The following is a 113,969-nucleotide window of genomic DNA, read 5'->3' as shown; positions in this document are numbered from 1 at the left end:
GGGACGCCGCCTGTTCTTCTGTGCGTGCCGACAGGTCGGTGTTGCCGCTGGCGATTTCCCGCGACGCCACCGTGACCGATTCAGTGGTTGCCTTGATTCCGCGCACCGTATCGCTGAGTTGCTGATCCATTTTCTTCAGCGCGTCGAGAAGCTGGCCGAACTCGCCCCGCGAATCCACCGTGATCTGATTTTCCAGCCTGCCGGCTGCGATATGGTTCGCTACGTCAATCGCCTTGTTAAGCGGACCCGAAATCGCCCGCACCAGGTAGGCCGACGCACCGGCGGCTACCAGCACGCCGAATGCGATCAAGGCTATCGCGATCCAGAGGATAGTCCTGAACGTCGACTCGCTGTCGTCGGCGAACTGCTTCGCTTGAGCCAGATTGAGGGCTGCGTTCTGATTCAGCGCATCGATCAAAGGGTCAGCGAATGCAGCCATCTTCTCGACCAGCGGCGCAGCCGCATCGTAGTTGCCAGCGCTCAACGCGGTTGCCGCTTCGTCAGTTGCCGCCTTGAACCGAGGCAGGACATTTTTGATCTTTCCCGCAATTTCACGCGCCCTGTCACTTGAAATGCCGTCCGGATAGTAACGATTCCACGCCTTGTTGATACGGTCCTGGTCGGCACGGATTTGTTCGATTGAGGTCGCCGTTTTCACCTGATCGCGAAACACCTGAATTCGCCTTAGTTGAAGGCGAACATCCAGGCTGGCAGCTCGAATGTCGGATAGCGTGCCAATCGGAACAGTATTACCGGCATAAGCATCATTCACATTGGAATTCAATCTGGAAAGACCGAATATTCCAAAAACCCCGATTGCAGTCGTGATTATTATGCATACAGCGAATGCGAGAATGATCTTGAATCTGATTGTTTGTACAAAGCGGTTCACATTGCTTCCTGGTAAAAAATGGTGCGGGAAGGATCTATGGCCACAATCCCATAGTTGGTATACGGCATGGCCTCGCGCAACTGAAGGGAAGTTGTCGGCCGTCAGGCAAAAAGATCGCAAACGTAGCCTCTGATACAGAGTTGCCTCGCATAGCCAGGCTTTCCGTGAAAGATCAATGGCGACAATTACAGTACCATTTGCGCCATCAAAGCTCTTGCAATAGGGATTTACTGATTTATTCGCAAGGAAATCCCTATAAACGAATACGGTTTTAATTCAATCGATAAAGACAGAATAACCTGACGATAGGACATGTGTGCAGAAAGCTTTGCCTCGATAGCAAGCAATTCCGGAGGCGCTCGCTCCGGGACGGAGTCATCGGACTGCTCAGCGCTTCGCGATGGAACAACGGTTCGCAAGCGCAAGATACGATGCGCACTGCGAGTCGCAGTCGGTGCAATCGGTCAGGCGCACGAACGCGTCCAAGGTCATTCACGGGTAACGCCAGTTGTGAGTCGCCAACGCATTGGCCCGGTGTCATTCAAGTTCCGAAGCAATTCCACAACACGGCGGCATGGGAAATTCACCACCCGCGAGCGTAGTTCAGGCTTTCATCAGGATATCTACAGTCTTCTTGACACCGTCCAGCGAGTCCACCGCCACGTAAGCGACAAACTGTGTGCCGATTACGGCGGCCGAGAACCCGCGCAGGTTGATTTCTCCTTCAGCAAGCTTTTGCGTCAACACCGCAGCGATGCCCGGCCGATCCGGACCCATGACCCGAACGGCGTGAAGGCTGCGAGTAACGTTGAACCCCACTTGTGCGGCCGCACGGATTTCCCTGTCGCTCTGCAGCGGCGTGACGAACACTACTGCGTTGCCGGGATCTTCCGGCGCGCGCCGGGCAATGATGAATTGCAGATCGGCCCCCGCGTTCCGCAGGGTGGCCAGTGCCTCGGCCAGGCTGCCGGGTCTGTCCTGGATGGTCGCCGCCCAAACGTCCACCTGCTCCACGAGAAGATCCATGGCTGGTTCTCCTTCCTGCCTGCTATTTAGGCCTATTGAAAATCTAGTTCATGACTTGCCCGCAAGCAAATCTCAGTGCGGTTGTGTGCCAGTGAAGTCGTGCCAGAGATCCTGTTTCTCTTCCAGCAGCGAAAGTTTCGGATCGGCATACGGCCCGAACCACCTGGACTCGCTTTGGGCGCTGCCCTTTTTCTCCTCAGGCGGGTGCGGCTCCTGTTCGCCCAGGGTCAACCCTTTTGTGCGCTTTCCTGGCAAGTCACCAGCCCTGCACTTAATATTTACCTACGCAGCCCAGTCATGCTTTGCGCGCTCCCTGGCGACAGAACAGCGCGCCAGGCGTCGTTGCTGCGGGTGCAAATCAATGGGGGCCGTCATGTCAGAAGACAAATCGTCACGCCATGCCGCGGAGCAGCAGACTGCGGACGTCTCCGAAGCGCAGATCGCGGTGCACTGGCCGGAGGAGGACTATTTCTCGCCGTCGAACCAGTTCATTGCGCAGGCGAATCTGGCGGACCCCGGCGTGTTCGCGCGCTTTTCCCTCGACAACTTCCCCGAGTACTTCAAGGAGTTCGCGGACCTCCTCGATTGGTACAAATACTGGGAGACGACGTTCGACGCCAGCCATCCTCCCTTCTGGCGCTGGTTCGTCGGCGGCAGGATCAACGCGTGTTACAACTGCGTGGATCGCCATCTCCCCAGCTACAAAAACAAGACGGCGATCCATTTCGTGCCCGAGCCAGAGAGCGAGGCGGTACAGCATCTCACCTACCAGGAGCTTTTCACGCGCGTCAACGAGTTCGCGGCCCTGTTGCGCGATTTCGGCGGCCTGAAGGCAGGCGACCGGGTGACCCTGCACATGCCGATGGTGGCGGAGCTACCCATCACGATGCTCGCATGCGCGCGGCTCGGCGTGATTCACTCGCAGGTCTTCAGCGGGTTCAGTGGAAAGGCGTGCGGCGATCGCGTCTCGGATTCCGCGAGCCGCCTGTTGATCACGATGGACGCCTATTACCGCGCCGGCCAACTTCTTGATCACAAGGAAAAGGCAGACGCTGCGGTCATGGCGGCCGCAAGCACCGGTCATCAGGTCGACAAGGTACTGATCTGGCAACGCTACCCGGGCAAGTACTCGAGTCCCACGAAGCTCGTGGAAGGACGCGACGTCATCATCAACGACATCCTCGGGAAGTTCCGCGGCAAACGTGTCGAGCCCGTTCAAATGGCCGCCGAAGCGCCGCTTTTCCTCATGTACACGAGTGGCACCACAGGGCGGCCCAAAGGCTGCCAGCACTCCACCGGCGGCTACCTTGCCTACGTCACATGGACGTCGAAGTACATCCAGGACATTCATCCCGAAGACGTATATTGGTGCATGGCCGACATCGGCTGGATCACCGGCCATTCCTACATCGTGTACGGTCCGCTCGCGCTTGCCGCTTCCTCGGTCGTGTACGAAGGTGTGCCGACGTATCCAGACGCAGGACGGCCGTGGCGTATCGCTGAAAATCTCGACGTCAATATCTTTCACACGTCGCCCACGGCGATCCGGGCGCTACGACGCTACGGACCCGACGAACCCGCGAAATACAGCTTCCATTTCAAGCACATGACCACCGTAGGCGAGCCGATCGAGCCCGAAGTCTGGAAGTGGTACCACCAGGTGGTCGGCAAGGGCGAGGCGGTCATCGTGGACACCTGGTGGCAGACCGAAAACGGCGGATTCCTTTGCAGCACGGTGCCCGCGCTCCACAAGATGAAGCCCGGCAGCACGGGACCTGCGATTCCCGGCATTCATCCGGTGATCTACGACGACGAGGGAAAGGAGCTGCCAGGCGGTTCGGGCCGGGCCGGCAACATCTGCATCCGCAACCCGTGGCCCGGATCCTTCCAGACCATCTGGAAGGATCCGGATCGCTACGTCAGCCAGTACTATTCGCGCTATTGCCGCGACCGCGCGAGTAAGGACTGGCGCGACTGGCCGTATATGGCCGGTGACGGCGCGGTGCAGGCAGCGGACGGTTACTATCGGATCCTTGGCCGCATTGACGACGTGATCAACGTCGCCGGCCATCGCCTCGGCACCAAGGAAATCGAGTCGGCTGCTCTCCTCGTGTCCGAGATCGCCGAGGCCGCAGTGGTGCCGGTCGCCGACCCGATCAAGGGCAAGGTTCCTGATCTCTACGTCTCGTTGAAGCCGGGACTGGCGCCTTCCGTGAAGATCGCGAACAAGGTCATGGCATCGGTGGTTTCCCGGATCGGCTCCATAGCAAGGCCGCATCGTGTCGTCATCGTTCCCGATATGCCCAAGACCCGCTCGGGAAAGATCATGCGTCGCGTGCTCGCGGCGATTTCCAATCGTCAGGATCCCGGCGACGTGTCCACTCTCGCCAATCCGGAAATTGTCGAACAGATCAAGGAGCTCGCCAGGTAGCGCGACGGCGCGCGTCGAACGATTGCCCAAATCTATCAATCTGTCGCCGACAGCCGTGGGCGGGGAGCTGTTCATCCCGGCACCGGAAGTGCCGCCAGCAGGCCGAGGTGATGGGTTCGATCAACGCAAGGCTGGCGCCCCGGATTCGGGCAATCCCTGAGATCGGGCACGTGCGTGCGGCGCGTATCAGGAAAATGCGGAAAATGCGGAGAATGCGGCCCATTTGTCTGAGCGAAGCGTGCTGGACCGTACCTTGCAGCGGCCTTGGGGCGGGTGTAGCCTCTTTCATGTCGGCCCCAGTGTCGGCTCGATCGCCGGCCGTGATCCAGATGCCGCGCAACAGCCGGTCTCCACGTGGCGTGGCATAACGGGTGCCGACGCGCAACGCGTCTGCACGGAGGTGCCATGAACAAGCTCGCGTCCATTCTTCTGTGGGGTGCGCTTACCGCAGTCGGCGCTTTCTCATTCGCGACACTCGCGCTCGGGCGCGGAGAAAACGTGAACGCGGTGTGGCTCGTGACCGCAGCCCTGATCGTCTATTTCATCGCTTACCGTTTCTACAGCAAATTCATCGCCGGGCGCGTATTGGGACTCGACGATGCCCGGCAAACGCCCGCCGAGCGCCACAACGACGGCATGGACTACGTGCCGACCAACCGGTGGGTGCTGTTTGGCCATCACTTCGCGGCGATCGCCGGCGCGGGTCCGCTGGTCGGCCCCGTGCTCGCGGCGCAGATGGGCTACCTGCCCGGCACGCTGTGGATACTCGCGGGTGTCGTGGTCGCCGGTGCCGTGCAGGACTTCATTGTGCTGTTCGCGTCGGTGCGCCGCGACGGCAAGTCGCTCGGCGAGATGATCAAGGTCGAGCTGGGCCCGGTGCCCGGGTCGCTCGCGCTGGTCGGCGTGCTTGCGATCATGATCATCATTCTGGCCGTCCTGAGCCTCGTGGTCGTCAAGGCACTGACGGCAAGCCCGTGGGGTCTCTTCACGATCGCGGCAACGATTCCGATCGCGCTGCTGATGGGCGTCTACATGCGGATCGTTCGTCCGGGGCGCGTGGGCGAGGCGTCTGCGCTCGGCGTCGTGCTGCTGCTCGCTGCACTCATGATCGGCAAGACGGTCGCAAGCGATCCGGTGTGGGGGCCGGCGTTCACGTTGAGCGGCACGCAACTCGCATGGGCTCTCATTCTGTACGGCGCCGTTGCGTCCAGTCTGCCGGTTTGGCTGATGCTCGCGCCACGCGATTATCTGAGCACCTTCCTCAAGATCGGCACGGTCGTGGCACTGGCCATCGGCATCTATGTCGTCGCGCCGACACTCTCGATGCCACAAACCACGCGCTTCATCGACGGCACCGGACCCGTCTTCTCGGGCAAGCTCTTCCCGTTCCTGTTCATCACGATTGCATGCGGCTCCGTGTCGGGCTTCCATGCGCTGATTTCCTCGGGCACCACGCCGAAGATGATCGAGCGCGAGTCGCATATGCGTCTGATCGGCTTCGGTGGCATGCTCGCCGAATCGTTCGTTGCGGTCATGGCGATGACGGCCGCCTGCGTGCTGCAGCCGGGCATCTATTTCGCGATGAACGCACCGGCCGCGGTCATCGGCACCACCGCGGCGCATGCGGCGCAAGTCATTTCCAGCTGGGGATTCACCGTGACGCCGGAGATGATCAGCCAGGCGTCCGCCAATATCGGCGAAACCACCATCCTGTCGCGCGCCGGCGGCGCTCCGACGCTCGCGGTAGGCATGGCGCAGATCCTCGCCCAGGCGGTCGGCGGCACGGCCATGCAGGCCTTCTGGTATCACTTCGCGATCCTGTTCGAGGCGCTCTTTATTCTCACCGCGGTCGATGCCGGCACGCGCGTCGGCCGCTTCATGATCCAGGACATGCTGGGCCACGTGTACCGGCCGCTCGGCAACACCCAGTTGTTGCCCGCAAACCTGCTGGGCACCGGGCTGTGTGTCGCAGCGTGGGGCTACTTCCTCTATCAGGGCGTGGTCGACCCGCTAGGCGGCATCAACACGCTCTGGCAGCTCTTCGGCGTCGGCAACCAGATGCTCGCCGGCATCGCGCTGCTGCTGTGCACTAGTGTGCTGATGAAGATGAAGCGCGAGCGCTATGTCTGGGTGACGCTGGTGCCGACAGCCTGGCTCCTGGTTACCACACTGACGGCCGGCGTCCAGAAAATCTTCAGCAGCGATCCGCGCATCGGCTTCCTTGCGCTAGCGAACAGGTTCAGCGATGCGGCCGCGCACGGGACCGTGCTGGCCCCGGCCAAGTCGATTGCGGAAATGCAGCGGGTGGCCTTCAACAACTATCTGGATGCGGTCGTCTGCGGTCTCTTTGTCGTGCTGGTGCTCGCGATGTGCGTCTTCGCCGTGAGGATGAGCTGGCAGGCGCTGCGCCAGACGCAGCCCACCACCCACGAGACGCCGCCAGTTGCCGCGCGCGCTTAAGGAGGGTTCGCCATGAAAACGTTTCTCAGCGACAAACCTGTGCCGTCCCCGCTTCAGGCAACCGCGATCCAGACACATGCGGATGCGCGATCCACGCGCCTGTCCGACATGGCGAGGACGCTGCACCGTGCCTATCTGCAGGTGTTCGGAATCCCGGACTATGAACGCTACATGTCGCACATGGCGTCGCATCATCCGGGTGATCCGCTGCTGTCGCGACGCGAGTTCTGCGCCCAGGCGATCGATCGCAAATATGCCCGCAACGGGCCGAGGTGCTGCTAGCGTTCCGTGCCAGCCAAGCATTTCGCAGAACCTGTGTCGCGATCCTGACGTCCTCGTGCTTCCGGGTCCGTTGCGTTATCTGGATGCCGTTTCAACAGTGCGGGTATCTTTCTGGCCGTCCCCATCTGTAGGCCGGACCGTGCAAATCAGACCGGCCTCCGCCGCCACCACACCATCCACCTCCGCACGCGCCTTGAACTTCCAGATGCCGCGCATATGCCGCTCGAACCTGGCGTTCAGGATCAATTGGTCACCTGGTTCGACCACCCGCTTGAAGCGTGCATTGTCGATGCCGACGAACAGGTACAGCGTATTGGCCGGATCGTGCGGCTCTTCCGAGAACGTCAGCAACGCCGCGGTCTGGGCAAGCGCTTCCAGAATCAGCACGCCCGGCATCACCGGACGCGTCGGAAAGTGGCCCATGAAGTACGGCTCGTTGATCGACACGTTCTTCAGCGCCTTGATACTCTTGTGCGGCTCGAGTTCGAGCACCCGATCGACCAGCAGGATCGGATAGCGATGCGGCAGCAGTGTGAGAATCCTGTGAATGTCGAGATTTATTTTTTCAGTGCTCATGGTGTTTCTTCTCACGCATTTATCGTGCGATCACGACTTCGGACGCTGGGACAGGAATGGGTGATCCATGCCGCCGCCGATTTCGCGTCGATCTCCGTCAGCCGGCGGTGGTCGACGACGTCATCCGTGACGCCAGGCGCTACTACTGGGCGGCGGCCGCTTCAGGCACATTCAGGCAATCCCGCTGGTTGTCCGGATTACATATCAGCGCGACGCCCCAGTTCTCATCCGGTGTACAGGGTCCCCGTAGGGTAGTGTGTCGTCTCTGTTTTCTACTCGTCCCGCAGAAACGATTTCAAACGCTGAGACCGGGCCGGGTGCCGAAGCTTGCGCAGTGCCTTGGCTTCAATCTGGCGGATCCGCTCACGCGTCACCTCGAACTGTTGTCCGAGTTCCTCCAGTGTGTGATCCGTGCCGCTCTCCATGCCAAAACGCAGGCGCAGAATCTTCGCTTCACGCGGCGTCAGCGTCGTGAGCGCCTCGCTCACCGCATCGCGCATGCTCGCGTGGAGCGCGGCATCGTCAGGCAAAATGGCTGCCGGGTCTTCAATCAGGTCGCCAACGGACGTGTCGTCGTTTTCCCCAACGGACGCGTCCAGGGAAACCGGCTCCCTGACGATTTTCAACATTGCCCGAACCTTGTTTTCCTGCATCTCCATCCGCTCCGCCAGCACGGCAGCGTCGGGTTCCCGTCCTGTCTCCTGCAGGATCTGGCGCGAGACCCGCTTCAGTTTGTTCAGTGACTCGATCATGTGGACCGGGACCCGGATGGTGCGTGCCTGATCGGCAACCGCCCGGCTGACGGCCTGCCGGATCCACCAGGTCGCATAGGTGGAGAACTTGTATCCGCGCCGGTATTCAAACTTGTCGACGGCCCGCATCAGGCCGATATTGCCTTCCTGTATCAGATCGAGAAACAGCAGGCCGCGGTTCGTATACCGCTTCGCGATCGAGATCACCAGCCGCAGATTCGCCTCGATCATTTCGCCTTTCGCGCGTAGCGTTTTCGCTTCGCTTGCGGTCATTGTGCGACAGACGTCCCTGAAATCGCCAAGCGGCAGCACGACCCGCTCCTGCACGGCAAGCAGTTTTTCCTGCTCCAGCCGGATCGCCGGGAGATTTCGTTCCAGCATACAACTGAACGTTTGCCCTGCTGCGGCAAGTTGCTGCGGCCACATCGGGTTGGTCTCGTTGCCCCGGAAATGTGCGACGAACGTGTCGCGAGGCACCCCACACCGGTCAACCACGATCCGCTCGATTTCGCGCTCGATGGTTCGGACCTCGTCGGCGGATAGACGCAACGCGCCGCACAAACGTTCGATGGTGCGCGCTGTGAAGCGGATCGTCATCAGTTCGGCCTCGATCGCGGCCTGTGCGGCACGATAACCCACGGAACCGTAACCTTCCGTTTCGTATGCATCGCGCAATTGCTCGAACCAGTCAGCCACCGTCGAAAATTTCGCCAGCGCGTCGCGCTTCAGGGTCTCGATGTACAGATTGTCCGCGGCATCATCATCATCATCATCATCTTCGTCACCCTGATCCTCGCCGAAGATCGCATCGCCGTCGCTGCTTTCCTCCGCGACCACATTGATGTCATCCGTCTCCATCGCAACTGGATCAATCATGCCATCGACGAACTCTTCGATGGGAGTGGCGCCGCTGGCAACAGCGTCAGCGATTGTCAGTATGTCCGCAATCGTTGTCGGGCACGAAGAGATGGCCCGGATCATGTCGTTGCGGCCCTCTTCAATGCGCTTCGCAAGTGCGATCTCGCCGTGACGGGTGAGGAGTTCAGTGGCGCCCATCTCGCGCATGTACATGCGCACGGGATCGGTAGTGCGGCCGAATTCCGCATCCACGCTTGAGATCGCCGCCGCAGCCTCTTCCTCGACCTGCTCGTCGGACGAAACTGCGATCGCATGATCGTGCATCAGCACGGACTCGGCGTCCGGAGCCTGCTCGAATACGGCGATGCCCATGTCGCTGAAGGCTCTGATCACGTTCTCGATCGCGTCCGGTTGCGCGAGCCGCTCGGGCAGGCAGTCGCTAATTTCCCCACGAATGACGAACCCGCGCTCATGTCCCAGCTTGATCAGCGTGCGCAGGCCCGAGCGGCCATCGTCGTTTTCTCCGGCGGACTCATCCGGTCGTGCGGCGATGGCGCCGAGCGCACGTGCGTGTGCGCTCGTCCGGCGTGAACCGGTCTCCGGTAGAACTGTTCCGGCTGCGTCGGCCGTACGTGCGCGACCCGTAACGGCAATGTCGGCGTGTTCATTATTCACATTGACGTTGTCCGGCACCACGGACAGTGTCTGCTTCTTCACGGCCTTCTTCGTCACGCGGTCGCTCCTTTGAATATGACGTCAGGACTTCGCATGCTGTTGACGTGATAATATCATTATCATTTGCTACTACTTGCCTGATGTGTATGTCCCGGATGGCTGGTCGTCCTGCCGCAGGTCGATGGTCCCGGTGACCGGACGTTCCTGTCCGACCGGACTGAAGCCGGGGACATACCAAGGCCGCCGGTCAGGCGCGAAGGTGCCGCGATGAAGATCATTGCAGCGCGGCCCACGGGCCGAAGAACCGCACACAAACATCGTCCAGACTGCCGCATGGATCACTCTCACGCGTCCTTCGACGCTTACATGAAATTTCTTGCCGGACCATCCGCAGACGGTGCGCCCGTGGTGCTGGAAACCGAGCATGCGCTGTCGCTGCACTTCGATCTGCTGGCCACGCAGAGCTTCATGTCGCGGCGCGACCCCGACAGGCTGGTGCTCGGCTATACCCGGACGATGATGGGATTCCTTCTGCTGCAGCCGGCGCCCGCCAGGATTTCCATGATCGGCCTGGGCGGCGGGTCGCTGGCCAAGTACTGTTACCGGCATCTTCCGGAAACAAGGATAGTGGCCATCGAAATTGATCCCGAGGTAATCGCGTTGCGCAACACTTTTCACATTCCGCCCGATGACGAGCGACTCGAAGTGATCTGCGCGGACGGAGTCGAATACGTCAAGGACAACGATGCACGCCCGGACGTGATTCTGGTCGATGGTTTTCTGGCGCACGGCATGCCTGTGCAACTAGGCAACGCCGTCTTCTACTCGGCTTGCCATGCGCGGCTTGCAGACAATGGCGTGCTGGTCGCCAACTTCATCGAAGACGATCCCCATATTCCTTACTACCTGGAAGAGGTCCGTTCGGCGTTCGGTGAGTCGCTTTCCATTTTCATGGCCGAGGACAGTTGCAACTACACGCTGTTTGCCTGGAAGGGCTCGCCAAGGCTTCCCTCCCGGGACACGTTGCTCGCGCGTGCGCGCGCCCTGGCAACGGTACATCCCCTGAACTTGCTCGCGACGGCGCGTCGCCTGAAGAAAGGCACGGGGCTCGCTTTGGACTGGACATCCAGGCAGAAACTGACCGGCTGACGTACGCCTGATTTGTGCGGCCTGACTGCAAGCGCCGCGTCGCGCAGAGCAGATCTGCTTTCAGCGCCAGGCGGCGCATTTCACAACCCGCATTGCCGTTTCAACCTCGGCAACGATACATCGTCGCGCGCACCCGAAGATTGGTGATCTACCGGCAGCTGTAAGGGAGCTAGCGTGAAAGATTACCCGGGTGCAAGCCGGCGGCGACCTCCCCGGAGCAACACTTCGCTGACCTGAAGCAGGTCTGGTTCACGCAGTTTTCCGACGTGCCCGGGCACCAATGGCGCTCTTTGTCCTGTAGGTGACGCCATGCTGCTCAAGGTATTCGCGAATCAGTTGCCGCACTACCTGTGAGGGTGTCAAATCCTGTGCTGCGCACAGCTTTTCGAACGCCTCCTTCTTCACAGGATCAATCAGAATTGTGAGTCGAGCGCTTTTCGTTTCCATGACGTGGGCAAAAATCGGAGTATGTTAATTGAATTATAATACATCGCGTAGCCCAAGTCATCCTCGTGACGCCACGGGCGCACCACGCGCCGTCGATCCCTGAATCGCTCACCCCTATGCGGCCGATGAGCGGTTGAGAAGCACTTCGAGGGGCAGGCGGCGCCTCGGGGTTAACCTACCGCCCTCGCACGCAGGTAGTTCTGGCCGGCCTGGGTAATCGAAACGGCGCCCCGCCCGTTCGCTGGGACCGATACAAACCCCGCGTTACGCAGTTCCTGCGCGACCGACCAGTTCAGGGCGGGCGCGTCGCGGCCGTACCGCTGCCGGGCCAGACCTTCAAGCGCCCAGATGGCCGCATGGGTCAAGGTATCGCTTTCGTTGCCGCCTCGTACTGTCATCGTCCTTCCTTGAGAATGCGCCTGTTTGAAAAGGCAGGGAACGTGCGCGTGTCGCCGTCTGCACAAGGCGGACAAATTCGCTTAACACGCCTGCTCATATCGATTCCAGTTAAATTTCTTGCCGTACTCGATGCGCGTGGCCGTCGCATGAAGATTCACTGCGTGTCCGGGCGCGAGCGCGCGCGCCCGGTCGAGCATCGCCGTAAAGGATGGAGCCTCTGCGACTCCTTTCCACGCAAAGACGGTGACGTTGTGCTCACTACCTTCCGATGGCGCCAGAGTCACCGCGGTCGCGAAGACTTCCCTGAGCGAGCGCAGGTAGCGATGAAAGTCCGGTTCGTCCGTCACCAGATTGGCCACCAGTACACCGTCATCGCTCAACCGGCGACGACAGGCTTCATAGAACGTCCTGCTGCCCAGCTCGGCGGGCAGGCCATCGGCATTGAAGCCGTCTACCAGCAAGACGTCGGGCCGGTGATCCTGAGTAGTGACAAACTGCGCGCCATCCGCACAAACCACGCGGAAGCGCTCGTTGTCGCGCGGCACGTGAAACCGGTCACGCAGCGCGATCACCTCCGGATTGATTTCGACCGCGGTAATAGCGGTATTCGGCAAATGACGGTAGCAGTATTTCGCCAGCGACCCGCCACCCAGGCCGATCATCGAAATGCGGCGCGGGGACGGCCGGAACAGCAGGAAACCCATCATGGTCCGCGTGTAACCCAGTGCAAGGGCGTAGGGATCGTGCCGCAACATCGTGCTCTGGACCCCGCGTGCATCAAAGTACAGTGAAACCACCTGGTCATTCTGTATGACCAGCGGCTTGCTTGCCTTCCTCTTTCTTTTCATGTGCCTGGTCGAAAACGAGCCGATGCGTGGCCAATCGTGTCTTTGACATCGGGCGGCCGACAGGACTCCTGCGCACGCAGGATGGCCGAAAGCGCCTCAAGTGCCACGATTTCGTCAGGACCGGCCGCCAGAATGCGCACGGGCGTGCCTGGTCTCGCCCGAAGCGACATGACAGACATGACATCCTTGGCGTTGACGGACCGGCCGTTCGCCATGCAGATGATATCGCTGGCAAACCGGGCGGCACCGACCGCAAGCCTTGCAGACTCGTGCCCGTTCAAGCCCCATCGCCCGCCAACCTGAATCAATACCTCGACCAACACGCTCCCCTTTGGGCGTAATTCGTAACTCGGGACTACGCCCCCGTCCGGTTGCGCTCAGTGCATCGAACTTGCGATGGCCTTCGCAAAGAAAGCGCGCAGCAGTGGATCCCACGTTTCATCCCGCAACGCAATTTCGATCGTACCGAGCCGCCTCATTTCCCGATCCAGATACACCGCGCGAAGCGATTTTGGACGCGGTGGGCCAACAAAGAACTGACCGTCATCGTCCAGAAACAGACACGGCCTTTGCCTGTATCGCGCGCCAGATAACGAGACCGCGTCCTGAACGTGGCGCGCCGATTCCTTCTGGTAGACGAAGATGACGTTGACCCCGCTTTCTTCCAGGCGGTCGCAGATGTCGGAAAACCGGTACAGCATCTGGAATCCGCGTTCGCCCGCCTTGCCCACACCGACGACGATCAGTCCGTGACGGCCCATCACGTCCCGCAAAAACAGATGTGTGTAGTCATGGGACAGCAGCGGAACACTCGCGTCAATCACCTCGACCTCCCTGCCGAGCGCCGGCATACCCCCCGTCTTCGCGCAAACTCAACGCGACGTGACCAGCAGGCTTCTTGCCCAAGGATGCAATATTATTACCATTTCAACATAAGTCAATGATAATTTCATTATCATACTTGACAGCTTTCAGCCGGGAACAGTCCCTCCCCCTTCGTTTTCCGCGTTTGCAGCCTAACGATCGAGGCGATAGACCCGCGCACGCAGATCGTCGAGGAGGGGCACGATGGCCAGCACGATCAGCACGGCCGCGAGCGGCACCGTCGAGGCGTATCCAATGTGCTTGAATCCCATCGCTCCCGTGAAGCCGCCGACAAAGAACATGGCCAGCATTGTCCCGTGCACTTTCAGCTTTGCCCGATTGGCCTGCACAAACGGCGCGCTGGACTCGACCCTGGAGGAGTTCCAGTAAGTGAGCTTGCCAAGCTCGATGCCGATATCCGTGACAATTCCCGTCATGTGTGTGGTACGGATTTCCGCACCCGACAGTTTTGTGATCATCGCGTTCTGCAAACCCATAATGAAACACAGGAGCACGACGGTCGCCGGCACGAACAATGTCTCCCACAAGGCGAGATGACTGCCGAGCAGACCAAAACAGAGCAGCAGGACGGCCTCGATCAGCAACGGCGAAGCGTACTGACTATGCAGTCGGCGGCGTCGCCCCCAGTTGACGAGCACAGCGGAACTGGCGGCACCCAGCAGGAACGAAATCAGCGATCCGATACCTGCGAGGACCAGTGAGAGGTCGCCCAGCGCGGCCTGGTCGGCAATCGCGGAGACCACGCCGCTCATATGGGACGTGTACTGCCTGACGGCCAGAAAACCGCCGGCGTTGATCGCACCGGCCACGAACGCCAGCGAAAAACCAAGCTGCCTGTCGGCCCCGGTACTCCGGTTCTTTCCCGTCAGGCTCCGGAAATAGTCTGCTGGCATCAGGTATCGAGTCATGGGTTCGCGTATCCGAACCGCGCTTCGGCGTAAGCGGGGACCGGCGCAGCAAGCTGGCTTCTGAGATTCCGCACGCAGACGAAACCCCGTATTCCCGACGCCTTGAACGAACACGGCGCGCCCTGCGCGCCTGTCGACGGATCATCACGTATGGAACCGGATCAATAAAGCTGCTAGTATGATAACGTCATTATCATCAATTGGTAACCAGATGTTCCTCGCCAGATAACTCCGTTCCAGAAGAGGGCGATGCGCAGGAACGCCCCGGTCATGGAACCTGTTTCGGGATATCCTTCATCCGACGTACTAGCCGTTGAACAAGACATCTGACTGCGCCGGAGACAACACCGATGGAACATTTGCTGGTCATCCATTTCGTGCTGCTGGTGGTTGCGGGCTGGTTGGCCGTTGGGGTCCTGGGACTCGCGAACCTGCACCGCACGCGCGTGGTGGCGCATGGCCTGTTTCCACTCGGTGCCGCATTCGGTCTGCTTCTGTGCGGATTGGGCCTGGCCGGCGTTTTCTCAAATCCCCAGCAAACCGTCCTGCCGCTCGGGTTGCCGGACCTGCCGTTCCATCTGCGGCTCGACGGCCTGTCGGCGTATTTCCTCACCGTGCTCGGCGTGGTGAGCACGGGCGTAAGCGCGTTCTCCGCCGGCTATTTCCGCAAGGGCGAGGGCACGCCGCCCGGCCTGCTGTGCTTCGAGTATCACGTGTGCCTCGCGAGCATGGCGGTGCTGCTCGTCGCAGACGACGCGTACTGTTTCATGGTTGCGTGGGAGACGATGACGCTGTCGGCGACCTTCCTCGTGATGACCAATCACCGCATCGCCGAGATCCGCCGGGCAGCCTGGCTCTACTTCCTGATCTCCCACGTCGGCGCGCTGGCGCTCCTGCTGTGCTTCGGCCTGTTGCAGGCCAATACCGGCAACTACACGTTCGCCAACATGCGTCAGCAGCATCTGGACGTGTTCTGGGCATCCATCGCGTTTCTGCTGGTGCTGTTCGGTTTCGGCACCAAAGCCGGCATTTTTCCGCTGCACGTCTGGCTGCCTGAGGCTCATCCCGCCGCGCCGTCGCCGGTATCGGCCCTCATGAGCGGGTTCGTCCTGAAGGCGGGCCTCTACGGCGTGCTGCGCACGGTGTTCGATCTGCTGCACGTGCAGATTGCGTGGTGGGGCGTGCTCATGCTGATACTCGGACTCTTCACTGCCCTGTTCGGCGTTGTGTTCAGCGCCATCCAGACGGACATGAAGCGGCTGCTTGCGTACTCGTCGATCGACAACATCGGCCTGATGTTCGTGAGCATGGGACTGGCGATCCTGTTTCGCGCGTACGGGATGAGCGCGCTGGCCGCCTTGTCGTTGACGGCACTGCTCTACCAGATCGCCAGCCACGCGACATTCAAGAGCCTGCTGTTTCTCGGGACGGGTTCCGTGCTCCATGCGACGGGCGAGCGCAATCTCGGGCGCCTGGGCGGCCTGATCCGTTTCATGCCGTGGACAGCGTGGGCCACTCTCGTGGGCGCGTTTGCCAGTGCGGGCCTGCCGCCGTTGAGCGGCTTCGTCTCCGAATGGCTGCTGCTGCAGAGCTTTCTGTTCACACCCGGTTTGCCGGACCCGTTCCTGAACATGGTGGTTCCGGTCGTCGCCGCGCTGATCGCTCTCGTGGCCGCGCTCGCGGGCTACACCATGGTCAAGTTCTTCGGCATCATCTTTCTCGGCCAGCCTCGCGAGGCGAAGTTACGCGATGCACGGGATGCAAGTCCGTGGGAGCGCGTCGGCTTCGTGTGGCTGGCGGCGATCTGCGTGCTGCTCGGGTTGCTGCCGGTGCAGTTTGTGATCGTTTTGGACCGCGTCACGCAGATGCTGGTCGGTGCGGGCATCGGCCAGGCCGTCGCAAGGAATGGCTGGCTGCTGCTCGCGCCCACGAGCGTAGATCGGGCCAGCTACATGCCGGCGGTTTTCCTGCTGTTCTTCTTTGCCTGTTGTGGGCTCGCGTGGCTGCTGGTACGCCGTCTTTATCATGGGCGCCTGCGGCGTGCGGCCCCCTGGGCCTGTGGCTTTCCGTTCGTGAACGCGCGCATGCAGGACACGGCAGAAGGGTTCGGGCAGCCGATCCGCGAAATCTTCGCGCCTCTGTTCAGGATCGACCGGCGGCTGCCCTCTCCATTCGACCCACAACCTGCGTACAGCGTCACCGTGACGGATCGCGCGTGGACCCTGATTTATGAGCCGATCGAGCGGCTGGCCAAGCGCCTCGCGGCACTGGCCGGGTTGCTCCAGACAGGCCGCATCGCGGTCTATCTGATGCACAGCTTTCTCGTGCTGATCGTGCTGCTGATGCTGGTGAGACGATGATCACGCTCTCCGGATTGCTCTCCCAGGGGCTGGAAATCCTGCTCGCACTGGCGGCAGCGCCCTTGTTGACGGGCTGGGTCAACATGTGCCGCGCCAGGTTGCAGAACCGCCGGGCACCGAGCATCTGGCAGCCCTACCGGATGCTTCACAAGCTGTTCAACAAGGAGTCGGTCGTCGCCGACCACGCCAGTCCGATATTCCGCGGGGCGCCGTATGTTGTCTGGGCGTGCATGACGCTCGCGTGCGCGATCGTGCCGACGCTTTCGACCGACCTGCCGCTGTCGCCGGCGGCCGACGCAATCGCGCTGGTGGGTCTCTTCGCGCTGGCGCGCGTGGCCATCTCGCTGGCCGCGATGGATGTCGGCACCGCGTTCGGCACGCTCGGCGCGCGCCGCGAAATGCTGGTGGGCTTCCTCGCGGAGCCTGCCTTGCTGATGGTGCTGTTTTCGGCGTCGCTGATCACGCGGTCGACCTTGCTGACCACCATCGTCGCCACGCTCAGCCATCGCGAACTGGCAATCTATCCGAGCCTCGCGTTCGCGGGGATCGCATTCACGATGGTGTCGCTCGCAGAAAACGCGCGCCTGCCGGTCGACAACCCGACCACGCACCTCGAACTGACGATGATCCACGAGGCGCTGATCCTCGAGTATTCCGGCCGGCATCTCGCGCTGATGGAATGGGCCGCGAGCCTCAAACTGTTCGCGTACTCCTGCATCGGCCTCGCCTTGTTCATTCCGTGGGGCATCGCGGAGGCCGGCAATCCGATGGCGCTGCTGCTCGCCATACCCGCGCTCTTCGTCAAGTTGCTGGCGGGGGGCGCGGCGCTCGCGGTGGTCGAGACGACCAACGCGAAGATGCGCATTTTCCGCGTGCCGGAGTTTCTCGCGACAGCGTTCCTGCTGGCCGTCATCGGGATGCTCGTTCACTTTCTGCTGGGGGCGTGAATGCACGGCTTCGCGACGCAGATCATCAACTTCCTGGCCGCCATCCTGCTGTTGCTGTCGTTCGCGATGCTCAGCCAGCGGCGTATCCTGTCGCTGATTCATCTCTATACGCTGCAGGGACTGACGCTCGTGTCGGCCAATCTGATTCTGGGATTCGTCACCGCCGACACGCACCTCTACATCTCCGCACTGCTGACGCTCGTGCTCAAGGTCGGCCTGATTCCCTGGATCCTTCACCGGCTCGTGCTGCGGCTGAACGTCAAGACGGATGTGGAGTCCCTCCTCAATATTCCCGCCACCCTTCTGATCGGCATCGTGCTCGTGGTCGTCGCGTTCAATGTCGCGTCGCCGATCAGCCAGCTTGCCTCGTCGGTCGCGCGCGGCACGCTCGGCATCGCACTCGCCTGCGTGCTGCTGTCGTTCATGATGATGATCACACGCGCCAAGGCGATCCCTCAGGTGATCGGCTTTCTGTCGATGGAAAACGGCCTGTTTTTTGCCGCTGCCGCGGCGACGAACGGCATGCCGATGATCGTCGAACTCGGCATCGGACTCGATGTACTGGTAGGCATCCTGATCCTCGGCGTGTTCATGTTCCAGATCCGCGAGCAGTTCGACAGTCTGGACATTCATCACCTTGAAAAACTAAAAGATGACTGAAGCCTGGGTACTGCTGCTCGTTTTCGGAATTCCGCTTTTCGCGGGCGCCTGTCTGGCGCTCGTGGGCCAGCATCATGTCGCCGCGGAGCTCAACGTCGGCTTCAGTTTCCTGACCTTTGCCGCCGCCATGCTGCTCGCCGTGCAAACCGTGGCGCACGGGCCCGCGTTCGCGCTGGGCAAGCTGTTCTTCGTCGATCCGCTGAACGTGTTTCTGGTCGCACTGACGGCCTTCGTCGGCTGGACCACGTCGATCTTTTCAAGGCCGTACATGCGCATCGAGCGTAACCGCGGCAAGATGACCGCGCCTCGCATGCGCCTCTACCACAGCATGTACCAGTTGTTCATCTTCGCGATGCTGCTCGCGCTGCTCACCAACAACATGGGCATCCTCTGGGTGGCCATGGAAGCCGCCACGCTCGCGACGGTGCTGCTGGTCAGCGTCTATCGCACCGCAGCGAGTCTCGAAGCCGCGTGGAAGTATTTCATCCTGTGCGGCGTCGGCATCGCGCAGGCGCTGTTCGGCACGATCCTCCTCTATCTCGCCGCGAGCCGGCAGCTCGGCGGCGGCGATGCGCTGCTCTGGACCAGCCTGAACGCAGTCAAGGGGAGCCTCGACCCGACCATCATTTCGCTCGCGTTCGTGTTTCTGCTGATCGGCTACGGCACCAAGGTCGGCCTCGTGCCGATGCACAACTGGCTGCCCGATGCCCATGCCGAAGGCCCGACGCCGATTTCAGCGGTGCTGTCCGGGCTGCTGCTCAACGTCGCGCTGTATGCCGTGCTGCGCTGCAAGGTGCTGGCCGACGGCGCACTCCGGAACGGCCTGCCGGGCAACCTGCTGGTCGGCTTCGGGCTGCTCTCGGTGCTGGTCGCGACCTTTTCGCTGTTCCGGCAGAAAGACGTCAAGCGGCTCTTTTCGTATTCGTCGATCGAACACATGGGTCTGATGACGTTCGCCTTCGGGCTCGGCGGTCCCATTGCGACCTTTGCAGGTCTGCTGCACATGACGGTGCATTCGCTCGTGAAGTCGGCCATCTTCTTCACCGTCGGGCATGCGGCCCAAAAGGCCGGCACCCAGGCGATCGACGACATCCGCGGCCTGTTGCGCGTGAGCCCAACCGTTGGGTGGGGCATGATGCTCGGCGCGCTCGCGATCCTGGGCATGCCGCCATTCGGCGTCTTCGCGAGCGAGTTCCTGATCCTGACCACCGCGATGAGCAAACTCCCGTGGGCCACGCCCTTCCTGTTGCTCGCGCTTGCTGTGGCGTTCGCGGCCATCTTCGTGCGTGTGCAGGGCATGGTGTTCGGCGACACGACGGCCAAAGTTCTCGAACACCCGCCGGCGTTGCTGCCCGTGTTCGTCCATCTCGGCGTCGGGTTGATGCTGGGACTCTACATTCCGCCCTATCTTGCGACGTGGTATCGGCAGGCGGCGGCCATGATCGCGGGGTGACACATGCGCATCGAGGCACTCGGGCTTCCCAAACTGATTCGCCTGTCCGCGTTTGCGGGCAGGTCCTCGGCTTTTCTCGCACGGGTCGATCATGATACGTGGACCCGCACCGCCGGCACAGTGCGCGAGGCGGGTGGCCGTCTGATCTCCCTGTGGGGGGCCGACGAAACGGCAGGCACATTCGTCATCTCGGCGGCTTATGCGCTGGAAGACGGCATCCTGTGGCTTCAGTCGCCTGCAGGCGATGCGCATGAGAACGGATACCCGGATCTGTCGACCGTCTTTGCCTGTGCGACCCGTATGCAACGCGCCGTCTACGATCTGCTGGGACTGCGCGCGATCGGCGCCGAAGATACGAGACCATGGCTGAACCATGGTAACTGGCCGGCCGACTACCATCCGCTGCAGAAGCTGTCTTCCGGGGCCGAACGGTTCGAATCGCAGGAGGCGGACTATCCGTTCGTGCCGGTCGCCGGGGACGGCGTCCACGAGATCGCGGTGGGCCCGATCCACGCAGGCGTGATCGAACCGGGACACTTCCGCTTTTCGGTCGTCGGTGAAAAAGTGCTGCGGCTCGAGGAGCGGCTCGGTTACGCGCACCGGGGCATCGAAAAGCTGTTCGAGCAAACGCCTCTGTTGCTCGGGCATCGTCTGGCGGGAAGAATCGCCGGGGATTCTACTGTCGCGTTCTCGTGGGCGTACTGCATGGCGGCCGAACGGGCACTCGAGGTCCAGATTCCGCCACGCGCGCAGTGGCTACGTGCGCTGTTGCTCGAGCGTGAGCGCATTGCCAACCACCTCGGCGATCTGGGTGCGCTCGGCAACGATGCCGGGTTCACGTACGGGCTGGCCGCGTTTTCTCGCCTGAAGGAAGACTGGCTGCGCCTGAACGACCGGGTCTTCGGACACCGCTATCTGATGGATCAGATCGTTCCTGGTGGCGTCGCAACGGAGATCGATCCGCGTTTCATCACTGCAATAGAGACGCAGTGCGATCAGATCGATGCGCAGGTCCGCGTGATGCAACGCATCTACGACGATCAATCGGGACTGCAGGATCGCTTCGCGGGCTCAGGGATACTCTCTGCCAGCGTGGCAGAGCACTTCGATGTATGCGGACTGGCCGGGCGTGCCAGCGGGCGGAAAATCGACGTACGTGTCAATCATCCTTACGCACCCTATCATGAGGTTCAGGTGCAGATGGTCAGCGACGAGCGCGGCGACGTGGCGGCCCGCGTCGCGGTCCGTTTCGGCGAGATCTATGAGTCCATCCGGCTGATCCGCACCCTGCTTACGGATCTGCCGGGCGGAGCGATTGTCTCCGGGATTGAACACGGGAGCCCGTCATCCTGTGGCGTGGGCTGGATCGAGAGCTGGCGGGGCGATGTGCTGGTCGCCATCGAGACGGGAGCCGACGGGACCCTTGCGCGCTGCCACTGTCATGACCCGTCGTGGCAGAACTGGCCGGCCCTGGAACACGCGATCATCGGCAATATCGTTCCCGATTTCCCGCTGATCAATAAGTCGTTCAATCTGAACTACGCGGGACACGACCTGTAATGTGGCAACTTCTCAAACAGATCGCGACAACCGGCACGCCGGTTCAGCGCGTGCCCGAAGGCGATGACGCATGGCGGACCGAAAGCCACCGGATCCAGCAGGACATACTCGACGTGCTCGGCCGGGCGCTGTGCATTCGCGAGATCGATGCGGGCTCCTGCAATGGCTGCGAGCTGGAAATCCATGCGCTCAACAATCCGTACTACAACGTCGAGGGTCTGGGTATCCGGTTCGTCGCGAGCCCTCGCCATGCCGACATGCTGCTGGTCACGGGCTCGCTCACACTGAACATGAAGGAAGCCGTATGGCGGGCCTACGAGGCAACGCCGCATCCGAAGCTGGTGGTCGCGGTCGGCGAGTGCGCCTGCACGGGCGGTATCTTCAAGGAGAGTTACGCCGTGTGCGGGCCACTGTCGAGTCTGCTGCCTGTCGACGTCACGATCCCGGGTTGTCCGCCGCCCCCCATCGATATCCTGAGGGGTATTCTTGCCGCGCTTCGTGCGAAACACGCAACCTCTCCGCGATGATCACGACCCGGGATGAGCGCGCGCGACGATGTACGTCTGGGGCGGAGAAGGCTTTGATTCAGTTGATGGCGTGCTGGCTTCCGCAACACGGCCCGCACCGGTCTGCGTCGGCTCCCGGACGACGAGAACCGGGATCTGGCAGTGCGTCAGCACCTTCAGGGTCTCGCTGCCGAGCAACAAGGCGCGCATACCGCCTCGGCCGTGGGACGCCATGACGATGAGATCACAGTTTCGTTGCGCTGCAACGCTGATAATCGCCTCGTAAGGGTGAGCGTGGTTCCTGGTCTCCGTATCGCACTCGACACCGGCCTGGGTGGCCGCTTTTGTGACGACCATGAGGTAGTCATCCGCATGCTGTCGGGTAACCTCAATGAACCGTTCCTCGGTGTCCGCGATCATTTCGGTGCCATACGCCAGGACATGGAATTCCGGGATGACGTGGAGCCCCGTGAGTTTGGCTTCATTTTCTCTCGCGAGCGTCACCGCCATCTGGATCGCGGCTTCGGAGAGGGCCGACCCGTCAGTCGGCACCAGCAGATGCTTGAACATACGTTTCTCCCTGCGGCCAGACCTGTTCGTCTTAATGTCCTGACCAGCGCCCGCCGCTTGAGCCAATCACACCTGAATCAAGACAACTTCTTTCAGTATAGTCAGCTTTATGAAGCGTGGCGGGCCGACTATTTCTGTGACAAAGTGCCGCGCGCCGACCTCATCGAATCCTCCCGAAAACGTGCAATGACACCCATCAAGTTCATTCTCCGCTACACGGCAGTGCCGTTCATGGCAATTGTCGCCGTCGTATCCTGGGCCTCAATTCACTCGTCCGCCGAAATCGACGCCCGACAGTACGCGGCACTATCAGGCGCCTATGCCAGCTTCCCGGTGGATCTCCGGCGTGATATCGGGCAAGCGCTGCAATCGGGGAAGCTGAGCAAGTGGGATTACTCGTCGCTGGTACGGGAATCGCTCGACGACGGCGTTGTTCTCGACTGGCCGTCGGCCGATAAGGAAGACGTTGCTACCGAACGGGAAAAGCTGACCGCACTCGTCAGGGCAGACCGACTCTGAGCCGTGCGGCTCACCGAGGTTCCGGGATAAGCGCGCCGAGGTCAGCATTGCGGCCCGCCCCCCGAAGATCGAACGCCTCGATCACGAGACTCCCCGGCCCAGGAGTTTCGCGCTTGACCTTTTATATGCCCGGCAACACCGGGTAAGGTTCAGTATGGTCTTCCACCCGCTTCACTCCGGGAATGCTTTCTGCCGCCACGCGAACGGCCTGGACCGCCTCCATCGAATGAAAGACGCCCCATAGGTGGACAACACCATCGATCACGACGATGTTGCGCCCGGCAAATGCCCAATTGTGGCCAGTCATTTCACCCATCAGCGTCGCACGAATCTCCCGATCCGAGAGGGCCACGTCCGGCGCCCGCTCTTCGGGAATGCTGGCCAATGCCTGCACAAGATTCGCGCGGCTGACGATGCCCACAAGATGACCCGCCCTTGTCACAGGAACACGTTTGATACGCCGCCTCTCCAGGATGTTGGCTACTTCGCTCAGAGGCGTGTCTTCGTCTACAGAGATGACCGGGGTGGTCATCACGTCTTGAACTTTGAGTGCATGCGTCTTGATGTAATCCCTGGCGTCATTGCTTGACGAAAAAAGATCGAGCCACCAGGAGCGCCGGCGTTGATCGGTGCCGAGCTCTTCCCGGCGCAGCAGGTCGCCTTCGCTGATCATGCCTACGACATGTTCTGCCGCGTCGATTACCGGCGCGCCGCTGATTCCCTTGTCCACCAGCATCCTGGCAACCTCGCTCACGGTCATGTCAGGTTTGGCGGATACGACGTTACTGGTCATTACATCTGATGCACGCATGGCGAGACTCCTTCGCTGTTTCGGTTGGTGTCTTTGTTCACACTACGTCCATAACGGCCGGTATTTTTTGATGTGGATCAGCGCTGGCACCGATATAAGCTGGTTGCGTACAGCGAGATGAGGCCATCGGGCGAACCGCTTCCACCCTCGATGCCCCTACCCGCGGCAGTTGCCGCGCGCCCCGCACGCCCTTTCACGCGCCTAAAGCGAGAGCGTCTTCGCTATCTTGAGCTGCACCCATACCATGCCTTCGTGCAAACCGGCGAGCACCGCTTCGCGTTCAGTGGGGAAAATACCGCTGTGTGTGAACTCGTGATGGAAAACGCCTTCCGGCGCATTGTGGTTGAGCTGGATCGAGCAACAGAAGCCGTCAGCCGTCTGATGCGTCACCACCGACACCGACCAGTCGTTGTCGCGGACGCTACCCGAAAGTGCCATGAGTGACTCCTGATTTTTTCGGCCGCGCAAAGCCGATGCCGCCCCAAAGAAGCGCGCCCGGCCCCGCGCCGCAAGTTAGCCTATCGTCAGATAGTCGACGACCGTGTGCACGCCCGGCGCCGACCATGCCGCTCCGCGTACGGCCGATCGCTCGGCGGCGGAGTCGACCTTGCCGGTCAACGTGACGGTGCCTTCGTGCACCTTGATCTCGATGTGTTTCGCTTCACGCTCGGCGTGCCGTTGCAATGCCTGGCTAATCTGATCGCCGATATCCTGGGCGGCGGCGTCGCCGCCTATCCGGATCAGGTTCGACACACCCGTGACGCCCCGCATGTGCGCGACGGTGCGCATTGCAACATGGCTCCGATACGCCCAATCCACCTCGCCGCTCAACGTCACCCAGCCTTTCTCGACCTGCACCTTGACGGTCTCCTCGGACAGACCGACGGTCCATCGCAGGATCGTGCGAACGGCGTTGGCGATATCTTCATCGGTTCGTACGTCTGTATGCAGGAGGCGAACGTCCATTTCCACGACGACCGCCTTCACGCCGGCCACCCGCTGCGCGGCCTTTTCAGCCGCGAGTTTCTCGGCGTAGCTGGTCGGGTGTCCGGACAGCGTCACCACACGGTCGCGCACTTCGACACCGATGTCCGTGATGTCGACCGCCGGATCCCACGCCAGCTCGTCCTCGACCTGCCCTTTCAGTTCCATGTCCGATTTCATTGTCCGCTCCTTGATGGCCTGCAAAGATGCAGCCGCGCCGGGACGTGCAGCTACCAGCCCGGCGCGGCGTCAATCACGCGATCGGCAGACGCTTGCGCTCGGAAGCCGCCTTCTTGGGCAGCGTCAACGAGAGGACGCCGTCCTTGTACTGCGCAGCAGCCGTGGCTTCGTCGATCTCGCTCGCGAGCGAAAACGACCGGCTGACCGCGCCCGAATACCGCTCGCGCCGAATCACGCGCTCGCCCTCCTTCAGTTCCTGATTGCGTTCCACCTTGGCGCTGATCGAGACGAGGTTGCCGTCGATTTTCACGTCGATATCGTCCTTTTCGACACCCGGCAGTTCGGCCTTCACTGCGTATGCGGTATCGCTTTCCGTCACGTCGACCTTGATGTCGGCCAGCGGTGCATCGCCGCCCGCGCCACGCAGCGGGCGGAACAAGCCCTGAAAGAGTTCCGACATGGGTTCAAGCTGAAACGGGTCAAAACGGGTCAAGTTGCTCATCGTGTATCTCCTTGATTCATCCACGAACGTCATGGACATCTGACTACATTGAGTGTGGCTCGGCCGCATTGCTCGCCCGGCCTCGCCGCTCTCCTGAACAGCCCGTCGAATCTCTGCGCGCAAGCGGCGCCGTCTACGCGACCTCGATGATGACCTTCAGCGCATGCGTCTCGGCCGCGCGGCTGTCATCGCATATGCATGCCGCCGTTGATTGCGAAGTCCGCGCCAGTGACGAAACCCGCGTCGTCCGAACAGAGAAACGCGACGAGCGCCGCGACCTCGTCAGGTTGACCGAGCCGGCCGACCGGTATTTGCGGCAGGATTCTGGCGTCCATCACGTCCTTGGGAATCGCGGCGGTCATCGGTGTCGCCAGATAACCGGGCGACACCGTGTTGACCGTCACGCCATGTTTCGCGACCTCCAGCGCCAGCGACATCGTGAAGCCGTGAATGCCGGCCTTGGCCGCCGCATAGTTGGTCTGACCAAACGCGCCGCGAGCGCCGTTCACCGAGCCGATGTTGACGATGCGCCCGAACCGTTGCTCGACCATCCCTTTCAGCAACGGTTTGGTCATATTGAACAGTGAATCGAGATCGGTGCGCAGCACCGCATCCCAATCGTCTTTGTTCATCCTGGCCAAGGTCGAATCGCGCGTGATGCCCGCATTGTTGACGAGCACGTCGACTGAGCCAAACTCCTTGAGCACGCGTTCAGCGCAATGCGCGCACGATTCGAAGCTGGTCACGTCCGCCTCGTACGCATGAAAACGGCGGCCGGCATCGCGTTCGTGCATGAGCCAGGTGGCGACGTGGTCGTTGCGCTCGGAATGCGACATGGCGACGACCATGCCGGCGTCGTGCAGACGCCGGCTGATGGCGGCGCCGAGCCCGCCCATGCCGCCGGTGATGAAAGCAACTCGCTTAGCCGACATGGTGTTCTCCTTGCGCTGAACCGTTGAGTGCGAACTCCAGGTTCGCTCGATACGCATCAAGCGGCGTGGTGAATTCAGATTCCATGGTGCTCCTCCGGTCGTGGCCAGACGATTTGCCTAGGTACCGCGCTCGTACCGCGCTCATCTCGCGGTCGAGTTCGCGGCAGCAGTCCGTTCAATGTAGGCGACGCCGTCAGAGGCCGATTGATGTGTATCAAGCGTGCAGCGCGCCGCGGCAAAATGTGAACGGCCGCGCCGCTGAAGAACACTCAAGCCTCGGCCGGCGTTTCCCGAATCAACAACACGGGACATGGGGCGTGCCGCACGAAATGCTCCGCGACACTGCCGATCACCATGCGCCGCATGCCGCGCCGCCCATGCGTGCCCATCACGACAAGCTCCGCGCCGCGCCGCTCGGCGCAGCGAGCGAGGCAACCGGCAATGTCCTCGGCGATGCCTTGCGTTTCGACGATCTCCGAATCACCCGCCACGCCGAGCGCCTGCATCTTCGCGCAAGCCTCGTCGAGAAAGCCGCGCCCGACCTGGCGCTCCGTGTCGGTCAGCAGATGCGGATCGCAGGCACCCGCATACGTGAACGCCCCGGACTGGTCCAGCACATAGACCGCCGTCAGCTTGCCGCCCGACAGTTTGGCCATCCGGATGCCCTCGTCCACCGCGCGCTTCGACGCTTCACTGCCGTCCACTGCCACCAGAATATTTGCGTACATGACGCCCTCCTCAAGGAGCGTTGGAAAAATGGCCACGGCGCCGCAGCGGAGGCAAGCTTGTCCGGCATCGCGTTCAAACCGGGCGTCGGTCGAGTTTGCGCTCGGCGACATCGAATGCGGCCCGTACCGCTATGTTCGGATCGGCGTTCAGGCAATGCTCGATCGGCACGAACTCCCCGTTGCGCATGATCAGGTCGAGCCGCGCGTCGAAAACCGGACAGCGGATGTCGGTGGCAGGCGCGCCGGTTCCGGCACCTCCCGGCCGTTCACGAATAGCTTCGATTGCCAGGTGACAGCCCGCGATAGACTTGCTGAACCGTTCGAGGCGCATCAGTTGCGTAGCCGCCTCGCCTTCGATCTGCGAAGTCCCGGCAAAGCCTAGATAGACGATTTGCATGCCGACACCCATCACTGTTCTCCCAGACATGCCGCGATTTCTCTGGTGAGGCCGGCTTCTTTCGCGACTCCAGGAAGATCGGCGGTACATCGTTGCCGGCAGGGTCCGACGACGCTGCCGATTCCATCGCTTTTTTGCGGAACTTCAGATTCATTCGCCGGGTGTGCGTGAGCGGTCGGGCGTGCCTCCCTGCGCAGTCAGGTCGCCGCGGTAGCGACGTATGACTGGCGGCATGATTGAATAATCGGCGCGAACGGCGCGGGGCAATTGACTTGTGTCAACGCATTGGCTAGCTGCGCGCTGGCCTGATATACACGGAAAATCATGGGGTATTCCGCCGATGAAAGCGTCGGCTGCCATTTTTTAGATTTTCTATACGCATGAAGACGCGGCCGCAGACAAGCCGAGGCGCGAGTTGGCCATTGCGGAGGCACACGCTTTATCCGGTCGACGCGATTCCACCATCAGCGAATCCGCCTGGATCAATCGCGCACACCGGATGGCCGATCTTGCCCGATGGAATCTTCACCGACCTGCACTTTGGCGCCCAGACTGCCTACTTCTTTTCGCAGCAAGGCGATTTCCGCTTGCAAAGTCTTGATGTCGCGATGCATCTCACGGCGCAGCAGACGTTCTTCCTGTTCGACAAAGATGGCTGCAATGCTGGCGAACACCAGCGATAGCAGACCGTAGCCGAGCAATACGACGAAAGCGGCAAAGACGCGCGATGCGGGGGTCGTCGGCGCCATGTCTCCGTACCCGACTGTCGCGCTGCTTTCGAACGCGAGCCAGACGCCCTCGGCATAGGTGTGCACGCCTGGTTCGAGCCAGTAAAACCCAGCCCCCGCCGACGCAAGCAGCGCCGCTGCCGTTGCGAGCAACAGAAACAATCGGTTGGGCGAGAAGAATCCGCGCAGCGACACCACGATTCGCGCCGCCACCAGTCCCATGAACAGAATGCGCAAAACCCACTCGAGCGACGACCACGGAGAGACGCCCCATGCGACGCTGACTCCGGCTCCGGCCGCGATCAGAACGTCGTAGCGATTTCGCATGAGAAACCGCCTGGGCTTGCGGCTCAGATGCGTCATCCAGGCCAACGAAGCCGCGAAGCCGGCCACCATGCATGCGTATAGCGCCCGACCCATCTGATGAAACACAAGTGAGTCAACGGCCAGTTCGAAATAGAAGGCGGGAATGGCGAGCAGGCTGAAGCCGAACAGGACCCACTGTAACCAACGCCAGGTGCGCACCGCCCGTGCGTCGTCATGCGGATCGACACCGCCCAAGCCGGCTACGCGAAAACCATTGCTCATTTCGCCACCGCATCCGAGGTTACGACGCTGATTGACGGCGCCGATCCCGGCCAGCGCCCGTTCATGACGTCGCCGCTTCGGCAGGCGGGATAACGCCACGTGCTGAACCATCGTATGAGCGCGACCCCGGCCGGTTTTGACACGGATCATGAAGTTGCGAGATATGCCGAAGCCGCGCCGGCAATTGGCCGCAGCTGCGCACGAACCTGATCGCGCGATATCGGGGCAATCAAGCGCGGGGCAATCAAGCGCGCGTTCGTGATCGGTGCTTGATCCAACTCAATCGGACCGCCGGCGCCGCGGGTATGTTGGACTAACATCCGCCGCGCGCCTCCGGGCGCCCCGCCTGCATCCAGACGGCGACGAACATGAGAAGGAATTTCGACGTGCAAAACTCTGATCAGACTCCCGAACGCGCCCTTACCGCTGAAGTCGACAGTTACCGCGCAGAGGACGCCAGGTTCCACCTCGTCGGCGGCGGCATCGCTTCGCTGGCGGCAGCGGCCTTCCTGATCCGCGACGGGCACGTGCGCGGTTGCGACATCACCATTCTGGAAGCGCTCGGCAAGCCAGGCGGCAGCCTCGACGGCTCGGGTTCGGCGGAAAGCGGCTACGTCGTGCGCGGCGGCCGCATGCTCGAAAGCAAGTATCTGTGCACCTATGACCTGTTCTCGTCGATACCGGCGCTGGACGGCCGCAAAAGCGTGACACAGGAAATATTCGACTGGAACGAAACCATCAGAACCTCGTCGAGGTCGCGGCTCGTCAGGAATGGCAAACGCGAAGATTCACCCGCTTACGGACTGGATGAACAGCACCTGCTGACGCTGGGCCGCCTGTCGATCGAGCCCGAAATCATGCTCGGCAACAGCCGGATTTCCGATCACTTCGATTCGTCTTTCTTCGAGACCAATTTCTGGGTGATGTGGTGTACGACGTTCGCGTTCCAGCCCTGGCATAGCGTGGTCGAATTCCGCCGCTATCTGCTGCGCTTCGCGCATATGTCCTCCGGATTCAACCAGTTGCACGGCATCATGCGCACGGTCTATAACCAGTACGACTCGATGGTCCGGCCGCTGCGCCGCTGGCTGGACGACCACGGCGTTGCGTTCCAGCCGAACACCCGGGTGATCGACCTGTTGTTCGACGAAACCGGCCTGGAGAACCGGGTTCGCGGCATCGTCTGCGAAACCGCCCATCAGCGCCTGGAGATACCGGTTCGAGCGGCAGACAAGGTCATCGTCACGCTCGGATCGATGACAGCCGGTTCCAGCCTGGGCGGCATGGATCACCCTGCGCCTTTGAATACCGTCGACGGCACGGGCGCCTGGGCCCTTTGGAAGACGATCGCCGCGGGCCGGTCCGAATTTGGCCACCCTGCCGTTTTCGCGGATCATATCGACGAGTCGAAGTGGCTGTCGTTCACGGTGACGTTGCGCGACCCGACGCTGTTCCGGCTGATCCGCGACATGACGGGAAATACGCCAGGTGAAGGCGGGCTGATTACCTTTGCGGAGTCGAGCTGGCTTGCCTCCATCGTGGTGCCGCATCAGCCGCATTTCATCGGCCAACCCGCGGACGTGCAGGTGTTGTGGGGCTACGGCTTGCGGGTCGACCAGCCCGGCGATTTCGTCAGGAAGCCGATGTCGGCCTGCACCGGCCGCGAAATTCTGACTGAAATCCTCGGCCATCTGCGGATCGAATCAGAAGCATCCCGCATTCTCGAGCGCGCCAACTGCATTCCGTGCATGATGCCGTTCATCACGAGCCAGTTCCTGCGGCGCAGCAAAGGCGACCGGCCGGACGTGGTGCCGGACGGCTGGCAAAATCTGGCATTCACGGGACAGTTCTGCGAGTTGCCCAACGATGTCGTCTTCACCGTCGAATACTCGGTGCGCTCGGCGCAGAGTGCGGTGTACGCACTGCTTGGACTCGATCTTGCAGCACCCGAGGTCTACAAAGGCCAGCATGATCCGCGGATCGTGTACAAGGCGTTTTCGACGTTCGGAGATCGCTAGCGGTCACTGTGGCTCACTGTGGCTCACTGTGCCGCGTCGTGATGGAACCGCGCGGCACGCTTGTACCGTTCAGACGCCGGCCCCGGCCCCGGCCCCCGCCGCGAGTTCCACGATATCGGCCGTGATCTCTTCCTGACGGACCTGCCGGTAGGTTTGCGTGAGTTCGGCAAGCGTTTCCTTCACATTGGCGCGCGCGGCCAGCATCGCGCGCATTCGCGCTTCGTTCTCGGCGGCGAACGACAGCATCAACGCCTCGCACAACTCGACATACACATAGGCTTCGACCAATCCGGCAAGCAGATGGTCGGCGGGTAACGTGAGTAACGGCGGTTGGGCGCCCCGCGCAACGGAAAACCGAGAAAAATCGAACGGAATCAGGCTGTGTTCGACGATCTCGCTATGCGCGGCGATGCCCGGGATGGCGTGAACGACCGAGACATGGGTCACGCTTCGATCGCCAAGACGGGTATAAAGCGCATCGGTGATCCGGCTGGCGAGCGCCGGCACGTCGTCGGCATGGGACGGCGCGGGGGAACGCCATGCAAACGGCAGCCGGCGTTCGTTTGCCACCATTTCGCCGCGCGTACCCACGAGCAGGAGTTCGCACTGCGCCGACGCCAGACGAGGCCGCGCGCGGTCGAGGATCTGCTCGTTGAACGAGCCGACGAAACCCTGCTCCGCGCAAAGCGCGATGACGATCCGCGCGCCGCGTTCCAGCACGCGCGCAGGTTCACCCGAAGCGTGGGCCAGCGCGGCGCCGATCGCCGCGCCGACGGTCGAGGCCGAGGAACGGATACCGGGCAGCCGCCGTTGCGCTTCGCGCGAACGGGCGGCCGCAATGCCGCGCATCGCTCCGATCACAGCGTCCAGTTGCCGGGCGGTAGCGCTGCGCGATTCGATTTCGGCGAGTTTTCCGCTCATGATTCGTTCCCGCTGCTTGCCGTGCCGCTGCCGGCCGTGCCACTGCTTGCCATACCGCTGCTTGCCGTACCGCTGCTTGCCGTACCACTGCTTGCCGTACCGCTGCTTGCCGTGCCGCTGCTTGCCGTGCCGCTGCTTGCCGTGCCGCTGCTTGCCGTGCCGCTGCTTGCCGTGCCGCTACCGGCCGTCGGCGCGACCTGCTGCACCAGTTCACGAACCGCGCCGACGAGCACCGCTTGAAGGTCAGCGCTCAACGGTGCGGGCGACGACCGCGAGAAGCCTTGCGCAATTTGGGTTTGCAGGCGCTGGGTCTCCAGATGCGCAGCCAGCTGCGTGCGCACCTGCGCGACGATCCCAGTCGGCGCCGAATCGAACACGCCCTCTGCCAGTGCTGACAGCAGCGCGATCTCGTCGAGCGTGCGCAAAGCGCTGAAACGCGGCTGCGCGATCAGCGCGCGGATGCGTTCCCCACGGGCGATCTTGCCGGCGACATGAGCATCCGTCAGGCCCCCGAACCGGCTGAACATCTCCAGTTCCAGGAACTGCGCGTAATCGAGGCGCAAGCGTCCCGACACACCTCGCAAAGCCGGATGCTGCGCCTTGCCGCCGACACGGCTCACGCTTAAGCCCACATCGACCGCCGGGCGCTGGTTCGCCGCGAACAGCGCCGCATCGAGCACGATCTGACCATCCGTAATCGAAATGAGGTTGGTCGGGATATAGGCGGACAGGTTGCCCATATCGGTTTCCGCGATCGGCAACGCGGTCAGCGAGCCGCCACCCAGTGCGGCCGACAGCTTCGCCGCGCGCTCGAGCAGGCGGGCGTGGACATAGAAGATGTCGCCGGGATAGGCCTCGCGCCCCGGCGGCTCGCGCGTCAGCAGCGCCAGCTCGCGATGCGTCGCGGCGTGTTTTGTCAGGTCGTCGACCACGACCAGCACGTGCTGCCCACGATCGCGAAAATACTCGGCGATCGTGAAGCCCGCGAACGGCGCGATCCATTGCAGCCCCGGCGCTGAAGCCGCGGGCGCGACAACGAAGATGCAGCGCTCGGGCGCACCGTACTGGCGCAGCGATTCGATCACACGCTGCACAGCCGTCGTGCGCTGGCCAATCGCGACATAGACGCAGATCATGTCCGAATGCTTCTGGTTGACGATCGTGTCGACGGCCAAAGCGGTCTTGCCCGTGGCACGGTCGCCGATGATGAGCTCGCGCTGCCCGCGGCCGATCGCGAACAGTGCATCGACCAGAAGCACGCCCGTTTCGACCGGCTCGCTGACCAGATCCCGTTCGATGATCGCCGGCGCCGGCCGTTCGACCGGCATGCGCAATTCGGCGACGATGGGGTCGTTGCGGTCGAGCGGCCGTCCGAGCGGGTCGATCACCCGCCCCAGCAGCCCTTCTCCGACCGGCACTTCCAGCACGGCGCCGGTACGGGTCACGCAAGAGCCCGCTTCGACGGCGGTGGCGTCGTCGAGCAAGACGACACTGATGACATCCGCATCCAGCGTGTGCGCGAAGCCGGTCGCGCCGCTTTCGAAGCGGAGCAGTTCGTTGAGGGCCGCATCCGGGAGTCCTGAGACAAATGCAATGCCGTCGCCAAAACGTTCAACGCGGCCGAGCGTCTGCGCGTGCGGCTTCATGACGGTTCGAGCGAGTGCGTCGCGCTGGTCCGTGAGCCAGGGATCCCGGGAATCGCCGGTCATGTCAGCGGAGCCCATGATCGCCACTCAGTAACGCCGCTTTGATCTGCGCAAGATCTGCCTTGAAACTGTTGCGCACTATCGCGTGAGCTGCCGTCAATTCCAATCCGGCGATCAGCGAAGGATCGACTTCTATCTGAAGGGAAACCGGCACGCCCAGACAGACCGCGAGCGCGGCGCGGCAACGCTCCTGCTCCTGCAGGCTCAGAGCGCGTGGCGCGGCGAGCGAAAGCGCCACGCCAGTTGCGCCGAATTCTGTGCGAACCTCGGCGGGCAGTTGCGCGATCCCGTCGACGAGACCGTCGACAAAACCGCTCACGCGCGCGCTTTCAGGCAGCCGGTCAAGCAGCTTTGCCGCGATATCGACGGCGAGCTGCGTCGCCCGGGCTGCGAGAAGTTTTTCCTGTTCAAGGCGCGCGGCCTCGGCTTCGGCGGCGGCTGTCGCGCGCAGCCGGTCCGCGTCCGCATGCGCCGCGGCCAGCAGTGCGGCCTTCTCGCCTTCAGCTTCCGCAGCGATCGTTTTCATGGCGTCAGCGCGAGCCGCGACAAGGCGCTGCGTCTCGCGCACCGCCGCATCGCGCTCGAGGACCGCTGCGAGTTTCGCTGCGTCGGCGTCCGCGATCAGCGCCCGCGCCGCCTTCTGACGCTCGGCGATGATGTCCGCGACCGGACGGAACAGGAAGCGCGCCAGCAGCCATATGAGCACCAGCGCATTGATCGTCTGCAGCGCGAGCGTGGACCAGTCGATTCGCATGGCCGCCGCCTATTTGACAAACGGGTTGGCGAAGAGCAGCAACAAGGCGACCACAAGGCAATAGATCGCCATCGTTTCGATCATTGCAAGCCCGACGAAGAGCGTGCGCGACACGGTTCCTGATGAGTCCGGCTGCCTCGCGATCGCATCCATCGCGGCGGCGACTGCGCGGCCTTCGGCAAGGGCCGGCCCGATCGCGCCGAACGACACGGCCAGCGCCGCGGCGGCGATGCTGACAACTTCGATAAGGTTATTCATGAGATTTCGCCCTTTTTTATACTGACCGGGTGATGGGTATCGCTGATTGCCGCGCCGATGAAAACCATCGCCAGCACGGAAAAAATATAGGCTTGCACGGCGCCGGTCAGCAGGTCCAGCGCCATCAGCGGAATGGGGACGAGCAGACCTGCGAGCGACAGGATGATGCCGATCACGAACACGCCGCTCATCACATTGCCGAACAGGCGCACGACGAGTGAAAACGTCCGCGTGATCTGCTCGACGACGTTCAGCGGAATCATGATCCAGCTCGGCTCGGCGAACGCCGCAAGGTAGCCGGCCATGCCGCGCGTGCGGATGCCGTAGAAAACCGTGGCGCCCAGCACGATCAGCGCCAGCGCGGCATCGGTCTCGATATGCGCGGTCGGCGGCGTCACGCCGGGTACGAGCGCGGACCAGTTGGCGATCAGCACGAAGATGAAGAGCGTACCGATCAACGCGCGGTAAGTGGCGGGCCCGGTTTGCATGGTGTCGCGAATCTGCTGGTCGATCGTGACGACCAGCAGTTCAAGAGCGGTTTGCAGCCGGCTCGGCGCGATCGACAACCTTCGGCTGAGCAAGGCTGCCCCCGCGGTCACCAGAATCATGATCGCCCAGGTGACGAGTACCGGCTCCGTAATGGATAGCGGACCGATATGCAGCAGCGGCGCGGTCGCCAGCGGTGAGGTGGTCATCGGGCACCTCCGTGGCGGCGCACCGCGACAGCACGCGCAAGCAGAAACCCCATCATGCCCGCGAGCAGCGCCAGAGCGCCGTAACGCGCGAGCATCAGCAGCAGCGCGCCGGTGAGCGCGAACCTGGCAAGCTGCAACGCTAATGCCGCCATCGCTTTGCCCGCTGCGAACAACGGCCAGTTCCAGCGCAGCGACACGAAGTGCCATGCGCCGGCCAGGGTTCCGACTGCAAGTCCCAGCGCGAATTGGGTCGCTATCGATGGTAGTGGATTATTCATGATGGTTCCGTTGCTGGCGGTGCATCCATTTCCATGCCGACCAGAAGCCCACCGCCGCGCCGATCATCAGCAGCGGCGCCGAGAAGAACACGCGCGTGCCGAAGGTCCGGTCCAGCCAATGTCCCAGCGCGAGGCCCATTAACGTCGGCAGGACGATGGCCCAGCCGAGGATGCCGATCTGGCCGAGCCGGCTGCCGAGCGACGGCTCCGGCTCCTCGCGCCCGCGCGAATCGCGCTCGGCGGCCTGCCGGGCAGCGTCGGCGATCCGCTCGTCCCGCAGCTTGCGCTCGTCTTTGTGGCGCCCGTTCATCGCAGGGTGCCTCCCATGCGCTCAGCGCCCGCGCCGTCGGCGCCTACGCGTGGCCGCAGATAGCGCAGTATCTGGCGCACCGCGCGAGCATGCAGCCGCAACTGATCGACGCGGGCGCGCCGCGCCGCGTCGGCCTCACTGACGTGGCGGCTGCGAACGCCGGCTTCGAGGCCTTCCAGGGAGTCGCCGGGGACGGCTTCGCGGCAAGCAATGGACACCGTCGTTCCGTGCGATACCAGCAGCACGCCGCGATCTATCGCACAGAAGTGGATCGAGCCATCCGCACACGTCCAGCGGACCACCGAGGGCGTCAGAAGCGTAACGAAGTCGGCGTGGCCAGCCCGGATGCCGAACGAGCCGCTTTCATCTTCCGCGCGCAGGGAGACGATCTCGACGGCGTCGAACCACACATGCGACGGCGTCGCCAACGTCAGCGCCAGGTGTGCGCCGCTCATTTCGCGTTCTCCATGGCGCGGGCCACGCCGTCTTGCGCGGCGGTTTGCTCTTTAAGGCGGCCTTCGTCAAGGGTGCCGATCATGTAAAGCGAGCTTTCCTGCCACGCATCGCACTCGCCGGCCAGAATCGCCTTGCAGCCAGCGATCGTATCGGCGAGCGCCACCGAACGGCCCGCTTCGCCCGTAAAGGCTTCGGTCACGGCGAACGGCTGGGTCAGGAAGCGCTGCAAGCGCCTGGCACGCCCCACGAGGGCGCGATCCTCGGCACCCAGTTCCTCGATACCGAGCAATGAGATGACGTCCTGCAGCTCACGGTAATGCTCGATGATCCGGCGCACCTCGGTGGCGACCGCCGCGTGCTCCTCGCCGACCACAAGCGGATCGAGCAGGATCGACGACGAGGCGATCGGATCGATCGCTGGATACATGCCTTCGGCGGCCATCGCGCGCGACAGCACAACCATGCTGTCGATGTGCGCGGCGATAGCGGTCACTGCGGGGTCGGTGAAATCGTCGGCCGGCACGTACACCGCTTCGATCGCTGTGACCGAAACATCGCCGACCGATACGATGCGCTCCTGCAGGCTTGCGACTTCGCTCGCGAGCGTGGGCTGATAGCCGACTCTGGACGGCATACGCCCCAGCAAGCCGGACACCTCCGCACCCGCCTGCACGAAACGGAACACGTTATCCATCAGCAGCAGTACGTTTTGCCGGTGTTCGTCGCGGAAATACTCAGCGATCGTCAGAGCCGTAAAGGGCACGCGCCAGCGGGCTCCGGGCGGCTCGTTCATCTGTCCATAAACCAGTACGGTGCGCGTCAGCACGCCGGACGTGCGCATGTCGAGCAGCATTTCGTGACCTTCACGTGAGCGTTCGCCGACCCCCGCGAATACGGAGATCCCTTGATAGCGCTCCACCATTGCATGGATCAATTCCATGACCAGCACGGTCTTGCCGACCCCTGCTCCGCCGAACATCGCCGCCTTGCCGCCCTGGGCAAGCGGCGCGAGCAGATCGATCACCTTGATGCCCGTGGCGAAAAGCGTGGTGGTGCCTTTCTGCGATGCGAGCGGCGGTGCTGCGCGATGAATCGGGCGACGCTCGATCTGCGCGGATAAGGCTTCGCCGCCGTCGCGTGCCGCTCCAGTCACATCGAGCAGCCTGCCCAGAACAGTTTCGCCGACAGGCGCTTCGATGGGTCCGCCGCCGACGCTCACACGGGCCCCGCGCCGCAATCCCGCCGTCGATTGCAGCGCTAGCGCCCGCACCGTTGTTTCGCTCAGATGGGCTTGCACCTCGGCGAGAACCGGTGCGAGGTCGTCAGACAGGATGAGGAGCGCGTCGTTGACGGCGGGAAGTGTGTCGTCGGCAAACGTGACGTCGACAACTGCCCCTCGCACAGCGACCACATACCCGTCGCTAGCGGCCGACGGAATTGTCGAGGGTGGTGTTGCCAGATGCGCCGACATTGTTTGGCCTCCATGCGGCCGCTGTAGAACAGTCGCAAGATACCGCCGCGGCCAGTCGAAAAACTGATCTCCGTCAAACCTGTGGGAAATGACGCTGAATCAGGCGTGAGCGGGAGATCGACAGCTCGGTCGTCCGTCACGATGAAGCGCCGACGAATGGCCGGAAGTTCATCTCGACCGCGCGAATCTGTTCGGCGCAAGTCCTGTATAGCCAGCCCGGATTGCCGTCGGCGCGATACATGCCCCGGCACATCGCTTTCAGTCTGATCGTCGAGGCGCCGTGATCGTCGGTTGTCCTTGTCGCCCATACATAGACGGTGCCGTAAGTATGCGGCTCGGCCGTTTCGATTGCCGTTTCGTCTGCGCGGCGGATCGGCGTTATCGAGTGTTGCGCGACGTACGTCTTCGTCAAGCTCCATAGACGATCGCAGTCCGCGCGCACGGAACAATCTACCCGTGCGTGGGCACGCGCCTCCTCGAGCTGGACCTCGGTATCGCGAAGCGCAGCATCGCGTGCCTGGGTGGTGCATGCCGCAAGCCCCGCGACGGCAAGCACGAGAAACAGCCTGTTGTTCATGTCCGCTCGATCCTTCGACACATCAGCACATCCGATTCGCAGCGCATGCCACGAGCATAGGTGCGCATCAGAGCGTTCTTATGATCCATGTCAAGCGGCGGACTTGCCCGTCATCACTGGTCGATGTCTTTTCCGGCCGGCTCAATGGGGCCGAAGGTCGAGGCAGTGTGCGAGTTCGTCTCGCGCACCGGCCGGCCGGCAGTCATCGGCTCGCTCGACCGCATCGAGGAGATGGCAAGCGCCACGGCGGGCACGCGCGTCACGCACGCGTAGGCAGCATTCAGCGACCGGTTACCCATTCTTCCCCGCTCCCACTTCCATTGACCGAGATCAAAAGCCAGGGCCTGCGGGCGACTAAAGTCCAAACATCCGCAATTGGTGCGTCGCACAACATGAGCGCGCCGATTGCTGTGTCAGCGCAGTGCATTTGTTTCCAGACCTGTCCCGCGTCCGGAACACCGTTCCTGGCGTGACCGTCGTCTCCCAGCGGCTTCGCATTGATCCAGCGATACCGTCGAACAAAGCGCAGTCGAACGCAAAGGAATCTCAATGGACACCCGCACGCGAGCAGTGAGCGCCGAATTCCCCGCCGCAGCGGGCAGCGCTGCGGCCTGCCTTGATAGCAAAACGTTTCGCGACCTGGACCACGCGAAGGAGGCGCTAATCGCCCGCATGACCTTCGGTCTCTCGCCTGCGGCGCTGGGCGCGGCGCTGTCCGACTGGCTCATCCATCTCGCGGTGGCGCCGGGCAAGCAGCTCGAACTGGCGTCGCTGTGCGCGTCGAATGCGAGACGGCTATCCGACTATCTCGTGCAACTTGCACTCGGACAGCAAGCGGCTCTTTTGACAGAGCCGTCGCCCGCCGACCACCGGTTTCGCGCCGACGCGTGGCAGATCGAGCCATATCGCCTGTGGCAGCAGAGTTTCCTGCTCGCCGAGCAGTGGTGGAATACGGCCACCCGCGACGTGCCGGGCACCACGCGTCATCACGAGGACGTCGCGTCGTTCGTTGCGCGCCAGTTGCTCGACGTGCTGGCGCCGGCAAATTGTCCTGTCACTAACCCCGAAGTCATCCAACGCGCGGCGGCAACCCTTGGCCTGAGCCTCGTCCAAGGCGCCCGCAATGCGTTCGAAGACGCGAGCCGCGCCTCCTCCGGCAAGCCCGCAGCCGGGATGGAGCAGTTCAAGGTCGGCGTGACCCTCGCGACCACGCCAGGCAAGGTCGTGTTCCGCAATCACCTGATCGAGCTCATCCAGTACAGCCCCGCAAGCGACGCGGTTCTCGCCGAACCTGTCCTGATCGTGACGGCGTGGATCATGAAGTACTACATCATGGATCTGTCGCCGCATCACTCGCTGATTCGCTACCTGGTCGAGCAAGGCCACACGGTGTTCTGCGTTTCGTGGCGCAACGTAGATACCGAAGACCGCAATCTCGGTCTCGACGATTACCGGCAATCAGGCGTGATGGCAGCACTCGGCGCCGTCTCGCGGATCGTGCCGGACCGGCGCATTCATGCAACCGGCTATTGCCTCGGCGGCACGCTGCTGTCGATCGCCGCCGCGGCGATGGCCGAGGCCGGCGATGAACGGCTCGCCTCCGTCACGCTGTTTGCCGCGCAGACGGACTTCACCGAGCCCGGCGAGCTGCAACTTTTCATCGACGACAGCGAAGTCTATTTCCTCGAAAGCATGATGTGGTCGCAAGGCTATCTTGCCGCCAGTCAGATGTCCGGCGCGTTTCAATTGCTCCAGTCGAACGATCTGATCTGGTCGCGCGTGATACGCGACTATCTGCTCGGCGAGCGCGCACCGGCGAACGACCTGATGGCCTGGAATGCCGACGCGACCCGCATGCCGTACCGGATGCATTCGGAATATCTGCGGCGCCTCTTTCTCGATAACGAGCTGGCTTCTGGCCGATACGTGGTCGACGCGCGGCCTGTCTCGATTCGCAACATCCGCGCGCCGATGTTCGCGGTGGCGACGGAGGGCGATCACATCGCGCCGTGGCAATCCGTCTACAAGATCCACAACCTCTCCGATACCGATATCACATTCGTGCTGACGAGCGGCGGTCACAACGCGGGCATTGTCAGCGAGCCCGGTCATCCGCACCGGCACTTCAGGATGAAACTCAGCGCGGCCAACGACCTGCGTATCGGGCCCGATGAATGGACGGCCGCCGTCACGGCACAGGACGGCTCGTGGTGGCCCGCGTGGAGCGAGTGGCTCACAGCACATTCGAGTCCGCAGCGCGTGGCGCCGCCGTCAATGCCGGCCGGCGCGAACGGTCATCCGCTGGCGGACGCGCCCGGCACTTACGTGTTTCAGGCTTAGGAGGCGCTGGTGAACGACAACCTGTTGCGCAACCGGACTTTCGACGAACTTGCCATCGGCGAATCGGCGTCGCTCGTGCGGGTAGCCGTGCAGAACGACATCGACCTGTTCGCCGCCGTGTCCGGCGATATCAACCCCGCGCATGTGGACGCGGCTTTCGCATCGGGCGACCTGTTCGGTCACGTGGTGGTCCACGGCATGTGGACCGCCGCGCTGATCTCCGCCCTGCTCGGCACGAGGCTGCCCGGCCCGGGCACCATCTATCTCGACCAGAGCTTGCAGTTCCGCCATCCGGTCGCACCGGGCGACACCGTTACCGCGACCGTGACGGTGAAGGAAAAACGCCCGGACAAGCGCATTGTCCGGCTCGACACCTGTTGCACGAACCAGGCGGGCGATGTGGTGCTGCGGGGCACTGCGACCGTGATCGCCCCTGCAACACCGGTCGCGTGGCCATCCGCGCCGCGCCCCGACGTCACTGTCCGGCGGCACGACCGCTACGAGGCGTTCATCCGCGAGGCGCGCGCCCGTCCCGCGTTGCGTACCGCGATCGTCCATCCGTGCTCCGTGGAAGCCATCATGGCGGCGCTCGAGGCCCGCGACGAGGGTTTGCTCGAGCCCCTGCTGATCGGCCCGGAGGCAAAAATCCGCGCCGCTGCGGAGGCGGCCGGCGTGAGTCTCGACGGCATGCCGATCGAGGCGGTCGAGCACAGTCACGCGGCGGCGGCCCGTGCAGTCGAACTGGGGGCGGCCGGTCAAGTTGCCGCGTTAATGAAAGGCAGCCTTCATACGGACGAGTTGCTCGCCGCGGTCGTTGCGCCGGCATCCGGCCTGCGCACCGCGCGGCGCATCAGCCATGTCTATGCGATGGACGTGCCGGCCTATCCGAAGCCGCTGGTTGTCACCGATGCGGCGGTCAATATCACGCCGTCGCTCGAGCACAAGCGTGACATCTGCCAGAACGCGATTGACCTGCTGCATGTCATGGGCGTCGAACTGCCGCGGGTCGCAGTGCTCGCCGCAGTGGAAACGGTCAACCCCAGAATGCCGACCACGCTCGACGCGGCCGCGCTCACCGTGATGGCCGCACGTGGCCAGATCACCGGGGCGCTGGTCGACGGCCCGCTCGCGTTCGACAACGCCATCAGCTTCGCCGCCGCGAAAACCAAGCAAATCAATTCGCCCGTCGCGGGTCAGGCGGACATTCTGCTGGTCCCGGACCTGGAGGCCGGCAACATGCTTGCCAAACAGCTCGTGTACTTCGCCGGCGCCGATGCGGCGGGCCTTGTGCTCGGTGCGCGCCTGCCGGTCATCGTGACGAGCCGCGCCGACAGCGCGCGCGTGCGCCTCGCTTCCGCGGCGCTCGCCAAGCTGGCAGCCGAACGCACGCCGGGGGGCCCGATCCGATCATGAGCGCTCCACTCCTGCTGACGTTCAATCCCGGCTCCTCGACCATCAAGATCGGCTTATACAGCGTGCTGGATAACGAGGCGTCGAGAATCGGCCATGGCTTAATCGATTTACGGCATCAGCCGTTGCGCCTTCATCTCGTCCACGGTGGCGGAACGAACGATATTCCGCTCAAAGCGGCCGTCACCGACGAGCTTCACGAAGTCCTCGACGAGACGCTCGGATGGTTCGCCGCGCACTTTCCCCTCGACGATCTGGTTTGCGTCGGCCACCGCGTGGTGCATGGCGGCGATCGTTTCGGCGGGCCCGTGGCGATCGACGACGCCACGCTCGCGGCCATCACCGCGCTCGTGCCGCTAGCGCCCTTGCACCAACCGCAAAGCGTGCGGCTCATCCGGGCCATCCGGCATCTGCGGCCGCATCTCCTGCAGACGGCATCGTTCGACACGGCATTTCACCGCACCCAGACCGATCTCGTGCGGCGCTTTGCGATTCCGCGCCAGCTCTTCGACGAGGGCATCAAGCGTTACGGCTTTCACGGCCTCTCCTATCAGTTCGTCATTGGCCAGTTCGCACGCCGGTTCCCGTGCCGCGCGCGCGGCAAGGTCATCGCCGCGCACCTGGGCAGCGGCGCAAGTCTGTGTGCGCTGGAGGCGGGCATGAGTCGCGACTCCAGCATGGGCTTTTCGACACTCGACGGCATTCCGATGTCGACCCGCTGCGGCGCACTCGATGCCGGCGTGGTGCTCCATCTGCTCGACCAGAAGGCCCTCGATGTCAAGGAAGTCGAGACGATGCTGTACGAGCATTCCGGCCTGCTCGGCGTTTCCGGCATCAGTGCGGACAGTCGTGAACTGCTGGCAAGCGAGCGTCCCGAGGCTCGCGAAGCACTTGATCTCTTTGCGTTCCGCATTGCTGGCGAGACGGCGCGGCTTGCCGCCACGCTGGGCGGTCTGGACAGTTTCGTGTTCACGGCCGGCATCGGCGAACACCAGCCTGAAGTACGCGCCGCTATATGCGAACGGCTCGCATGGCTCGGCGTCGAGCTCGATCCGCACGCCAACGGCGTCAACGCCCGCGTCATCAGCAGCGGGCGCAGCCGGGTCACCGTTCTGGTGCTGCCCACCGACGAGGAGCAGATCATCGCCGACGAGGCTGTCGCCGTGCACTACCGCGCGGAGATCAAGTCATGAAGCCAGTCATCGATCTTTCGGGCCAGCGCGGACTCGTTGTCGGCATCGCCAGCGAGCGGCTTTCATATCACCGCCTGACGGCGGAACGCGGTCGGCACACCGCCGATCCGGCGTCGCGCGCTACCGCACCGTTGATCTTGATCAACGCCGGCGACCACCCGGCTCATAGACTCAGATCACGCGTTCATGCGCCAACCATCCACTTCAGGAGCGTTGCAATGACCTACAAGACCATCGTCGTTCATCTGGATACGAGCCAGCGCGCGCATCCCCGGCTCGAACTCGCGCTGCGCCTCGCCAGGCAGTTCGGCGCCCATCTGACCGGCGTGTTTGCGGTGTTCTCGCCCGATCCGCGTTCGCTCTACGTGCTGGCCGGAACGGCCGAATACTATGGCACGCACGAACATCTGCGCGCGGAACGCCGCGGCGCGCTCGAGCGGCTCTTTCACGCGGAGTTGAGCCGCGCGGAGGTGGCCGGCGAGTGGATCGCCGTCGACGCCCCGGCAAACCTCGCCGTGCCGCATCGCGGCCGGTGCGCCGATCTGATCGTCGCCGGCCAGCACGACCCGCGCGATCCGGAGTCGTATGTCGGCGACTATTTTCCTGAAAACCTGATCATGTCCTCGGGCCGCCCGGTGTTGCTGATGCCTTACGCCAGCACTGTCACGTCACCCGGCGCACACGTGATGGTCTGCTGGGACGGCAGCCGCGAAGCCACCCGCGCGGTCCACGATGCGCTGCCGTTCATGCGCGCGGCGCAAACCACCACAGTCGTCACCGTCAACGGCGCAAGGGGCGAGCCGCGCCCACGCATTCCGGGCGCGGACATCGCGACGCTCATCGCCCGGCACGGCGTCAACGTCGAGGTCAAAGACATCGACGTTGACGCCGGCGCGTCGATCGGCGACACGCTGCTGTCGCAGGCGTGCGCGAGCGGCGCGGATCTGCTCGTGATGGGCGCCTATGGTCATGCCCGATGGCAGGAACTGGTGATGGGCGGAGCGACCCGCACGATCCTCCAATCGATGACCGTACCGGTACTGATGTCGCATTGATGAAATGAAGCATCGAATCAGTTCCATTCAGGAGAAGTTCGCCATGTATCAGCAGATTCTGGTCGCCGTCGACGGCAGTGAAACGTCCACGCGCGCCCTGGACGCTGCGTTGCAGCTCGCGCGCGACGCCGGCGCAAAACTGCAGCCCCTTTTTGTTGTGGACGTCCCATTGCTGGTGTATGACGTGCCCGGTTACGACCCTTCCTCTGTCCGCAATGCACTGTTCGAGGAAGGCGAGCATGTGATCGGCGACGCTGTCGGGAGCATGAAGCGAGCCGGTGTGCAGGGTCCGCCGCGCATCATCGAAACCGGCCTGTCGGGCGACGACGTCGCGCATTGCATACTGCGCGCGGCAAACCCGAGGCAAGCGGCTCACAAACGGCCGAACCCGTCAAGGAACCTTCATGAACTGCAAAACCCTGCTGGTGCATCTGGACGACAGCACCCGTAGCGCCGTGCGGATCGAATTCGCGCTTGAACTGGCCAGCCGGCACGACGCGCATCTGATCGGCTTGTACGTGGTTCGTCAGGATCTGACGCAGCCGATGTTCCTTCACGGCGAACTCGCGTGGCTCGCGACTCGCGAAGCGCAACGCAATGCCAACCTCAAGGGCGCACAAGCGCGTTTCCTGGCAGCGGGCGAACGAGCCGGGCGCAGCGTGGAATGGCGGGCGCCGCCAGGGCCGGCGGTGGAAACGGCGGTCCTGCACGCGCGCCACGCCGACCTCCTGATTCTCGGTCAGTATGATCCGGACGACCCTTCATCCTATGTTGCAGGCCACTTTGTCGAGGACGTGCTGATGAGCTCGGGCCGCCCCGCCATTGTGCTGCCCTACGCCGGGACTGTCCGTTCGTTCGCCGAAAACGTGCTGATCGCGTGGGACGGCAGCCGCGAGAGCGCCCGGGCGATGACCGATGCCTTACCGGTGCTCAAACGCGCGAAATTCGTCACCGTGATGACGGTGCAGCGATACCCGCATAGCGAAGCGCCAGCCGGCATCGAGGTCGCCGCCTGGCTCGAACGGCACGGCATCCAGGCGGGATTTTCGACCGCGTCCAAGGTGACCGGCGTCCCTATGGGCGCAACGCTGCTGAACATACTGGCCGATCGTCATATCGATCTGCTGGTGATGGGCGCGTACGGGCATGCACGCGCGCAAGAACTGCTAGTCGGCGGCGTCACGCGGATCATGCTTGAGTCGATGACCGTACCGGTACTGATGTCGCATTGACCGAACAATTCAGCCATTGCGCGAAAAAAGCCCTCGCGCAAATTAAAGCGCCCGGTTTTCGAGGCGCTTCTTTTTTGGGTTCCGTCGGTGCGCCGGTTCGCCACCGCGCTATTACAGGCTCGACGGGATCTCGTCCATGTCCCGTTCGCGCCGAACCAGCAGAACGGGCATCTCGGCGCGCCGCACAAACGCCTCGGCGATACTGCCGAGCAACAGCCGGCCGATGCCATGCCGACCATGCGTGCCCATTACCACGAGATCGGCTTCGCACTCTTGCGCCACACGGCAGAGGACGGTGACGACGTCTTCGCCGTAAGCGTCAATCGTCCGGGTCAATCCGCACACGTTGCGCTGTTCGAACAGCGCGCGGGCATCTTCGAGCGTCGCCATCGCGGCTTCAGTCACCGCTGTATCGCGCGTCTGTTCGTCGATCAACCCGGTTCCGATATCGACCATTTGTGCAACATGTTCGGCGACAAATACGGCCGTCACCATCGCCTGCGCGGCCTCGGCGATTTTTAGCGCTTCTTCGAGCGCGCGCTGCGCGGCCTGGCTGCCGTCGATTGCTACGAGAATCCGTTTGTACATGAGCTTCTCCTTGAGTTCGCCGCCGTCCTGAACGGCCACGGCTATTGGGCGGCGACGCGCTTTCAGTCTGCGGTTCGCAGCTCGGAATACGCTTGATAAGGATCAAGCGCTGATGGCTTGCGTTCCGCCTACATTCTCGCGCGGTGCGGCTCACATGGTGAATCCGGGCATACTGGCACGATCCGTGCGAACCGCGCACAATAGGCGGCGCACCCGTTGTTCCGATTGCATTCAAAGAAAATCACGGTGACTTTTCCCGATCCGCGTCGCGACTGCGCCATCAGCCAGCGTTGCGGATTGCCCACTATCCAATGAGGCGCACATGCCCTTTCGCGGTAAGACGCCCTTCGCTAGAAAATCGCCTTCGCACGGGCGGGTCGTGCCCCCTGAGCGCCGCCCCAAGCTTATTGCGGCGGTCACATTTGCTCTCGTCCTGGTGGCGGCGCTCGCCGCGTGGCGCTGGGTGAGCGAGCAGTCATTGCTCGCCGCCAACAGCCGCTTCGATCAGCGTACTGCGCAAATCACCGCTGATCTGCAGCGCGAGTTCGCCACCAGCGAATCACTGCTGCTCGGCGCGCGCGGCTTGCTCTCCGTCGCGCCGGCGGTCAATGCCGATGCCTGGTACCGATATGTCGCGCAGCTCGATCTGAATGAAACGCCGTCCGTCGTGCGCGCGCTTGGCTACGCCGACGTGGACGCCGCCGGCATCGCCCGCCTGACGGACGACACCGGTAGCGTGGCCGGACATGCCGCCACGCCGCAACCGGTCGCGCCGGTGACGCTGATGGCGCCGGGCACCGCGGATGCGATGCCGGTCGGCTACGACCTGGCTGGCGCCCCCGCGAGCCGTAAGGCGTTGCTGCGCGCCATCGACACAGGAGCAAGCGCGCTCAACGCCGGCGCCGCGCCATTCGGCGACGTTGGTTCGAACACCCGCCCACGTCTTTACGTCTATTTTCCTGTGTATTCGGACGCCGCGAACGCCGGATTGCCGCCTACGCCACAGGCGCGGCGCGCGGACATCAAGCGACTGCTGGTGGCGGCGCTGGACACCAGCCGTGTATTCGATAACGCGCTCGCCCGGCGACGCAGCATCGACCTGCAGGTATTGAGCGGAACCCCCGCTACGCTGCTTTATTCGTCCAGCGCCGGGGACGACGGCCCCGCCTCGCCCGTCATGCGCAAAACCGCTACCCTGCGCGTCGGCGGTGAGCCTCTCACGCTGTCCTATACGGCGAGCGGCCGCGCTCTGCGAGCCGAGGACGCATTTGCAGAAACCGCGGTGCTGATCGCCGGCGTCGCGACGGCCTGCCTGTTCGGCGCCATTGCCTTCCTGATCGCAGGCGGACGCGGCGGCGGATCCGCCGCGACGAGCGAGGCGCGCAGCCAGTTGAACCTGAACGAGGCACGCATGATGGGGATCATCCGGTCATCGATGGAAGCCATCATCACCATCGACGAACGGCAGAACATCGTCATCTTCAATCCAATGGCTGAACAGGTTTTTGGATGCACCGCGATGGAAGCGGTCGGCACCCCGCTCTGGCGCTTCATTCCCGAGCGCTTTCGCGCGGGGCACGAACGGCATGTCGAACAGTTCGGCGTGACCGGCGTTTCCGACCGGCAAATGGGCAAGCAGCGTGTGCTGTTCGGCTTGCGGAGCAACGGCGAAGAGTTTCCTATGGAGGCGTCGATCTCGCAGATCCGCGACGGCGACGGCAAGCTGTACACGGTCATGCTGCGCGACATTACCGAGCGGGTCAAAGCGGAAAATGCGCTACGGCAATCGCGCGAGGAGTTGCGCGAACTTTCTGCGAATCTGCAAAACGTTCGTGAGGAAGAAAAAACCCGCATTGCCCGCGAACTCCACGACGACCTCGGGCAGCAATTGACCGCCCTCAAGATGGACATTTCTTCGGTCGAGCAGGAGCTTGAAACCACCGCCGAACCGCGCCTGCTTCAGCAACTGCGGGGGATGCGCCGGCTGATCGATGCGACGGTCGCCTCCGTGCGCCGTATCGCTGCCGACCTGCGTCCGGTCATGCTCGACGATCTCGGCCTGATTCCCGCGATCGAATGGCTCGCCAGCGACTTTACCAACCGCTACGGGATCGATGTGGAGCACCGGATCGAAGTCGGCGACACCAGCTTTACGCCGGCGGGCGCGACGACGCTATTTCGCATCGTGCAGGAAGCGCTGACCAATGTCGCCCGGCATGCGGATGCTACGCTCGTCACGCTGACGGTGCAGGTCGAGGGCGGCGTGTGCGTGGTGCGAATTGCGGACAACGGCCAGGGCGCGAGCCACACCGCCCCCGCCGCCGAGAAATCGTTTGGTTTGCTCGGTATCCGCGAGCGTGCGCACATGCTGGGCGGCACGGTCGAAATCCACACTTCCAGTGGCAAGGGCTTTGCGCTGACCGTTAACTTTCCAGTCTCGGCAGTGCAACAGCAGGAGATGCAAACATGATGCGAGTGCTGATAGCCGACGATCACGCATTGGTGCGTGATGGCCTGCGGCATATCCTGCAAGGTGCGAGCGGCTTCGAGGTGGTCGGCGAGGCCAATGACGGCGCCAGCACGATTGCGCTGATCCGCGCGAACGCGGCCGACGTGCTCGTGCTGGATCTGTCGATGCCGGGACGAAACGGCGTTGAGCTGATCAAACAGATCAAGGACGAGAAGCCGGCACTGCGGATTCTCGTGCTCACCATGCATGCGGAGCAGCAGTATGCGGTACGCGCTTTCAAAGCGGGCGCCTCAGGGTATCTCACCAAGGAAAGCGCCAGTGCGGAACTGGTCGCGGCGCTCACCAAAGTCGCATCCGGGGGCGTCTACGTGAGTCTCGCGATGGCCGAGCGTTTTGCGCAGAGCCTGAACGAGCCGGCCGACACACTGCCCCATCAACGCCTGTCCGACCGTGAGTTCGATGTGTTCCGCCGCATCGCCGCGGGGCAAACCATCACCGAAATCGCCGCGGAACTGTGCGTCAGCAGCAAAACGGTGAGCACCTATAAAACGCGCATCCTCGAAAAAATGCAGATGCCGCACGAAGCCGCGCTGGTGCGTTACGCGCTGCGTCACAAGCTGCTCGGCGAAGACGATGAAATCTAGGTCCGGGGCGGCGCGACGGCCGCCTCGGCAGCGTCAATCCTCACATCAATTCGCTGGCACAGCGCCGCCTCCTTATCCACCGCTTCCACCGCCTCCGCCGCCTCCACCGCTCCACCGCCGCATTCGTCGCGTGTAGGAAATCCCCTACACGCCTTCGCGCTCGCCTACCCGAAGTTCGCTCGTCGCCGATTTCAATTTGAGACAGCGCCGCCGATACTTCGAGTCATGAACTCAAGCCCGGCCCAGCACGCACTGCGTATCTTTCTCGTCGAAGACGCGATCCCGATCCGGCAACGGATGGCGGCGCGCTTCGGCGCAATCAACGGTGTCGAGATTGTCGGCGAAGCCGAGGAACCCGGCGCCGCGCTCGCCGGTATCGAAGCCACGGGAGCCGATGTCGTGGTCGTGGATTTGCGCCTGACCGGCGGCACCGGTATCGAACTGCTGCAGAGCCTCACGCGGAGCATGTTGCCGGCGATCGCGATCGTGCTGACGAATCACTCGAGTGCCTGGTTCAGGCAGGCGTGCCTTGCGGCCGGCGCGCAGTACTTCTTCGACAAGACGAGCGAGTTCGATCTTGCATGCAGCACGATCACGCGGATTGCCCACGAGCGTCGCGCGCGTGGCCTCAATTACTCGATTACCTAGGAGCACACCATGTCTGACGTCGCTGAATATTCCGAAATCATGCCGCGCCAGCGTGTCTCGCAGCCGGCTTCAGGCAATTCCGCGCTCACCACGTCAGTCCCCAATCGCCGCGCCGCGCACTGTTCAAGCTGCACGATGCGCTCGATCTGCATGCCACAAGGCCTGACGCCAGCCGAACAGGGGCGGCTGGAGTCGCTGATCTGCGTTTCCCGCACGATCAAACATGGTGAATCGCTATATCGCGCCAACGATTCGTTCCAGAGCATCTATGCAGTCCGCGCCGGTTCGTTCAAGACCGTCGTCATGCATCGCGACGGCCGCGAACAGGTCACCGGCTTTCATCTGGCCGGCGATTCGCTGGGTCTCGACGGCGTCTGCTCGGGCCGGCACAGCTGCGACGCGATAGCCCTCGAGGACAGCAGCGTCTGCATCATTCCATTTCATCTGCTCGAAGCCATGTGCCGCGAGGTGCTGGTGGTGCAGCAGCACGTCCATCGTCTGATGGGGAGTGAGATCGTTCGCGAGGCCACCCTCATGATGCTGCTCGGCACGATGTCCGCCGATCAGCGGGTCGCGGCGTTCCTGCTGAACCTGTCGGGAAGGCTCAAGAAACGTGGCTATTCGCCGGCGGAATTCAATTTGCGCATGACGCGCGAGGAGATCGGCAGCTACCTCGGGATGAAACTCGAGACCGTCAGCCGCATGTTTTCGAAATTTCAGAAAGACGGCCTTGTCGATACACATGGCAAGCAGATCAGGATTCTCGACCTCGAAGGCCTCGCGCGCGTGTAGTCCGGGCAGCGCACGCACAGCCCGGCACCGATCCGGAAAACACGCAGGAGGCCCTGAATGAACGCACTTTCCCGGAACACGGCCTGGTCCGTCGACGAGCATCAACTCGATCAAAACGCCAGCATCCAGGACAAACTGCGGTTCGCGCTGCGATACGCGGTGCTGGCGCCATCCAGCCATAACACGCAGCCTTGGCATTTCATCGTCGACGGCGACTGCGTCACGCTGTGCGCAGACCGTCTGCGGGCGCTCCCGGTGGCCGATCCCTTTGATCGCGAGCTGATCATCAGCTGTGGTGCTGCGCTGCTCAACCTCCGCGTTGCGCTGAGCCACTTCGGTCTTGCCTACGCGATCACACTGTTTCCGGCGCCGGCCGACGTGGACGTATTGGCACATCTTCGGGTCCTGCACGACGGCCTTTGCGATACCAGCCTTGCACCGCTGTTCGACGCGATACCGCGGCGCGTCACGACCCGCGAAACCTTCGCCGACGAAGCCATTCCGGCCGAACTCCGGCTGCGGCTCGAGGAAGCCGGCGCCGCCGAGGGCGCGGATATCGTCTGTGCCGGGAACGCGGCCATGCGCGAGCATCTCGCGGCGCTGATCGCTGAAGCCGATCATGCGCAATTCAAGGATCCGCGCTTCCGGCGCGAACTTGCGAGCTGGATCCATCCGAGACGCAGTCAGGATGGCATGCCTGCGTTGTCGCCGGGTATGCTTGCCCTGCTCGATCTCGCGGTGCCCCTGGTCGGCTCGGTGATTCGCACGTTCGACCTGGGCGGCGGCATGGCGGCGGCTCATCACACGCTGGTCGCCGGGTCGCCGTTATTGCTGTGCATCGCCACCGGAGCGGACGATGCGGCCGCATGGCTAGCGGCAGGTCAAGCGCTTGAACGGGTGCTGCTTACCGCGGCGGACGCGGGCATCACCGCTTCCTATCTGAATCAGCCGATCGAAGTGGCTTCACTGCGCGAGCAGCTACGCGCCGCGCTGAATCTGGATGGCATGCCGCAATTGCTGCTGCGCTTCGGCCGCGGCCGGCAGGCTCCACACTCGCCGCGGCGTCCGCTGGCCGACGTCGTGTCGTAGAGCCGACGCGGCCCATGCCCGTGTCAGGAATCGTCTCCTGCTGTAGGGTTCAGCAGCAGGACGAAGCAGGCAACACCGGCAACGAGCGCCGCCGCGCCGTAGCGAATGAAGTCCGTACTATCGAACAGCAAGCCGCGGATCAATGCCGCCAAACCTGCCAACGCGACAAAGACGGCAATCGCCGCAACGGCGATCCTGGATTCTGCCCGGACCATGATTTCTCCCTTGGCTCAAGGCGCGTGATTTCGCATCGACGCGGCAGTTCGCGAGCCGTCGATGACGAATTGATCATCGACCCAGCCAAGGTATTGCTATTGATTTGAATCAAGGTCTGGATGCTTCGCTTCACCTGCAAGCGGCTCCCGCAAAATCGACAAGTCATTCAACAGGAGAAAGCCGACCAGCGGCGATCGTCGAAAAAGGCCATGCGATTTCGCTGGACGCGTAGACTGTCGAGAATCCATTGATTCAGATCAACCCCGGTGCCCCGTTCGGGGCGAACATGCAATGCATGCCTGGCGTCCAGAAGCGCGTCTGCTCGCCCCGCCGATCGAATGCTTCGCTTCGCCGCCAGGCGCATCGGAGTCACGAAGCCGCTCCAGGCCACCAATAGCCCCCTGTTCCCCTGAATGGGATGCCGAATCTGGCGCGCGAATTGCTTCAGGTTGTGCCCACACGGTTCTGGCAAACGACCAGACCTGACTCGCAGGAGGAGACCATGCGCGATGATGTCCATCACGCCACGACGCCAATCGCACCGCGTGAAGCTGCCTGGCTCACGCCATCCATTCAGAAATCTCACGAGCGTTCGCAAACATTCGGCTTGAGTGCCTCGATGCGGCCGGACTATGACGTCCTGCCGGCTGCGGAACTGACGTTGAAGCTGGAGCAAAGCCGGATCCTGTGCGCGCATGCCACCCCGGTGATGGAAACGCTGCACGAGCAGATCGTCAACACGCAAAGCATGATTGTGCTGACCGACGCCGAAGGGCTCATCCTGCATTCCATCGGCGACGACGATTTTCTGAGGCGGGCGGAAAAGGTTGCGCTGCGTCCGGGCGCGAATTGGGCCGAGGAGCGGCAAGGAACGAACGCTATTGGTACGGCCATCGCCGAATGCTCTCCCACGGTCGTTCATGGCGAGCAGCACTACCTGGCCGCCAACCGCTTTCTCACCTGCTCCAGCGTGCCGATCCTCGATCCGTATGGCGATCTGATCGGCGTGCTCGACGTCACGGGCGATCACCACAGCTACCACCAGCACACGATGGCGCTGGCCAAGATGTCCGTGCAGATGATCGAAAATCATCTGTTTACCAATACCTTTCGCGAGACATTGCAAATCGCCTTTCATGGCCGGCCCGAATTTCTCGGCACGTTGATGGAAGGCATCGTCGCGTTCACCTGCGATGGCCGCTTCCTGTCGGCCAACCGCAGTGCGCAGTTCCAGCTGGGCATGCCGCTCGCGGCATTGCGCGCGCATACGCTGTCGTCGCTGTTCGGCCTGACGAGCGCGCAACTGATCGACCGTCTGCGCACAAGCCGCGATCGCCATCTGTCGCTGAACCTCAATAGCGGTGCGGTCATTTGTGCGCACGTCGAGTTCCGGCGCGTCACACTCGCCGACGACGGCCTGGTGCCGCAGGCGTACGGCGCGGCAAAGCCGGTGCTGCGTTCCGACCCGCCGCCTGCGGCTGTCGCCGCAGGCACGCTGTCGAAGCTCAGCTATCTGGACACGGGCGATCCGCAGATCGCAGCGGTCATCGCAAAGGTCCGCAAGGTGCTCGGCAAAGACATCCCTATCCTGATCACCGGTGAGACGGGCACGGGCAAAGAACTGCTCGCCCAGGCCATCCACAACGATTCGCCACGCAGGTCGGGGGCGTTCGTCGCGGTCAACTGCGCATCGATCCCGGAGAGCCTGATCGAATCCGAGTTGTTCGGCTACGAGGAAGGCGCGTTCACCGGCGCGCGCCGCAAAGGCGCAACCGGAAAACTGCTGCAAGCGAACGGCGGCACGCTCTTTCTCGACGAGATCGGCGACATGCCCTACCCGCTCCAGGTGCGGTTGCTGCGCGTGCTGCAGGAGCGTCTCGTCAATCCGCTCGGCTCCACGAAGTCGATTCCCGTCGATATCGCGATCATCTGCGCGACTCACCGCGATCTGCGCGAAATGATTGCGCAGAGCTGTTTCCGCGAGGACCTGTATTACCGCCTCAACGGTCTGGTCGTGAAGTTGCCGCCGCTGCGCGAGCGCACGGATCTAGCCGCCGTGATCCGGAAAATGCTGCAAAGCGCGTCGCTGGATGAGGCCGACGGCCGGCGCCTGAGCGTCGCAAGCGACGTGATGACGCTGTTCGAACAATGCATGTGGCCGGGCAATTTCCGCCAGCTCGGCAATCTTCTGCGCACGGCGGCCGCCATGGTGGATGAGGACGGAGAGATCAGGCGGGAACACCTGCCCGACGATTTCTTCGACGATTTGCGCAGCGCCGCCGGGCCTGCTGCGGGCACGCTCGAAACAGGCCCATTGCAGGGCGGGCGCTTGCAGGACGTCACCGCCTGTGCGATAGCGGCAGCGGTTGCCCAGCATCGCGGCAACGTGTCGGCGGCGGCCCGTGCGCTGGGTGTCTCGCGCAACACCATCTACCGGAAATTGCCGGCGTTGGCCGGCACGGACGGCGGAACGGACGAGTTCGGACAGCAGTCTGACTGACATCGTGTGCGATCTGGAAGCGCAGCGTCTCGCGTCACGCTGCGAACCGCGTTAAACCGCGTGTGTTTCACGGGTGTTCCATATTGCAACAGCGGTGTCCTCCAATTGAACAGCACGCTGTCGCCAGCGTGCTATCTGCCGGTCAAAGTCTGCGCAGCGAAGCGCGTACTCACGCATGACGGTGCGTTCGTTCGGAACGCGATGCGACCGCTTTGTGTCGATTTGCTCCGATCGCTCCGCTCGACCTGCCCGGCACGGAGCTTGCGTTGAATGAGATGACCGCTTTACACATGCGGTTTTTCCAATCACATGCCGCATTCAAGGAGACAGCCATGCAGTGGACTACCCCCGCCTATACCGATCTGCGCTTCGGTTTTGAAATCACGATGTACATCGCCAATCGCTGAAGCAACGATGAAGCGCCGCCCGCCTCTCACAGTAAGTGTGCGCGGCGGCGCCCGGAGCATCGCTCATGAAGATCAAGATTCTTGGTTCGGGTGCAGGCGGCGGACTACCGCAATGGAACTGCAACTGTGCGAACTGCACCCAGGCCCGTAACCGCGCCGGCGATGTGTTACCGCGCACCCAATCGTCGATTGCAGTGAGCGGGAACGGCGTCGACTGGATTCTGATCAACGCATCGCCGGACCTGCTCGCCCAATTGCGTGCGAATCCGGAACTGCAACCCGCCCGTTCGATCCGCGACAGCGGCATCGCCGCCGTCATCCTGATCGACGCGCAAATCGATCACGTCACCGGTTTGCTGATGTTGCGCGAACGCACGACACCGCTGCCGCTGTATGCCTGCGCACCCGTGTTCGACGATCTCTCTACCGGCTTGCCGCTCGTTCCGCTGCTCAGCCATTACTGCGGCGTCGAGCGTCACGAGATCGCGCTCGATCAACCCTTCACGGTCGCGCCGGCGGAGGGCATCCGCTTCACCGCGTTGCCGATCGAGAGCAAGGCGCCGCCCTATTCACCACGCCGCGCCGAAGCCGCGCCTGGCGACAACATCGCGCTGCTGATCGAGAACGTCGCCACAGGTGCGCGCGTTTTCTATGCGCCGGGTCTCGCGGCTGCGCCGGAACCCGTGCTCGAAGCGATGCGCTCTGCGCAACTCGTGCTGGTCGATGGCACCTTCTGGTCCGCTACAGAGATGATCGACCTCGGTCTGTCCACGCATCACGCCGCCGACATGGGCCATCTCGCACAGTGCGGCTATCAGGGTCTGCCCGGCATGGTTCAACTTCTCGACGCACTGCCCAGTACGACGCGCAAGGTGCTGATTCACATCAACAACACCAATCCGATTCTCGATCCGCATTCCGCCGAACATGCCGTGATACGCGCCCGCGGTATTGAAGTGGCGCGCGACGGAATGCAATTTCAGGTATAGCCATGAACGCCCCGCTGCCCACCGATGTTGCCCATACCGCCCCCTGGCCGCCGGGCGAATTCGAAGTGCGCCTGCGCGCGCTCGGCGCGCACTATCACATTCATCATCCGTTCAATCAGCGGATGAACAGTGGCCAGTGTTCGCCGAAGCAGATACGCGGCTGGGTTGCAAACCGCTTTTATTATCAGATCAACATCCCGCTCAAGGACGCCGCGATCCTGTCCAACTGCGACGACCGGCAGACGCGCCGCCTGTGGATCGAGCGGCTGCACGATCACGACGGCTACGGCGACAACCCCGGCGGCATCGAAGCGTGGGCGCACCTCGCCGACGCGGTTGGCATCGACCGCACGGCATTGTGGTCGCTCGAGCACGTGCTGCCCGGCGTGCGCTTCGCGGTCGACGCCTATGTCAATTTCGCGCGGCGGGCGCCGTGGCAGGAGGCGGTCTGCTCTTCGCTCACGGAAATGTTCGCGCCGCAGATCCATCGCGACCGGCTGGCCGGTTGGCCGGATCTCTATCCGTGGATCGACTCGCAGGGGCTGCAGTACTTTCGCAGCCGCATTCCGCTCGCTCAGCGCGATGTCGAGCACGGGCTCGACGTCACGCTCAAGCACTTCAAGACACCCGACGCGCAACAGCGTGCCCTCGACATCCTGCGCTTCAAGCTCGACATTCTGTGGTCGATGCTCGACGCCATCGAAAAGGCGTACCCGGTATGAACGCCCCACACCCCGATCACTACGCCAGCCTGCGGCCACGTCTGCGCACGATGTTCCGTCTGCAATGGGAAGACGCGCAGGATGCCTATGTGTTGCTGTATCCCGAAGGCATGGTCAAGCTCAATCCGAGCGCGGGCGAAATTCTCACGCGCTGCGACGGAACCCGCGAACTGGACGACATCATCGGCGAACTGGAAGATCTGTTCAGTGCATCGAACCTTGCCGCCGACGTGTATCGCTTCATCGACCATGCGCGGCAACGCGGCTGGCTGGACTGACATGAACACCGCGACCGGCACCCCTGGCGCTCGCCCTTCCCCGCCGTTATGGCTGCTGGCGGAACTCACATATCGCTGCCCGCTCCACTGCGCGTTCTGCTACAACCCTGTCGACTTCGCCAGTCATGGCGCGGAACTCGACACCGGGACCTGGCGCGACGTGATCACGCAAGCCCGACGCATGGGCGCCGCGCAAATCGGTTTCTCCGGCGGTGAACCGCTGGTGCGCGACGACCTCGAAACGCTGGTCGCGCACGCCCGTGGACTGGGCTTCTATACGAATCTGATCACGTCGGGCGTCGGGCTCAACGAGACGCGCATCGCGCGTCTGAAAGACGCCGGTCTCGATCACATCCAGCTCTCGTTTCAGGACTCGACGCGCGAAGTCAACGATTTCGTGTCCAGCACGAAGACCTTCGAGCTGAAACAACGGGTAGCGCGCCTGATCAAGACACACGGCTACCCGATGGTGCTCAATTGCGTACTGCATCGCTATAACCTGCCGCACGTCGGGCAGATCATCGAGATGGCGCTCGAGATGGGCGCCGACTACCTCGAACTGGCGAACACGCAGTACTACGGGTGGGCCATGCTCAATCGCGAGCAGTTGATGCCAACCAGCGAACAGCTGCAGGAAGCCGAAGCGACCGTCAATCGGTACCGCGAACGGTTCGGCAATCGCTGCCGCATCCTGTTTGTCGTCCCCGACTATTTCGAAGCACGCCCGAAGGCCTGCATGAACGGCTGGGGCTCCGTGTTTCTCGGCATCGCGCCCGACGGCACCGCTTTACCGTGCCATGCGGCGCGCTCGCTGCCGGGTCTCGATCTGCCCAACGTGCGCGACGCTTCACTCGTGGACATCTGGTACGACAGTCACGCGTTCAATGCTTTTCGCGGCGACGGCTGGATGCGCGAGCCTTGCCGGAGTTGCGACGAGCGGGAGACCGATCACGGAGGCTGCCGCTGTCAGGCGTATCTGCTGACTGGAGATGCCGCGGCCGCCGACCCGGTGTGTGCAAAGTCCGAGCATCATGGGCAAATCGAGCAGGTGGTGACGCTCGCGCGGCGGCCGGTACGTGACAGCGAGGCGCAGCCGTTGATTTTCCGCAGCAGGGATAACTCGTTGCTTCTGGGGTAGCACGGCGGTTTGGTTTAGATGGGAGGTGACTGGAGATGTCGCCGCATCCATCATTTATCGCTCGTACGTCGCGCCCCTTCCTGAACACCCATTCCCCCTTTGACAGCCGGCGATCTCCGTGAAGTACCCGGAGATCGCCTGAAGCGTTCGCTATTGCGAGGTCCGCGCGTTGAGGGGCGTCGACGACGCTTTGGCGTTGTCGTCCGTCAGCCTGGTCTTGCCGGCGCTGTAGCCGTTCGAATACAACAGGAACGCCATGATGTCCGCATAGTCCTGCGGTTTCATCTTGCCGGGACGGTCTGCCGGCATATTGTTCGCCATGTATCCATACACGCCGCCGATGGTGAGCTTCGCGTTGGCGGCCGGCGCGAAGGACGGACCACGCAACGCGGGCGCATTCAAACCTTGCAGCTCGGGACCGTGGCACTTCGCGCACGCACTCGAGTACAGCGTCTTGCCGTGCGCGACCTGCGCGCGGTCAAAGCCGGGAGCGTCGGCGGGCGCGCTTGCATCGACCTTGATGAAGCGACCTTGCGGCGCCCGGCGATTGCCGGCCAGTGTCATTCGCCACACTGCCGAATCGCTACGGCCAGGGCCGTCGCGGTAGGCAAATGCGCCCGCAGGAGGCCCTGCAGCCTGAACCGATTCCGGCAACCGCCAGGCGCGGGTCAACGCCGCCAACCTGCCATCGGACGCCATCTTCTCCAGCGCGGCGTCGATACGCGGCTGTAACGCGGCCCCGTTCTTGCCAAATGCAAACACCAGATTCCAGTCGGCATACGGCGAGGCGGCGCCCGCAATCTTGAAGTGCCGCTGCGGATGCTCAATCGTATAAGCCACAACCGCCGGATACCAGACGATCGCGCGTTGGGCACGTCCGCTCGCGACGGCATCGACCGTGAGTTGCGCCGTGTTCTCCAGGTCGAGCTTGACACCGGCTTGCTGCACGGCGATCAACTGCGCGGGGCTCGCGTAAGTTGCCGCGACGACTTCTGCGCCGCTGGCCTGCGCTGACGACCCGTGCGAAGTGACGCTCACATAGCCGGACTGCAGATAGCCACGCGAGAAAGTCAGCTTGCTGCCGGAGCCGTCGGCGACTGCCGAGCGCGGGAAGCCTGCGATGACATCGCATTTGCGCGCAAGCGCCTTGTTGAGTTCCTTCAGCGACACGCCGTCGTCATCGTTACCGTCGAATCCACCGGGTGCGAGCGACATTGCGATACCCGCCGTACGAAACGCTTCGCGCGCCACCGCCTCGTCGAGCGCGGTCGATGGGCTGCCTGGAAACGTGCAGACGCGCACACCGGCGGTAGCGATTCCTGGCGCGAGCACGGCGCTACCTAGCAGCACACTGGCCAGAGCAAACGAATTAAGTCGAGTTTTCATGATCCTGCTTCCGGGAAAGACCGGGCCGCCGCGACTGGATTGCCCGCGCAAATGTGCGCTGAGCAACCTGACGTGGCGGCCACGTGAACATCAGCTATGGTTGAGCGCAAACACGTACAGCGTGCCGCCGCGTGGGACCTTCTCCGCCGACTTCGCCATCGGACCACCCCAGATCGGGTTAGCGCCGCCGTAACCGGCGAGAATGGCGACATACTCCTTGCCGTCGACCTCGAACACCGACGGTTGAGCAATGATCCCGCTAGCGAGTTTCGGGCTTTGCCACAGCACCTTGCCGGTCGCCTCGTCGAACGCATACAGATGGCCGTCGAGCGAGCCGCTAAAGGCGAGGCCACCCGCAGTGGTCGCTACGCCGCCATTCCACGGCAGCTTGCTCCAGTGACTCCAGACCTTCTTGCCGGTGTCGACATCGATCGCCTGCAGTTCGCCATAACCCTTGCTGCCGGGCTCCGGTTTGATCTCGAACCCTTCGCCGAGGTACGGCAACCCCTCCATGTAGTTCACCGACTTGCCCGACAGCGACATGCACGCATGCAGCGCGGGAACGATCGCGAGATGCTTGTCCGGATCGTACGAAACCGACCACCAGTTCTTGCCGCCGAGGAAGCTCGGACAGGTTTCGATCGTCGTGCCGGCCTTCGGATATTTCGACGCATCCTGGATCGGCGAGCCGTCCGCCGTATAGCCGGTGACCGAGGTCGCCGTGACAAAGGGCTTCGCGTAAATCAGCTTGCCGGTGCCGCGATCGATTGCGTGGAAAAAGCCGTTGCGGTCCGCATGGATGATGGCGTCGTATTCCTTGTTCTGGTACTTGATCGTGGCAAGCACCGGTGTATTGACGCCGTCGTAATCCCATGTGTCATGTTTCGTGTACTGGTAATGCCATTTGAGGTTGCCGGTTTTCGGATCGAGCGCGAGCAGTGAATCGGAGTAGAGGTTGTCGCCCGGACGCAGATCGGCGAGCCACGGCCCGGGGTTGCCGACACCCCAGTAAAGCGTTTTCGAGGCGGCGTCATAGGTGCCTGTCAGCCAGGCCGGTGCGCCGCCATGCTCCTGCATGCCGTTCGGCCATGAGTCACCGCCCTTTTCCCCGGCTGCCGGCACCGTAAAGCGTTTCCACAGCACGTTGCCGTTATCCGGATTCAACGCCGCGATGAAACCGCGCGCGCCGTATTCCCCGCCTGCGCTGCCCACTACCAGCGCGCCGTCGAGCGCGAGCGGCGCGAGGGAGAACGCGTAGCCCAGCCCCGGCTCGAACATCTGCTTGCGCCAGACGAGCGCGCCTGTCTGCGCATCGAGCGCCGCGACGTCGCCGCTCAGCATGGCGACGTAGACGTTCTTGCCGTACAACGCCACACCGCGGTTGATCACATCGCAGCATGCTGTCTTGAACGATTCGGCCCCGAGTTTCGGCTCGAACTTCCAGAGTTGCTTGCCGGTTGCGGCATCGAACGCGTACACGTTGTCCTTCGGCGTGGTCACGTACAGATAGCGGCCATTGACGATCGGGGTGGCTTCGAAACCCTGCTGCAAGTCCGCCGGAAACTTGTAGCTCCACACCTGTTTGAGGTTCTTGACGTTGGCTGCGTCGATCTGCTTGAGCGGCGAATGCGCCTGACCGTTATAGGTGCGGTAATACGTGAGCCAACCGGGGTCGCTCTGCGCCGCTGTCAACCGCTCATAGGTGACGGCCGGATAGTCGTCGGCTGCTGCCGCCGACGCGAATACCAGACTGACGGCGGCGGCCACGCCCAGCGCTAGCGCCGTGGGCCGCGTCGCCGAAGTTAAACGTGCTTTCATCCTTGTCTCCTGTGTCGACCAGAGTTGCCGCTTTAGCGGCTTACTCTGGTCCCACGCAACATGGTTGTTGTTGAGTTGCCGCTTTAGCGGCTTACTCTGGTCCCATGCAACATGGTTGCTGTTGAGTTGTCGACGCGAGGCCGTGCGGCGGCGCCATCGTCTAGTGAGCGCAGACTGGCTGCCGACCATTCAAGGCAAGTCGCGTGCCATTGGCAGTGGTGTGGCCGCAAGCCGTAGCGGCTCATGAAGGACGGGCGCGAGTGCTGTTAAACGGCCGCCGCGGCGTGACAACTGGTGTTGCACGCTGGCGCAGTCGAGCGAGGATGTGTTGCTAAAAATGACAGTTGCCACGCAGGTGGATCAACCGGCACATATGCTCGATCCACTCGCCGCGACGTGTGCGCCGCACGCGGTGCGTGGCATCAGATGCGGCTAACGATGCGACTATCGCCTGTCGCGACGCTGCCAATACCTGATGGCACGCTTCTCGCTGAACGCTCCGCACGATGAAGAGCGTCAGCAGTGCGGATGCGCCGAGGCAACGCATGCTTTCTCCATCGAGACCAGCCACACAATCATTGGAGGAGTCCAGCATGAATCACGCAGATATGCAGTTTCTCGATGTCGAATTTCCGTATGCGCGGCAGTACGCCAATTTCATCGGCGGCGAGTGGGTTCCTCCGGTGCGCGGCGAATACTTCGACAACGTGTCGCCCATCACCGGCGAGCCCTTCACGTCGATTCCCCGTTCGACGGAAGAAGATATCGAGCTCGCCCTCGACGCGGCCCACCGGGCCCGCAAAGCGTGGGCCGATACCGCGCCGGGCGTGCGCGCGAATATTCTGAACCGCATTGCGGACCGCATGGAGCAAAACCTGTCGCGTATCGCGGTCGCGGAAACGATCGACAACGGCAAGCCGCTGCGCGAAACGCTCGCCGCCGATATTCCGCTCGCGATCGACCACTTCCGCTATTTCGCCGGTTGCATCCGCGCACAGGAGGGTTCGATCTCCGAGATCGATGCGGATACCGTGGCCTATCATTTCCACGAGCCGCTTGGTGTGGTTGGTCAGATCATTCCGTGGAATTTCCCGATCCTGATGGCGGTGTGGAAGGTAGCGCCGGCGCTGGCTGCGGGAAACTGCATCGTGCTCAAGCCGGCCGAGCAAACGCCCGCGTCGATTCTCGTACTGGTCGAACTGATCCAGGACCTGCTGCCGCCGGGTGTGCTGAATGTGGTCAACGGTTTCGGCCTTGAAGCCGGCAAGCCGCTCGCATCGAGCAAACGCATCGCGAAGATCGCCTTCACCGGCGAGACCACCACGGGCCGCCTGATCATGCAGTACGCGAGCCAGAACATCATTCCGGTGACGCTCGAACTCGGCGGCAAGAGCCCGAACATCTTCTTCGCCGACGTGATCGACCACGACGATGGTTACTTCGACAAGGCGCTCGAAGGCTTCGCGATGTTCGCGCTGAATCAGGGCGAGGTGTGTACGTGCCCGTCGCGCGTGCTGATCGACGAAAAGATTTACGACCGCTTCATGGAGCGCGCATTGAAACGCGTCAAAGCGATCACGCAAGGGCACCCGCTCGATACGAAAACGATGATCGGCGCGCAGGCTTCGCAGGAACAGCTCGAAAAAATCCTCTCGTATGTCGATCTCGGCAAGCAGGAAGGCGCCGAATGCCTGATCGGCGGCGAACGCAACACGCTGGGCGGCGAGCTGAGCAAGGGCTACTACGTGAAGCCGACCGTGTTCCGCGGCCATAACAAGATGCGCATCTTCCAGGAAGAGATCTTCGGGCCGGTCGTTTCCGTGACGACGTTCAGAACCGAAGAAGAAGCGCTGGAGATCGCCAACGATACGCTCTACGGTCTCGGCGCCGGCGTGTGGACGCGCGACGGCACGCGTGCCTATCGCTTCGGCCGGCAGATCCAGGCGGGCCGCGTGTGGACCAACTGCTATCACGCGTATCCGGCGCATGCGGCGTTCGGCGGCTACAAGCAATCGGGTATCGGCCGCGAGACTCACAAGATGATGCTCGATCACTATCAGCAGACCAAGAACCTGCTCGTCAGCTATAGCGAGAAGCCGCTGGGCTTTTTCTAACGCTCTTCTAACGCGTCACCGTCCGGAGCGGCATGAGGGCCGCTCCGGATGTTTCGTTTATCGCACGCGCAAGCCACGAAACATCCCTGCTTTACTTCCACGCATACCGCACGCCGATCCTTGGTAAGGCAGACGGACACACGCCTGAACAAACTTATGTTGTACCGCCATGATGATCCTTCGTATGTGCGATAGCGCACAGAAGAATTCTGACGTGGGTTCATAGTCGTTTTGGTCGTCTTGATATGAGGAGTGCGACCTGCGTAATCCCGGCATTAAATTCGCCATATTGACAGGTTCATCAGGATTGCTGCTTGCGGGCTGTGCCGGGACGCATGGGAAATCGCTCGCGTAGAGGGTTTGGAGCGAACAATGGGCATCAATCGGGACAATTCCAGGTTTAGGCTCCTCCTGCACACCGGGTTTGTGGCATTGGCGTACTACGCAAGCGCAAAAGTAGGACTTGCTTATGCGATAGTGGGCGGCGCAGTGTCTCTGGTGTGGCCTTCCAGCGGCATCGCCCTTGTTGCGCTGCTCGCTCTGGGCTTCGAAGTTGCCCCCGGAATCGTCATTGGCTCCTTCCTGGCCAACGTGTCGGTGGGCGTGCCCTTGCCAGTGGCCGCGGTGATTGGCGCCGGCGCTACAGTGGCAGCCTTGACGGCAGCAATATTATTGAACCGCGCGGCTCGATTCCAGATCACCCTCGACCGCATCAGTGACGTGTTGGCCTTCATCGGCCTGGCTGCGGTGGTGAGCACGGCAGTAAGTGCGCTGATTGGCGCGACCGCCCTGCTTGGAGGGGGCCTGGTGCCGGTCGCCGAGTACGACGCAGCCTTTCTGAAGTGGTGGCTCGGTGACATGATGGGCGTGCTGGTCGTGGCCCCGCCCCTGTTCAGCTTCCTCACGTATTCGAACCCTGTCCGCTCCGCGGCGCAGACCGTAGAGGCGTGCGGACTGACCGTTGCGACCTCCTGGGTGAGCTACCTCATCTTCGGCGCCCCGCAACTTGCCGGGCACGGCTACTATCCCGCAGCCTTGGCGATCTTTCCGTTCATTATCTGGGCGGCTCTCCGCTTCGATCACTTAGGCACCAGCATCGCGACCTTGATGGTTTCAGTCGTGGCCATCTGGGGTACCACCCACGACACGGGCCCCTTCGCCGCCGAATCTCCGGTGGATAGCCTCGTGAGGTGGTGCACCTTCGCGAACGTCGTGGCGGTGACCGGACTGCTGCTGGTGGCGGTACGTGCTCAGGAGCAGCGCGTCCATAGCCTGCTGCAGGCATCCCACATCGAATTGGAACGGCGCGTCCAGGAGCGAACCGAAGACCTGGAGAAGACAAACAATGAACTAAAGGAGGAGATGGCGCGGCGCCGTCTGTTGGAAGGAGAACTGATCCAGATCGGCGATCAGCAGCAGAGACTCATCGGCAGGGAACTGCATGACGGACTTGGGCAACACCTGACCAGCCTGGGTCTGTACAGCGCCGCCTTGAATCAGAAACTGCAGACCCAGGGCCACCCAGCCGCCGCCGACGCCGCTACCATCGTCGGATTAGTGAAGCAGGCGTCCTTGATGACCCGCAGGGTTGCCCATGGCCTGGACCCGGTCGCCATGGAATATGGTGGCCTTGCGGCCGCACTGCATGTGCTGGCGGAGACGACTCGCGCGCTTAATGGCGTGGATTGCATGCTCCGGATCAACCCAGATGTGGACTTACTGGATCCGCCGACGCAGATCAACCTGTACCGTGCCGCACAGGAAGCAGTCAACAACGCGCTGAAATATAGCGAAGGCCGCCACATTTGGATCGACTTGGAGCGCGCAGGCAGTTTGCAGACGCTTTCGATCAGTGACGACGGGGTGGGCGTCGGCCCGGAACAAATGGAGCGTGCCTCAGGGCTGGGACTCCACAACCTGCGTCACCGGGCGAGCCTTCTGGGCGGCTCTTGCACCGTGACCCGCAATGCTTTGGGTGGCACCACGGTCACCATCCGCTATCCGATACCGGAGCGCCCGGACCATGCACGGGAACTCGTCTAGCTCAGGCCGCGCGACTCAAATCCTGATCGTGGATGACCACCCCATCATCCGGGAGGGGATGACGCACTTGCTGAATCTGCAAGGGGATCTGCACGTCTGCTGTGCGGCCGGCAGCGCCGAAGAAGCCTTGGCCGCGATGGCCTGCCAGCCCGACATGGCCATTGTGGACATCAGTCTGCAATCGGACTCCGGCCTGGATCTTGTCAAGACCCTCCGCCACCGCTACCCAAATTTGGCAATCCTCGTCCTCAGCATGCATGACGAAAGCCTGTTTGCCGAACGCGCACTACGGGCCGGGGCAAACGGGTATCTGATGAAACTCGAGGCCACAGAGCATGTCATGAGCGCCATCCGCGACGTGCTGGCAGGCAATATTTATTTGAGCGCCGCCATGCATGAAAAGCTGGCGCGAGCCCTTGCGGGTCCCAAAAAAATGCCGGCGGGGCCAATTGCGAGCCTTTCGGAACGGGAATTCGAGGTCCTGCAGCTGATCGGACTCGGCTTCAGCACCCGCGAAATCGCCGAGAAACTGAATCGGAGCGTCAAGACCATCGAGGCACACCGGGCCAACATCAAAGAAAAGCTGAATATCCGTAACGGCAAGGAGCTGATGCGCTTCGCAATTCAGTGGATCGAGAGCCAATAGGGCGGAGCCCGGTCACTGAATAAGGCAATCCCCTAGCCTCGTTTAGGAAAAGTGCCTTATTCATGCGCATGCGGTCAGCGCATACAGTGCAGTGGTACCTGTCGGCGTGCCGCAACCCGTGGACGGGGGGCAGTCGAAACCCGGCAGTTCCACGCGGTTTGCCGCCATGAACACCGGTATCCAGCGAACCGTTGTAGTTCTGATTTCCGCACTGTCGTGGCCCTATGGATGGGCCGTGGGAGATAGGACTTGCCCATCCAGAGAGAGCCTTGAGCTGGCTTGCGTGCGCTACGCCGACGTTCTGCTTACAGATCAGAAAAATAATTCCAATACCGTTCCAACTGGAACAACCAGCAGAACATCCATAAATACCAAAGGAGTACGTTGCAGGTGATGAAAATAGATCCAGGCTGGATGCCTGGGCCCTATCCTGGAGCGGCCGCGATACAAAAAAAAAGAGGTAACTCGGGAATAAAGGAAATTCTGCCCTGGTATTGCAAGAGCGTGCCGAGTCCTTGCAAGACCCTTTGATGCCTTTCGAAACGGCACGAAATCCCGGCGCAAACTGCGTGATTCGATTGGCGTCGGGCATGTCATGCACCATGCTGGAGAATACGATGAAAACTCTGACTTTGATCCCTATTGCCGCATTGGCGTTGTGCACCACGCTCGCCTATGCGGGTGACAACACCGACACATCCAGGACCGCCTCCGACAGCAACGCCGCTATGACGTCGGACGCAGTCGGCGGTACGTCCGTGGGCAGTAGCGGGAGCGGCGCCCTCCGTGGCAAGACTCGCGCAGAGGTCATTCAGGAATTGCAGCGCGCCCAGAAGGACGGCACGCTGGATCGCTTGAACGCGCTCTACGGCGGGCAGTGAGCAGATGCACGGGATGCGGTACGGTGCGCGCCGCACAGCGTCCCGGGAAACGACGTCAACAATTGGAGCGAAGGGCCAGAGCCCGGGAGAATGGCAGGACTCGAGCTGACCGTCGCACATCACGGCGCTCGCCAGGACATGGACGGATGAGCGGAAAACCGAGCTGGCTAACCCGGCCAGCGGATGGACCTACTCGCAATCAACCGTCGCACGGTCGTGTCGCTGCTCGTCGCGAAATTGCGCCAGCGTGATCGCATGCGCTTGGCGAAGGCTGGACGTGAAATGGCTGTTGCTGCTGAATCCGCCGTCCTGCGCGATGCGCGCGATCGCGCAGTTTGCCCGCGGTCATTTCCTGATCCAGGCCGCTACATGACTATCAACGCCCAAAAAATCAATGCACGGATAAGGTGCCGATTCGGCATGCCTAGGTGCGCGCCGTCACCGGAGCGGGGCGGAAACCCGCTGCGCTGCGCCCAAATGCGGCGATTTTCCTTTGGCACGCTTCTCGCTCAGGAAGGAGTGCAAGGAGCCGGCGCATCATCCGGTTTAACACACAATCTGGAAATGGACGGCTAGGGTTCCGGCCTGCTTCACGCAGGTGCTGGTCCGAGAGCTGTCGACCTCAGGTGAGGTTACACGGCGGGACAAAAGCCCGGGAGAGAACGCGATGTTTGCGCTGCTCCCTGCCGTCGCTAACCGTCCCTTCCGAGGTCAACCTCATGCGCAAGCTCGTTCGCTTTCTCAGCATCGCCGCCGTCTCTCTCGCCGCTTTCACCTCAACTTCCTCGTTTGCCGCCGGACGCACCGACTTCAAGGTGTGCTGGACCATCTACGCGGGCTGGATGCCGTGGGGTCAGGCCAAAACCCAGGGCATCGTCTCCAAGTGGGCCAAAAAATACGGCATCACCGTCGATGTCGTGCAACTGAACGACTACGTCGAATCCATCAATCAGTACACCGCCGGCAAGTTCGACGGCTGCGCGATGACCAACATGGACGCGCTCACCATCCCGGCCTCGGGTGGCGTCGATTCGACCGCCCTGATCGTCAGCGATTATTCGAACGGCAACGACGGCGTGCTCATCAAGGGCAAGGGCAAGCAGATTGCCGACCTCAAGGGCCAGCAGATCAATCTGGTTCAGTTCTCCGTGTCTCACTACCTGCTTGCGCGCGCCCTCGAGAGCGCGCATATGAGCGAGCGCGACCTCAAAGTGGTGAACACCTCCGATGCCGACATCTCCGGTGCGTTCGCTACGCCCGCTGTCCACAACGCGGTGACGTGGAACCCGATGCTTGCCGACCTGAAGGCGCAGCCGAACGTCACGGAGGTCTTCGACTCGAGCAAGATCCCCGGCGAAATCATGGACATGATGGTCGTCAACACGAAGACGCTGAACGACAACCCGGCGCTCGGCAAGGCGCTGACGGGCGCATGGTTCGAGATGGTCGCGTTGATGCGAGCCAATAACGCCGACAGCACCGGCGCGCTCACCGCGATGGCGAAGGCATCGGGCACCGATCTCGCGGGCTTCAAGGGCCAACTGTCGACCACCGCGCTGTTCTACACACCGAAGGCCGCACTCGATTTCGTCACCAGCCCTGACATGCCGAAGATCATGACGCGCGTCGCGAAGTTTTCGTTCGATCACGGTCTGCTCGGGCAGGACGCCAAGAGCGCGGACGTGGTCGGCATGGCGTTCGACAAGGGCGTTGTGATCGGCAACAAGAGCAACGTCAAGCTGCGCTTCGATCCGACCTACGTGGAAATGGCGGCTGCCGGCAAGCTCTGAGCCAGACAACACGCATTTGATAAGGCAGGCATCCATGCGACTCATCAATCGACACCCCAGCCGAAGCGGCGGCCTCATGCTGCTGTTGCTGCCGTTCATCGTGCTCATGGCGGTCTATTTCACCGGGTCGTCGATGCGGCTCAAGGTCAATCCCGATGACAAGCTGCTGCCGAGCGCCACGCAAATGACCGATGCCATCAAGGAGGTCGCTTTCAACGAGGACAAGCGCACGGGCGAGTATCTGCTGTGGGCCGATACGGTGTCGAGCTTGAGACGGCTCGGCATCGGCCTCGTCGTGAGTGCCGTGATTGCCTTGGTGGCGGCCATTGCGACAGGCGCTTTTCCGCTGGTGAGCGCAACCTTTTCACCGTTCATTACGGTGATTTCGATGATTCCGCCGCTCGCGGTGCTGCCCATCCTGTTCATCGTGTTCGGGCTCGACGAGTTGTCGAAGGTGGTCCTCATCGTGGTCGGCATTACGCCGATGATCATCCGCGATCTGCACGCGCGGGCCCGCGAGATCCCAACCGAGCTGTGGGTCAAGGCGCAGACGCTTGGCGCAACCAGTTGGACCTTGATTCTGCGTCTCGTGCTGCCGCAACTGCTGCCGCGCTTACTGGTGGCGATCCGTCTCTCGCTCTGCTCTGCTTGGCTGTTTCTGATCGCTGCGGAAGCGATCGCTTCGACGGACGGTCTCGGCTACCGCATTTTTCTGGTGCGCCGCTACCTCGCGATGGACGTGATCCTGCCTTACGTCGCGTGGATCACGCTGCTCGCGTGGCTCACCGACGAACTGCTGCGCCGTCTCACGCAATGGTCGTTCCCCTGGTATGGCGGAGGCGCACGATGATCGAAGTTCGTAACGTCTGGAAGCAATACGGCGATCAGGTCGTGCTCGAACGATTGAACCTGCACGTCGATGAAGGCGAGTTCTGTTCGATGGTCGGCGCATCGGGCTGCGGCAAGTCCACATTCCTGCGGCTGTTGCTCGGCCAGGAGCGCGCGACGCGCGGCGAGATTCTGCTCGACGGCGAACCCTTGCCGGGTGAACCCGATGCGCATCGCGGCGTGGTGTTTCAGCGCTATTCGGTGTTCGACCATCTGAGTGTGGTCCGCAATGTGATGCTGGGACTCGAATTGCCGCGCGCGAAGTTCACGGGCCGACTGTTCGGTGCACGGCGGCGTGCGGCGCGTGACGAAGCCGCAGCGATGCTGGAACGCGTGGGCCTCGGCGCGGCGTTGGATAAATATCCGCAGCAACTGTCGGGCGGCATGCAACAGCGTCTCGCGATTGCCCAGGCGCTGATGATGAAGCCGCGCGTGTTGCTGCTCGATGAGCCATTCGGCGCGCTCGATCCCGGCATCCGCAAGGACATGCACGACTTGCTGCTGGGCCTGTGGCGTGAATCGAAGCTGACGATCTTCATGGTCACGCATGACCTGAAGGAAGGCTTCACGCTTGGCAGCCGCGTGCTGGTATTCGACAAGGTCCGTGTCGATCCTCAAGCGCCCGGCGCCTATGGCGCGCGCATTACCTACAACATTCCGCTCGACCACAGCCGCGACTCGGCGTCGTCCATCCATATGGCCCAAGCCGTGGTGGAAGGCGCATCGCGTGTCGAAGCGGTCTCAGCCTAACGGGAATCCTGACAACATGGATTTGCTACTCGAAGAAACCGTCCCCGGCGGCGGCCATGCATCGCTGATCGTCAAGCGCGGCCAGTCGTTGCGCATCACCGACCTGCGCGGCGGCGCGAACGTCAGCGTTATGTTGATCAACGCAACCGAGAAGAGCGAACGGCTCAACCTCCCCGATACGCTGAAGTGCCAGCACACGGCGAAACTGACGGCCGGTCATTGCCTTTATTCCGATATGGGTCGCGTGCTCGCCGCGATCGTTGCGGACACCTGCGGCTGGCACGACAGCATCGGCGGCGTATCGAATGCCGACGAGGTTCATGAACGGTACGGCACGGGCCGTTATCAGGAACTGCGCAATGCGTTCTATCGCAACGGCACGGACAACCTGCTTGTCGAAATGGGCAAATGGGGGCTCGGTATCTCGGACCTCCTGATGACGCTCAATCTCTTTAGCCGTGTCGATGTCACCGACGCGGGCGACTTGAATTTCGTGCCCGGCAATTCGAAGGCCGGCGATTACGTCGACCTGTATGCGCCGATGAACACGCTCGTCGTGCTCACCGCGATCCAGCATCCGCTCGATCCGAATCCGGAATACGCACCCAAGCCGGTCAGGCTTGCGTTGAGCCACGCGGAGCGCGACGTCGCCGAACTTTGCCGAACCTCATGTGAGGAAAACGTGCGCGGTTTTATCAACACCGATCGTTTCTTTCTTTGAGCGGAGCCTGACACCATGACAACGACGCTTACAGTCAGCGACAAACGCCCCGAACACGCGGTCTTTCGCGAGACACTCGCGGCCGGCGAGCCGTGGCTTCACGAACTGAAAGCCGGGCAGACGCTGCGCATTCTCGATCTGGAAGGCAATCAGGCCGTCGATACGCTGTTCTACAGTCTTGCAGATCCGCGTGAGCGTTTCGACCCGCAACGAACGCTGCGCCGGCAGAAAAGCCTCTATCTGACGACGGGTACCGTGCTGTATTCGAACCTCGGCAATCCGATGCTGACGATCGTCGCCGATACCTGCGGCCGTCACGATACGCTCGGCGGTGCCTGCGCGCAGGAGAGCAACACGGTGCGCTACGCGCTGGAAAAGCGTTACATGCACAGCTGCCGCGACAACTACCTGCGTGCTTGCGCGCACGACGGACGTTTGTCGAAGCAGGATATCGGCGCGAACATCAACTTCTTCATGAACGTGCCGGTGACGTCCGAAGGCGGTCTTACATTCGAAGACGGCATCTCGGCGCCGGGCAAGTATGTCGAATTGCGCGCGGAAATGGATGTGATCGTGCTGATCTCCAACTGCCCGCAGTTGAACAATCCGTGCAACGCCTATAACCCGACGCCCGCGGAACTGCTGATATGGAACTGAAGCGTATCCGCAACTGGCTTTATTTCGTCATGCTGGTTCGCTCCGGACGACGCTGCACCCGCACGCGCGAACAACTGACCCACGCAAATCGCTGACACGGACCTCTGCCGCGGACGACCGCGGCATGCAATTCCCACGTGGCGGGACGGCCCGCCCATGAATTTAGTCCCCTCTCATGTTCGAGAAAATCCTGATCGCCAATCGCGGCGCCATTGCGTGCCGCATCCTCAGAACGCTGCGTGAACTCGATGTAACAGGTGTCGCCGTCTATGCGGAAGCGGATCGCGCGAGCCTTCACGTGAGCGAGGCGCCTATCGCGCACGGTCTCGGCGACGGTCCGGCCTCTACCACCTATCTCGACACGGAAAAAATCCTCGAGATCGCTCGCCGCGAAAACGTGCAGGCGATCCATCCGGGCTACGGATTCCTGTCCGAGAATGCGGCCTTCGGCGAAGCGTGCGAAGCGGCGGGCATCGCGTTCATCGGACCGACGCCAGGCCAGTTGCGGGCGTTTGGCCTGAAGCACACGGCCCGTGGGATTGCCGCGGACGAGGGTGTGCCGATGCTCAATGGCACGGGCTTGCTGGACGACCTCCCCGCCGCACTGGCAGCGGCCGCGGCGATCGGCTATCCCGTGATGCTGAAAAGCACGGCGGGCGGCGGTGGTATCGGCATGCGGGTGTGCTGGAACGTCGAGGAATTGAGTGCGCATTTCGAGGTGGTGAAGCGCCTCGGCCAGAACAACTTCAGCGATGCAGGCGTGTTCCTCGAAAAATACATCGAGCGAGCGCGGCATCTGGAAGTGCAGGTGTTCGGCGACGGCCGCGGCGACGCGATCGCCCTCGGCGTGCGCGACTGTTCGGTGCAGCGGCGCAACCAGAAGGTGCTCGAAGAGACGCCCGCGCCTAATCTGCCGGACGGCATGTCGGCCGCCTTGTGCGACGCCGCGGTGAAGCTCGCGAAAGCGGTCAATTACCGCTCCGCCGGCACGGTCGAATTCGTCTACGACAGCGCCGCGCAGCAGTTCTATTTCCTTGAGGTGAATACACGCCTGCAGGTCGAGCATGGCGTGACCGAGCAGGTCTGGGGTGTCGATCTGGTGCGCTGGATGATCGAACTGGCGGCGGGCACGCTCGCGCCGTTGCAGGAACTCGCGGCGGGGTTGAAGCCGCAGGGGCACGCGATTCAGGCACGGCTCTACGCCGAAGACCCGGGCCGCGATTTCAAGCCGAGCCCGGGCTTGCTGACCGATGTCGGGTTTCCGCGCGCCGACGGCCGCGCGCTGCGCATCGATACGTGGATCGAGGCGGGCTGCGAAGTGCCGCCCTATTTCGATCCGATGCTTGCAAAGGTGATTGCGTGGTCGCCAACGCGCGACGCGGCGCGCCACGCGCTCACTGACGCGTTGCAGAACACGCGCATCTATGGCGTGGAGACGAACCGCGACTATCTTCGGCAGATCCTCGACGATCACCCGTTTGCGTCGGGCGAGCCGTGGACGCGCTGCCTCGAAGGGCTCAAGTATCGAGCGAGCACGATCGAAGTCGCCAGCGGCGGCACGCAGACGACCGTGCAGGATCATCCGGGCCGCCTCGGCTATTGGGCGGTCGGCATTCCGCCGTCCGGTCCGATGGACGACCGTGCGCTGCGGTTCGGCAACCGGCTTCTCGGCAACGGCGCAGACGCTGCCGCGCTCGAAATTACGATGAGTGGGCCGACCTTGCGCTTCAACACGGACGCCGTCGTCGCCGTGACGGGCGCGAATCTGCCCGTGCTGCTCGACGATATCGAACAGCCGTTGAACACGACCCTGTTTGTCGCCGCCGGTTCGACGCTCGCGCTCGGCACGATTCGCGGCGCGGGCGCGCGTGCCTACCTGTGCGTGCGCGGCGGCTTCGACGTCGCGGTGTATCTCGGCAGCCGCAGCACCTTCACGCTCGGCCAGTTCGGCGGACATGGCGGGCGAGCGCTGCGTGCGGGCGATGTGCTGCATCTTCATCCGTTGCAGGATGAGCGTGCGGGCGCGGTACTCGCTAACGTTCCCGCGCTCGAAACCGTGCGCACGCTGCGCGTCATCTACGGTCCGCACGGCGCGCCGGAGTACTTCAGCCCGCGTTATGTCGAGCAGTTTTTCGACACCGAATGGGAGATCCATTTCAACTCCAGCCGCACCGGTGTGCGTCTGATTGGGCCGAAGCCCGAATGGTCGCGCGAGGACGGCGGCGAGGCGGGGCTGCATCCGTCGAACATTCACGACAACCCATACGCGGTCGGCGCCGTCGATTTCACCGGCGACATGCCCGTGATTCTCGGACCCGATGGTCCGAGTCTTGGCGGCTTCGTCTGTCCGGTAACGATCATCGAGGCGGATCTTTGGCAAATCGGCCAGTTGAAGGCCGGTGACAAGGTGCGCTTCGTGCCGGTGCAGATCGATGCAGCGCGTGAGGCTGCACGCCAACGTCTGCGTGAATTGCAGACGCTCGAATTCGAGGGGAAACCGGCATTCACGAAGGCCGCGATGCTCAAATCGCCTATCGTCCTCGATACCGGTACGGATCGTGAGCGGCTGGTCGCGCGTGTTTCCGGCGACACGCATCTGCTACTCGAAATCGGCCCGACGGAGCTTGACCTCGTATTGCGTTTCCGGGGCCATGCGCTGATGCAGTCGCTCGAAGCGATGGCGCTCGCTGGTGTGATCGATCTGACACCCGGCATCCGCTCACTGCAGATTCACTATCAGCCTGAAAGCCTGCCGCTCTCGCAGTTGCTCGCGATCGTCGAGCGCGCATGGCAGGACGTTCTGTTGCAGAAGGATTTGCGCGCACCGTCGCGGATCGTGCATTTGCCGCTGTCGTGGGACGATCCCGCGTGCCGGCTCGCGATCGACAAATACATGACCACGGTGCGCAAGGACGCGCCCTGGTGCCCGAGCAATCTCGAGTTTATCCGCCGCATCAACGACCTCGATTCGATCGACGCCGTCAAGCAGATCGTCTTCGATGCCAGCTATCTCGTGATGGGGCTCGGCGACGTGTATCTCGGCGCGCCGGTCGCGACGCCGCTTGATCCGCGCCACCGGCTGGTGACGACCAAATACAACCCGGCGCGCACGTGGACGGCGGAGAACTCGGTCGGCATCGGCGGCGCGTATCTGTGCGTGTATGGGATGGAAGGGCCAGGCGGTTATCAGTTCGTTGGCCGCACGTTGCAGATGTGGAACCGCTATCGCGAAGTCGCGGATTTCGCGGGGCGGCCGTACCTGTTGCGCTTCTTCGATCAGATCCGCTTCTACGAAGTCCCTGCCGATGAGTTGCTGCGTATCCGCGCGGATTTTCCGCTCGGCCGCTATCCGTTGAAGATCGAAGAGACCGAGTTGTCGCTGGCCGACTATCAAACGTTTCTCACGCACGAATCCGCTGGCATCAAGCAATTCCGCGCGCGCCAGCAAGCCGCGTTTCAGGCCGAACGCGAGCGCTGGCGCGAAGCGGGAACAGCGGAGGAGAGTTTCGACGCGCCGGTCGCCGAGAGCGCGGAACTGGCGCCGCTGCAAGAGGGTGAAATTGCGGTGGACAGCGAGATTGCCGGCAGCCTCTGGCAAGTGCGGGTGGCGCCCGGCGATAGGGTCAAGGCAGGCGACGTGCTGCTCATCATCGAGTCGATGAAAATGGAAATCTCCGTGTGCGCGCCGTGTGCGGGAACGGTCGGCGAAATTCACGTGGCGCCCGGTTCGCCGGTGCGAGCGGGGCAGCGGGTTGCCGTCATCGAACGTCTTTGACTATCCTGGGAAAACACTTATGTCTTCATTCGATCTGCGCCTGTCCACGCTGCGCGCCGCTTACCGTGCCGGGACGCTTACGCCGCGCAAGCTGATCGGCGAGTTGCTGGTGAAAGCCGCTGCACTGGATCTCGAGTTTCATCTGTTCATCCACCTTCTGAGCGAGGCGAAAGTCGCGCCGTATCTGGACTGGCTGGAAACACAGGATATCGAAGCATTGCCGCTGTATGGCATTCCGTTCGCGATCAAGGACAACATCGATCTGGCCGGTATTCCGACAACGGCCGCCTGTCCCGCGTTCGCCTATACGCCGGCCGAGTCGGCGACGCTCGTCGCGCAGTTGATCGCGCTAGGCGCCGTGCCGCTCGGCAAGACCAATCTCGATCAGTTCGCCACTGGCCTGAACGGCACGCGTTCACCGTACGGCAAGTGCCGTAACAGCGTGCATCCTGACTATCCATCGGGCGGATCGAGTGCGGGCTCGTCGCTAGCCGTCGCGCTGGGCGTCGCGAGCTTCGCGCTCGGCACTGACACCGCAGGCTCGGGCCGCGTGCCGGCAGGATTGAACAACCTCGTTGGACTCAAGGCGAGCAAAGGTCTGCTGTCGACCGCCGGCGTCGTGCCGGCCTGCCGCACGCTCGATTGCGTGACGTACTTCACGGCAACCGCGCGCGAAGCCAGCGAACTGCTCGCACTCACCGCCCAAGCCGATCCTCGCGATGCATACAGCCGCAAGAACCCGCAATGGAACGACGCACGCGCGTTCGGCAAGCTCGACACATTCCGGTTCGGCGTGCCGTCGCAACTCGAATTCGCGGGCTGTACTGAAAGTCCCGCGTTGTTTGCGAAGGCTCGCGCGATGCTCGAAGCGGCGGGCGGCGAGGCCGTCGAAATCGACTTCGCGCCGTTCGTCGAAGCGGCGAACCTGCTCTACGAAGGCCCGTGGGTCGCGGAGCGCTACAGCGTCGCAGGCGAGTTGATGGAAGCGAACCCGGAGGCCGTGTTGCCGGTCATTCGCGATGTGTTGGCGAAGGCGCCAGGGGCGAGCGCAATCGAACTCTTTCGTGCGCAATATCGCCTGCAAGCATTGAAGGCGATCTGCGACGCGGCGCTTGAACCACTCGACTTCGTTCTTACGCCGACGTATCCGCGTCCCGTTACGCTGGCGGAGCTGGAACGCGATCCCATCCGGCCAAACTCGTTGCTCGGCTACTACACGAACTTCATGAATCTGCTCGACTATGCCGCCGTCGCGACGCCGACCGCGTTCATGGCGAATGGTCTGCCGTGGGGCGTCACCGTGTTCGGCCGCGCGTTCACGGATCAGTATCTGCTGAGCGTGGCGGACACGTTGCAACGGATGAGCGGAATCGAATGCGTCGGCGGCGGCAAACCCGATGCGAACGACGGGCCCAAGGCGAACAATGATCGCGTAAAGGTCGCGGTGTGCGGCGCCCATATGCAGGGTTTGCCGCTCAATCGTGACCTGGTTTGCCGTGGCGCACGCCTGGTAGAAGCTACGCAAACTGCGCCGCATTATCGGTTGTCTGCGCTGGCAGCCGCGCCGGATAGCACAAGGCGGCCCGGAATGTGGCGAGTGTCGGACGGCGGCACGGCGATCGCGATTGAGGTCTGGGAGATGCCCAGCCTGGAATTGGGTTCGTTCATCACGACCATTCCTTCTCCGCTTGCGCTAGGGAAGATTGAACTGTCAAATGGCGAGTGGGTGACAGGGTTCGTGTGCGAATCGTATGGGCTGGAGTCCGGGGCCGACATCACGGAGTTTGGCGGCTGGCGAGCATGGCTCGCCAGCGAGCAAAAATCACGCGCACGTCGGCCGGATGCGCAGCCGGCGGCGCCCATCTAAGCTCTGCTTGCCCGCACGATCCCGGCTCATGCGGGCAAAGAGGCCAGAGCCGAACTAGTCAAATGAAAAATGCTCCTGCTCTGCGTCGCTACCCGGCGGAACCCCGACCGTAGGCTCGATGGGATATCTGTTTTTGCTTTTCGTCCGCCGCGCTAGTAGCCCCGCTTACTATGGTTAATCGTAGTCTATCGGGGCAGCCAGAGGTAAATCCGCCTCCAGCGCTTGCCGTGTAAGCAGCTACCAAGGGGTAGGGATAATGTCACAGCCTCGTCGGCCGTCGTCTCATGTCGGTCAGGAAGCGGACGGCCACAATCCGTACGTGAGTGGCTGGAACTGGCCGATTGCTGCCCGATGCCGACGTGCGCCAGAAGTCTCAAACCGCGCATCGCGCAGAGGACCGTAGCCGACCCAAAAGCAACGCTCGGCGACTCCGATAACGGCCATTGGCGATGGCTCAGACGCTTCTAGCTAACAACCTCGTTCCGCATACCATCTATCACAAGAGCCTCGCCGTCTCTCAACGTTCGATATGGCATCTGGTTGCGTTCGTAGAATTCGACTTCCTCGCCCACTACAGCCGATTCGGGATGATCTGATTCGAAGTGAACGACGAGGGAAAATGGCAAGAGCCGAAGCCCGTCCCATACCACCGCTGAATCGTATCCCGGTGGAATTTCAGCAGGATCGCTAACGCGATCAAGCGCGCGGAGCGTGCTTGAAGCAATGACCGCCGCCGCGCTAAATCCCGAATAGACAATTCTGTCACGTTCCAACAAATCGGCGATCACGACATCGAATCCGCTTTGCCTCATTGCTCTACGAAGTATGAATGCGTTGCCGCCATTGACCCATACCGCGTCGAACTGCCGTAGTGCCTCGCTCAGTCGATCTCGGGCTCCGAAGAACTGCCGGAGATTGAGTTCTTGCACGGCGAACCCCAACGCCCGAAGTTTTGTTTCCTGACTCTGCAACCACTTCGTTCGCGCTTCTTCACGATGGTCAAGCGCGTTGACGATGATAGCGGCTCGCATTTCCCCGCCGACCAACCGTACAAGATGGTCGGGCCTGGCACCAACATCGAATGACGAAAGGTACATGCGCACGGTGAATTCTCCACGTAGCTACAAGCAATGGGGCGGCAATCGACCCGGAGCGGACGGAGAAGGCGCTCCGATGCAGACACTCAAAGCAGGGGGAGTCACCTATTACAGCCTGCCACCGTCGCTTAAAGTGTCGTCCGATTAATGCTCCCGAGAGAATGACATGTAAACATTCATGTATTCCTCCAAATGCCGCTCCCTCAATTTGGACAAGTCAATTACATCCTTATCTATCTTCCCGTCAGTATTTTTAAATTTCACCACGATCAATGGCGGTCGCCTATATCCAGAAACTGAAGTTATATTTTCAATAGAATTCCATGGAAATCTCAAATTGCCATGCTGATAGCCGGCTTTTGAAAGCGTTACTGCGGGCTCGTCGATACGGCTACAAACCAAAACGGCATTGCAAGCCTTAATCCCAAAGAAAATGGTTCCGGGCAAAAAAATGATACTGATGACGATTGCTGTCGGGTGATCATCAGGATGTTTCGTGGGAGTCCAAAAGAATGCGGTGTTTATGAGCAGAAACATTCCAGTGAGGACTAGCAAAGCCACCGCTTCAAATATAACAGCTCCCTTTGAATAGAAAAAATTCATGGATTGAGGGATGTCTCTTGATTCCGATATTTTCTTTATCTCGGACTGCCACTGCTCGGCGCTCTTACCTATTTTCGTCATGGCATATGGCACAATAACGAGCAGCGTAGGTAATATTAGTAAAAAAAGTAGATTTCCCAATTATCAACCCTTACGCGCATGTGATAGATGATGGATGATTTTCAATTCGGCTTCAGACACTTTTTGGCCGAAGGCAGTGCTCAACGTAGCGCAGAGCACTGCATCCCGGCTCAGCCATAAGCGCGCAGTAACCGGCACTATACGGCAACGGTGTCGCCAATTTTCAACGATCTTGCTCAATGTGTCGAATGTCTCAAACTGGCCGATCAGCGACTGCCGCCATGCCGATTCCGTTTGGATCGCACAAGAAGCGGGCGTGTGCGCTCAGCGTGCTTTTGATTCAGCGCGCTGCTTGACCGCGGCATTCATCGCCTGGAAGTTTCGCCGAGTGTCCTCGATTACGTCGTTCGTCAACCGCCCGACAAGCAATCCAGAGAAACGCTCCGTTTGCTCAAGATGGGTGCCGCCAGTTACGGCCGTCAGATGGATGCAATGTTTACCGTCGAAGACACCGGGAATCCATACACTGCCACGCCAGCAAAGATCTTGGTCTGGGCGAACGAGCAAGACAGTCGGCCTGAACACCATCGAATCCGATCCGGTGCCTAGCACAATGCGGATTGTCGCGCCTTCTCTGAAGTCACCGTCAACCCGAGTAATGAAGGGATTCCAATCCGGATATGCGGCGCTATCCGATACAACTTTCCAGACATCGGAAGGCGGCCGATTGATAAGAACGTCAGCATGCACGCTACTATCTTCGTGCAGGACGAAAAGGACTCCAATTACGCCGACAACACCGGCGAGGATGCCTTTCAGCAACCACCTCCGTAAACCCATATTCGCCCCGTAATCCGTTGCAATTCTTTTGCTGCCGCCTTGGACTCACAGATTGTCGACTATCTCCACACCGATGTCGAATGGCCGAAAGTGGCCGATCGCTGCCTGTCACGACCGGCCATCATCGACCACTCATCCGGTAGACTAGCCTCAACAATCGCTGTGGTTGGCGGTCTATTTGAAAGAAGGCCCCCTAGCCAGCAAATCCACGATCTGCTCGCTGACGAGTTCAGCCCAACGACGATATTGCTGAGCCCCGGGGTGAAAACGATCACGGGCCATTTCGAGCGGCTTTGCCACCCAATTGAGCGATATATAGCGCGCGGCGGCATCCTGGCTAATCCAGCGCTTCAGCATGCAGTCCAAGCGTGCCGCATATCGGCCCAGATACCAGCGTAAAGGGTGTTGGGCAGCAGGCAGAATCCGCAATGGCGGCAACCCTGTTGCCACCAGACCGACTGCACCGGTGCGACGGCGGACTTCTTCGACCAGTCGCCGATAGTCTTGCAGGAATTGACTTGGTGCCCGTTGCGACGTTACATCGTTAGTGCCCAATGCGGTCACGAGAACGTCCGCCGGCCCCAGTTCGCTCTGCGATAGCAACGCTAGCGATTCTTCGGTATTGACGCCGGATTTTGCGACCAGTTGCCATGTAACCGGTCTGCCCAGTTTGATGGCCAGCAGTTTGGCAACGGGTTGTGCTAATGCCTGCGCCTGATCGTCTACGCCCACTCCTGCCGTCGAGGAGTCGCCGACGACCAGAATTCGCAAGGCTGGTTGCTGGGCGTCTCGCACGCCCTCAATGCCGAAACGGGGGCCTGCCGCTTCCGGCAGGCGCAGCGCGGTTCGCCTTAACCTGCGCGCCTGTATCAAGAGAACGGGGCCGAGAACAAGTTTGTAGAGTAGCAGCATTTTTAGTTCGAACTGGCCCGCGCCTTTTCAGCCCCACGAGAGAGTGATCTTCACCGCCATACTCCGCTTGATTCATGTATGTACAGAGACGGATGTGGCAGCATTGCGCCGGATGTTTCCAAGGAATAGTAAAACCACACCGAGTGTAATTCCGATATCGGCGACGTTGAATATGCCGGTGCGCAGATTGCCGATGCCCATGTTTATAAAGTCGAACACCTGACCGCTGCAAAAGACCCGGTCCAGCAAATTGCTGAGACCTCCGCCCACAATGCTCGCAATGGCCACGAGTTCAATTCGCCGAAGCCTGCCCGAGCGAATACCCCAAACGAACAGCCCCGCAAGAATCACCAGATTTCCGTAAATAAAGGCAAGGTCACGGGTCTTCTCCGAGAGCGCCGCCCCGAGGCTAAGGAAAGCGCCGTGGTTGTAAGACGGAAGGATCAAAATACTTCCAGCCAGCAGCGAGAACAGATCACCTGGCTTCAGGATGCTCTTAAACACTGCCTTGGTCAGTTGGTCTGCGATGATCCACGTCAGCGCCGCGACCAACACCCAAACAAGTCTTCGCTTGAAAGACATCTTGGCTCCCCTTATCGCTCTAGCGCGAAGCAATACGAAAATCGACGCCGCTAGCAACCATTGACACCACGGCAACCGCAGCGGAAGGACCACCGTGCAGTGCAATCCACTGACTGGTGACGCACGCGGCCGTCGCGTACAGTTTCTTGTCGGTAAGCGCGAGTCTGTTCCATTCGAACATTCCACCTGGCAGCGGTCGGTCTGGCTGAACGAGGCAGCGATCGCCCGTACCCGTCGGTGCCAAATAGCGAAGATCATCGGACGCATACATCGCAATACCTTCATTGAACCAGACGGGAACTGCTTGCCGCATGAAGCCAAGTGGGCCGACACGATGGTTTAATTCATTCATGGACAGTTCATGCGCGGCTATAACAGGATCTCCGCCCCGCGGCGACAATACGGCCACGAAATCGAAGATGGACATGCCACGCCGGTGACCGCCGCGAACACGTTGAAAACACGCATCGCTGCTGCAAACGAGTACCTTCGGATCCGACTCAAGCTTGCCCCAAAAGCGCTGGACTCGCTGCCGTCCTGTAGCGACGGCTACAACAAGCGCTGCACGTTGCTCCGCGCTAATTCCTTTTTCGACGAAGGTGTCATCAACTGCGTGTTCAAAGCCATAACAGGAGGGACACATGGCCGCCGCAGCGGCCGGCAGTGAGACGACCAGCGCGACCCCGCACGCGATGGTCAGCGTACCCAGCAAGCCCACCACAACACTGAAAGCCCGGATGCGTCCTGATCGCAGCTTCACTATTTTCCTCGATATGGTTGCGCGGGCCGACATTATGCACGGCGAGGAGCGAATTCTGAATCAATGAATTCACGCGTCTTGAGTAAATTCGCGAAGCAACATCTGAATCTAATAGAAACTGGAGTCGTTCAACTCAACAGTGACAATCGATAATGCGAAATCCATTTACTTTGCATAGGGCAATCTGTGCCCGCGTCTTTGCGCCTCACAATTGTTGACGACCTGGTTAGCGATGTCGAATGCCCGTTCGTGGCCGATTTGCGCCGAAGTGATCCCCTGGAATCGTTACAATGGTCCAGATGAATCACCCCCCTCAACTGCATCGAGTGCGAGACATGCTGACCTCCTATTTCTGGAGTGGCGACGCCCTCCGCAATCGACGCGTGAGCGACATCGTGCTATCAGGCATGGTCGACGTGCCTGTGCCCCCTGCACGTCTGCTTGCAGATTGGGAACGGGAGACATCATCGCGCCTGGTCCTGGAGCCCGGGGACGTCGAGGTAATGCCTTTGGCGCGAGCACGGGCGCGCTGGCCGGACTACACGCGCTGCGTGCAGGCAATGTCCGATTGGACCTGCGGGCTTGGACTGCACGCGGTGCTTGCCTCCAGTGACGTCGCTCTCATGGCCTGCCGCGGCGCCAAGTACCACCATGACGGCGCGCAATATGGCGGTGCGGCCTTCTGCAATCTCTTCCTGAGCGAGGACAGGGGTCTGGACTTGCATTTCCCCTCGTTGGGCCATCGCATTCCTCTGACCCGGGGAACGGCTGTGATCTTCGATACGGGCCAGCCTCATGGCGTAATTCGGCGCAGCAGCAGCGGTTTTAATGTGGCCGACTTCGCGCCGGACCAGGATTACATCCAGATATTCCTGACCTGGGAGCTTCCCATCGAAGATGCCCATGTCGGGCACGCACTTAAGGTTGCCTTCGACATCGCCCCTTCGACCTCGTTACAACTGAATGAAGAGCAAGTCAGGCTGAACGGCGAACAGGCCATTGTTTGCCCAGACTCTGGTCGTTGGTGCCGGGTTGACTAATCGTCAGGGTCACACCGCGGTGTTGCCCCTGACAGGGTGGACAGGCTCATGTTCAGCGCAATCGGCGACGGTCGGCCCTGAGGAGACATACGCCCTCCTGACTCGCAGCCGTCAGTTCGCAGGCGTGGAGCGGACATTCGTGAAATCAGTTTGGAGCGCCGCGTTGATCCGACTTGATCACGGGCTTGCGCGCTCCAGGCCATTAGCCTCAAGCACAGAGGTCGCTTTGGGTTCCATGAGAAGCCGGATTAGTGCCTCTGAGGCTTTGGCATCGCCTGTGTGTGCGCTGACGCCTGCCGAATACACCGTGTCGTGCTGCAATTCCCGAGGGAGAAGACCCACCAGCCTGACACCGCGGACACCGACGATGTTTGGCACGGTTATAACCGTGGCATCGGCCGCGCCTTTTGCTACGGCTTCGACCACGTCACCCCCCGGCACTGCCACGAGACGGGTCTTTACCTTCTCCGCGATCCCCAGCCGGTCAAGGAGACTGAGGAGATACGCTCCACTGGCGCTCTCGGGCGACCACGAGAGCGAGCGGGCACCGAGCAGCGCCTGCCGGAACGCGTCTACCGTGCTGATATCAAGGGGCGGCACGCCGGCACGCATCGCCATGCCGACCATCGCTTTCGCGATGTCGGTGCGTGTCCCTGCAGCAATCCTGCCTTGCCCGATCAGATCGTCGACTTGCGCGGGTAACAGGATGGCTACGTCAAACGCCTCGCCTGCTTCTATCTGCCGTTTCAGCGTTGCCGCGTTGTCAAACCTGGTGACAAGCCTGTGGCCGGTTTGCTGTTCAAATGCGGGCCCCAGTTCTTCCAGGGTCGACTTCAATGTGGGCGTACTGAGTACCTTGAGCCCATCGGCCCCTACCGTCGGTGTGTGGGTAAAGGCAAGCAGGGCGACGAGGCAGACGCTCGCCAGCACACGGACTCCCATGGCAGTCTCCTTGTTTGATCCCTTCGCCGACAACAACGTAGTGACTTCGCAATACCGTTTCTGATGGAATCATAGTCTGTCCGGTGATAAGCAGATGATTTCAAATTATGATCGCGTGATCAGGAAATCGAATAGAAGGGGTTGAAATGGAAAATGATCGACTCAGCGGCGACTGAAACTACGCGATCTGGACACGTTGATGACGGTGGTCAATGCAGGTGGGATGCGAAAGGCTGCCGAGCAGCTTCACATGTCCCAGCCGGCCGTCTCGAAGGCTATCGCGGACCTGGAAGCCGTTCTCGGTGTGCGGCTCGTCGATCGCAGTCGGCATGGTGTGGAGCCGACGGTGTTCGGACGCGCACTGCTCAAACGTGGCGCTGCGATTTTCGACGAATTGCGTCACGGCATCAGCGAGATGGAGTTCCTCGCTGACCCTGACGCAGGCGAGCTGCACGTCGGATGCGTCGAGACGATTACTGCAGGGTTTGCCGCCGCGATCGTTGAGAGAATGTCGCGTCAGCATCCGCGTCTCATCTTCTCGGTTGCATCGGGCGACGCGCCCGTTTTGGAAGCGCATTTCCTGCGCGAACGTATCTGCGAACTGGCTATCGCGAGACCGTTCACGGCGGCTCCCGGCCCGGACATGGATGGCGAGCCGCTGTTTCATGAGCGGCTCAGGGTCGTGGTGTCGGACCGTAGCGAGTGGGCGACGCGGCGCCGGCCCGTGCTCGCGGAGCTAGTCGACGCTCCATGGATCCTGTCGCCCAACGAGATCGGACAGCATTCGCCAGTGGTCGAGGCATTCCGCGCGATCGATGCGGAACTGCCGGTCGCGCGCGTTCTGACCGGATCCCTCAATCTGCGGCGCAGCCTGCTACAAACCGGACGATTCGTGACCGTGATGCCGCACTCACTGCTGCGTTTCGGCCCGGACAAGGCGTGGATCAAGGTGTTGCCGATAGACCTGCCGACATGGAAGGTGCCTACCATGATCATCACGTTGAAGAATTGCACGCTGAGTCCGGTCGCCGAACGGTTTGTGAATCAGGCACGCACGCTTGCAAAGTCGCTCGCTGCTGTTCAGTGAACGATTCAGCTCGGCGGCTGATCTCTAACGAAGGGCTGACGCGTCGCCATATCACGGTATTGCGACGCTGGGTGCGCAACGCGCCTAAGCCTCGGTGTCCATCGAGTTCGGACCGGTTTTGGGCCGGCAGTTGTCCGTCACGACGGGCCGTAGTCGACCCTGAGCCGTCGTTCGGTGTGTCACGAACAAAGGGCTGCTTCACATTGCCAACGGACTTTCACATCGGGCAAGCATCGCATCGTTCGCACCCGACGCCGCGGGATACGGTTCTCGACAGATTCTCCGCCTCGGCGGTCATTAGCCGTCCGTCGAAACGGTGGTAGCCTCCCACGCACCGATTTCAACGTTCAATGCCGACAACTTGTCTCGCACGAGCCCGAGTGCGTCGCTACCGAGCAAAAGATGCGCGGGCGGGCGATCCACAGCAATGGCGGCCAGCATTGCGCGCGCCGCTTTCCTGGGATCTCCCAATTGCTTGCCGCTTTTTTCCTCGCGGGCTTTGCGGATGGGGTTGAAGATATCGTCGTAATCCGCAATCGAGCGGGGCGTCCGCGTCATCGAGCGACCTGCCCAGTCAGTGCGAAATGAGCCCGGCGCCACGGCCGTCACGGCAATACCGAAGGGCTTGACCTCTTTGCCAACCGCCTCTGAGATGCCCTCCAGCGCAAACTTGCTCCCGCAGTAATAAGCGATTCCCGGCATCGTGATGTAGCCGCCCATCGATGTGATATTCAGAATGTGGCCGCGGCGGCGCTCACGCATGAATGGCAGAACGGCCTTCATCATGGCGACCGCACCAAATACATTCACGTCGAACTGTCGGCGCATTTCCGAGAGCGGCGATTCCTCCATGATGCCCTCGTGGCCGTAGCCGGCATTGTTGACAAGCACATCGATTGGTCCGACGCCAACCTCGATTTCCGCCACGACGCCGTCGATCGCGTCGAAGTCGGTCACGTCGAGCACACGTCCCCAAGCGGCATTCGCGGATACGGACTCGAATTCACGCTTTGCCTGGGCACTTCTCACCGTACCGACGACCTTGTGACCCACCGCCAGCGCTTCCTGTGCGAGTGCGCGGCCAAAGCCGCTGCTGACGCCGGTGATGAGCAGAGTTTTGCTGAATGCCATTAAAGCTTCTCCCGAATGTCGATTGGAAAGTGCATGCTAATCTGACGAGCGAGGTAAATTAAGCCGAGTTTCGCTGATTCTCTTGCATAAAACTATGAACACGATACGCGCTTCGACCCAGCATCCAGCTCTATCCTCTGGAAGCCAGAAACGCATGGTTGCCCTGCTACGCGCGTTGGCGCCCGACGAGGGCTACAACCTGACGGCACTGCCGAGCGTCCGCATCTTGCGGTCGAACCGGGCGCTATCGCGCACGCCCGTTCTGTACGACCCCGGTATCGTGATCGTCTGCCAGGGCCGCAAGCGAGGTTATTTCGGCGACCAGCTCTACCTGTACGACGAGCGTCACTACCTGGCCGTGTCCGTGCCGGTGCCGTTCAGCATGGAGACCGACGCAACCGAGGAGCGCCCACTGCTCGCGCTGTATCTGCACCTCGATTTCGCATTGGCCGCCGAACTTGCGGAGCGGATCGACCGCGAAGGCGTGGCGGAGCGCACACCAGCACCTCAGAGCATGATGTCGACGCCGATGGATGACGCGATGCAAGCGTCCGTGCTGCGCTTCCTCGAGGCGATGCATCGGCCACTCGAAGCTGCTGTGTTGGGCGCCGGGCTGCTGCGTGAACTGTATTTCCGGGTGCTCACCGGAGCTCAGGGAAGCTCGTTGCGCGAGGCTTTGGCGATGCGAGGACAGTTCGGCCAGATAGGCCGCTCACTCCGCCTGATTCATGCAAGCTATGCGCAGCCCCTCGACGTAAGGCAACTGGCCGACGAAGCGGGTATGAGCATTCCGAGTTTCCACAGCCACTTCAAGGCAATTACGCAGGTGTCGCCGATGCAATACGTGAAGTCGACGCGCCTTCATCAGGCTCGCCTGTTAATGGTGCGCAAGGAGCTGACCGCGGAGGCGGCGGGACACGCTGTGGGTTACGCGAGCCCGTCCCAGTTCAGCAGGGAATTCAGGCGTCTGTTTGGCTTGACGCCGGCCGCAGAGGCTAAGCGTATGCGCGAGAGCTTCGCGATCCCGGCAGTATTCGCTGATACGGCTTATGTCTCGTCGCACTGAATTTGGCGCGGTTCGATTTGATCGTAGATCAGTGATCGGACATCCACGAATGTCTGCTAGACGGTGAGAAGCAGGCGCCCACAACGTCGTCATGGAGGACTGTTACTGGCCGAACTGCGCCTGACGTTGTGCGGCGGCACGCGAATCCAGGCGATCACCCGATTCTCGCCATAGCCCATTATTCAACCGTTACCGATTTCGCAAGATTCCGGGGCTTGTCGATATCGGTGCCGCGTGCGAGCGCTGCATGAAACGCGAGCAATTGCATCGGGATGGTGTGCAGGATTGGCGACAGCAAACCGTAGTATTCGGTCAGCCGGATGACTTCGACATCGGGACTCGGCGAAATTCCACAGTCGCTATCCGCGAACACAAAAAGCTTTCCACTACGCGCGCTGACTTCATGCATGTTCGACTTGAGCTTTTCGAGCAGTCGGTCGTTCGGTGCAACGGCGACCACCGGCATCTGGTCGCAGATCAACGCCAGAGGACCATGTTTCAGCTCTCCGGCGGCATACCCTTCGGCGTGGATGTATGAGATTTCTTTCATCTTCAACGCGCCTTCCAGTGCGACCGGATAATGCATGCCTCGCCCCAGGAACAGGATGTTTTCCTTTCGGGTGAGGACTTCCGACCACGCGATGATGTGCGGCTCGAGCGCGAGCACCTTGCTCATCGCGTCCGGGAGATGACGCAGCGCACGCAGATGCATTCGCTCGTCGTCGTCGGACAGACGACCGCGGACTTGCGCCAACGTCAGCGCAAGCATGAAGAGTGCGACGAGTTGAGTCGTGAACGCCTTGGTCGACGCGACGCCGATTTCGATACCGGCGCGCGTGATGAAATTCAATGCGCATTCACGGACGAGCGCGCTGGTCGGTACATTGCAGATCGCCAAGGTCTTCACCATGCCCAGATGTTTCGCGACATGGATTGCTCCGAGAACATCGGCAGTCTCACCGCTTTGCGAGACCGCGATCACGAGGGTGTTCGGGTTCGCCACGCTTTCGCGATATCGGTATTCGCTCGCAATCTCGACGCTTACGGGTAAGTGCGCCAGGCTCTCGATCCAGTATTTGGCCGTCAGCGCAGCATGAAAACTGCCGCCGCACGCGAGGAGCACGACTGAGTCCACGGAATTCAGCACGCGCCATGCGTTGTCACCAAACAGCTCCGGCATGATCGACGACACGTCCTGCAAAGTGTCGGCGACGGCGCGCGGCTGCTCGAAGATCTCCTTTTGCATGTAGTAGCGATAAAGGCCGAGATCGGCCGCACCACTGTGTGCGGCGACCGCGTGTACGGGACGTTCGACGCGTCGTCCGTCGGCATCGACGATCCAGTGGCGGTGGAGCTGGAGGTCGACCACATCGCCGTTTTCCAGGTATGCAATCCGGTCCGTCACGCTCGACAGCGCGATCGCATCCGATGCGAGGAAGTTCTCTCCGTCGCCGAGACCAATCACGAGCGGCATGCCGTCGCGCGCGCCGACAAGCCGATGGGGTTCATCACGGCAGATGACCGCGATCGCGTAGCTTCCGCGCAATCGCGCGACCGCCTCCCGGACGGCGTCGAAGAGGTCGCCGTGACGAGCTTGACCTACGTATCCTCCGCATTTTGCAAACCGATTGCTCGCTGTCGAACATCGAGCTCGCCGAACGCGCGCATACGTCGCCGCCAACGTGTTTGCGCAGGGTGAACAGGCTTCGGGAAACCGGCGTGATCCAGCGTGAAATCGCGATCATCGATCAATCGAAAGTCGGCGCGACGCTGACCGCGATCATCGAGGTGAGTCTCGACCGGCAGACGGCAGAAGATCACGAGGCCTTCGAGATTTACATCTGCGCGGAGCCGACGGTCACGCAGTGCTATCGGGTGTCGCCCGGACCGGATTTCATCGTGGTCGCCGACGTGAGGGACATGGCTGCTTACGACGAACTCGCTCGCCGCCTGTTCACGAGCGCTTCGAACATTCGCAACGTCCGGACATTTTTCTCCACGCATCGAGCCAAGTTCGAGGTTAATGCCCTTGTGCCCGTTTCATCCGAGAGGGTCAGGTAACGCGGCTTGCTTACGCAGATCGCCGGCGTCTGCAGATCGAACTCGGCATTACACGCTCGCGAGCCTATGCAATCGACGACGAGGAAATCGTACTGGGCGTGCGCTGCGTGGCCGCGCCGATCGTCGATGCCGCAGGACAGGTGCGCGGCGCACCGAGTGTCGCGGGCCCTGCCTATCGACTGAGTCTCGCAAGGCTCGAACTGCTCGGCCCCGAACTCGCCGACGCCGCACGGCGCGTCAGTTCGCAATTGACCGTGAGCAAGTATCAATCTGGCGTGGAAGAAGTCGAACCGGTCAGTGGCGGCTGGTAACGCGTCAGTTGAAGCCCAGGGTGAGGGGCGCCCCGGACATCGGCGCCAACTGCGCAAGCGTTGAAGGCGAAAAGCGAGCGGCTCGTAAATACGGCGACACGCTTACATGACTACGTGCGGGTTGCGGAGGTCGGCGAGCTCGGCCCCCCTAACTCTGAGGCGGGGTCGAAGGCTTCTAACCGGTCCAGCGGATTCAACATCGTGGAATCGATATTGCCCACTTCGACAGCGGAGCCGAGAGCGTCTGCCATAGCCAAAGCAAAGCCACGACGATGTCGAAGGTCCGACGTGAACTCATCGCTTTCAAGTAAATTCGCTATGGCGGTTATGTCGAAGTCGCCGCCCTCGTTGTCTCGACTGGATTTCACAATGCACTCAATCTTCTGTATGAGTCTCTTCGCTGCCAGTACTCCGGATGCAATTTCGACAGAATCGATCTTGGTCATTTGTAACTCTCACTAGTCGCTGAGGTCTGGACGGTCGGCGTGCCGGTCAAACACACGCCGTCTGAGGGTTATGAGTAGCGTAGGACGGTTTCCCCTACAAGCATCACCTTGTTTCATTACGCCCGGGACAACTCTCTTCATATAGCTCGGCGAGGCGTTCAAGCGGAGCAGTTAGCGTGAAATGTCGCAGCCGCGCGAGGTGTCCTCGATCTCTCGTGGTCGCTTCGATTTGTCTCTCCAGGTCATGCCGCACGCACAGTTCGCGCTCGGCAATGAAGGACATCAGCACACGTGCGTATAGCGACTCCTTATCAGGGATCGCCATGTACTCATTCACGAGGTCAACGATTTCGTTCATGATTTTCTACGTTCGTGGCATTCGCCGCGCTCCGCCGCAGCAGGATTGCCACGCCAGCCATCCCTAGTGACAAATCCATGTCACCATCAGAATCGCTGCAATTGCGAGGCATACCACGTCAGAACCGTTCATATACCACTAGGCAGATCGCGCCCATGCACGAACTCAACTGAATAATTGAAAAAGGCCTGCTCGCCCTCGGGAGGCGGCAAGCTAAATCTCCGAGAGCGCTACGAACGAATTCCCTGAGATGACCGGTCACGATCATAGGCCGACAGAAATTTATGGCGGTTATAGTGGCGGACAAGGCCACGGAATTGGCTGCCAGCGGCAATGAAATGAGCTAGCGGCTATACGATTATTGCCGATGCATTCGGTCTAAAGGAGACCTATGCCGCCATTCCGGTTATCCGAGCGAACGTCCAAGGCCTCCGGTGATGACGTGCGCGATCTTTCGATCTGATACGTCTTGCCGGACAGCGCTTGTTAGCACGCCGCTCGTGCTCCGATGAAGACTCCCGCAGCGCCCCGCTCGCTGGTCGCATAGGTCGACTCGCCGGTCATCGTATCGTTTGTCAGCTACGTGCATCGATTTCGCCGACAAGAATTTCCTCCATTGGGGCAGGCACATGGACGAAGTACCCCTGGATATAGTCAACTCCCATATCTTGCAGCAATGCCGCGACGGCTGATGTTTCGACGAATTCCGCAATCGTTCGCTTGCCGACGGCTTTTGCCACATCGCAGATACACCGGACCATTGCCTGATCAATGGGGTCATGTTCCAGATTGGTAATGAACTGTCCGTCGATCTTCAGATAGTCCACAGGTAGCGCCTTAAGGTAACCGAACGATGACGCGCCACTTCCAAAATCGTCAAGGGCAAAGTGTATGCCCCGCAATCGCAGCGACTGGATGAATTCAGTTGCAACCGACAGATTCGTGATCGCCGCCGTCTCTGTGACTTCAAAGCAGAGCTTATGCGTGTCAAATTGCAAAGCGTCAGCCAGATCCCTTACGTATCGATGGAAGGCGCGGTCGCCAATGGACTGGCCGGAGAGGTTCACCGCGATGCTATCAACGTGGGCCAACCGGTCGCGATGGTGTGTCATCCACGCGAATACGCATTCGACCACCCAGCGATCAATGCGCGAGGCCATGTGGAAACGTTCAGCCGCTGATAAAAAGACATCGGGCAGTATCAGATTCCCATCCGGCTCGCGCAGACGCAACAGGAGTTCGCACCGAACGCGGCTCTTCTCCTCGCGACCAAGTGCCCGTATGCGCTGGGCATATAGCTCGAAACGGTCTTCGTCAAGGGCTTGCTCCAGACGTGTGATCCACGGCATCTCGCCGTGTCGTGCAAGTACAACCTGGTCCGCGTCAAACCAGGCGTGCACCTGATTACGTCCGGCGTCCTTGGCGGCGTAGCATGCACTATCGGCCGCCGGGAGCACAGCCGCAGTCGTCGGCCAGCGATCGTCAATTGGCACCAGACCGATGCTTGCACCAATATGGAAGCGCCGCTCGTTATAAGCAAATCGAAATTCGTCGAGGTGCTCACAGATCTGGGAGGCAATCCGACGGGCCCGCTCCGTGTCGCACCGCTCCAGGATGACACCAAACTCGTCGCCTCCTAGCCGGGCCAGCGTGTCGGTTGCCCGGATACACTGGCCCAGTTGCTCCGACACTTGCTGGAGCAGCTGGTCACCGATCCCGCCGCCAATAAAGGAGCCGAGCGAATAGATGCTGACGGCGCGCCCCAGCTTCCGGGAGCGTGACCCTCAGTCGAGCTTAGCCAACCGATGCATCCGGATCGCGCCACAACCCGATTTCCTCTTCCGAACGAATGTCACGCCTGCCTTCCGTTTCACTCCAGACATGTTGACGACAGCCGCGACCCAAAACCCGTCTCAGTGTTGAGACAGGTTTTGCGGCACTTCACTTCTCGCTCGGTGCCGTCCGGCGGCACTTCACATTTACAGGAGCCTCAGCGCCAGCCTTACGCGCGCTGGACGTGTGGTGTGGCATGGGCTCGCGCACACATTTGCGAAACGGGCCTTTCCACTTAAATCGCTCCTCTGACGTGTAACGTTTGCGAAACATTAGGCGCCTGTTCGGCACTCACCGACCGCATTGGGACAACGCTGCTTCCCACGTAGCAAGCGTTTGCACCCTCATGGCACAGCCGTTGCGATATGAGCGTCAAAAGCGAGTCTGTTGCTTGCGCTATGAAGCCCAAAACAATCCAGGGCGGCGATATCAGAACTCGCACACTGGGGGAACGCTCTTGAAAGCTATACATCATTCAAGCATTGCTTGCGCGATGCTCGTGGCAACTTGCGCCCGGTCCTTACCCGCGCAGGCCACCCTTGGCGGAAGTGTCAGCAGTGTAGGCAGCGACCAGGTTCGCATGCATGCCACCGCACACAGCGCCACTTCGCAACCCGCATACACGGTGCATCTAATCACGTTGCCGTCGGGCACGGTGGTGCGTGAGTATGTCGCAGAGAACGGAATCGTGTTCGGCGTCGCGTGGGATGGGCCGACCCTGCCGAACCTGAAGGCTACGCTGGGCGTGGCTTTCGATCAATACGTCGCGGCCACCGCGACGCGCCGGGCAACCCCGCTTGCCGTCTCGAGCGATGCGCTGGTGGTGATCTCGGGCGGCCATTTACGGGCGTTCGCGGGCTTTGCATATCTGCCGCAAGCGGTCCCCGCTGGCATCGACGCCAGCGTCGTTCAATAGCGAGACGATCATGCGCAATCCAGGTTCGCTCGTGAATTCAGATTCGCCTCTTAAGCTACTCGTCGTTACATTGCTTGCCGTGTTGATTGCCGGATGCGGAGGCGGTGGTGGGAGCAGCAGTTCGTCCAGCACGTCGACACCAGCGCAGTCGCTCACGAATATGCCTCCCGCGCCCCAAGTGCTAGCCTCTAATGCAGCAGCGGTGACGGTCGATTTCGGCGTAATCGGTGTGCAGAATGTACCCTTCGTCAGCGTCACTGTGTGTGTGCCGGGTACGACGCAGTGTCAAACCATTGATCACGTACAGGTCGACACCGGCTCGGCAGGGCTGCGCGTATTCGCCGCGCAACTGCCGGCGTCTTTGGCGCTGCCGCAGCAGAAGGATGGCGCGGGCGGTCTGCTTGCCGAATGCATGCAGTTCTTCGATGGTTATATGTGGGGTTCGGTGCGGCTTGCCGATGTACAGATCGGCGGTGAAACAGCGGCAGCGCTGCCGATTCAGGTGATCGATCCGGGCTATAGCACGACGCCGTCGGACTGTAGCAGTCTTGGTGCGTCGCGCAACACCCCTACAACTCTGGCGGCTAACGGTGTGCTCGGCATTGGCGTGTTCAAGCACGATTGTGGTCCGAACTGTGTGCACAATGCAGTGCCTGCTACTTACTACGGTTGCGTCGGGACCACATGCACGTCGATCGCCGTCGCCGAAAAGCTGCAGGTTGCCAATCCGATTCCCTACTTCGCGACCAATAACAACGGTTCGATTTTGGTGTTGCCGGCCGCGCCGCCAAACGGCGAGGCCTCGCTCAGCGGGCAACTGGTGTTCGGTATCGGCACGCAGAGTAATAACGGCTTGGGCAGTGCACAGGTGATCGGGGTCAGTCCGTCCAACGGCACGTTCAGGACGGTGCAAAACGGCACGATCTATTCGAGAAGCATCATGGACAGCGGTTCGACCGGGCTCTTCTTTCAAACCAGCGAGCTGCCGATCTGCGCAAGCCCGAACAACGGGTACTACTGTCCAGCATCGACCCAGCAGTTCAGCGCCATGATTGAAGGTGTGAATGGTGTGACCAGTGTTGTCTCGTATGCCGTCGGCAATGCCACGGAGCTCAAGCTGATGCATGGCGGCGATGCAGTGATGCCGCTGCTTGCCGGTCCGGCATTCGTCACTCCGACGATCTTCGTGTGGGGCCTGCCGTTCTTCTTCGGACGTAACGTCTATGCTGCTGTCGAGCAGCAATCGACGCCCGGAGGAACGGGCCCATATATCGCGTACTGAGATACGCCGCGTTCACCTGCCATCACTCAGGCCGTCACCGTCTTATTGCTGAAGCTGGTGAGTAAGATCGCGTGATACGGAAATCCCCGGCACGCGATCATGTCGACAATTCGCGGGCGAGGTTATCAGCCACGCGCTGCGCTGGTAAGCTCGCTCTCAATTCATCCCGCGCAGTACGACGAACGGCTGTAGATCTCCGTCCGTGGCCGCTTGGGCTTTGTCGCGGTAAGGAGTAACGCCGGGCTGCAGTCTGGTCCCGATGGGTGCGTAGCAGAAAGTCAATGGTGTTGCAGTCCTTGCCGACGGCCAGTAAAAATGTCGCCATTCCCCCTTGACGCGGGTGTACATCTCGTCCATCCGCCAGCTCTTGCCAACCGACCGTTGGCGGCAGCGAAACGCATTCTCCAGCACCGGCAACAGCTTGATGGCCCAGCGGTGCGCCGTCGAATCCCCCAAGAGGACTTCCTTCGGGGCGTGATCAACCGAAACGCCGCGCTCAGCCATCATGTCTTCGAGGTCCCGCAGGCTCAGCGGATAGGCCAAATAAGTCAGGAGCACGTCGAACGGATAATGCAGGCGTTTGAGCACTCGGGCCGCTGCCGGATTCAACGCCCTCATCGAGCTTTCAGTCGTTCATCTTGTTCCGCACATCATCGCGGACCGCCTTACTGCGACAGAACCCAGACGTTTACCTCTGAGGAGGGAGCATTTGGCTCCCCCTCGTCAGGACGAGCCTGCTTTCATGTGCTGTTCAGTCAACATGTTGACCAAATCCGCCGCTTGCGTCCGCCACATGTTCCGATCGAATAAGCTCCGCTTCGGTCTTTCGAGGGGGGCTTCTCTGAGGCAACCCCACCCCTCGATCTTTTAGCCTGCCGCTCCCTTGGACGGCAGGTTCTTTTTCGTGGACCTCTTCTGTACCAGGCGGTATGGATGACGTCGGGAACTACTCGTGTGGAGGTTCGCGAAACACCAGAGTTACTGTCGCTCAGGAAGCGGGATGGTCAGATCGACGCACGCTCTGGTTTGAAAATCATCTAGCGGGCCTCCCCACCGCCGCCCTGACGGGCGACGGGGTTAAAGTGAGTTTGCCAAAACCGCTTTAACCGGAAGGAGGTCATGATGAACTATAGCGGCATTGACCTGCATTCAAACAACAGCGTGGTGAGCGTGATCGACGAAACGGACCGCGTGGTCGCTGAAAAGCGGCTGCCGAACGACCTGGCAAAGATTCTGGCGTACCTTGCCCCGTTGCAAGCCGAGCTGGCCGGCGTCGTGGTCGAATCGACGTACAACTGGTACTGGCTTGTCGACGGCCTGCAGACGGCCGGCTTCGTGGTCCATCTGGCCAACACCACGGCGATCAAGAAGTACGACGGGCTCAAACACAGTGGCGATGAGACCGACGCGCGCTACCTGGCCCACCTGCTGCGCCTGGGAATCCTTCCCACTGGCACCATCCTGCCGGCGAAGCACCGTGAGGTACGGGACCTCACTCGCAAACGCATGCAACTGGTACGCAGCCGCACCAGCCACATCCTCGCCGTCGAGAACACTACAGCGCGTCAGTGTGGCACGCGAATTACGAGCGATCAGGTCAAGCAACTGGACCCGGCGGCTGTCGACCAGCTGCACCTGCCAAACGACGTAGCGCTCGCGATTCGGGCGAACGTCGCGGTCATCACGACGCTCTGCGAACAGATCGCTATCGTGGAAAGGCATCTTCAGGAAGAAGTCGCGCCACATCCCGACTACGCCCTGCTGACCACGGTGCCCGGCATTGGCCGAACGCTTGCCACCGTCATCGTGCTGGAAACCGGGACCATCGACCGTTTCGCCTGCGCCGGTAACTTCGCTTCCTATGCGCGGTGCGTGAACAGCCAGCGCATAAGCAACGGCAAGAAAAAGGGTGAAGGTAATACCAGGAACGGAAATCCATACCTGTGCTGGGCGTTCATCGAGGCGGCCAACTTTGCGCTGCGCTTTAGCGCCGAAGCCAGGCGGTTCTACGAGCGCAAGAAAGCCAGGACCAATCCGGTAATCGCGCGCAAGGCACTGGCACACAAGCTGGCGCGTGCGTGCTTCCACATGCTGAAGGAGCGAAAGCCATTTGATGTGACCCGCTGCTTCGCGTAAAAGTTGCGACGGCGACCGGCAAGCCCCTGATCGTTGACTGGCGAAAAGCCACGCAATTGAATGGGATGCCGTGCCGCCGTCCCCCCGAAGTGCAGCAAAGCGGATCGCCGGCAACGCGAGCCAGCCCTGGATTGGTGCCGGACGTTTGGCAACCACGACTATTGTGCGAACCCAATGGACGCGTTGCGGCACCAAAGTTCTTCTGGGGTGGCAGAGCCACCAGGGCGACAGGCAACCGATGTACGCCGATCGCTTGAGCCTGATGGGTGTCTGGCGCGATCCGTCGCAGCCATGAATCGAAGAAACGGGTGCGCTCGGCTACTGCATTCGGTCAGTGCAATCGAAATCGGCTGCTCAGGCAGTCGAGGGTATTGTTTGCTCACTTGACACCGGGCCCGCTAATGGGTGTCAACGATTGTGACTGCCGTCCACGGCGATGGACGATCAGTTTCGGCGGGAGAATCGCACGACGCTTTCGAGGAAAGCATGCAGCTACCGAACGTAGACAATTTCATCAAAGACCGGAAGCACGGCGTCACGTACAACATTTGCGCCTATCGCAAACTTTCACGTCAAGAGATGACGCGCGCAATGCAAGTCTTCATTCAGCAACAGGGTGAGCGTCAACCGAAACCAGGAACAGTCGTCAAGATCTTTTCCCTGGTTGGTCTTGGTGACCAGTAGTCGTCGTGACGCTTCGGACGCCAATCGACGGACGTCGGGTACGTCCGCAAATCGCGCGCCACGCGGCCGATTGTGCCGCGAGCTGTGGAGATGCCTCGCCTGAGCCGTGTCGACGACGCCGTCTAATCGAAAATTGACAGCAGATCGACGATGTTCGTGTTAGGCAATCGCTTGGCAAGCATGTCCCAGAAGATCACATCGCGTATCGCGCTGGCATCTTCGGCCGTCTTCCACTCGCGCGCACCGACGATAGAATCGGCCGTTTCGCGAGCCGCGGAAACAATTGTCTGAATGTCTTGTTTGTGCATGAACCCGTTAACGGTCGCGCGCAGAGCTTATTTAGGTTCACGCGCAATCGTTTGCTAAAATTTTTTTATCCCACACAACCCTGCCTGCAACGATGCCAGTGCAGTGAACGAGCTGAACATCGCGCGTCACATAATACAAGCATTCCCTGTGCGCAAGGGGCCGGGAAACGCCTTCCGTGAAAAACCAGGCGAATCGCAAACGAACGCCTGCCGAACGGCTGCAGACCACATACGCAAAAAAGCCACCATTCGGCGGCTGGCGTGGCTCTAGAGTATTGAACAATCCGCAAGGCGATCGGCACGTTCAAAGCCTGCGGCCCGAACGACGCCGAGTCCCACGATCCCAGGACGTATTGTGATGCAGTGTCTTCGAACCGGCACAAGGCAGCTGCCCTATGGCGTAGATGGTCAACGATACGCGTGGCACGCCTTTGCAAGCGCATATCCTGAGGGGCTGAGCGAAATTTTACCTCTTCCGGTGTGTCGCACCGTTTTGAGGCGTTTATCGGAAAACTTCTGTCCGAGAAGACCAAGCCGTTGGACGTCGCCCCACGAATGGCCTGAGGCACCTACTTTCCCGGCGTCGGCAGTGGCGCTTTGTGACAGCGTGCGACGCGGTGCAGCGAATGCACCAATTTGGGTCAACATAGACCCAAATTGCATCACTTACGAGATATTTCGCTTGTAATGGTCAATTCACCGATATTGACAAACAAATATTCATCATCGCGCATAAATTTATAAAAAGATTCTCTATACACTCCGTCTCAATTTGTCGAGATATGCGCTGGGCATTCGAAATCTTGCCAATTCGCGGGGTAGAATCATAAATACAGCAAGGCTGCCCGCTATCTCGCTGCTCAGTGTCCTCAACAGCCAATGTGTTGGCTAATTCGGCCATTAAATACCGACAAGAGAATCATATGTATAGCATGCTCATATAAGAAAAAGACAGAGTCTTGGGGAGAAGACTTTGCAGACCACACATTTCCGGGGAAAACTAAATGGATTTGGTACATACTCTGCCATGCAGCGCCCGGCAAAGTGCCGTGCCGATGCAAACGAACGCGCTGACTCGTATCGACATCGCGCTGTTCAATGGGTTTGCACTGCCTACGGTCGCAGCAATCATCGAGATCTTCCAGAAGGCAAACGCGCTCGTCGCCGCACAGCGATCGGGCTGTGCACGCTACGACGTCTCGCTGCTTTCCGCCGCGGGCGGGCGCATCGCCAGTTCGTCATCGGTATTTGTCTGGACCGGACGACGTCCAGTCGCACCGAGACACGAATGAGACACATCTGTTGTTCATTGCCGGCGGTGCGGGCGTACAGCAGGCATGCCGCGACGAGCGGCTGAGCAACTGGCTGCGCCGCAGGCATCCGCTCAGCGAGATCGTGCATCCGATCGCGGAAGGCCAGTTGCTGCTGCAAGCAGCCGGGCTGCCCAGTCGCTACTGCACGCTTCCTTATGGCGGTAACGAAGCACACGGTCTGCATCCAGCGCGGTCGCTGACGGAAGCGCCGGGCGCCGTATCCACGGCGTTACGCATCGTCGAAGAGGATCTCGGGGCCGATTTGGCGCAGCAGGTTGCAGAGTCGATCGCGCCGCAATCCAATACACCTTTCACCTCGTCGGTCACGCTTAACGCGGCGCCGCAGATCAGCGAGAAGATCCTGGCGTCGGCACGCTGGCTGGAGGCGAACGTCGATCGTCCCATCTCAATCGACGATGCTGCGCAGATCGCGGCGATGAGCGAGCGCAACTTCCTGCGCCGCTTCAAGAGCGAGATCGGCATGACGCCTTCCGACTATCTACTTCGCGCACGATTGAACATGAGTTGTCGGATGCTCATTGAATCGCGTTTGCCAGTCGACAAAATCGCGCGCCGCTGTGGTATCAGCAGCGGCGGGCAGTTGTCGAAGCTCTTCAGGAAATATCTGGCGACGACACCGACGGACTATCGGATGCGCAACGAAGTGGCACTGTAAAAGGCCTCAAGCACAGGTGCCGGATCAACGGCATGAGTGCCCCTACTCCAAGCGGGCGCCACAGATTGCCCTGACAGTCTGCCGAGACGAATGAGTCCCTTCGCAGTCGCGTTGCCAGCCAAAGCAGACACGGCCAACACGACCGCGAATCTCGAAAAGAAGGGCCGCGCATGGATAGCGCCCGCCCGTTTTACGGAGCACAGCGCTTGACTATATCGGCCAACATTGTGGTTCATTCAGCCGTACTTTCATTGCCCGGGTACGGCCTCGGTAATATCAAAACCGGTCAACTCGTTCCTCAATTCCGAAGACCGATTGTCCCGAAGCGGCCGGCATCCGATGGCAACGTTCGAATGGGCGGCTTTCAATTTCAGATGGTTCAGGTGGATTAACGTACCAGGTAAATGGGAAGTTATGGGCGAGTTTATTCCAGAGTATCTGCTCCGCGAACAGGCGGTTGTAGGTGCGCTTGTAATATTCGGCGTTCTGCGCATTGTCGCCGCTGCTGTCGCTTTCGAGAAAGGCTGGCGCATGTCGGTCATGCAAGCTTATTGCATTGTGATCGCGGTGTTCTACTGCCTACCTCAGCTATTCGATCTGTCCACACACCTGTACGGAATGCAGGCCGCTGCTGTGGCCGCGGAGTTCGAGGGTAAGGCAGCGGGCGCTGCGATCGCACTCTTTTTCGCGCCCATTCTGAGTCACAGGCTCGGCTACGAATAGTTGCCCTTCACGTCTCGAGCCCTTGTTGTTCCGTTCATGGGTCTTCGCGGCAGAATCGCAAAGACCATCTTCATCCAATCCAGACCATCGCGACACGAAGCCTCAAATACTCTTCAGGCTTATTAGATCGATTTCGTGTTGGACAAAGGTTCTTTAGCGAGCGGCCGGCCCAGCTCCGTTGGGAACCTGAACCGGTCCGGTAGCCTAATTTTCTGCTTCCCCACGTGAAAGCTATTGCGTTGTGGTTCCCGTGCCGCCGGTGCCACCGGTTGCTCCACCGCCGTTGCCCCCGCCGGAGATCGGCGCTGCCGCCCCCGCCGCTGTCGCAGCGGCTGTCAACGACGCCGCCGGCTGACCATTCGCGGTGATCGCGCCAGCAGTCAGCAAAGTGTCCAGATCCGCATCCGCGCCGGGCTGCCCTGGCGTGAACGAAACCGTCAAGAACGAAGATGACGAAAGCGTTATCCCATACCGGGTCTTCATCAACTGGGCGACGGTCGCCTGTGCATTCGCGATCACCGTGCTGTTGGACAGCGCGCTCTGAAATGTTGCGTTGCTCGAGATTCCCGACAGCAGTCCACTAACCGTGGTTCCAAGCTGCCCGGCCAGATAGCTCAAGAGCAATTCGGTCAAGGGAGTCACGTTGTAGGTGCCCGCGCCGGCCGCAAACGAATGGAGCGCGGTGGTGCCGCTCGACGCAGTGATCGCACACGGTCCGTCAAACTTAAAGGTCGCGGAATACGCGCCGCTTGCGTTAGCCGTCGCACTGCCCGTACCGTTCTTGCAAGTCAGGACAATACTTGCGTTTGCCATTGCTGCGCCCACCGCGGCCGTGCCGCTCACCGTCGCGCCCGGCGAGTCACCGCTGCCGCCACCGCATGCGACCAGCGCACTGGTCGCAAGCACTATCGATCCGAACTGCAGCGTGCGCAGCGTGGCGCCGTTTAGAAGCTTCATCGCCTACCTCCAAAGAAAGTCATTCACAATTGACCGGCACCAACGCCGGTCCGTCGCTTACACCCTGCAAACTGTTTCCGCAGACGCCATGTGAAGGCGTGACGCGCGTCGATACTGCAGGCACACTCGCTTGCGGCTTCGGCTTCGTTTCCCCACTACCGGGCCGTCCGTAACGCAAGTACGCATCACGCATCCGGTAAAGCTGGGTCGAGAAGTACTCGCCGCTAAAGCGGCCCTGATTCAGCAAGAACTGCTGCGTGCTATACGGGAAGCTAATGTTCTCCGCCGCGTTGGTCCTCAGATAGTTCGTCGAACCAACCCGCGTGCGGAAGTCGAGACTGAACTGTTCAGAGCCGTACACCTGACTGATCCCGGGCTTCATGCCTTGACGCAACGTCAGCGGTAAGCTGATTGCGGCGCCCACAAACGTGCCCCGCCCGCTATGCTCGCCATGCACACTCACCGATACGTCGTCGAACCAGCGCGTCAGCGTCGCGACCGGCCCCTTATCTCCGCCGACAAAGCGTGCCACGCCCGCTTCGATCCACAGCTTCCAGGACGGCTGTACCCAGCGGTAGGTCAGCTCGGCATTCTTCTCACTCGGCAATGCGTCATGACCCGGCTCATGGTGCAAATAGGCAAGCCGCAAGCGAATCAGATCGGGGCGGCCCGGCACGAACACCGTTGTTTCGTTTTGCACGCCGACATACGAGTAATCGAACTTGCCAACCGACGCCACGTTGAAAACTTGCGGCATGATCCAGAAGCTTTGTGCCAATGCGACCGCATTCAGACCGCCACGCAGGCGGTAATTGCTGAACACGCGGCCTTCGTCCATGTTCCTGGTGTTGTAGATCGGTGCGATGTAACTCGCGTACAACTCCGCACCACGCCACAGCGGCACAAACCCTTCAATGTTGGCGCCGAGCGAAATGTCGAAGTTGCCGTACTCGGTGCCGTACAGGTAACGGACGATCGGTTCGATCTGAATACGCGTCAGCCCATGCGTGTGCTCGTTGCCATGCCATGCGATCGAATCCGCGTCGTAGGTCGGACGCGTGCGCATCGTCAGTGAAGCGCTGGCGGCCGTTGGTGCGCCGCCAGCAACGAACTGCGCAAATGCATCACGATCGACAATGACTTCGCCTAACGGCTCATTGGCCTTCTTAATCACCACGTGAATCTTGTCGGTACCATGCGGCGCATTCACGCTCGCCACGCCGAGCACAATGCCGAGCGCATCAGCTTCGTTCTGGTTGTAGCGATGGTTTTCGTACTCGACTACCAGATCGCGACCACTCATCCCGACTCGCACACGCTCGAGGCCGGCGGCAAACAGTTGCGCGGCGATCTCGTCGAGCGCGGAGGTATCCAGCGCTTCCGGAATCGCGGGGGACTGCCCATCCGACGATTTAGCCGCCGTCACGTCACTCAGCATCACAGACGCGTACGACTGCAGCGGCGGTACATAAGTAATCGGCGCTGCGGCCAGCGCGTTGTTGTTACCAATGGCAGTGCGCGTGTCCACCGGTTGCAGGCTGGCGAGGCGAATCGGGCCATCATCGCCGGCATCCGCGGTCTGGGCGGCTGGCACTTGCGGGCCCTCGCACAAGCCGTCTGCACAACGCGCACTGCTAAAGCGCTTGCCCAACGGAATCTGAATGCCCACCGAGAACGACGTGCGCGGCGACACTCCATTCGTCGAACGGATCGAACGCATGAACGTGCCGATCACGTTCGCATCGGCTAGCCAGCTAATACGCGGAGACTGATAGCGCACGCCGGCATAAGGCGTTTTCGAATCGTCTTCCGCGAGCAGCGACAACCCTGTGTTCCACAGCGAAACCTGTACGCCGCCGAACAAACCATCGAGGCGATCGCCCTGGCCGTATCCGGCAGTCAACGTCACCGGGCCGAATGCTTGCGACACCACGCCGTACTTCGAACGGAAGAAATGCGTCTGGCCGCCAATGTCGGTCACACCAAATGCAATGCTCGGCTGATACTTGAAGAATTTCGGCACTTCTACTTTAACGTCCGCCATCAGATGACGAAGAACAGTGCGATCCTCATTCGAAAAAGGAACGTGCACGTTAGCCGGATAGTTTGCTAGCCCAGCAGACAATTCCACGTAGGGCAGCAAACCCACAGCGCCCCAGTAAACCTGTGAACCCGTCGCCTGCTTTCCGTAGCGCGGATCGATGTAGTTGTTGTACTGCGCCTCCACCGTCCCCTCCGGCAGTGCAAACGCATAGGGAATCACCAAACCACCCACCTGCCCGAGCGCATTAAGCGCAGGGTCGGTCGCCTGCGCCGAAGCGGAAAACGCTAAAGCCGCAGCAAGCGCCAGCGCGCGCGGCGCCGATCGGAGTTGTTGTCCGCGCAAATTTTGAGTCATATTTTTAATTGTTTATATCAGTTCGCGTTGCTGTGGACCAACCCGTCGCGATCGCGGCGATTATCAGCCTATCTTGATGTTTAATACTCGACGTATCCATCACCAGCCCACTCGCAGATATGTCACGCCCACGTCCAGTTCAGCCGTCTCGTGTTGTCTTTCGCTAATTCTGGACGATGCCTCTCTTTTCATGCCACGCGCTTTCACAAAAACCCCATGGCTGGATCGGGTTAGAAAAATCTCCCTCGCATATCGGGCGAAATTGTCGATTCGATAAATAAGCATGCCGAATTATCTACGACGATCCTATTGATTTATTTCAATACGATGTGCCAATTTACTACGCACCAAAATTGCCGATTTGACGTTGAGCAGCAAAGAATATTGAACTGCCTGACACAGCGGCTTCCATGATTCGTTACAGCGCAGAGAAAAATCTATTTAGATTGCAGTGCATCATATCCAGATTGCTGCATGGCAGAATGCCGCTGACGGAAAAAGCTAACATGTTGGCGGAATACTCCATTTTCAACTCTATGCAGTGGAATCGGAGGCGAGTCGGCAAGATTGCATCCATGCCTTGTACTCTGCAAAGTACGCGTAAATTTCTTCCGTTTATGCCCATCTCAGTCTAATCCCTCCCCTCAAGGGACCTTTTCAGCCCGCCGGCCTCAGTCAGCCGGCTATTTTTGCCCTCATAAAACGTCCACCGCCGACCGATCAGCGTGCAGAGCCGGGCACGCACTGCGGATAGTGCCGCCACAGTTTGTCACAGGCGAGCCACTCGCTGATCATCGATGTGCATGACTACCAGCCGGCTTGCACTCAGCCTGCGTAATTGCGGCGAATGCCCGATTCGGACAAAGTCTTAACTATCACCGCCATTTGTGCGCCGCACCATTCTTACCGCTCGATACTAGCGACTGGCCGATTCGAGGGATCATCCCGGTCCGACGACACCCCTCGATTCTTTTTTGCCCGCCGACACCTCGTCCGGCGGGCTTCTTTTTATTTCCTTGCAATCACGTACGCGATTGCGAGCGCTTCAAGCTGCCCCTGCCCCCTCTCTCATGGCAGATGATCCTCCCACAATCAGTCGATGGCCAAGCCATGCGGCTAAGCAAGCAAGTAGGTGTTGGACAGGAATACCGACGGCGACGACGACGTCCCGCTGCCGGGAATGAATGCAGCGCAGGCCGTCGCCTTTCATCTCGCGCACTGCGCGGTGAGACGCCGCGCAACCGTCCAGCGTCCGATGCCATGACGCGCCGCGCTGCGGTTCACTTAAGCGTGGCCGCCCCGCGCCACCGTTTCCGGCCTGATCGGCCACATTAATACGTCGTTAGTCAGAGCAACGGTCAGGATGCTCGGTCGACCCGGTTCTCCGGCCGCAATCGTTGTCGCATACTCGTGCGCCGTTTCGGCATCCCCGGCTTCTACTGCGGCCCGGAATGCCTCCAGTTGGGCATTGAGTCGGATATCCCCCTCAATGTTCGGAAGGTTCGCCTCGATGAGGTCGATCGCTTCCCGATATTTGCCTTGACCACGCAACGCGGCCGACTCCTGAATGAGTTCATTCTCCGTCATCGATCATCCCCCCGCTTACCAACCCCGTTTCCAATTAATCCCGCGCCTGTGAGTCCTGTGCGCTACCAGTACGCTTCAACCCTTTGCGGTGTTCGTGTCATTCCTTGACGACCGGCGCCAGGGGGTCGCCATCCCTTCCGTTGAAGTGGGCCTCGCCTCCAATTCACCGGTCACTAACGCTATTTGCGTGTTCCCGTGCGCGCCGATTAAATACGTCGCCTTGATCTCTCGGCCTATTCTCTTTTTTCTTCCATCTCAACCGACTATCGGCCGGTGTACTGGCACTTGCGTGGCTCTTGGTTTTCAGACCACAAATCGGTCTTGTTGTCCGCAGATTCCAACACCTGACTACACGCGCATTTCCTGATGTGCGTTGTCCGCCCCCGCCCGCCATGTCGGCGAAGGATCAGAAAAGAGCTTACGCATTGGGCTGACGGGAAAGATGAGATTTCGAGGGCGCGGAAGCGCTCACGGAGGTCAATTAGGAATGGAATTATGAGCGAGCACCGACATGCCTGGAGACAGGCTGGCAAATATCAACCAGCCTTTGACGTTAACGGACACGATAAATCTTGGACCCGCCGCCGTGTGCATGCGTCGGCTAACTCTTCTACCAACGAATTCGCCCGCTTGGCGAAACAGCCGGCCACGGGTTCGAGGAGGGCGTCCATGTCATACTGAAAAGCGGCCTCAGCATCGTAGCGCGGGACCACCGAAATAAGCTTGCGTGTTCAGATGAACCTCCGCATCGGTCGTGATCTCTTCTTCCGTGGCCCACCGGTACGTCGTGTGTTGCAGGTTGGGCAGGCTCGCAAGTTCAATAGTGCCCCGCAGCTTGTACCCGAGTACAACGTAATGAGTCGAGATGCCGGATTGACCACTAAAATTGTCTTCGTACAGATGTTCGTACACGCCAAGAAGGTCAGCGTCGGCCCGTCTGAGGTCGGCTCGACCAAGTTCCTCGCTTGCGATCCGGTGAAAGGCGTCGTCAAGGCGTTCGTTCTTGCGAATGCGACCGCCCGGGACAAACCAGAAGCCTTGAGCGGGTTTGTTGACGCGGCGCCCGAGAAGATAACCGCCCGTCTCGTTCTCAATGATAAGGTCGATAGCCACCAGTGGTGTTGCATCGACGACATTCAAGAACATAAGGGTTGGAAGCATGGTCATTCAGCAGAAAATGATCGAGAAGAACGTTGTTATGTGTGAGGAACGCATCACAGATTGCGTGCGAAAGCGTCGATCAACGCGCGTGCCCTGTGCCGATATGACTTTGAGATAGACATCGCACGCATACTTTCGCTCACCGAAGACGTGCGTAACCAGCCAAGTGTACGTTGCAAGATTGGGCCCTGTCCGACAATCTTGGGACCTTATCCGCCGTCTTCTCGTCGCTTATCTCGTCAATGCAGCGCTACGTTACTCACGTAATGAAACTTGACGCCGCGCTATGCGGTGAATGTCACGCGCAGTCTCATAGAAGTGCGCGAAAGAACCTCGGATATGGTTGATATGTGAACTGCTGACCAGCAATGCAACAGCGCCGTGAAAGAGAGAGTGGTGCCTCCGTATAGAGGCACCACCGCTGCAAAACACCCTTCATTCACCAGAATCTTCCAACCGTCCGCTCCCTACTAGCGAAGCGAACACTCTCGCTGCGCATCCGCCAAGCTCGCCATGCCGATAAAACCTTGACGGAAAAAGAAATTATCTTGTCGCCTTGCGCCAGATATTCCCGAAACAGGTTTCGTTGAGTAAAGATGCGAGCTCGTCGGACCGTTACGCCTTCGGACAAGCCGATCAGGCGAGCAATTGCATGCCGACTCGCAGAATATTTCCACTTTCTACGCGCACCAGAATCCATGAAAGTCACTATCGTCGGAACAGGTTATGTCGGTCTTGTTACCGGAGCATGCCTCGCGGAATTGGGTAATGATGTGCTGTGTCTCGATGTCGATGCCGCGAAGATTGAAGAGCTAAACAGCGGTGGCGTACCCATCTACGAACCCGGTCTGTCGGAGGTGATCGCACGCAATCGCGACGCCGGTCGTCTTACGTTTTCCACCGATATCGCGAAAGGGGTCGCACACGGCGATATCCAGTTCATCGCGGTCGGAACCCCACCCGATGAGGACGGCTCCGCAGATTTGAAGTACGTGCTTGCTGCCGCGCGTAGCATCGGCCGGCACATGGACTCATTCAAGGTCGTTGTAGATAAGTCGACCGTACCGGTGGGTACTGCAGACAAGGTGCGCGATGCGATCAGGGAGGAATTGGCGGCACGCGGCAACGACGCACAGTTCGCCGTGGTCTCGAACCCTGAGTTTCTCAAAGAAGGCGCTGCGGTAGAGGACTTCATGCGCCCTGATCGTATCGTATTGGGATACGATTCCGACGTCCCGGGGTTGCGCGCGAAGAGCCTGATGGAACAGCTCTATGCACCGTTTAACCGCAATCATCAACGCACCCTGTGCATGGACGTGCGATCGGCCGAGTTCACCAAGTACGCGGCCAATGCAATGCTCGCCACACGGATATCCTTCATCAATGAACTCGCGAACCTGGCGGATCGCGTTGGCGCGGATATCGAACATGTCCGTCGCGGCATTGGTTCTGATCCACGCATCGGTTACAGCTTCCTGTACGCCGGTTGCGGCTACGGTGGCTCCTGCTTTCCAAAGGACGTGCAGGCGCTAATGCACACCGCCAACGAACACGGCATGGAGCTGAACGTCCTGGCTTCGGTCGAGTATGTGAACACCCTGCAAAAGACGGTGCTGTTCGACAAGATCAAACAGCACTTCAACAACGCACTTAATGGCAAGCACTTTGCCATTTGGGGCCTCGCTTTCAAGCCGAATACCGACGATATGCGAGCGGCGACCAGCCGGCAACTGATTGCGGCATTGATTCGCAGTGGCGCGTCGGTCAGCGTGTACGACCCCGTTGCCCTTGACGAAGCCCGGCGGCGCTTGGCGGAAGACCTCGGTCCCGACGACTACGAGCGTGTGACCTTTGCGAAAGAGCGCGACGTGGCGCTCCGAAATGCTGACGCGCTGGTGATCTTGACCGAATGGAAGGAGTTCCGCAGCCCGGATTTCGAGCAGATGAAAGAAGCGCTCAACGACACGGTCGTATTCGACGGACGCAACCTGTATGACCCAAGCGTGATGAGGGATAGCGGCTGGAAGTACTACACGATCGGACGCGATGCGGCCCACTCTACTTCCCGGTAACGCAGTGGCCATGAATCAGAATCGTATCGGGCTCAACGCGTTTGCGCTGCTCCACGGCATCGCGCGGATCAGTACGTACACAGGTGCGAGCCGACTGCAAGTTCGCGTGCGCCGATTCAATCTGTTTTGGCGCGACGCTGGCGCTGCTGAGCAGCGCCAGCATTTTGACTCGCGTATGAATATCTGCTTTATGAAAGTTCAACTGATCGCTGCGGTAGCGGCCGCCGTGGCTGCCATCACGTGTTCATCGGCGTACGCGCAAAGTAATCTGGACTCGATGCGAGCCCAATATTCAAGCGCCAAGCCACCGCGTGGTGGGCAGGCTGGTTCAGGTTCGTCCTTGAGCCCCCTGCTTGGATCGCCTCCGGACTACGAGGCGGACTATCTTTCAGGTAATGACGCCATGAGTTCAACCCGGAGTCAAACTTCCGCACGGGATGGCCAAACGCGTAATACAAAGCCGTCGCAGAGCGCGCGCATTAGCTCCCTGTACGGCGCGCCCAAGGACTACGAGGATAGCTACTCGGCTCACTTTGGAAACCAAACTGGAAAAATGGATGGGGCGCGTCATTTGACGAGCTACGGGCTCGCGGCGGTCGAGGGTTTGTCGTCGCCTGAAGCGGACAGCGGCGGGCGAGCTTTGGCTGGGAGGGGGACGTCACGACGGAATGCTGGAGGCGTACGCAGCGGTCAATCGGGCAACAGCGATATGTTCGGGTCTTCGATGGCGGCGCCCGAGTCGTCTTTTGTTACGCGATCTGATTCACCTGGCGGCGGAGATACGACCGCAAGCTTCTATCGGCCGCCATGGTAGCGCTTCCGGCGCACTCCATCCGAGCGAGTCACCTGGTAACGCAGCCTACGTTCCCATACCGTCTAGACAGTTGACGAACCGCACGCTTTCACGGTGTCTGTGGTTTTCGCTTTCAGCCGCCGCCGTAGTTGCTCGCAGCAGGATTCGTTAGGGATGACTCGCACGCCGATAGCGCCGGGTCGTTCGAGCAGATGCCACCGCAATTCTTTTGAAGGCGGCCAGTGGTGCGCTCCTCGCCCCGAAATATTAACGAGCAACGATCCTCGATAGCGTCAAGATGAGGTAAATCCGTCACGCTTTACCACCCACAGTCAAAACACGGACGCTGACCTCAAGATCAGACCAGATAAACGATTGGCGATGGCTTCAGCAACAATCCGATGAGCGAACGGTCGAAGATGGATTCCGTCGAAATAAATTTCCGAATTCGGGTGGCTAGCTAGCGCCTCGGTCATATCCAAAAACGGGACCTGCTGCGCCCCGACCCACTCTACCAACGATTGCTTTTCCGAGCGCCAGTGATCCGCCTCCCACTTCCCACCCATTGCGGGCACAAAGACCAGTAGAAATCGAGAGCCGCTACGCATCGCAAGGTCACGTGACGCAGCAATGTTTCCAAAAACCTGTTCAACGGGAATCCTGTCGGCGTTGTCGCCCGTGGAGCCGGGGTCAGCTGCACGGGCAAGCATCCCTAGCCTCGGAAACGCATAGCGGTTGAGCGCTTCCAAAATCGCAGAAGACGGACGTCTTGTCGGATAGCTCCCTGTCCCATCTATCCGGGCCAGTGGTTGAATGAGGTCACCGGTATTCAAGACCAAAATCACCACATTGGAGTCGAAAATTCCACGTGACGCGAGGTAGCCGAACTCGTTACCTGACGCCCAGCCTGGGGCAGATGCGTTGAGGCTTTCCCAACGTTCGCTTCCTCGACCATTCAGCAACTGCGGCACCAGCGCAGGGAAGATTGAAGACTGAGCAACCCAACTGGGACCGAACGTCACCGAATCACCAAGAAACATCATCCGAAAGCTACCTGGACGCCGTTTGGCAGAGAAAGCGTCAGACCGCATTGCATATTGATTTACCGTAATATGCGCGCCGAAGCGCGTAATGTCCTGACTCGGAGCAACCGTATATCCAGCGTAACGGTCCTGCACATAGAGTAGAGGGGATCCCAATCCACAACCAAGGCGCAAACCAACCTCCACGACGACAAGGATAGCCCCGGCAATCATAAGCCCGCGTCTATACCACATGAATCAGGACCCCCAAGAAATTGAAAAGCGCAGTCTGTTTGGAACGCGTGATATCGCTCGTCTCAGTTCCGCTCTGCATTGTTTTTTCCCTTGACCAGCCGAATTTTGACCCTGTGCATGACGGTGTCCGGAGACTATGCGGGGTCCGCATAACCAGTGCCTCGCGGCTGCGTCGGTTCAGGATGTTCATGACCGTACCGTGGGCGGAGCATCTGCGCGTCGAGAAGTCGTGAGGCGCGAAACATTTCAAGACCTTTTGAATGCGCCGCGACTAGCAGCCCCAATGCCAAACCATAAATCAATCCGGAGAATCGCGGACCCAATGGGTTTCCGCCGACCGTCGTCGCAACCATGCCGCAAACGACCATCAGATAGCGCCCCATGCTTGGCGAGAATTTAGCGTCGGTAAATACACGTCGCCAACGTCGAAAGGCGATTGAACATCGGTACAGTGCGTACAACAATGCAGCCGGCAATGCGACACCAAAAACAACTCCACCGGCGAAGAATTGATATACCCAGAAATTGTGACCAGCCTGCCATGCATTAATAGACTCCAAGTCTCCGCGCTTGGAAAACTCCAACATTTCAAGAATATAGTTCTCAGAGTAGCCAAAGTGGTGCCCATAACCCATCCCGGTGAGCAAAGATGTGACAGTTGACGTGACCTGATCGTACTGATCCTGCAGTTCGGCCAAACGACTAAGCGTTGTCGGGTCCTTACCGCTTTGCGTGCCTTCGGCAAAGAAAATCCGTTCAGACCAGTGGGCTAGCACAGATGGAATGAACCACGTCGCTCCTGCCGCAACAGCGCCGCCCAAGGCCGCGGCCACGATAACAGTACGAAGCAGTGACTTCGCCAGATGACGGACCGTCGGCGCTGCCAGCCACGTTGCAAAGCAAAATAGTAAGACAGTGCCAACGAGCAAGCTCCTCGTCACACTCAAAAGCTCGATAACCAAGGTAGCGACGAAGAACATTGAGGCAACCTTGCTAGGCCTGCGTCGCACGACAATCTCGTAGAGGAGAATCCCTTGAAATCCAAGTAGCACAGGAGAAATGATCCGGTAGCGAACTTCATCTATCGAACCACCAGTTGCTATTCCAGACCCGAAGCTTGCCACCATCGACAGCGCCATGGCGGCAAAGATGTACCGATGAAAGGACTTCATTCTGTCCTCGCTCCACGGATGGCATCCGACCAGGTATCCAATGAGAAACAACACAAATGGCAATAGTACGCGCAGGTAATCACCGAAATCGTTCCCCTGGAGGAACTGCGGCACAATGCTCCCGACGACAGTTAGCATTAGCGCGGTTCCCACCAGCGATCGGAGCTGTGATTTACTGTTGAATCGAGGGCCAATTAGAGCGAGGAAGAAACCAACGATGAGTGACGGCGCAACAAGCACGTATTGGAGCATGTGACTCTGATTTTCGTCTGTACTCTTATAGTCGAACGCCAAAGGCAATAGAAACAACATTACTAACAATGGCACGCTCTTTCCGCGCATTTTCTACTTCCCCGATGTATTAGGTTCTTCCGCGTTAGCGGGATCGAAGTGCGTTAAGGCGCATTCCCGCGTCATGGCAGCGCTTCGTACTGCGTCAGGATCCAACCGGCGGCGGCATTAGCATCTCGGCGCCATGTGAAGCGGATCACTACCCGGTCGCTCCTTACGGTGGACTTCTTCGCACCCCCGCACTGAATCGTAAGCCAATTCTCGGCGTTCACCGCACCATACAATCGAATTTCATAATACAACCCGTTGAACATCATATTAGCGGCAGCGGGCAACTCAAGTGTGCGAGGCGAAGTAAATGGCGTCTCGAACGACAGAATGTTTGGGTCTCCGAGCGTGATGGTGTAATCCACATCGCCCAAATTCCTCGAGACACGGTCGTTCCTGTATTGATCAAGCGTTAAAGTGTCCCCGGTCCTCGTCGCAGCATTGTCACAGATCTGCCAAGGTTGACTGCTGAGCGACATGTCGCTCACCCGCATGCTCCCCTTTGCTCCGCTAATAACGAAGACTCTTCCGCCCAATTCCGTTGCACTTGCTACAAGCGTATGGAGGTCAAACATGCCTGTCGGTCCACCCACTCCAGTAGCGAACAGCGTTATCGCGCCGCGCTCAGGATGAAGAACCATTGCATTACCGCCGATATGGAATTGCCCAATTGTGACGTGCGCACTAGGACCGACTCCAATTAGGTTGACTGCATCGCGATAGACGCCATTTTCTAGTTTAATCGCACCGATCGTGCATACGCTTCCAGCCTGGATCGAAAAAAGCTGCGCGCCCCGCTGCGCGGCGATAAACTCAATCGTGTCTATGACCCAGTTGTATCCGCGCACATCGTTGAACACCGGGCCAACCATGTTATGGCAGTCGACGAAGAAGCGACCCCACCTGTTGTTTGGCACGCCATTGACACACCCCGTCCACTTCATCGCTCCCGCGCTCAATCCCCTTTCGAATACAAGTTCGTCCCATACACCGCCCCACGGACCACCGATCCCCGGCTTCACCCTGATGGCATACGATCCACGTGCGAAACGTAAGCCCGTCATCGAAAACTCACACGCCATTTGCGAGAACAGGATCGGGTTAGCGTTCTCGTTTGTCGCCGGCTGATCGTTCAAATAGTCGAATTCGATATTTGAGATCCGCCATGTATGGATCAAAGGCTTTGAACCGGTCGGCCCAATATCCAATATAGGCACGTTGTCTGCGGTCTGCAGTAGACGAGTTCCGCCCGCAATGTCGCCCTCAATCGCCCATTCGTATCCAGCGGGTATGACCAGCGGGGCGCTGATGCGATATACCCCGGCGCCAAGGGTGCCACGCCTGTTGCTCGCCACAAGTTGATTGATCCAGTTCTGAAGCGCTACCGTATCATCAGTGTTACCGTCGCCTCTCGCACCGCCTCGCATCCGTGCGCTAAAGCTTTCGAACTGAAGCACGTCGAGCGGCGCATGGGCCGCATCTGAGTTGGCTGCGGCGTGGCTCGCGACACCGAATCGACCG

Annotated in this window: 108 protein-coding genes, 3 pseudogenes and 1 riboswitch (2 of these 112 cut by a window edge); of the genes and pseudogenes, 57 read left to right on the top strand and 54 right to left on the bottom strand. The window is 61.0% G+C overall.

Going from position 1 to position 113,969, the window contains the following annotated elements:
* Together AC07WT_RS24335 and AC07WT_RS24330 are read right to left on the bottom strand one after the other, a co-directional pair.
* On the bottom strand, positions 1-892 hold the 5' portion of the coding sequence (locus AC07WT_RS24335; RefSeq protein WP_494948911.1) for a methyl-accepting chemotaxis protein. 842 nt of this gene lie to the left of the window's left edge; the window shows 892 of its 1,734 coding nt (coding positions 1-892); the start codon lies at positions 890-892; its stop codon lies beyond the left edge, outside the window.
* Positions 893-1,495: 603 nt separating this feature from the next.
* Entirely contained in the window at positions 1,496-1,918 is a 423-nt protein-coding gene (locus tag AC07WT_RS24330) for an ACT domain-containing protein (RefSeq protein WP_494948910.1), read from the bottom strand.
* A gap of 373 nt (positions 1,919-2,291) precedes the next feature.
* Here AC07WT_RS24330 and acs point away from each other — a divergent pair, with 373 nt between their 5' ends.
* The 3 genes from acs (at position 2,292) to AC07WT_RS24315 (ending at position 7,091) form a co-directional block, all read left to right on the top strand.
* Positions 2,292-4,349, top strand: a complete 2,058-nt coding sequence (gene acs, locus AC07WT_RS24325) for an acetate--CoA ligase (protein ID WP_494951032.1) — start codon at positions 2,292-2,294, stop codon at positions 4,347-4,349.
* Between the two features lie 405 nt (positions 4,350-4,754).
* A complete protein-coding gene (locus AC07WT_RS24320) occupies positions 4,755-6,809 on the top strand; it encodes a carbon starvation CstA family protein (RefSeq protein WP_494948909.1) in 2,055 nt (684 codons plus the stop codon).
* A 12-nt stretch (positions 6,810-6,821) separates the two neighbouring features.
* Positions 6,822-7,091: a YbdD/YjiX family protein gene (locus AC07WT_RS24315; protein ID WP_494948908.1), complete on the top strand. Its 270-nt coding sequence runs from the start codon at positions 6,822-6,824 to the stop codon at positions 7,089-7,091.
* A 75-nt stretch (positions 7,092-7,166) separates the two neighbouring features.
* Here the strand turns inward: AC07WT_RS24315 and fabZ are convergent, their stop codons facing one another.
* Both fabZ and rpoD read right to left on the bottom strand, forming a co-directional pair.
* Positions 7,167-7,667: a 3-hydroxyacyl-ACP dehydratase FabZ gene (fabZ, locus tag AC07WT_RS24310; RefSeq protein ID WP_494948907.1), complete on the bottom strand. Its 501-nt coding sequence runs from the start codon at positions 7,665-7,667 to the stop codon at positions 7,167-7,169.
* Positions 7,668-7,939: 272 nt separating this feature from the next.
* A complete protein-coding gene (gene rpoD / locus AC07WT_RS24305) occupies positions 7,940-10,009 on the bottom strand; it encodes an RNA polymerase sigma factor RpoD (protein ID WP_494948906.1) in 2,070 nt (689 codons plus the stop codon).
* A gap of 276 nt (positions 10,010-10,285) precedes the next feature.
* Here rpoD and AC07WT_RS24300 point away from each other — a divergent pair, with 276 nt between their 5' ends.
* The gene (locus AC07WT_RS24300; protein ID WP_494948905.1) at positions 10,286-11,101 is read left to right on the top strand and encodes a fused MFS/spermidine synthase; all 816 of its coding nucleotides are present in this window, start codon (positions 10,286-10,288) and stop codon (positions 11,099-11,101) included.
* Between the two features lie 249 nt (positions 11,102-11,350).
* Here AC07WT_RS24300 and AC07WT_RS24295 read toward each other — a convergent pair whose 3' ends face one another.
* The 6 genes from AC07WT_RS24295 to AC07WT_RS24270 form a co-directional block, all read right to left on the bottom strand.
* Positions 11,351-11,548 (bottom strand): ribbon-helix-helix protein, CopG family, encoded by a 198-nt coding sequence (locus AC07WT_RS24295; protein ID WP_492577797.1) that lies wholly within the window; start codon positions 11,546-11,548, stop codon positions 11,351-11,353.
* 170 nt (positions 11,549-11,718) lie between these two features.
* Complete coding sequence (locus AC07WT_RS24290) at positions 11,719-11,946, bottom strand: hypothetical protein (protein ID WP_494948904.1); 228 nt, start codon at positions 11,944-11,946, stop codon at positions 11,719-11,721.
* A gap of 81 nt (positions 11,947-12,027) precedes the next feature.
* Positions 12,028-12,795 (bottom strand): fused MFS/spermidine synthase, encoded by a 768-nt coding sequence (locus AC07WT_RS24285; RefSeq protein ID WP_494948903.1) that lies wholly within the window; start codon positions 12,793-12,795, stop codon positions 12,028-12,030.
* Positions 12,792-13,118: an HPr family phosphocarrier protein gene (locus AC07WT_RS24280; protein WP_494948902.1), complete on the bottom strand. Its 327-nt coding sequence runs from the start codon at positions 13,116-13,118 to the stop codon at positions 12,792-12,794. Before AC07WT_RS24280 ends, AC07WT_RS24285 begins: the two co-directional genes overlap by 4 nt.
* 54 nt (positions 13,119-13,172) lie before the next feature.
* On the bottom strand, positions 13,173-13,619 hold the full coding sequence (locus AC07WT_RS24275) for a hypothetical protein (RefSeq protein ID WP_492595699.1): 447 nt from the start codon (positions 13,617-13,619) through the stop codon (positions 13,173-13,175).
* A 192-nt stretch (positions 13,620-13,811) separates the two neighbouring features.
* The gene (locus AC07WT_RS24270; protein ID WP_492595665.1) at positions 13,812-14,573 is read right to left on the bottom strand and encodes a YoaK family protein; all 762 of its coding nucleotides are present in this window, start codon (positions 14,571-14,573) and stop codon (positions 13,812-13,814) included.
* 365 nt (positions 14,574-14,938) lie between these two features.
* Between AC07WT_RS24270 and hyfB the strand changes: the two genes are divergently transcribed.
* Genes hyfB through AC07WT_RS24240 form a run of 6 tightly spaced genes read left to right on the top strand, consistent with a single transcriptional unit; the run spans position 14,939 to position 22,095 of the window.
* Positions 14,939-16,948: a hydrogenase 4 subunit B gene (hyfB, locus tag AC07WT_RS24265; RefSeq protein WP_494948901.1), complete on the top strand. Its 2,010-nt coding sequence runs from the start codon at positions 14,939-14,941 to the stop codon at positions 16,946-16,948.
* Positions 16,945-17,895, top strand: a complete 951-nt coding sequence (locus tag AC07WT_RS24260; protein WP_494948900.1) for a respiratory chain complex I subunit 1 family protein — start codon at positions 16,945-16,947, stop codon at positions 17,893-17,895. The genes hyfB and AC07WT_RS24260 overlap by 4 nt, the downstream gene beginning before the upstream one ends.
* The gene (locus AC07WT_RS24255) at positions 17,896-18,555 is read left to right on the top strand and encodes a formate hydrogenlyase (protein ID WP_494948899.1); all 660 of its coding nucleotides are present in this window, start codon (positions 17,896-17,898) and stop codon (positions 18,553-18,555) included. It abuts the gene before it with no gap.
* On the top strand, positions 18,548-20,008 hold the full coding sequence (locus AC07WT_RS24250; RefSeq protein WP_492595669.1) for a hydrogenase 4 subunit F: 1,461 nt from the start codon (positions 18,548-18,550) through the stop codon (positions 20,006-20,008). Before AC07WT_RS24255 ends, AC07WT_RS24250 begins: the two co-directional genes overlap by 8 nt.
* A 3-nt stretch (positions 20,009-20,011) precedes the next feature.
* Positions 20,012-21,568: a hydrogenase large subunit gene (locus tag AC07WT_RS24245; RefSeq protein WP_494948898.1), complete on the top strand. Its 1,557-nt coding sequence runs from the start codon at positions 20,012-20,014 to the stop codon at positions 21,566-21,568.
* Positions 21,568-22,095, top strand: coding sequence for an NADH-quinone oxidoreductase subunit B family protein (locus AC07WT_RS24240; protein ID WP_494948897.1), 528 nt, complete (start codon positions 21,568-21,570; stop codon positions 22,093-22,095). Before AC07WT_RS24245 ends, AC07WT_RS24240 begins: the two co-directional genes overlap by 1 nt.
* Here AC07WT_RS24240 and AC07WT_RS24235 read toward each other — a convergent pair whose 3' ends face one another.
* Positions 22,096-22,644, bottom strand: coding sequence for a universal stress protein (locus tag AC07WT_RS24235; RefSeq protein WP_492595672.1), 549 nt, complete (start codon positions 22,642-22,644; stop codon positions 22,096-22,098).
* 186 nt (positions 22,645-22,830) lie between these two features.
* On the opposite strand from AC07WT_RS24235, the gene AC07WT_RS24230 reads away from it, so the two are divergent.
* Positions 22,831-23,163 carry a hypothetical protein gene (locus tag AC07WT_RS24230; RefSeq protein WP_494951031.1) on the top strand — a complete coding sequence of 111 codons (333 nt, stop codon included), beginning with the start codon at positions 22,831-22,833 and terminating at the stop codon, positions 23,161-23,163.
* Positions 23,164-23,284: 121 nt separating this feature from the next.
* Here the strand turns inward: AC07WT_RS24230 and AC07WT_RS24225 are convergent, their stop codons facing one another.
* The 8 genes from AC07WT_RS24225 to AC07WT_RS24190 all read right to left on the bottom strand — a co-directional run bounded on the left by AC07WT_RS24225 (position 23,285) and on the right by AC07WT_RS24190 (position 29,013).
* A complete protein-coding gene (locus AC07WT_RS24225) occupies positions 23,285-23,974 on the bottom strand; it encodes a CBS domain-containing protein (protein ID WP_494948896.1) in 690 nt (229 codons plus the stop codon).
* Positions 23,975-24,175: 201 nt separating this feature from the next.
* The gene (locus tag AC07WT_RS24220) at positions 24,176-24,412 is read right to left on the bottom strand and encodes a UDP-glucose 4-epimerase (protein ID WP_494948895.1); all 237 of its coding nucleotides are present in this window, start codon (positions 24,410-24,412) and stop codon (positions 24,176-24,178) included.
* A gap of 75 nt (positions 24,413-24,487) precedes the next feature.
* Entirely contained in the window at positions 24,488-25,138 is a 651-nt protein-coding gene (locus tag AC07WT_RS24215) for a BON domain-containing protein (protein ID WP_492595675.1), read from the bottom strand.
* A gap of 73 nt (positions 25,139-25,211) precedes the next feature.
* A complete protein-coding gene (locus tag AC07WT_RS24210; protein ID WP_494948894.1) occupies positions 25,212-25,640 on the bottom strand; it encodes an Hsp20/alpha crystallin family protein in 429 nt (142 codons plus the stop codon).
* 185 nt (positions 25,641-25,825) lie between these two features.
* Complete coding sequence (locus AC07WT_RS24205) at positions 25,826-26,572, bottom strand: beta-ketoacyl-ACP reductase (RefSeq protein WP_494948893.1); 747 nt, start codon at positions 26,570-26,572, stop codon at positions 25,826-25,828.
* 269 nt (positions 26,573-26,841) lie between these two features.
* Positions 26,842-27,300, bottom strand: a complete 459-nt coding sequence (locus tag AC07WT_RS24200; protein WP_492595678.1) for a universal stress protein — start codon at positions 27,298-27,300, stop codon at positions 26,842-26,844.
* Positions 27,301-27,373: 73 nt separating this feature from the next.
* Positions 27,374-27,727: a hypothetical protein gene (locus AC07WT_RS24195; RefSeq protein WP_494948892.1), complete on the bottom strand. Its 354-nt coding sequence runs from the start codon at positions 27,725-27,727 to the stop codon at positions 27,374-27,376.
* Positions 27,728-28,179: 452 nt separating this feature from the next.
* Positions 28,180-29,013 (bottom strand): potassium channel family protein, encoded by an 834-nt coding sequence (locus tag AC07WT_RS24190; protein WP_494948891.1) that lies wholly within the window; start codon positions 29,011-29,013, stop codon positions 28,180-28,182.
* Positions 29,014-29,399: 386 nt separating this feature from the next.
* Here AC07WT_RS24190 and AC07WT_RS24185 point away from each other — a divergent pair, with 386 nt between their 5' ends.
* Positions 29,400-31,031: an oleate hydratase gene (locus AC07WT_RS24185; RefSeq protein WP_494948890.1), complete on the top strand. Its 1,632-nt coding sequence runs from the start codon at positions 29,400-29,402 to the stop codon at positions 31,029-31,031.
* A gap of 69 nt (positions 31,032-31,100) precedes the next feature.
* Here the strand turns inward: AC07WT_RS24185 and AC07WT_RS24180 are convergent, their stop codons facing one another.
* The 10 genes from AC07WT_RS24180 to AC07WT_RS24135 all read right to left on the bottom strand — a co-directional run bounded on the left by AC07WT_RS24180 (position 31,101) and on the right by AC07WT_RS24135 (position 38,457).
* The gene (locus AC07WT_RS24180; RefSeq protein WP_494948889.1) at positions 31,101-31,952 is read right to left on the bottom strand and encodes a F0F1 ATP synthase subunit gamma; all 852 of its coding nucleotides are present in this window, start codon (positions 31,950-31,952) and stop codon (positions 31,101-31,103) included.
* The gene (locus AC07WT_RS24175) at positions 31,949-33,676 is read right to left on the bottom strand and encodes a F0F1 ATP synthase subunit alpha (protein ID WP_494948888.1); all 1,728 of its coding nucleotides are present in this window, start codon (positions 33,674-33,676) and stop codon (positions 31,949-31,951) included. Before AC07WT_RS24175 ends, AC07WT_RS24180 begins: the two co-directional genes overlap by 4 nt.
* Positions 33,663-34,412, bottom strand: coding sequence for a F0F1 ATP synthase subunit delta (locus tag AC07WT_RS24170; protein ID WP_494948887.1), 750 nt, complete (start codon positions 34,410-34,412; stop codon positions 33,663-33,665). Before AC07WT_RS24170 ends, AC07WT_RS24175 begins: the two co-directional genes overlap by 14 nt.
* 9 nt (positions 34,413-34,421) lie before the next feature.
* Complete coding sequence (locus tag AC07WT_RS24165; protein WP_492595684.1) at positions 34,422-34,670, bottom strand: F0F1 ATP synthase subunit C; 249 nt, start codon at positions 34,668-34,670, stop codon at positions 34,422-34,424.
* On the bottom strand, positions 34,667-35,365 hold the full coding sequence (locus tag AC07WT_RS24160; RefSeq protein WP_494948886.1) for a F0F1 ATP synthase subunit A: 699 nt from the start codon (positions 35,363-35,365) through the stop codon (positions 34,667-34,669). Before AC07WT_RS24160 ends, AC07WT_RS24165 begins: the two co-directional genes overlap by 4 nt.
* Positions 35,362-35,643 (bottom strand): N-ATPase subunit AtpR, encoded by a 282-nt coding sequence (locus AC07WT_RS24155; RefSeq protein WP_494948885.1) that lies wholly within the window; start codon positions 35,641-35,643, stop codon positions 35,362-35,364. Before AC07WT_RS24155 ends, AC07WT_RS24160 begins: the two co-directional genes overlap by 4 nt.
* Positions 35,636-35,953, bottom strand: a complete 318-nt coding sequence (locus tag AC07WT_RS24150) for an AtpZ/AtpI family protein (protein WP_492595687.1) — start codon at positions 35,951-35,953, stop codon at positions 35,636-35,638. Before AC07WT_RS24150 ends, AC07WT_RS24155 begins: the two co-directional genes overlap by 8 nt.
* Complete coding sequence (locus AC07WT_RS24145) at positions 35,950-36,408, bottom strand: F0F1 ATP synthase subunit epsilon (RefSeq protein ID WP_494948884.1); 459 nt, start codon at positions 36,406-36,408, stop codon at positions 35,950-35,952. The genes AC07WT_RS24150 and AC07WT_RS24145 overlap by 4 nt, the downstream gene beginning before the upstream one ends.
* Positions 36,405-37,880 carry a F0F1 ATP synthase subunit beta gene (gene atpD, locus AC07WT_RS24140; RefSeq protein ID WP_494948883.1) on the bottom strand — a complete coding sequence of 492 codons (1,476 nt, stop codon included), beginning with the start codon at positions 37,878-37,880 and terminating at the stop codon, positions 36,405-36,407. The genes AC07WT_RS24145 and atpD overlap by 4 nt, the downstream gene beginning before the upstream one ends.
* A 136-nt stretch (positions 37,881-38,016) precedes the next feature.
* On the bottom strand, positions 38,017-38,457 hold the full coding sequence (locus tag AC07WT_RS24135) for a hypothetical protein (protein ID WP_494948882.1): 441 nt from the start codon (positions 38,455-38,457) through the stop codon (positions 38,017-38,019).
* 123 nt (positions 38,458-38,580) lie between these two features.
* Here AC07WT_RS24135 and AC07WT_RS24130 point away from each other — a divergent pair, with 123 nt between their 5' ends.
* The 7 genes from AC07WT_RS24130 to AC07WT_RS24100 all read left to right on the top strand — a co-directional run bounded on the left by AC07WT_RS24130 (position 38,581) and on the right by AC07WT_RS24100 (position 45,687).
* Positions 38,581-38,730: a hypothetical protein gene (locus AC07WT_RS24130; RefSeq protein ID WP_494948881.1), complete on the top strand. Its 150-nt coding sequence runs from the start codon at positions 38,581-38,583 to the stop codon at positions 38,728-38,730.
* A gap of 276 nt (positions 38,731-39,006) precedes the next feature.
* On the top strand, positions 39,007-40,797 hold the full coding sequence (locus tag AC07WT_RS24125; RefSeq protein WP_494948880.1) for a PHA/PHB synthase family protein: 1,791 nt from the start codon (positions 39,007-39,009) through the stop codon (positions 40,795-40,797).
* 9 nt (positions 40,798-40,806) lie between these two features.
* Positions 40,807-42,210 carry a bifunctional enoyl-CoA hydratase/phosphate acetyltransferase gene (locus AC07WT_RS24120; protein WP_494948879.1) on the top strand — a complete coding sequence of 468 codons (1,404 nt, stop codon included), beginning with the start codon at positions 40,807-40,809 and terminating at the stop codon, positions 42,208-42,210.
* On the top strand, positions 42,207-43,400 hold the full coding sequence (locus tag AC07WT_RS24115; protein ID WP_494948878.1) for an acetate/propionate family kinase: 1,194 nt from the start codon (positions 42,207-42,209) through the stop codon (positions 43,398-43,400). Before AC07WT_RS24120 ends, AC07WT_RS24115 begins: the two co-directional genes overlap by 4 nt.
* 218 nt (positions 43,401-43,618) lie before the next feature.
* Complete coding sequence (locus AC07WT_RS24110; RefSeq protein ID WP_494948877.1) at positions 43,619-44,455, top strand: universal stress protein; 837 nt, start codon at positions 43,619-43,621, stop codon at positions 44,453-44,455.
* Between the two features lie 43 nt (positions 44,456-44,498).
* Positions 44,499-44,906, top strand: coding sequence for a universal stress protein (locus AC07WT_RS24105; RefSeq protein WP_494951030.1), 408 nt, complete (start codon positions 44,499-44,501; stop codon positions 44,904-44,906).
* Entirely contained in the window at positions 44,860-45,687 is an 828-nt protein-coding gene (locus AC07WT_RS24100; RefSeq protein ID WP_494948876.1) for a universal stress protein, read from the top strand. The genes AC07WT_RS24105 and AC07WT_RS24100 overlap by 47 nt, the downstream gene beginning before the upstream one ends.
* 111 nt (positions 45,688-45,798) lie before the next feature.
* On the opposite strand, the gene AC07WT_RS24095 is transcribed toward AC07WT_RS24100, so the two are convergent.
* A complete protein-coding gene (locus AC07WT_RS24095) occupies positions 45,799-46,275 on the bottom strand; it encodes a universal stress protein (protein WP_494948875.1) in 477 nt (158 codons plus the stop codon).
* Between the two features lie 322 nt (positions 46,276-46,597).
* On the opposite strand from AC07WT_RS24095, the gene AC07WT_RS24090 reads away from it, so the two are divergent.
* The 5 genes from AC07WT_RS24090 to AC07WT_RS24070 all read left to right on the top strand — a co-directional run bounded on the left by AC07WT_RS24090 (position 46,598) and on the right by AC07WT_RS24070 (position 51,918).
* Entirely contained in the window at positions 46,598-48,745 is a 2,148-nt protein-coding gene (locus tag AC07WT_RS24090) for a sensor histidine kinase (RefSeq protein ID WP_494948874.1), read from the top strand.
* A complete protein-coding gene (locus AC07WT_RS24085) occupies positions 48,742-49,389 on the top strand; it encodes a response regulator (protein ID WP_492595697.1) in 648 nt (215 codons plus the stop codon). The genes AC07WT_RS24090 and AC07WT_RS24085 overlap by 4 nt, the downstream gene beginning before the upstream one ends.
* Positions 49,390-49,614: 225 nt before the next feature.
* Positions 49,615-50,037: a response regulator gene (locus tag AC07WT_RS24080; protein WP_494948873.1), complete on the top strand. Its 423-nt coding sequence runs from the start codon at positions 49,615-49,617 to the stop codon at positions 50,035-50,037.
* A 39-nt stretch (positions 50,038-50,076) separates the two neighbouring features.
* Complete coding sequence (locus AC07WT_RS24075; RefSeq protein ID WP_494951029.1) at positions 50,077-50,829, top strand: helix-turn-helix domain-containing protein; 753 nt, start codon at positions 50,077-50,079, stop codon at positions 50,827-50,829.
* Positions 50,830-50,886: 57 nt separating this feature from the next.
* Complete coding sequence (locus AC07WT_RS24070; RefSeq protein WP_494948872.1) at positions 50,887-51,918, top strand: Acg family FMN-binding oxidoreductase; 1,032 nt, start codon at positions 50,887-50,889, stop codon at positions 51,916-51,918.
* 23 nt (positions 51,919-51,941) lie between these two features.
* Here AC07WT_RS24070 and AC07WT_RS24065 read toward each other — a convergent pair whose 3' ends face one another.
* Positions 51,942-52,133 (bottom strand): DUF2964 family protein, encoded by a 192-nt coding sequence (locus AC07WT_RS24065; RefSeq protein ID WP_494948871.1) that lies wholly within the window; start codon positions 52,131-52,133, stop codon positions 51,942-51,944.
* A gap of 503 nt (positions 52,134-52,636) precedes the next feature.
* Between AC07WT_RS24065 and AC07WT_RS24060 the strand changes: the two genes are divergently transcribed.
* The 6 genes from AC07WT_RS24060 (at position 52,637) to pqqE (ending at position 58,168) form a co-directional block, all read left to right on the top strand.
* On the top strand, positions 52,637-54,634 hold the full coding sequence (locus AC07WT_RS24060) for a sigma-54-dependent Fis family transcriptional regulator (RefSeq protein WP_492596300.1): 1,998 nt from the start codon (positions 52,637-52,639) through the stop codon (positions 54,632-54,634).
* Positions 54,635-54,966: 332 nt separating this feature from the next.
* Complete coding sequence (pqqA, locus tag AC07WT_RS24055; RefSeq protein WP_006410019.1) at positions 54,967-55,041, top strand: pyrroloquinoline quinone precursor peptide PqqA; 75 nt, start codon at positions 54,967-54,969, stop codon at positions 55,039-55,041.
* Positions 55,042-55,106: 65 nt separating this feature from the next.
* Positions 55,107-56,030, top strand: a complete 924-nt coding sequence (gene pqqB / locus AC07WT_RS24050) for a pyrroloquinoline quinone biosynthesis protein PqqB (RefSeq protein WP_494948870.1) — start codon at positions 55,107-55,109, stop codon at positions 56,028-56,030.
* 2 nt (positions 56,031-56,032) lie between these two features.
* On the top strand, positions 56,033-56,752 hold the full coding sequence (gene pqqC / locus AC07WT_RS24045) for a pyrroloquinoline-quinone synthase PqqC (protein ID WP_494948869.1): 720 nt from the start codon (positions 56,033-56,035) through the stop codon (positions 56,750-56,752).
* Complete coding sequence (pqqD, locus tag AC07WT_RS24040; protein ID WP_492596297.1) at positions 56,749-57,030, top strand: pyrroloquinoline quinone biosynthesis peptide chaperone PqqD; 282 nt, start codon at positions 56,749-56,751, stop codon at positions 57,028-57,030. Before pqqC ends, pqqD begins: the two co-directional genes overlap by 4 nt.
* On the top strand, positions 57,002-58,168 hold the full coding sequence (gene pqqE, locus AC07WT_RS24035; RefSeq protein WP_494951028.1) for a pyrroloquinoline quinone biosynthesis protein PqqE: 1,167 nt from the start codon (positions 57,002-57,004) through the stop codon (positions 58,166-58,168). The genes pqqD and pqqE overlap by 29 nt, the downstream gene beginning before the upstream one ends.
* 150 nt (positions 58,169-58,318) lie before the next feature.
* Here pqqE and AC07WT_RS24030 read toward each other — a convergent pair whose 3' ends face one another.
* Together AC07WT_RS24030 and AC07WT_RS24025 are read right to left on the bottom strand one after the other, a co-directional pair.
* Positions 58,319-59,554: a c-type cytochrome gene (locus AC07WT_RS24030; RefSeq protein WP_494948868.1), complete on the bottom strand. Its 1,236-nt coding sequence runs from the start codon at positions 59,552-59,554 to the stop codon at positions 58,319-58,321.
* 90 nt (positions 59,555-59,644) lie between these two features.
* Positions 59,645-61,372 carry a methanol/ethanol family PQQ-dependent dehydrogenase gene (locus tag AC07WT_RS24025; protein ID WP_494948867.1) on the bottom strand — a complete coding sequence of 576 codons (1,728 nt, stop codon included), beginning with the start codon at positions 61,370-61,372 and terminating at the stop codon, positions 59,645-59,647.
* 593 nt (positions 61,373-61,965) lie between these two features.
* On the opposite strand from AC07WT_RS24025, the gene adh reads away from it, so the two are divergent.
* The 12 genes from adh to atzF all read left to right on the top strand — a co-directional run bounded on the left by adh (position 61,966) and on the right by atzF (position 77,504).
* Positions 61,966-63,486: an aldehyde dehydrogenase gene (gene adh, locus AC07WT_RS24020; RefSeq protein ID WP_494948866.1), complete on the top strand. Its 1,521-nt coding sequence runs from the start codon at positions 61,966-61,968 to the stop codon at positions 63,484-63,486.
* Positions 63,487-63,858: 372 nt separating this feature from the next.
* On the top strand, positions 63,859-65,529 hold the full coding sequence (locus AC07WT_RS24015; RefSeq protein WP_494948865.1) for an MASE1 domain-containing protein: 1,671 nt from the start codon (positions 63,859-63,861) through the stop codon (positions 65,527-65,529).
* A gap of 28 nt (positions 65,530-65,557) precedes the next feature.
* Positions 65,558-66,175: a response regulator gene (locus AC07WT_RS24010; protein WP_494948864.1), complete on the top strand. Its 618-nt coding sequence runs from the start codon at positions 65,558-65,560 to the stop codon at positions 66,173-66,175.
* Positions 66,176-66,792: 617 nt separating this feature from the next.
* Positions 66,793-67,056, top strand: a complete 264-nt coding sequence (locus AC07WT_RS24005) for a DUF4148 domain-containing protein (RefSeq protein ID WP_494948863.1) — start codon at positions 66,793-66,795, stop codon at positions 67,054-67,056.
* Positions 67,057-67,239: 183 nt separating this feature from the next.
* The gene (locus tag AC07WT_RS24000; protein WP_494948862.1) at positions 67,240-67,632 is read left to right on the top strand and encodes a hypothetical protein; all 393 of its coding nucleotides are present in this window, start codon (positions 67,240-67,242) and stop codon (positions 67,630-67,632) included.
* A riboswitch (guanidine-I (ykkC/yxkD leader) is annotated at positions 67,618-67,717 on the top strand. It overlaps the preceding gene by 15 nt.
* 58 nt (positions 67,718-67,775) lie before the next feature.
* Entirely contained in the window at positions 67,776-68,846 is a 1,071-nt protein-coding gene (locus AC07WT_RS23995; protein WP_494948861.1) for a putative urea ABC transporter substrate-binding protein, read from the top strand.
* Between the two features lie 34 nt (positions 68,847-68,880).
* On the top strand, positions 68,881-69,696 hold the full coding sequence (locus tag AC07WT_RS23990; protein ID WP_494948860.1) for an ABC transporter permease: 816 nt from the start codon (positions 68,881-68,883) through the stop codon (positions 69,694-69,696).
* Complete coding sequence (locus AC07WT_RS23985) at positions 69,693-70,484, top strand: ABC transporter ATP-binding protein (RefSeq protein WP_494948859.1); 792 nt, start codon at positions 69,693-69,695, stop codon at positions 70,482-70,484. The genes AC07WT_RS23990 and AC07WT_RS23985 overlap by 4 nt, the downstream gene beginning before the upstream one ends.
* Positions 70,485-70,500: 16 nt before the next feature.
* Complete coding sequence (locus tag AC07WT_RS23980; protein ID WP_494948858.1) at positions 70,501-71,205, top strand: urea amidolyase associated protein UAAP1; 705 nt, start codon at positions 70,501-70,503, stop codon at positions 71,203-71,205.
* Between the two features lie 15 nt (positions 71,206-71,220).
* Positions 71,221-71,862 (top strand): urea amidolyase associated protein UAAP2, encoded by a 642-nt coding sequence (locus AC07WT_RS23975; protein ID WP_492593150.1) that lies wholly within the window; start codon positions 71,221-71,223, stop codon positions 71,860-71,862.
* A gap of 175 nt (positions 71,863-72,037) precedes the next feature.
* A complete protein-coding gene (gene uca / locus AC07WT_RS23970; RefSeq protein ID WP_494948857.1) occupies positions 72,038-75,637 on the top strand; it encodes an urea carboxylase in 3,600 nt (1,199 codons plus the stop codon).
* 19 nt (positions 75,638-75,656) lie between these two features.
* The gene (gene atzF, locus AC07WT_RS23965) at positions 75,657-77,504 is read left to right on the top strand and encodes an allophanate hydrolase (RefSeq protein ID WP_494948856.1); all 1,848 of its coding nucleotides are present in this window, start codon (positions 75,657-75,659) and stop codon (positions 77,502-77,504) included.
* A 464-nt stretch (positions 77,505-77,968) separates the two neighbouring features.
* On the opposite strand, the gene AC07WT_RS23960 is transcribed toward atzF, so the two are convergent.
* The 6 genes from AC07WT_RS23960 to AC07WT_RS23935 form a co-directional block, all read right to left on the bottom strand.
* Complete coding sequence (locus AC07WT_RS23960) at positions 77,969-78,601, bottom strand: Type 1 glutamine amidotransferase-like domain-containing protein (RefSeq protein WP_494951027.1); 633 nt, start codon at positions 78,599-78,601, stop codon at positions 77,969-77,971.
* A gap of 144 nt (positions 78,602-78,745) precedes the next feature.
* On the bottom strand, positions 78,746-79,345 hold the full coding sequence (locus tag AC07WT_RS23955; RefSeq protein WP_494948855.1) for a hypothetical protein: 600 nt from the start codon (positions 79,343-79,345) through the stop codon (positions 78,746-78,748).
* Positions 79,346-79,609: 264 nt separating this feature from the next.
* Entirely contained in the window at positions 79,610-80,107 is a 498-nt protein-coding gene (locus AC07WT_RS23950; protein ID WP_494948854.1) for an SRPBCC family protein, read from the bottom strand.
* Between the two features lie 192 nt (positions 80,108-80,299).
* On the bottom strand, positions 80,300-81,037 hold the full coding sequence (locus tag AC07WT_RS23945) for an SGNH/GDSL hydrolase family protein (protein ID WP_494948853.1): 738 nt from the start codon (positions 81,035-81,037) through the stop codon (positions 80,300-80,302).
* Positions 81,038-81,109: 72 nt separating this feature from the next.
* Positions 81,110-81,619 carry a signal peptidase II gene (gene lspA, locus AC07WT_RS23940; RefSeq protein ID WP_494948852.1) on the bottom strand — a complete coding sequence of 170 codons (510 nt, stop codon included), beginning with the start codon at positions 81,617-81,619 and terminating at the stop codon, positions 81,110-81,112.
* Between the two features lie 19 nt (positions 81,620-81,638).
* The gene (locus tag AC07WT_RS23935; protein ID WP_494948851.1) at positions 81,639-81,971 is read right to left on the bottom strand and encodes a hypothetical protein; all 333 of its coding nucleotides are present in this window, start codon (positions 81,969-81,971) and stop codon (positions 81,639-81,641) included.
* Between the two features lie 9 nt (positions 81,972-81,980).
* Here AC07WT_RS23935 and AC07WT_RS23930 point away from each other — a divergent pair, with 9 nt between their 5' ends.
* The 3 genes from AC07WT_RS23930 (at position 81,981) to AC07WT_RS23920 (ending at position 83,419) form a co-directional block, all read left to right on the top strand.
* The gene (locus AC07WT_RS23930; RefSeq protein WP_494948850.1) at positions 81,981-82,286 is read left to right on the top strand and encodes a hypothetical protein; all 306 of its coding nucleotides are present in this window, start codon (positions 81,981-81,983) and stop codon (positions 82,284-82,286) included.
* On the top strand, positions 82,261-82,446 hold the full coding sequence (locus tag AC07WT_RS23925; protein ID WP_494948849.1) for a hypothetical protein: 186 nt from the start codon (positions 82,261-82,263) through the stop codon (positions 82,444-82,446). Before AC07WT_RS23930 ends, AC07WT_RS23925 begins: the two co-directional genes overlap by 26 nt.
* 268 nt (positions 82,447-82,714) lie before the next feature.
* The gene (locus AC07WT_RS23920; protein ID WP_494948848.1) at positions 82,715-83,419 is read left to right on the top strand and encodes a hypothetical protein; all 705 of its coding nucleotides are present in this window, start codon (positions 82,715-82,717) and stop codon (positions 83,417-83,419) included.
* Between the two features lie 177 nt (positions 83,420-83,596).
* Here the strand turns inward: AC07WT_RS23920 and AC07WT_RS23915 are convergent, their stop codons facing one another.
* Complete coding sequence (locus AC07WT_RS23915; RefSeq protein WP_494948847.1) at positions 83,597-84,361, bottom strand: molybdate ABC transporter substrate-binding protein; 765 nt, start codon at positions 84,359-84,361, stop codon at positions 83,597-83,599.
* Positions 84,362-84,533: 172 nt separating this feature from the next.
* Here AC07WT_RS23915 and AC07WT_RS23910 point away from each other — a divergent pair, with 172 nt between their 5' ends.
* A complete protein-coding gene (locus AC07WT_RS23910; RefSeq protein ID WP_494951026.1) occupies positions 84,534-85,448 on the top strand; it encodes a LysR family transcriptional regulator in 915 nt (304 codons plus the stop codon).
* 297 nt (positions 85,449-85,745) lie between these two features.
* Here AC07WT_RS23910 and AC07WT_RS23905 read toward each other — a convergent pair whose 3' ends face one another.
* Entirely contained in the window at positions 85,746-86,579 is an 834-nt protein-coding gene (locus tag AC07WT_RS23905; protein WP_494948846.1) for an oxidoreductase, read from the bottom strand.
* A gap of 94 nt (positions 86,580-86,673) precedes the next feature.
* Here AC07WT_RS23905 and AC07WT_RS23900 point away from each other — a divergent pair, with 94 nt between their 5' ends.
* Positions 86,674-87,645, top strand: coding sequence for an AraC family transcriptional regulator (locus tag AC07WT_RS23900; RefSeq protein ID WP_494948845.1), 972 nt, complete (start codon positions 86,674-86,676; stop codon positions 87,643-87,645).
* A gap of 178 nt (positions 87,646-87,823) precedes the next feature.
* Here the strand turns inward: AC07WT_RS23900 and glmS are convergent.
* A pseudogene (gene glmS / locus AC07WT_RS23895) lies at positions 87,824-89,230 on the bottom strand (glutamine--fructose-6-phosphate transaminase (isomerizing)); the annotation flags it as partial.
* On the opposite strand from glmS, the gene AC07WT_RS23890 reads away from it, so the two are divergent.
* Both AC07WT_RS23890 and AC07WT_RS23885 read left to right on the top strand, forming a co-directional pair.
* A complete protein-coding gene (locus AC07WT_RS23890) occupies positions 89,191-89,706 on the top strand; it encodes an Lrp/AsnC family transcriptional regulator (protein ID WP_494951025.1) in 516 nt (171 codons plus the stop codon). The pseudogene glmS and the gene AC07WT_RS23890 overlap by 40 nt on opposite strands.
* Positions 89,688-90,017, top strand: coding sequence for an IclR family transcriptional regulator domain-containing protein (locus tag AC07WT_RS23885; protein ID WP_494951024.1), 330 nt, complete (start codon positions 89,688-89,690; stop codon positions 90,015-90,017). The genes AC07WT_RS23890 and AC07WT_RS23885 overlap by 19 nt, the downstream gene beginning before the upstream one ends.
* A gap of 110 nt (positions 90,018-90,127) precedes the next feature.
* Here AC07WT_RS23885 and AC07WT_RS23880 read toward each other — a convergent pair whose 3' ends face one another.
* The 3 genes from AC07WT_RS23880 to AC07WT_RS23870 all read right to left on the bottom strand — a co-directional run bounded on the left by AC07WT_RS23880 (position 90,128) and on the right by AC07WT_RS23870 (position 92,536).
* Positions 90,128-90,463 carry a hypothetical protein gene (locus AC07WT_RS23880; protein WP_494948844.1) on the bottom strand — a complete coding sequence of 112 codons (336 nt, stop codon included), beginning with the start codon at positions 90,461-90,463 and terminating at the stop codon, positions 90,128-90,130.
* Positions 90,464-90,566: 103 nt separating this feature from the next.
* Positions 90,567-90,821 carry a hypothetical protein gene (locus AC07WT_RS23875; RefSeq protein ID WP_494948843.1) on the bottom strand — a complete coding sequence of 85 codons (255 nt, stop codon included), beginning with the start codon at positions 90,819-90,821 and terminating at the stop codon, positions 90,567-90,569.
* Between the two features lie 575 nt (positions 90,822-91,396).
* Positions 91,397-92,536 (bottom strand): putative bifunctional diguanylate cyclase/phosphodiesterase, encoded by a 1,140-nt coding sequence (locus AC07WT_RS23870; RefSeq protein ID WP_494951023.1) that lies wholly within the window; start codon positions 92,534-92,536, stop codon positions 91,397-91,399.
* Between the two features lie 611 nt (positions 92,537-93,147).
* On the opposite strand from AC07WT_RS23870, the gene AC07WT_RS23865 reads away from it, so the two are divergent.
* Both AC07WT_RS23865 and AC07WT_RS23860 read left to right on the top strand, forming a co-directional pair.
* Positions 93,148-93,570, top strand: a complete 423-nt coding sequence (locus tag AC07WT_RS23865) for a DUF2844 domain-containing protein (protein WP_494948842.1) — start codon at positions 93,148-93,150, stop codon at positions 93,568-93,570.
* A gap of 10 nt (positions 93,571-93,580) precedes the next feature.
* Positions 93,581-94,852, top strand: a complete 1,272-nt coding sequence (locus AC07WT_RS23860; RefSeq protein WP_494948841.1) for a DUF3443 domain-containing protein — start codon at positions 93,581-93,583, stop codon at positions 94,850-94,852.
* Between the two features lie 232 nt (positions 94,853-95,084).
* Here AC07WT_RS23860 and AC07WT_RS23855 read toward each other — a convergent pair.
* Positions 95,085-95,470: pseudogene (locus AC07WT_RS23855) on the bottom strand (DDE-type integrase/transposase/recombinase); the annotation flags it as partial.
* Positions 95,471-95,974: 504 nt separating this feature from the next.
* Between AC07WT_RS23855 and AC07WT_RS23850 the strand changes: the two are divergent.
* Together AC07WT_RS23850 and AC07WT_RS23845 are read left to right on the top strand one after the other, a co-directional pair.
* Positions 95,975-96,988 (top strand): IS110 family RNA-guided transposase, encoded by a 1,014-nt coding sequence (locus AC07WT_RS23850; protein ID WP_494951022.1) that lies wholly within the window; start codon positions 95,975-95,977, stop codon positions 96,986-96,988.
* 486 nt (positions 96,989-97,474) lie between these two features.
* Positions 97,475-97,672: a hypothetical protein gene (locus tag AC07WT_RS23845; RefSeq protein ID WP_494948840.1), complete on the top strand. Its 198-nt coding sequence runs from the start codon at positions 97,475-97,477 to the stop codon at positions 97,670-97,672.
* Positions 97,673-97,794: 122 nt separating this feature from the next.
* Here AC07WT_RS23845 and AC07WT_RS23840 read toward each other — a convergent pair whose 3' ends face one another.
* Positions 97,795-97,980 carry a hypothetical protein gene (locus AC07WT_RS23840; RefSeq protein ID WP_494948839.1) on the bottom strand — a complete coding sequence of 62 codons (186 nt, stop codon included), beginning with the start codon at positions 97,978-97,980 and terminating at the stop codon, positions 97,795-97,797.
* A gap of 1,004 nt (positions 97,981-98,984) precedes the next feature.
* Between AC07WT_RS23840 and AC07WT_RS23835 the strand changes: the two are divergent.
* Both AC07WT_RS23835 and AC07WT_RS23830 read left to right on the top strand, forming a co-directional pair.
* Positions 98,985-99,969 (top strand): annotated as a pseudogene (locus tag AC07WT_RS23835) (GlxA family transcriptional regulator).
* Positions 99,970-100,383: 414 nt separating this feature from the next.
* Positions 100,384-100,692 carry a hypothetical protein gene (locus AC07WT_RS23830; protein WP_494951021.1) on the top strand — a complete coding sequence of 103 codons (309 nt, stop codon included), beginning with the start codon at positions 100,384-100,386 and terminating at the stop codon, positions 100,690-100,692.
* 231 nt (positions 100,693-100,923) lie between these two features.
* Here AC07WT_RS23830 and AC07WT_RS23825 read toward each other — a convergent pair whose 3' ends face one another.
* From AC07WT_RS23825 to AC07WT_RS23810, 4 genes are all read right to left on the bottom strand, one after another.
* Entirely contained in the window at positions 100,924-101,649 is a 726-nt protein-coding gene (locus AC07WT_RS23825; RefSeq protein ID WP_494948838.1) for a carboxypeptidase regulatory-like domain-containing protein, read from the bottom strand.
* Between the two features lie 19 nt (positions 101,650-101,668).
* A complete protein-coding gene (locus AC07WT_RS23820; protein WP_494948837.1) occupies positions 101,669-104,047 on the bottom strand; it encodes a YjbH domain-containing protein in 2,379 nt (792 codons plus the stop codon).
* A gap of 1,284 nt (positions 104,048-105,331) precedes the next feature.
* Positions 105,332-105,634: a hypothetical protein gene (locus AC07WT_RS23815; protein WP_494948836.1), complete on the bottom strand. Its 303-nt coding sequence runs from the start codon at positions 105,632-105,634 to the stop codon at positions 105,332-105,334.
* Between the two features lie 690 nt (positions 105,635-106,324).
* The gene (locus AC07WT_RS23810; RefSeq protein WP_494948835.1) at positions 106,325-106,795 is read right to left on the bottom strand and encodes a GDP-mannose mannosyl hydrolase; all 471 of its coding nucleotides are present in this window, start codon (positions 106,793-106,795) and stop codon (positions 106,325-106,327) included.
* 698 nt (positions 106,796-107,493) lie between these two features.
* On the opposite strand from AC07WT_RS23810, the gene AC07WT_RS23805 reads away from it, so the two are divergent.
* Both AC07WT_RS23805 and AC07WT_RS23800 read left to right on the top strand, forming a co-directional pair.
* The gene (locus tag AC07WT_RS23805; RefSeq protein ID WP_494948834.1) at positions 107,494-108,867 is read left to right on the top strand and encodes a UDP-glucose dehydrogenase family protein; all 1,374 of its coding nucleotides are present in this window, start codon (positions 107,494-107,496) and stop codon (positions 108,865-108,867) included.
* Between the two features lie 10 nt (positions 108,868-108,877).
* Positions 108,878-109,681, top strand: a complete 804-nt coding sequence (locus tag AC07WT_RS23800) for a hypothetical protein (protein ID WP_494948833.1) — start codon at positions 108,878-108,880, stop codon at positions 109,679-109,681.
* Between the two features lie 311 nt (positions 109,682-109,992).
* Here AC07WT_RS23800 and AC07WT_RS23795 read toward each other — a convergent pair whose 3' ends face one another.
* The 3 genes from AC07WT_RS23795 to AC07WT_RS23785 all read right to left on the bottom strand — a co-directional run.
* Positions 109,993-110,916, bottom strand: a complete 924-nt coding sequence (locus tag AC07WT_RS23795) for an SGNH/GDSL hydrolase family protein (protein WP_494948832.1) — start codon at positions 110,914-110,916, stop codon at positions 109,993-109,995.
* A 155-nt stretch (positions 110,917-111,071) separates the two neighbouring features.
* Positions 111,072-112,361, bottom strand: a complete 1,290-nt coding sequence (locus AC07WT_RS23790; RefSeq protein ID WP_494948831.1) for a hypothetical protein — start codon at positions 112,359-112,361, stop codon at positions 111,072-111,074.
* Between the two features lie 161 nt (positions 112,362-112,522).
* Positions 112,523-113,969: the 3' portion of a hypothetical protein gene (locus AC07WT_RS23785; RefSeq protein ID WP_494948830.1), read on the bottom strand. Its footprint extends 65 nt past the window's final position; the window shows 1,447 of its 1,512 coding nt (coding positions 66-1,512); the start codon falls outside the window, past its right edge — the gene reads right to left on this strand; its stop codon occupies positions 112,523-112,525.

Source organism: Paraburkholderia sp. GW821-FHT02A12 (assembly GCF_059422005.1).
The sequence above is the reverse complement of the archived record's forward strand: the minus strand, read 5'-3'. Positions and strand labels throughout refer to the sequence as shown.

Excerpts from the sequence above, each read along its gene's own strand:
- AC07WT_RS23945 (WP_494948853.1), bottom strand. The coding sequence starts at position 81,037 with ATGCTGCTACTCTACAAACTTGTTCTCGGCCCCGTTCTCTTGATACAG.
- AC07WT_RS23845 (WP_494948840.1), top strand. The coding sequence starts at position 97,475 with ATGCAGCTACCGAACGTAGACAATTTCATCAAAGACCGGAAGCACGGC.
- AC07WT_RS23980 (WP_494948858.1), top strand. The coding sequence starts at position 70,501 with ATGGATTTGCTACTCGAAGAAACCGTCCCCGGCGGCGGCCATGCATCG.
- AC07WT_RS24290 (WP_494948904.1), bottom strand. The coding sequence starts at position 11,946 with ATGACAGTACGAGGCGGCAACGAAAGCGATACCTTGACCCATGCGGCC.
- AC07WT_RS24180 (WP_494948889.1), bottom strand. The coding sequence starts at position 31,952 with ATGAGCGGAAAACTCGCCGAAATCGAATCGCGCAGCGCTACCGCCCGG.
- lspA (WP_494948852.1), bottom strand. The coding sequence starts at position 81,619 with ATGTCTTTCAAGCGAAGACTTGTTTGGGTGTTGGTCGCGGCGCTGACG.
- AC07WT_RS24170 (WP_494948887.1), bottom strand. The coding sequence starts at position 34,412 with ATGCGAATCGACTGGTCCACGCTCGCGCTGCAGACGATCAATGCGCTG.
- AC07WT_RS24215 (WP_492595675.1), bottom strand. The coding sequence starts at position 25,138 with ATGAAATCGGACATGGAACTGAAAGGGCAGGTCGAGGACGAGCTGGCG.
- AC07WT_RS24065 (WP_494948871.1), bottom strand. The coding sequence starts at position 52,133 with ATGGTCCGGGCAGAATCCAGGATCGCCGTTGCGGCGATTGCCGTCTTT.
- AC07WT_RS23820 (WP_494948837.1), bottom strand. The coding sequence starts at position 104,047 with ATGACTCAAAATTTGCGCGGACAACAACTCCGATCGGCGCCGCGCGCG.
- pqqC (WP_494948869.1), top strand. The coding sequence starts at position 56,033 with ATGAACGCCCCGCTGCCCACCGATGTTGCCCATACCGCCCCCTGGCCG.
- AC07WT_RS24110 (WP_494948877.1), top strand. The coding sequence starts at position 43,619 with ATGACCTACAAGACCATCGTCGTTCATCTGGATACGAGCCAGCGCGCG.
- AC07WT_RS24225 (WP_494948896.1), bottom strand. The coding sequence starts at position 23,974 with ATGCGTGCATCAGATGTAATGACCAGTAACGTCGTATCCGCCAAACCT.
- AC07WT_RS24165 (WP_492595684.1), bottom strand. The coding sequence starts at position 34,670 with ATGAATAACCTTATCGAAGTTGTCAGCATCGCCGCCGCGGCGCTGGCC.
- AC07WT_RS24240 (WP_494948897.1), top strand. The coding sequence starts at position 21,568 with ATGTGGCAACTTCTCAAACAGATCGCGACAACCGGCACGCCGGTTCAG.
- AC07WT_RS23860 (WP_494948841.1), top strand. The coding sequence starts at position 93,581 with ATGCGCAATCCAGGTTCGCTCGTGAATTCAGATTCGCCTCTTAAGCTA.
- AC07WT_RS23915 (WP_494948847.1), bottom strand. The coding sequence starts at position 84,361 with ATGGGAGTCCGTGTGCTGGCGAGCGTCTGCCTCGTCGCCCTGCTTGCC.
- AC07WT_RS24195 (WP_494948892.1), bottom strand. The coding sequence starts at position 27,727 with ATGTCTGGGAGAACAGTGATGGGTGTCGGCATGCAAATCGTCTATCTA.
- uca (WP_494948857.1), top strand. The coding sequence starts at position 72,038 with ATGTTCGAGAAAATCCTGATCGCCAATCGCGGCGCCATTGCGTGCCGC.
- AC07WT_RS23930 (WP_494948850.1), top strand. The coding sequence starts at position 81,981 with ATGCGCGGCTATAACAGGATCTCCGCCCCGCGGCGACAATACGGCCAC.
- AC07WT_RS24000 (WP_494948862.1), top strand. The coding sequence starts at position 67,240 with ATGGACCTACTCGCAATCAACCGTCGCACGGTCGTGTCGCTGCTCGTC.
- AC07WT_RS23800 (WP_494948833.1), top strand. The coding sequence starts at position 108,878 with ATGAATCAGAATCGTATCGGGCTCAACGCGTTTGCGCTGCTCCACGGC.
- AC07WT_RS23825 (WP_494948838.1), bottom strand. The coding sequence starts at position 101,649 with ATGAAGCTTCTAAACGGCGCCACGCTGCGCACGCTGCAGTTCGGATCG.
- AC07WT_RS24190 (WP_494948891.1), bottom strand. The coding sequence starts at position 29,013 with ATGAGCAATGGTTTTCGCGTAGCCGGCTTGGGCGGTGTCGATCCGCAT.
- AC07WT_RS23790 (WP_494948831.1), bottom strand. The coding sequence starts at position 112,361 with ATGCTCCAATACGTGCTTGTTGCGCCGTCACTCATCGTTGGTTTCTTC.
- AC07WT_RS23985 (WP_494948859.1), top strand. The coding sequence starts at position 69,693 with ATGATCGAAGTTCGTAACGTCTGGAAGCAATACGGCGATCAGGTCGTG.
- AC07WT_RS24130 (WP_494948881.1), top strand. The coding sequence starts at position 38,581 with ATGTCTTTTCCGGCCGGCTCAATGGGGCCGAAGGTCGAGGCAGTGTGC.
- AC07WT_RS24145 (WP_494948884.1), bottom strand. The coding sequence starts at position 36,408 with ATGAGCGGCGCACACCTGGCGCTGACGTTGGCGACGCCGTCGCATGTG.
- AC07WT_RS23815 (WP_494948836.1), bottom strand. The coding sequence starts at position 105,634 with ATGACGGAGAATGAACTCATTCAGGAGTCGGCCGCGTTGCGTGGTCAA.
- AC07WT_RS24030 (WP_494948868.1), bottom strand. The coding sequence starts at position 59,554 with ATGAAAACTCGACTTAATTCGTTTGCTCTGGCCAGTGTGCTGCTAGGT.
- AC07WT_RS24255 (WP_494948899.1), top strand. The coding sequence starts at position 17,896 with ATGCACGGCTTCGCGACGCAGATCATCAACTTCCTGGCCGCCATCCTG.
- AC07WT_RS23920 (WP_494948848.1), top strand. The coding sequence starts at position 82,715 with ATGCTGACCTCCTATTTCTGGAGTGGCGACGCCCTCCGCAATCGACGC.
- AC07WT_RS23795 (WP_494948832.1), bottom strand. The coding sequence starts at position 110,916 with ATGATTGCCGGGGCTATCCTTGTCGTCGTGGAGGTTGGTTTGCGCCTT.
- AC07WT_RS24090 (WP_494948874.1), top strand. The coding sequence starts at position 46,598 with ATGCCCTTTCGCGGTAAGACGCCCTTCGCTAGAAAATCGCCTTCGCAC.
- AC07WT_RS24285 (WP_494948903.1), bottom strand. The coding sequence starts at position 12,795 with ATGAAAAGAAAGAGGAAGGCAAGCAAGCCGCTGGTCATACAGAATGAC.
- AC07WT_RS24095 (WP_494948875.1), bottom strand. The coding sequence starts at position 46,275 with ATGTACAAACGGATTCTCGTAGCAATCGACGGCAGCCAGGCCGCGCAG.
- AC07WT_RS24220 (WP_494948895.1), bottom strand. The coding sequence starts at position 24,412 with ATGGCACTTTCGGGTAGCGTCCGCGACAACGACTGGTCGGTGTCGGTG.
- AC07WT_RS23865 (WP_494948842.1), top strand. The coding sequence starts at position 93,148 with ATGCTCGTGGCAACTTGCGCCCGGTCCTTACCCGCGCAGGCCACCCTT.
- AC07WT_RS24235 (WP_492595672.1), bottom strand. The coding sequence starts at position 22,644 with ATGTTCAAGCATCTGCTGGTGCCGACTGACGGGTCGGCCCTCTCCGAA.
- AC07WT_RS24155 (WP_494948885.1), bottom strand. The coding sequence starts at position 35,643 with ATGAATAATCCACTACCATCGATAGCGACCCAATTCGCGCTGGGACTT.
- AC07WT_RS23960 (WP_494951027.1), bottom strand. The coding sequence starts at position 78,601 with ATGTACCTTTCGTCATTCGATGTTGGTGCCAGGCCCGACCATCTTGTA.
- AC07WT_RS24315 (WP_494948908.1), top strand. The coding sequence starts at position 6,822 with ATGAAAACGTTTCTCAGCGACAAACCTGTGCCGTCCCCGCTTCAGGCA.
- atpD (WP_494948883.1), bottom strand. The coding sequence starts at position 37,880 with ATGTCGGCGCATCTGGCAACACCACCCTCGACAATTCCGTCGGCCGCT.
- AC07WT_RS23905 (WP_494948846.1), bottom strand. The coding sequence starts at position 86,579 with ATGGCATTCAGCAAAACTCTGCTCATCACCGGCGTCAGCAGCGGCTTT.
- AC07WT_RS24210 (WP_494948894.1), bottom strand. The coding sequence starts at position 25,640 with ATGAGCAACTTGACCCGTTTTGACCCGTTTCAGCTTGAACCCATGTCG.
- AC07WT_RS24070 (WP_494948872.1), top strand. The coding sequence starts at position 50,887 with ATGAACGCACTTTCCCGGAACACGGCCTGGTCCGTCGACGAGCATCAA.
- AC07WT_RS24205 (WP_494948893.1), bottom strand. The coding sequence starts at position 26,572 with ATGTCGGCTAAGCGAGTTGCTTTCATCACCGGCGGCATGGGCGGGCTC.
- AC07WT_RS24080 (WP_494948873.1), top strand. The coding sequence starts at position 49,615 with ATGAACTCAAGCCCGGCCCAGCACGCACTGCGTATCTTTCTCGTCGAA.
- hyfB (WP_494948901.1), top strand. The coding sequence starts at position 14,939 with ATGGAACATTTGCTGGTCATCCATTTCGTGCTGCTGGTGGTTGCGGGC.
- AC07WT_RS24320 (WP_494948909.1), top strand. The coding sequence starts at position 4,755 with ATGAACAAGCTCGCGTCCATTCTTCTGTGGGGTGCGCTTACCGCAGTC.
- AC07WT_RS24105 (WP_494951030.1), top strand. The coding sequence starts at position 44,499 with ATGTATCAGCAGATTCTGGTCGCCGTCGACGGCAGTGAAACGTCCACG.
- AC07WT_RS24175 (WP_494948888.1), bottom strand. The coding sequence starts at position 33,676 with ATGGGCTCCGCTGACATGACCGGCGATTCCCGGGATCCCTGGCTCACG.
- AC07WT_RS24250 (WP_492595669.1), top strand. The coding sequence starts at position 18,548 with ATGACTGAAGCCTGGGTACTGCTGCTCGTTTTCGGAATTCCGCTTTTC.
- atzF (WP_494948856.1), top strand. The coding sequence starts at position 75,657 with ATGTCTTCATTCGATCTGCGCCTGTCCACGCTGCGCGCCGCTTACCGT.
- AC07WT_RS24135 (WP_494948882.1), bottom strand. The coding sequence starts at position 38,457 with ATGAACAACAGGCTGTTTCTCGTGCTTGCCGTCGCGGGGCTTGCGGCA.
- AC07WT_RS24015 (WP_494948865.1), top strand. The coding sequence starts at position 63,859 with ATGGGCATCAATCGGGACAATTCCAGGTTTAGGCTCCTCCTGCACACC.
- pqqB (WP_494948870.1), top strand. The coding sequence starts at position 55,107 with ATGAAGATCAAGATTCTTGGTTCGGGTGCAGGCGGCGGACTACCGCAA.
- AC07WT_RS23875 (WP_494948843.1), bottom strand. The coding sequence starts at position 90,821 with ATGAACGAAATCGTTGACCTCGTGAATGAGTACATGGCGATCCCTGAT.
- AC07WT_RS23925 (WP_494948849.1), top strand. The coding sequence starts at position 82,261 with ATGGCCGCCGCAGCGGCCGGCAGTGAGACGACCAGCGCGACCCCGCAC.
- AC07WT_RS23995 (WP_494948861.1), top strand. The coding sequence starts at position 67,776 with ATGCGCAAGCTCGTTCGCTTTCTCAGCATCGCCGCCGTCTCTCTCGCC.
- AC07WT_RS24125 (WP_494948880.1), top strand. The coding sequence starts at position 39,007 with ATGGACACCCGCACGCGAGCAGTGAGCGCCGAATTCCCCGCCGCAGCG.
- AC07WT_RS23850 (WP_494951022.1), top strand. The coding sequence starts at position 95,975 with ATGAACTATAGCGGCATTGACCTGCATTCAAACAACAGCGTGGTGAGC.
- AC07WT_RS23880 (WP_494948844.1), bottom strand. The coding sequence starts at position 90,463 with ATGACCAAGATCGATTCTGTCGAAATTGCATCCGGAGTACTGGCAGCG.
- AC07WT_RS24100 (WP_494948876.1), top strand. The coding sequence starts at position 44,860 with ATGAACTGCAAAACCCTGCTGGTGCATCTGGACGACAGCACCCGTAGC.
- AC07WT_RS24075 (WP_494951029.1), top strand. The coding sequence starts at position 50,077 with ATGCCGCGCCAGCGTGTCTCGCAGCCGGCTTCAGGCAATTCCGCGCTC.
- AC07WT_RS24005 (WP_494948863.1), top strand. The coding sequence starts at position 66,793 with ATGAAAACTCTGACTTTGATCCCTATTGCCGCATTGGCGTTGTGCACC.
- AC07WT_RS23975 (WP_492593150.1), top strand. The coding sequence starts at position 71,221 with ATGACAACGACGCTTACAGTCAGCGACAAACGCCCCGAACACGCGGTC.
- AC07WT_RS23990 (WP_494948860.1), top strand. The coding sequence starts at position 68,881 with ATGCGACTCATCAATCGACACCCCAGCCGAAGCGGCGGCCTCATGCTG.
- AC07WT_RS23900 (WP_494948845.1), top strand. The coding sequence starts at position 86,674 with ATGAACACGATACGCGCTTCGACCCAGCATCCAGCTCTATCCTCTGGA.
- pqqE (WP_494951028.1), top strand. The coding sequence starts at position 57,002 with ATGCGCGGCAACGCGGCTGGCTGGACTGACATGAACACCGCGACCGGC.
- AC07WT_RS24150 (WP_492595687.1), bottom strand. The coding sequence starts at position 35,953 with ATGAACGGGCGCCACAAAGACGAGCGCAAGCTGCGGGACGAGCGGATC.
- fabZ (WP_494948907.1), bottom strand. The coding sequence starts at position 7,667 with ATGAGCACTGAAAAAATAAATCTCGACATTCACAGGATTCTCACACTG.
- AC07WT_RS23810 (WP_494948835.1), bottom strand. The coding sequence starts at position 106,795 with ATGCTTCCAACCCTTATGTTCTTGAATGTCGTCGATGCAACACCACTG.
- adh (WP_494948866.1), top strand. The coding sequence starts at position 61,966 with ATGAATCACGCAGATATGCAGTTTCTCGATGTCGAATTTCCGTATGCG.
- AC07WT_RS24115 (WP_494948878.1), top strand. The coding sequence starts at position 42,207 with ATGAGCGCTCCACTCCTGCTGACGTTCAATCCCGGCTCCTCGACCATC.
- AC07WT_RS24230 (WP_494951031.1), top strand. The coding sequence starts at position 22,831 with ATGACACCCATCAAGTTCATTCTCCGCTACACGGCAGTGCCGTTCATG.
- AC07WT_RS24270 (WP_492595665.1), bottom strand. The coding sequence starts at position 14,573 with ATGCCAGCAGACTATTTCCGGAGCCTGACGGGAAAGAACCGGAGTACC.
- AC07WT_RS23840 (WP_494948839.1), bottom strand. The coding sequence starts at position 97,980 with ATGCACAAACAAGACATTCAGACAATTGTTTCCGCGGCTCGCGAAACG.
- AC07WT_RS24085 (WP_492595697.1), top strand. The coding sequence starts at position 48,742 with ATGATGCGAGTGCTGATAGCCGACGATCACGCATTGGTGCGTGATGGC.
- pqqD (WP_492596297.1), top strand. The coding sequence starts at position 56,749 with ATGAACGCCCCACACCCCGATCACTACGCCAGCCTGCGGCCACGTCTG.
- AC07WT_RS23805 (WP_494948834.1), top strand. The coding sequence starts at position 107,494 with ATGAAAGTCACTATCGTCGGAACAGGTTATGTCGGTCTTGTTACCGGA.
- AC07WT_RS23935 (WP_494948851.1), bottom strand. The coding sequence starts at position 81,971 with ATGAATGAATTAAACCATCGTGTCGGCCCACTTGGCTTCATGCGGCAA.
- AC07WT_RS24260 (WP_494948900.1), top strand. The coding sequence starts at position 16,945 with ATGATCACGCTCTCCGGATTGCTCTCCCAGGGGCTGGAAATCCTGCTC.
- acs (WP_494951032.1), top strand. The coding sequence starts at position 2,292 with ATGTCAGAAGACAAATCGTCACGCCATGCCGCGGAGCAGCAGACTGCG.
- AC07WT_RS24295 (WP_492577797.1), bottom strand. The coding sequence starts at position 11,548 with ATGGAAACGAAAAGCGCTCGACTCACAATTCTGATTGATCCTGTGAAG.
- AC07WT_RS24245 (WP_494948898.1), top strand. The coding sequence starts at position 20,012 with ATGCGCATCGAGGCACTCGGGCTTCCCAAACTGATTCGCCTGTCCGCG.
- AC07WT_RS24330 (WP_494948910.1), bottom strand. The coding sequence starts at position 1,918 with ATGGATCTTCTCGTGGAGCAGGTGGACGTTTGGGCGGCGACCATCCAG.
- AC07WT_RS24300 (WP_494948905.1), top strand. The coding sequence starts at position 10,286 with ATGGATCACTCTCACGCGTCCTTCGACGCTTACATGAAATTTCTTGCC.
- AC07WT_RS24200 (WP_492595678.1), bottom strand. The coding sequence starts at position 27,300 with ATGTACGCAAATATTCTGGTGGCAGTGGACGGCAGTGAAGCGTCGAAG.
- AC07WT_RS24160 (WP_494948886.1), bottom strand. The coding sequence starts at position 35,365 with ATGACCACCTCACCGCTGGCGACCGCGCCGCTGCTGCATATCGGTCCG.
- AC07WT_RS24025 (WP_494948867.1), bottom strand. The coding sequence starts at position 61,372 with ATGAAAGCACGTTTAACTTCGGCGACGCGGCCCACGGCGCTAGCGCTG.
- AC07WT_RS23830 (WP_494951021.1), top strand. The coding sequence starts at position 100,384 with ATGGGCGAGTTTATTCCAGAGTATCTGCTCCGCGAACAGGCGGTTGTA.
- AC07WT_RS24060 (WP_492596300.1), top strand. The coding sequence starts at position 52,637 with ATGCGCGATGATGTCCATCACGCCACGACGCCAATCGCACCGCGTGAA.